This window comes from Albidovulum litorale (assembly GCF_025751495.1).
Lineage (GTDB): Bacteria > Pseudomonadota > Alphaproteobacteria > Rhodobacterales > Rhodobacteraceae > Albidovulum > Albidovulum litorale.
On sequence record NZ_JAOWKZ010000005.1, the window covers coordinates 337,427 to 419,275 of the forward strand.

The window sequence follows — 81,849 nt, forward strand, 5'->3', positions numbered from 1 at the left end:
GCGCCGCCGCGCGGGCCGCCAGCGCCTCGGTCGGGTCGGCTTCGGCGGGGGGCGGGGCGGTGAGGTCCTCGATCGGCAGCAGGACCGGCCAGTCTGCCTGAGTCGTGGCCGCGCGATCCCCTTTGGGCAACGCGGCGCAGCCTGAAAGGACCACGGGCAGAAGAACGCAGAGAAGGGTCGCAGATCGCATCGGGGTCTCCGGTTGGCGGGGCGACTTTACTCTCTGCTCTGCGCTGAGGACAAGCGCCTGTGGCGCATCGCGCTTGTATTGAACGTTTGTTCATATAACATAGGGCCATGGCACGAAAAACCGGATCGCATTCTGAAATCACTGGTCCCCGAATTCGCGCGGCTGCGTTGAAGCTATTTGCCCGACATGGGTATGCCGCCGTGTCCATGCGCCAGATCGCTGCCGAGGTCGGGGTGCAGGCGGGGGCGCTCTACCTTTACACGCCCGACAAGGAGACGCTGCTTTTCGAGCTTCTGAAAAGCCATATGGACGATCTGATCGCCGCATGGGACGCGGAGGCGACTGGCGGGACGCCACTGGACCGGCTTGAGGCCTTCGTCCGTTTTCATATCCGCTTCAATCTCGACCGGCCGGACGCGGTTTTCCTGTCCTACATGGAGTTGCGAAATCTCGGGGATGAGAATTTTGCAATCATTGAAGGCTTAAGGCGCGAATATGAAAACCGGCTGGAGCGGATATTGCGCGCGGGGCACGAGGCAGGCGCATTTTCCACCCCGGACACGAAACTCGCGACCCTCGCCATCATCGCCATGCTGACCGGGGTCAATACATGGTACCGGGAAGGTGGACGGCTGAGCCGCGACAGTGTCGGCGACATCTATTGGGATATGGTCAGGAAGGCTGTTGCGGCCTGACAGACCGTAACAATTCCGGACAAATACTTTTCAACCAGATGCCGCTACTTGGCGGGCCTTATGAAGGTGCCGTTCCTGAGGTCGGACATAGCCTGCATCAACTCGGCCTTGGTGTTCATCACGATGGGCCCATGCCAGGCGACAGGCTCTTCAAGCGGCGCGCCGGAGATCAGCAGGAATCGGATGCCGTGATCGCCCGCCTGCACCGTCACCTCGTCGCCGGTGCCAAAGCGGATCAGCGTACGGTTGCCCGACATGTCGCGGATATTGACCTCTTCACCCATCACCTCCTTTTCCAGCAGGACGCCCTGCGGGCGGGACGCGTCGGCAAAGCGTCCGGACCCTTCGAAGACATAGGCGAAGGCGCGGCGGTACGTGTCCACCTTGAAAGTCTTTTTCACGCCCGCCGGGACGGAGATGTCGAGGTATTGCGGATCGGCCGCGATCCCGTCTACGGGACCGGTTTTGCCCCAGAACGATCCAACAATCACCCGAACGACCGTGCCGTCGTCATCGGTGATTTCCGGAATGTCGGGTGATTTCACATCCTGATAGCGCGGGGTGGTCATCTTCAGCGAAGCGGGCAGGTTGGCCCAAAGCTGAAAACCATGCATCTGACCCTTGGCGTTCCCAAGCGGCATTTCCTGATGCATGATCCCTGACCCGGCGGTCATCCACTGCACATCGCCCGCGCCGAGCCGACCTGTATTGCCGAGGCTGTCGCCATGCTCGACGGCGCCCGCCAGCACATAGGTGATCGTCTCGATCCCGCGATGAGGGTGCCAGGGAAAGCCGCGTAGGTAATCCTCGGGCCTCTCGTTGCGGAAGTCGTCGAACAGCAGGAACGGGTCAAGTTCAGTCGGGTCCTGAAAGCCGAAGGCGCGGTGCAGGTGCACTCCGGCGCCTTCCATTGTCGGTCGGGCGGAGCGGGTTTCGAGAACGGGGCGGATCGACATTCGGGTTCTCCTGTTGCGACTGCTCTAATATAGAAGCAAAACGGCGGCGAAACATCGGGGGTTCAGCGCCCGATCTCAACATGGCTTGTGCTTCGGCGCACAGGGCGCGACGCGAGGAGATGTGGATGGAAGAGCGGCAGCCAGAGGTATTGGCCAGCATAACACCGTCAGGCCCGCGCCGGTTTTTTGCGACAGGCGTCATGGCAACGCTTGGGGTGCTGCTGGAACTTCTGGCCTTCCTGCGGCCACCTGAATCGGCGGGCCTGCAAATCATGCTTGTGGTTTTCGGCCTCATCGCGCTCGCGGGATGCGTCCGGATGTTCCGGGCAACGGGCCGCGGGCTGGTTCTGACAGATGAGGCGCTGATGGATACCGACGGCACGCTTGTCGCGCGGCTCGATCAGATCGAAAGCGTCGAGCGTGGTATTTTCGCCTTCAAACCATCGAACGGTTTCGTGCTGCGCTTGAAATCCGCACAGCCGCGGGTTTGGGCGCCGGGGCTTTGGTGGCGCCTGGGAAGGCGGGTCGGCGTTGGCGGTGTGATTTCCGGCAGCGAGGGGCGTGCGATGGCCGATCTCATTGCTGCACGCCGTGGTGCGGCGGGCGCCTCCTGAACGCAAAACGCCGCCTTAGGTCGGAGCGGGCGGCGTCGATGCTTGTTACCTCAGGCGGATCAGGTTCCGCTTGGATCGGGATCGGTTTCGACGGTCAGATTTATAGCGCCGTCGTCATGCACCTCGCCATCGGGATCGACGCTTGTGTCGTAGACGCAGGCTTCCAGCGACCCGTCATGACGGTTGAAGGGCACACAGGGTACAAAGCGCGGCCGCGTCGGTATGAACGTGGTGTACCAGTTCGCGTTCAGGCCAATGTTGAAGATCGGCTCATAGGCCATGTTAGTCTCGACAATGATCACGAAATCGCCTTCGGGCATCGTCGGAATCTGATTTTTCGCTGCCTGGATGCTGACATCCGAATGGCCCTGCTTGTTACCCGACGCATAGGACCAAGCGACCTTGTACTTGCTGTTGGTGGCGTCCCAGGAAACGCTGGAAACCCGGATCCAGGTCGGCTTGTTCGAGAAGGTCAGGTAGTCGAACAGAGTGTGCAGGCCTTCGATGTAATTGGAGTCGACCGACGTATTTTGACGTGAGACGAGGTCCGCAATCGTATAGGCGGCCTTCAGGTTGACGTTCTTCTGGCGGAACGCATCGAAGAACTGGAAAGAGGCGACGTACCACCACAAGAGCAGGATCGCAGCATAGAGCCCCTCGATCGGCATATTGCCCTCGGTTTCATCGGCAAACCTCGATGTACGCAGCTTCAGACGGGACATGATCGACATATCAGATCCCCCTGTCCGGTTCGTTCACAAAGGCGGAAGCTGACACCAGCGCATAAGCCCCGGTATTGTCCTTCGGCAGATGCATGCCCAGTCCGGTGGTCGGAAATACAGGATCAACCTTGATGCAGGCGCGGACTAGCATCATTTCGTCGCCTTCACCGGCGTCGAATTCGGGCATGTCCTCGGGTAGCATAGGGGCGGCACGGTCGACGCAGGCGGGACCCGATGAAAGCGGCTGCCAGGTCACCGTGCTGACGGGGCGAAGCTCCACCAGCATCGTATTCATGCAATCCGGAATGACGCCCGCTCGGTTGCAGACCAGCTTTTTGAACGTGTCATGCGTCGGGTTTTTCCAGTTCCCGAGGCGCAGGTCACGCACAGACAGATCAAGTGCGCGTTCCAGCATGACATGCCGCATCATGAGCACACCGATCTCGAGCGACGACATGATCAGCATCATGAAGAAAGGCAGGAACATGATGAAAGGGATGGTTGACGAACCTTCCTCGTCCCGGGCCTTGCGCGCAAGCCAGCCGCGCAGTGATGCTGTTAGACGGATCGTCACTGGGTAAGCCTCAACTTGTTGATCGACGTCGCAATATTAAAAAACGCGTCACTGATGCCGCTTGCCCCGGACACGGCGAAGTGATGAGACGGAGTGGTTGCGCAGTTCTGGAGCAGCTGCTGGCCAGAACTCGGCGCCTCGAACGAGATTGTGTAAATCCGCACCTTCTTGGACTTGGCGAGGTCGCACATGGCCGTCACCGTCGCGTCCTTGGCCGACGAATAGCCATTGTAAGGCGCGTTGCGGAAGTAGTTGCGCTGCGAACTCGACCCGGTTGCGTCGTAGACAATCTCATCCGCAAAGTACCGGATGGACATATCATTCCAAACCTCGGGCCAAGTCATCGGGACCGCTTCGCCAAGGTCGCCGCTGTTGTCCCCATAGGGTTCGACCATCCAGCTTTGAGTGTGGAACGAGTAGTATTTCTTGGAGCTCGAACGGTTCGGGTCGTAGTAGGAATACTGCCGCTTGTCGCCCGGCTGGTTGGATTGATACCAGGTGTTGGTGTAGAGGCGGCTGTCGACGCCGGTCGGCTTGCCTGAAAAGTCGTCATGCAGCCGGTATTCGGTCGTGTTCTGCCCGTCGGTCATCAGAACAATGACCTTGACCGCCTCGCCGTTGCCGCCGTCGGTGTCGAACGGATAGGGGCGGTCTTGGAATTCGGAGGGGAGTTGTTTGGCAGCGATCATGCCGTCCACAACGCCGGCCATTGAAGGATCGAGCAGCGCCGCGCCCCATTTCATGCCGATATCGATCGACGTGTTGCCTGCGGCGCTCAGGCCGTCGATATGGGTCTTAAGCGCGTCACGGTCGCCTCCGAAAGGAAGGATCTCGGCGCTGGACGTGTTGCGGCAGTTCAGGAGCGTCGTCGGACGGCTCTTGTAGAACGGATCGAAATGTCCGTTGCGCTGATAGACGCGGTCGCCAAGCTGCTTGCCGAAGTCGAGCGACGTGCGGTTGAAGTCTGCCGCGTTGAACTCGATGCAGTTTGAATAGTTGTGTTCAGCCGACAGGTTAAAATAGCTGGCAAGGTCGTCGCTCATCGCCACCTGGGTCGAGTAGGGAACGATCGAAATGGAGACTTTGCCGCCTTCAGTTCCGTCGAACATCTGGTCGACGAATTTCTTGGCCGCCGGCTTCAGGTTGACGAGGCGTTGGTTGCTGCCCATCGATCCCGAGATATCGAGGATCAGCGAAATCTCGATCTGGCCAATGCTTTCTTCGGCGATGGATGCGGCAGGCGTCGATAGCTTGTCTACGCCGACAAGCGCCATGAACCAGGTCGGCATCTGCTCGGACGTGTTCACCTGGACGCGGCGGAATTCGCCGTAAGCGCCCTCGGTCACGATGATCTCGTTGTCTGCGGGCGGCTTAAGGCCAGCCTTACGGAAATAGTCCTTGACTACTTCTTTCGGTGGCAAAGCCTGTTGCCGGTCAGCAGCGGCGAGCGAGGCCCGGTCTACCGTTGCCTGCAGGCGCGTCCGGCGTTCCTCGAAACGCATGAGGTCCAAAGAGATGCCGGCAAGAAGAAGCATCATCACAAAGGCGAACAGTCCGAAGATGATCAGAGACCCATCTTCCTCGCGCGAGAAACGCAGCATGGCAGTCCGAAGCGCCGGATTACCGCAAGCGCGATTTGCGGAGTTCGAACGCGCTCTGACGAGCTGTTTCATACCTAATCCTTCCTCAGACGCCGGGCTCGGTGGTGGCAGCGCTACTAAAGCAAGAGGCCGATGGATGACCCGAGCAGATAGATACCTCAGAAGTTGTGGCGAAATTTGGGCGCATATGTGAATGGATCGTTTATTGACGCCGGAGCTTCGCCCTATTTGCATAAAATGCCAGCCATCGTCTCTGACCGGCAAACAATCGCCGATGTCATGCGCGGTGCGAATCGACCGATAAAAGGAAAACCCCCGCACGACTTGCACTGTGTTGGGGCGTCGAAAGTCAGCCGTCGACCGGCATCTGGCTTGCCTTTCAACCCTTCTCTGGTAATCAAGTCGTAAGGGTAATGCTGTTGCATGGCCTCAATCGGGTGGGCGATCGGCTGTTTGCCGCTCTTTCAGCCATGATGACCGGTGTAACGCGAATTCAACAAACAGCGCCCGTGGACCAGTCAGGGAGAAAATGATGGCCTTCAAAGGGGAACCGAGCTTTCGGCAATCCGTTGACCTAATGTTTAACCGCGCGGTGAAGGTCATGGATCTGTCACCCGGGCTTGAAGAAAAGATCCGCGTCTGCAACTCGACCTATACTGTCCGCTTCGGGGTGCGCCTGCGTGGCGCGATCCATACGTTCACGGGTTACCGGTCCGTCCATTCCGAACATATGGAGCCGGTGAAAGGCGGCATCCGCTTTGCCACCTCGGTCAATCAGGACGAGGTGGAGGCGTTGGCCGCGCTGATGACCTATAAATGCGCCCTTGTGGAAACGCCGTTCGGCGGATCCAAGGGCGGTCTCTGCATCGACCCGCGCGAGTGGGAAGAGCATGAGATGGAACTGATCACCCGGCGCTTTGCCTATGAGCTGATCAAGCGTGACCTGATCAATCCGGCCCAGAACGTTCCCGCGCCGGATATGGGCACGGGCGAACGCGAGATGGCCTGGATTGTCGACCAGTACAAGCGGATGAACACGACCGACATCAACGGCGCGGCCTGTGTCACCGGCAAGCCCCTGAACGCGGGCGGCATCGCAGGCCGGGTCGAGGCGACGGGGCGGGGCGTTCAATATGCTTTGCGAGAGTTCTTCCGCCATCCGAAGGATATGGAGGCGGCGGGGCTCTCCGGCACGCTTGATGGCAAGCGCGTGGTCGTTCAGGGCCTCGGCAATGTGGGCTATCACGCGGCTCTCTTCCTTGCGACCGAGGACGGGGCACTCATCACCGGAATCATCGAGCGTGACGGCGCACTTGTGAATGACAAGGGAATGAACGTACAGGCCGTGCGCGACTGGATCACCGCCAATGGCGGCGTGAAGGGCTGCCCGGAGGGCACCTATGTCGAATATGGCACCAAGGTTTTGGAAGAGCCCTGCGACATCCTCATTCCGGCGGCGATGGAAGGTGTCATCAACCTTTCCAACGCGGAGAACATCAAGGCTCCGCTGATCATCGAGGCCGCGAACGGCCCGGTCACGGCGGGTGCGGACGAAATCTTGCGCAACAAAGGCACGCTGATTATCCCCGACATGTATGCCAACGCGGGCGGTGTGACCGTGTCCTACTTCGAATGGGTCAAGAACCTGTCCCACATCCGCTTCGGCCGCATGCAGCGGCGTCAGGAAGAAAGCCGCCACCAGCTTCTCATCGACGAGTTGGAGCGGTTGTCGTCTGACAAGGGGCTTGGCTGGACCCTGTCGCCGGGCTTCAAGGACCAATACCTGCGTGGCGCAGGCGAACTGGAACTGGTGCGCTCGGGTCTCGACGATACAATGCGGGCTGCCTACCAGTCGATCAGCGATGTCTGGCACAGCCGCAACGACGTGACCGACATGCGGATGGCGGCCTATATCGTCGCCATCGACCGCGTTGCCAAGAGCTATCGCTCGAAGGGCCTGTAGGGGCAGGGCAGGTCGTAAGGTGGGTTTCAACCTACCTTGCCGGTATCTTGCCGCAGACGCACCAAATGGACCGACGATGAGCATAATTGAAAAGGGCCGCCCAAGGGCGGCCCTTTCTTATTGCACCTTGCTTCGGCTCACTCGCGGTTGCCGAGGAACTGAAGCAGGAACATGAACATGTTGATGAAGTCGAGGTAGAGGTTCAGCGCCCCCATGATCGCCGACTTGCCAAGCCATTCCGCATCGCCGTGCTGGGCGTGCGCGATATAGGTGTTCTTGATGTTCTGCGTGTCATAAGCGGTCAGGCCCGCGAAGATCAGCACACCGATCGCCGAAATCGCAAGATGGATCATCGGCGAGCCGAGGAAGATGTTCACGATCGAGGCGACGATCAGGCCGATCACGCCCATGATCAGGAATGAGCCCCAACCCGAGATGTCCTTCTTCGTCGTGTAGCCCCAAAGCGAGAGGCCCGCGAAGGCGATTGCGGTGATCAGGAAGGTCTGGATGATCGAAAAGCCGGTGAAGACGGCGAAGATCCAGCTGATCGAGATGCCCATCGCGGCGGCGAATGTATAGAAGAAGAGCTGCGCGCCGGCCGCCGAGATGCGGTTGATCATCGCGCCGAAGGCAAAGACCATGACGAGCGGCAGGAACATCACCACCCATTTCAGCGGCGATGCGTACAGTGTCAGCCCGAAATCGGTCAGGTAACGGCCAGACCCGATCTCGGCCGCGGCAGCCGACGGATCAGCGGTCAGCGCAAGGTTGGAAATAGCCCAGGCTGCGGCCGCCGTGATCAGCATGCCCACGGACATCAGCCCGTAGACCTTGTTCATATGGGCGCGAAGCCCCTCGTCGATCGCAACGGTCCGTGCGCCGACCTGGCCGGTGCGGATCGTTTGAAAGTCAGCCATCAAAGCCTCCAGATGCGTTTCCCTGTGGGTAACGGCAATGCCGCTTCCCCCTCGCGGGAAATATCGGCAAGGATGACACGGATTTCAAGCGGTTCGGACCATTTCCGGGGCAATTAACGCTTCCAATGCGTCGGAACATCCCAAACCGGGCGCTCAGCTTCGCGCCGCGCATCCGCAGCCGTGACGCCGATATCGTCGAGAAGGTGGTCGCTCAATGCGTGCAGATCGCGGCGCTGGCGACGCAGGCTCACCATCGCGCGCAGCTTGCTGATCAGTCCGGGGCGGGTTGCGATATGCGAGCGGGAGAGGGCGTTTTCCATTTTTCACTCCTTTGTGTTTCGTGATGATTGAAAGCCGTTCGATCAAGAGACTTGATTTATATGCCGGTCTGTGATGAATATTGAAAACGAATGATTGTGTTGAAATTCATCAAGGAGTGTGATGATGCCCCGAAATCTGGACCTGACGGCCTTACGCGCCCTTGTCGCCGTTGCGGATTCCGGCGGTGTGACCCGGGCGGCCGGTCTTCTGAACCTTACCCAGTCGGCTGTTTCCATGCAGATCAAGCGGCTGGAGGAAGGGTTGGGGCAGAACTTCTTCACCCGCGCACAGCGAAAGCTGACCCTCACACCCGAAGGCGAGATGCTGGCCCAATACGCCCGCCGTATGCTGACGCTCAACGACGAGGCCTTGTCGCGGCTGACGGACGAGGATTGCCGGACGGAAATCCGTCTCGGCGTCCCGCATGACATCGTCTACCCGGCGATCCCGCGTGTCTTGCAGCAGCTCGCTGCGGTCTACCCCTGCGCCCGCATCAACCTTGTTTCCTCGTTCACGAACATGCTGAAAGACGGTTTTGCGAAGGGTGAGTTCGACCTCATCGTGACGACCGAGGAAGCGCCCGGAGAGGGCGGGGGTGTCATTGGCGAACTGCCTCTGGTCTGGGTCGGCGCGCCGGGCGGTGTGGCCTGGCACCAGCGGCCGCTGCGGCTTGGTTTCGAAGAGAATTGCCGTTTCCGGCCCATCGCTGTTGCCGCGCTGGATAAGGCCGGCATCCCGTGGGAGATGTCGTTCACCGGCCGTTCGAACGACACCATTCAGGCCATGGTGGCGGCTGATCTGGCTGTGACGGCGCGGATGCGTGGGCTTCTGCCAGAAGGCACGGCGGAAATTCGCGGCGCGGGCGAGCTGCCCTCGCTCGGCACGATGGGCATCTGCCTCTACGATGCCGGGGTCACCCGGGGTGAGGTGGTGGAGTGCCTGAAGGCTGAGATTGCCGAGGCCTATTCCGCATCGGCCACGCGAACGACGACCTTGCCGGTGGATTTGCGCTCGCGCAGGGTCGCCAACGCCTCGTCCGCCTTCTCCAGCGGAAATATGTGAGAGACATGCGGCCGGAGCCCGCCCTCTTCATACCAGCCGAATAGCGTGGACAGGCTGCCGGTCAGCACCTCGGGCCGGAACTTCAAGTAGCCTCCCCAGTAGAGGCCCAGCACTGAGATATTCTTGACGAGCAGGTGGTTGGCCGGGATTGGCGGCACCTTGCCGCTGGCAAAGCCGATCACGAGGATGCGGCCATCGGGTTTGGTGGCGCGGAACGCCGCCTCGAACTGGTCGCCGCCGATCGGATCATAGACGACATCAGCTCCACCGAGCGCGCGGACCGCGTCGCGCAGATTGTCGGCTTCGCTGTCGATAAGGTGGTCGGACCCGGCAGCTTGCGCCGCCGCCAGTTTCTCCGCCCCCCTCGCACAGGCGATGACACGGGCACCCATGCGTTTTCCGATCTCCACCGCCGTCAAACCGACCCCGCCTGCCGCACCAAGGACCAGCAGCGTCTCGCCCGGTTGCAGCCGGGCCTTGTGATCCAGCGCCACATGGCTGGTGCCGTAAGTAATCTGAAATGCGGCGGCATCCTCAAAGGACATCGCCTCGGGCAGGGGAATGCAGCGTATGGCGGGAAAGCAACCATATTCGGCCAGCCCGCCACAATTCGCATAAACCGCAACCCGGGTGCCGGGAGGTGGGCCGTCAACGCCCGGGCCGAGCTTGTCTATCCAGCCGGCAGGTTCCATCCCCAATGTCAGAGGCGGATCAGGGCGTTCCTGATACTTGCCCTCAACCATCAGGAGATCGGCGAAGTTCAGTCCGCAGGTGGCGATGCGCAACCGGACCTCTCCTTTGCCGGGTTCCGGCACGGCTTGGTCGCCGAGTGCGGGGGCGATGCCGAACCGATCGATGCCGAACGCCTTCATCCAAATTCTCCGTTCCGGTGGCCGCGCTGCGGTGCGTATTCGCATGGGGACCATATCCGCGGTGGTCAAATGATTCTATAGGGTTACGCTACGTCATTGATTGCGAATTGATAAATATAAGTACGCAAACATTCGCAAATTGCATTGCAAAATGCAAAGTAACCTCTGGGAGAGCGTGGTTTTGAACGAGTGCGTTCAGATTGAGTGCCGGGGCATGTCTAAAAAGACAGGTCGAGTACATCCTTAAGATGAGTTATTCCTTGGGAGTGCAGTTTTTTGCTTATGGCGTAAGTGAACAGTGAATGTAGCAAGAAAATTGCGGTTTAAGTGGTGACGGAATATTGGAGAAGACAATGAAACACCCCGTTGATGTGCATGTCGGCAAGCGCGTCCGGCACCGGCGCTGGATGGTGGGCATGACCCAGCAGCAGCTCGCGGACAAGGTGGGCATCAAATTCCAACAGATTCAGAAATACGAAACCGGAATGAACCGGATTTCGGCCTCGCGGCTCTGGGACATTTCCGACGCACTTGGCGTGCCGATCAGCTTCTTCTTCGAAGGGCTCGACTCGCGCAACAGCGTTGTCGAAGAGATCGATGGGGACATCCTGGCGGATAAGGAAGCGCTGATGCTTGTGCGCTCCTACTATGCGATCCCCGAAGCGCAGCGCCGCCGGTTATTCGACCTTGCAAAGGTTCTTTCAGACGTCGCCTGACGCGGCTTGACCCGACGGGGCGTTGGGGGATACCGCTGGCGCGAACCAGCCGAGGTCCCCGATGCGCCCCATTCCCGAGACCGAACGTGCCGCGTTGATCGCGACCGCCCATGCTCTGGCCGATGCCGCGCGCGCGGCGACGCTGGAGCATTTTCGTTCTGACGGTCTGTCGGCCATCACCAAAGTGGACACGCATTTCGATCCGGTAACAGTTGCCGACCGGGCTGCTGAGGAACGGATGCGTGCGATCCTTGCCGAGCTCAGGCCGAATGACGGTATCCTTGGTGAGGAATACGGGGCAAGCACCGGGACTTCGGGGCTTACTTGGGTGCTCGACCCGATTGATGGCACGCGGGGTTATCTGTCAGGCACGCCGACATGGGGCGTGCTAATCGCGGTTGGCGACGAACACGGCCCGCTCTTTGGTATCATCGACCAGCCCTATATCGGCGAACGTTTTGCAGGCGGGTTCGGGCAGGCGGGTCTTTCCGGGCCGCATGGACCCCGGACTTTGAAGACGCGTCCGGCGCGGTCGCTGAGCGAGGCGATCCTGTTCACCACCTTCCCTGAGGTCGGAACGAAGGATGAGCGTGCCGCTTTCCACCGGTTGTCGGTCGATGTCCGGCTGACCCGCTACGGAATGGATTGTTACGCCTATGCGCTGGTCGCTTCCGGGCAGGTCGATCTGGTCGTCGAGGCGGGATTGCAGCCCTACGACATTCAGGCGCCGATCGCTGTGATCGAGGCGGCGGGCGGTATCGTCACCGACTGGCAGGGCGGGCCAGCACATCAGGGCGGCAGAGTGCTTGCCGCCGCCAATGTTGAAATACACCGGTTGGCGATTGAACGGCTTAACGGCTGAGGTAATTGTCCCGAAAATCTTGAAGGCGTTTCTCGTCCGCCTCTCTGGCCGGACTGACACTTACGTTCTATGATCTCGGACGCCGAGGCGAGTCCTTCCCCCTTCTGTCGTCCGGCCGTTCCCGCATCGCCGAAGGGGTGGCAAAGGGGAACATATGTCTGAAATCCTGATCCGTAATGCCGATGCCGTGGCGACGATGAATGCCGCGCGCGCCGAACTGGCCGGAGGTGACGTCCTGATCCGGGGCGGCATCATAGCCGAAGTGGGGCAGGGGCTGGCAACTACCGGAGAGGTTATCGAGGCGCGCGGTTGTGTGGTGACGCCGGGCCTTGTGAATACCCATCACCACCTCTACCAGACCCTCACCCGCGCCGTGCCGGGTGGGCAAGACGCGCTTCTATTCGGTTGGCTTAAAACGCTCTACCCGATCTGGTCGCGCTTCGGGCCCGAGGAGATGCGGGTCTCGGCGCTGGCGGGTCTTGCCGAACTGGCACTGTCGGGCGGTACGCTGACATCGGACCATCTTTATCTCTACCCGAACGGGTCCCGGCTGGAGGACACGATCGACGCAGCGCGCGAGATCGGCCTCAGGTTCCACCCGACACGCGGCGCGATGTCTATCGGGGAAAGCGCGGGCGGGTTGCCACCCGACAGTCTCGTTGAGGATGAGGCGGCGATTCTGAAGGATATGGAGCGGGTGGTGGACGCGTTTCACGACCCCGCCGAGGGCGCGATGGTCCGCGTCGGTCTCGCCCCCTGTTCGCCCTTCTCCGTCAGCCGCGACCTGATGCGAGAGGCCGCGCTGCTGGCGCGCGACAAGGGGGTGATGCTGCACACTCATCTGGCCGAGAATGACGAAGACATCGCCTATTCTCTGGAAAAGTTCGGCTGCCGCCCCGGCCAGTATGCCGAAGATCTGGGTTGGACCGGCGTGGATGTCTGGCACGCCCATTGCGTGAAACTCGACGCGGGCGAGATCGGCCTCTTCGCCCGGTCCCGCACCGGCGTGGCCCATTGCCCCTGTTCGAACTGCCGCCTTGGCTCCGGCATCGCGCCGGTGCGGTCCATGCGCGATGTCGGCGTCAAGGTGGGGTTGGGCGTCGATGGCTCTGCCTCGAACGACGCGGGCAACCTGGTTGCCGAGGCGCGGCAGGCGATGCTGTTGCAGCGGGTGGCGAATGGCGCCGATGCGATGTCAGCGCGCGAGGCGCTGGAGATTGCGACGCTGGGCGGCGCGCAGGTGCTGGGGCGGACGGATTGCGGGTCGCTGGAACGCGGTAAACGCGCCGATATCGCGATATGGGACATGTCGGGGATCGAGGCCGCTGGCAGCTGGGACCCCGTTGCGGCGCTGCTTCTCTGTGGCCCAACGCGGGTGCGCGATCTTTTCGTTGAAGGGCGGCAGGTCGTGCGCGACGGTCATATCACGACGCTTGATTTTCCGCGCGTCATCGAGACCCAGAACCGTCTTGCACGGCGGCTGATGGTGTAAGGGGGCTTCCAGCCCCCTCTTGCCGCTCGCGCGGCAATTCACCCCTCGGGAGTGTTTTCCGACAGAAAGTTATCAAGCCCGGTCAGAGCAGGCGGCCGTTCACCCAGACCGCCTTCACCGCGCGGTCGTCGCCCATCATGATCGTCGGGAAGAGCGCTTCCCAGATATCGCCCGCGCGGGCCGCGCGCTGGGCGATGGCGGGGGTGGAGGCGAGGTCGATGACAGCTATGTCGGCCTCCATCCCCACCGCGATATTGCCGATCCGGTCATCCGTGCGCAGCGACCGCGCCGCACCCTGCGTGGCCAGCCACCACAGCTCGGCCGGGTGCAGCGGGCGGCCACGCAGTTGTGCGACCTCATAAGCGGCGGCCATGGTGCGCAGCATGGAAAAGGACGACCCGCCGCCCGTATCCGTTGCCAGACCGATCCGGTGACCGGCGGCCGAGAGCCCGTCCATGTCGAACAGCCCCGAGCCGATGAAGGTGTTCGAGGTCGGGCAATGAATGAGGCTCGCATCGACCTCTTTCAACCGGTCGATTTCGCGTGGCTCCAGATAGATCGCATGGCCGAAGAGCGCACCGGGGCCTACGAGGCCATGCGCCTCGTAGGTGTCGAGATAATCGCGCGCCGTCGGGAAGAGCGATTTGACCCAGGCGACCTCGTCGGTCTGCTCCGAGAGATGCGTCTGCATCAGGCAATCGGGATGCTCGGCCCAGAGCGCGCCCATCGCAGAGAGTTGCTCAGGTGTCGAGGTCGGCGAAAAGCGCGGCGTCACGACATAGGAGAGCCGGTCCACCCCATGCCATTTCTGCAAGAGCCGCTTGCTGTCGTCATAGGCCGTCCGCGCGGTATCCGTCAGCCCGTCCGGCGCGTTCCGGTCCATGCAGGTCTTGCCCGCATAGGCGCGCAAACCCCGCGTCCGGGCCTCGCCAAAGAACGCGTCAACGCTTTCGGGGTGGATCGTGCAGTAGGAACAGACCGTCGTGGTGCCGTTCGACAGCGTCAGTTCGAAATACCGCGCCGCGATCTCGGCCGCATAGGCCGGGTCAGCGAATTTCATCTCTTCGGGAAAGGTATAGCTGTTAAGCCAGTCGATCAGCCTCTTGCCCCAGCTCGCGATCATCGCGGTCTGGGGGTAGTGGACATGGGCATCAACGAAACCGGCAGAGATCAGCGCATCGCCGTAATCCGTGACACGTGTTTGCGGGTTGGCGCGGCGCAGGTCGTCAGCCTCGCCCATCGCGACGATCTTTCCGCCATCGACAAGCACCCCGCCGCGCGCACTGTGAAGTGCCGCGCCCAAGCCTTCGGTCATCGGATTGCCCCCGAAGCTCAGCACCTGTCCGATCAGGAGGTCCGCCATCTTTCCCACCTTCGCATTTCCGTTGCGCGCACAGTCTAAGCATTTGGCGGGCGCGGGGGAATCCGCCCTTTGCCCCTGTTTCTTTGAAACTCCTTCCGATAATGTCGCGGTAATCACGCAAGGGGGCAGCATGGCGGAAATCGAGGAAGAGGTCGTCGAACGGGACGAGGACGACTATTCCCTCGATCCCGAGATCGTCGATGCGATCCTCGAAGCCGTCGAGACCGGCGATGCGGCGAGCATCGACGAGTTGATGGAACCCCTTCACGCGGCCGATATCGCCGACCTTTTTGAACAGATCGGATCGGCCGACCGGGCGGCGCTGATCGGTCTCTGGTCGCGTGGCATTGACGGCGAGATCCTGTCGGAACTCGACGAATCCATCCGAGAAGAGGTGATCGAGCTTCTGCCGCACGAGGTCCTTACCGAGGCGGTGCGGGAACTCGACTCCGACGATGTCGTCGACCTGATCGAAGACCTTGAGGAGCCGCAGCAGGAACGAATCCTCGGTGCGCTGGAGGACAGTGACCGGGCCGCGGTCGAACAGTCACTGACCTATCCGGAATACTCCGCCGGTCGTCTGATGCAGCGCGAGGTAGTGACGGCGCCAGATGACTGGACGGTCGGGCAGGCGATTGATTTCCTGAGAAATGCCAAGGAATTGCCGGATCAGTTCTACCATGTGATCCTGATCGATCCGCGCTGGCACCCTACGGGCTATGTGACGCTTGGCAAGCTTCTGTCGTCCAAGCGCGCGGTGCAGCTGACCGATATCACCGAGGACAGCTTCCGCACCATCGACGTGATGGAGGAGGAAGGCGACGTCGCCTATGCCTTCAACCAATACCACCTGATCTCGGCCCCGGTCGTGGATGCCGATGACCGGCTGGTCGGTGTCATCACAATCGACGACGCGATGGCCGTGCTTGATGAGGAACATGAGGAAGACATCCTGCGTCTGGCCGGTGTGGGCGAGGGGTCCCTTTCGGACAGCGTGGTCGAGACGACGAAGCAGCGTCTGCCGTGGCTGGCTGTGAACCTCGTGACCGCCATTCTTGCCTCTATCGTCATCGCCCAGTTCGAAGGGGTGATCGCGCAGATCGTGGCGCTGGCCGTCCTGATGCCCATCGTCGCCTCAATGGGCGGCAATGCCGGGACGCAGGCCCTGACGGTTGCGGTGCGCGCCATAGCCACCCGCGACCTCACGGGGTCCAACGTCTGGCGGGTTGTCCGGCGCGAGGCGGCAGTGGGTTTGGTAAATGGCGTCATCTTCGCAATCGTCATGGGCACGGTTGGCTGGATCTGGTTCGGCTCGGCAATGATCGGCGTGGTGCTGGCTGCCGCAATGGTGGTCAATCTTGTCGTTGCCGGGCTGGCGGGCATCCTCGTGCCCGTGGCACTGGAAAAGGCAGGTGTAGACCCCGCGTTGGCCTCGGGCGCTTTCGTGACGACGGTGACCGATGTCGTGGGGTTCTTCGCCTTCCTCGGACTGGCGGCAATGGTGCTTTTGTGACGTTGACGGAAATCAAGAAAAACGCGCGGGCAGAGGCATTCGCCCGCCGCAAGGATGCCTTTGCGGCGCGGTCGGCGGCGGATTGCGACCGGCTAAAAACGGTACTGGTCGACCACGCGGGTAAGGTGCTGGCAGGCTATATGCCTATGCGGACCGAGATCGATTGCCTGCCCGCGATGGCGGCCCATGCTGGCCCCGTGGGCGTGCCGGTGATCCTCGCCGCCGCGACGCCGCTGAAGTTCCGCAGATGGAGCGCGGATGCGACGATGGTCGCGGGTGAGTTCGGCGCGCTTATTCCCGAAACCGGCGACTGGGTGGAGCCCGATGTGCTAATCGTGCCGCTTCTGGCCTTTGACCGGCGCGGCTACCGGCTAGGGTATGGCGGCGGGTTCTATGATCGGACACTTGAGGGGCTCAGATCGCGAAAGCCGGTGGTCGCCATCGGCTTTGCCTTCTCGGCGCAGGAAGTTGATGAGGTGCCGATTGAGCCGACGGATGAGCCGCTCGATTTGATCGTGACCGAGCGTGAGATATTCAAGCCTGCCCATTGAGCAGACCAAATTCTTCTACGCGCGGTGATTTCCAGAAGATCTGCAGGCAGCGGCATTGATCAGGCAGCGCGTGGCGTGACCCGCGTGCTGCGCAATCGCGGCCCTTGCCCTTATGCGCGCCGCACCTTACGCAGGGCGCATGAGACTGCTTTTCCTTGGCGATGTTGTGGGGCGGACGGGCCGCGCGGGGATCACCCAGCGTCTGCCGGGCTTGCGTGCGGATTGGGGCCTCGATTTCGTCGTGGTCAACGGGGAGAACGCGACCTCTGGCGCGGGGCTTTCCGCCGCTCACGCCATAGCGCTGCTGGAGGCCGGGGCGGATTGTGTCACCCTTGGCGACCATGCGTTCGATCAGAAGGACATGCTGTCGTTCATCGAGACGGAATCGCGTATCCTGCGCCCGCTGAACTATGCCAAGACTGCCCCGGGCAAGGGTGCGCGGGTCTTTGAGACACGTAACGGGCGCAAGGTGCTGGTCGCACAGGTACTGGGGCAGGTTTTCATGAAGCGGCCCTTTGCTGACCCGTTTTCGGCCATCGAGACGGTGCTGAAGACCCATCCCCTTGGCGGGGCGGTGCAGGCTTCCATCGTGGAGATCCACTGCGAGGCGACGAGCGAGAAGATGGGCATGGGGCATTGGTGCGACGGGCGGGCAAGCCTTGTCGTCGGTGCCCATACCCATATCCCCACGGCGGATGCGCAGATCCTGCCGGGCGGCACGGCGTTTCAAGCCGATGCTGGCATGTGCGGCGATTACAATTCCGTCATCGGCATGGAGAAGCTGGAGCCGATGCGCCGATTCGTCACCGGTATGCAAAAGGAGCGCTTCACGCCCGCAAATGGCGAGGCGACGCTCTGCGGCACCTATGTGGAAACCGATGACCGCACCGGCAAGGCCACAAAGGTGCGGATGATCCGCATCGGCGGTCGGCTGGACGAGGCGCGGCCCTGATGCAGGCCCGCTGGCTGTTTCTGGCCTTGATCGTGATCGGAACGAGCTGGGGCCTGACGACGCCGCTTGCGAAGTTCATCATTCTCGGCGGCTACCGCCATTTCGGCATCATCTTCTGGCAGCTGGTCATCGCCTGCCTGATGCTAGGCGGTTGGCTGGTCTTTCGCGGGAGGAGCCTGCCCGTTCACCGCGCGGCCCTCGTGCGCTATGCGTTCATCGCGATCATGGGGACGATTCTGCCCAATGCCGCCTTCTTCTACGCTCAGGAAGGGCTGCCCGCCGGACTGGTCGCTGTCTTCATCGCGTTGGTGCCGATGTTCGCCTTGCCGCTGGCGCTGGCCTTTAGGCTGGAACGGCCGGAGCCTGTACGGTTTCTCGGCATCGTCGCGGGGCTTGCCGGTATCCTGATGATCGTCCTGCCCGAGGCGAGCCTGCCTGACACGGCGGCGCTTGCCTTCGTGCCCGTTGCATTGGCCTGTGCCTTCTTCTACGCGATGGAGGCGACGGGGCTTGGGAAACTCGGAACGGCCGGGCTCGGCCCCGTCGAGCTTTTGGCCGGGGCATCGCTTATGGGCCTGATCCCGGCGCTGGCGCTGGCGCTGCTGACCGACAGCTGGATCACCCCCGCTTTGCCGTTGACCCGCGCCGACGCCGCGCTCGTTGCCACGGCGGCGATCCATGCGGTGGCCTATGCAGGCTATGTCTGGGTCGTCGGCCATGGCGGCGCGGTTTTTGCCGCGCAGGTCAGCTATCTTGTGACAGGGACCGGCGTACTCTGGTCGATGCTGATCCTCGGCGAGCGCTATTCGCTCTGGGTCTGGGGCGCGCTTGCCGTGGTCTTTCTCGGGCTCTTCCTCGTCCAGCCCCGGCCCGCGCGGCGGGATGACAGCGTGCTTGCCCTGCCCATGGGGGAGGGTAATATCGCACTCCACGACATGCAGGATCATTGAATGATCGACCTTCCCCTTTCGGCTGATGGCCGGGCCATTTTCACGCTTCTGATCGTTTTGGGCATGTTCGTCATGTTCGTGCGCGAACGCTATCCGGTCGAGGTCGTGGCAATCGGCGGTGCGGCGCTCTGCCTTGTCTTCGGGCTTCTGCCCTATGAACTGGGGCTTCAGGCGCTTACCAATCCCGCTCCATGGACCATCACCGCGATGTTCCTGATCATGGGGGCGCTTGTCCGGACTGGCACGCTGGAATGGCTGACCCAGACGGCCGAGGCGAATGCCGATCACCGGCCCACGGTGACGCTGGTTATTCTCTTTGGCTTTGTGGCGCTGGCCTCTGCCTTTCTCAACAACACGCCGGTCGTTGTTGTGATGATCCCGGTTATGGTCTCCATCGCGAGGCGGCTGAATGTGTCGCCCTCCAAGCTCTTGATCCCGCTTTCCTATGCCGCGATCCTCGGCGGCACGATGACGCTGATCGGGACGTCGACCAACCTGCTGGTCGATGGTGTCGCGCGGAATTCCGGCATCGAACCCTTCACCATCTTCGAGATCACGCCGCTTGGCGCGATCCAGGTCTTTATCGGCATGATCTATGTTGCTGTAATCGGCCGGCGGCTTTTGCCCGACCGGCAGTCGATGGGCGTGATGCTGGCGGACCGCCGCAAGCTGAAATTCTTTACCGAGGTTGCCCTTCCCGAGGATAGCAAGCTGATCGGTCAGCCTGTGCTGGAGGTCGATCTGTTCAAACGCTCCGGCGTGCGGGTGATCGACGTGCTGCGCGGCGACGCGTCATTGCGGCGCGATCTGGCGCCGGTCGTGCTGCAGGCAGGTGACCGGGTCGTCCTACGCACCGAGATGGCCGAACTTCTTGGCATGCAGGACAACCGCGACATCCGGCTGGTGGACAAGCTCTCCTCGGTCCAGACCGAGACGGTGGAGGTTCTGATCTCCCCCGGCTGCCGCATGGTCGGACGCTCGCTTGGCGAATTGCGCCTGCGCCGCCGTTACGGGGTCTACCCGCTGGCGGTGCACCGGCGGAACCAGAATATCGGCCGTCAGCTCGACGATTTGGTGGTGGTCGTGGGCGATACGCTTTTGCTGGAAGGCGCGCCCGAAGATATCCAGCGGCTGGCGGCCGATATGGAACTTGTCGACGTATCGAAGCCCACGGTGAAGGCCTATCGCCGAAAGATGGCGCCCGTGGCCTTCGGCGTGCTGGCGGGCATCGTGGTTCTGTCCGGGCTCGGCGTCGCGCCGATTCTGGCCCTGTCGGTCGTTGGGGTGGCCGTCGTGCTGATCACCCGCTGTATCGACGCGGAAGAGGCGTTTTCCTTCATCGAGGGGCGTCTGCTGGCGCTGATCTTCTCGATGCTCGCGGTGGGAGCAGCGCTCGACGAGACCGGCGCGGCGCGGCTGCTGGTCGGCTGGATCAGCCCGGCGCTGACCGATCTGCCGCCGCAACTGGTGATCCTCGCGGTCTACATGCTGGCGATGGTCCTGACCGAGATCGTGTCGAACAATGCCGTTGGCGTGATCTTCACCCCCGTTGCGGTCGAACTCGGCAATTCGCTGGGGCTCGACCCGCGCGGCCTGGTCGTCGCGGTGATGTTCGCGGCCTCGGCGGCCTTTTCCACGCCCATCGGATATCAGACCAATATGCTGGTCTATGGGCCGGGCGGGTACCGGTTCACCGACTATCTCAAGGTCGGTATCCCGCTGAACCTGACGCTCGCCATCACCGCGAGCTTCCTGATCCCGATCTTCTGGCCGCTTTGAGGATACCCTTATGCGGTGTGTGCCTGAGCGGCGGCGGGTTCCCCGCTGCCGCGAGGTATATCTTCGCGCCGGAACGGCGCGTCCTTTGGATCAGAGCGGCCAGACGAAAAGGATCATCGGCAGCCCGACCGCGATGACCAGGACCTCAAGCGGCAGGCCCATGCGCCAGTAGTCGCCGAACTCATAGCCTCCGGGACCGAGGATCAGCATGTTGTTCTTGTGCCCGATGGGCGTGAGGAAGGCAGAGGAAGCAGCGACAGCCACCGCCATCAGAAACGGATCGGGGGAGGCCCCTAGCGCGCTGGCCATGGCGATGCCCACAGGGGCGGCGACGATGGCGGTCGCGGTGTTGTTCAAGACGTCCGACAGCGTCATCGTTACAACCATCAGCACCAGAAGCGCCACCCAGGCCGGTGCGCCCGTCGTCAGGCTGATGATGACTCCTGCGATCAGTTCCGTGCCGCCTGAACTTTCCAGCGCCGCGCCAAGCGGGATCATAGACCCCAGAAGCACGATCACGGGCCATTCGATATGCTCGTAGATCTCCGAAAGCGGCAGCACGCCTGCGACCACGTATCCGATGGCGACGGCGCCCAGCGCGACGGGCAGGTCGACAAGACCGAAACTTGCCGCGAAGACGGCTGCGCCGAAGATCGCGATGGCGGTCCAGACATGGGTCTCTTTCGTCACCATGAGACCGCGTTCCGCAAGCGGCATGCAGCCGAGCCAATCAACGACGTCATCCGCCGTATCCGCCGGGGCGAGCAGCAAAAGGATATCACCCGCGCGGATACTGGCCTTCCTCAGCGGCCCCTTCACCCGGTGACCGCGCCGCGAAATGCCCATCAGCGCGGTGCGATGACGCCAGATCAGCCCGACGCTTTCGATTGTCTTGCCCCGGATACGGGCATCGGTGGGCACCACCGCCTCGACCATCGCGTAACCCGCCTTTTCGGCCTCCAGATAGTGTTTGCGCCTATGGTCGGCGAAATCGAGTCCAAGCCCCGCGCGGAATTCATCGAGTGCTTCGGCCCCCGCCTCGACGAGGATCACGTCGCCAGGTTTGAGTTCGGTCTCGCGTCCGGCCCCGTAGCGGCGCTTGTCGCCGCGAATGAGCGCCATGACCGCAACCCCGGCCTTGTCGCCCTCGTCATAAAGCGCGCCCATGGTCTGACCGGCCAGTTTTGTATCCTTGGGCAGGGTCAATTCGGCGATGTAGGCGGCAGTCTCGCGGGTGCCGTTGGCATCCTCGCGATGGGGAATGAGGCGCCAGCCGACGAGCGCCACGAAGGCAAGCCCCGCAAGCGCCACGACCCCGCCCACCGGCGCGAAATCGAACATCGCGAAGCTTTCGCCCAGCGCGTCTTCGCGGATCGTGGCGATGATGATGTTGGGCGGTGTGCCGATCAGCGTCACCATACCGCCGAGGATGGTGGCGAAGGACAGGGGCATCAGTGACAGGCCGGGGCTGCGGCCCGCCTTGCGGGCGCTCGCGACATCGACGGGCATCAGGAGCGCCAAGGCCGCCACGTTGTTCATGAAGGCCGAGAGCACTCCGCCGACCGCGCCCATGATGGTGATATGCGCACCGAGCCCCCGGCCCGCGTCGATGAAGGTGCGGGTGATCAGCATTACCACGCCCGCCCGCGTCAGCCCGGCCGAGACGACAAGGACCAGCGCCACAACAAGAGTTGCGGGATGGCCGAACCCTTCGAAAGCGGTCTTGGCCGGCACGACCCCGATGATCACGGCGGCGATCAGTGCGGTGAAGGCCACAAGGTCATACCGCCACCGCCCCCAGATGAGGGCCGCGAAGACGAGCCCGAAGAGCGAGAAGAGGATGATCTGGTCCTGCGTCATGTTTTGGCCTGCCTTTCCCCTCCAGTGAAGCGGTGCGGCGCGGGCAATGCAAGCGCCCGGCCGGGCTTGCAGCCGGGCAGGGGCCTGACATATAGAGGCGCGAAACCCGAAATACCGACGGAGAAGGTCATGGCCGGCCATTCTAAATGGGCCAATATCCAGCACCGCAAGGGGCGGCAGGATGCGGCGCGTTCGAAACTTTTTTCCAAGCTCGCGAAGGAAATCACCGTCGCGGCGAAGATGGGTGATCCAGACCCCGAGAAAAATCCCCGTCTGCGGCTGGCGGTGAAGGCGGCCAAGGCCGTGTCCTGCCCCAAGGACGTGATCGAACGTGCGATCAAGAAATCCATGGGTGGCGACGCCGAGGACTACACCGAAATCCGCTACGAGGGTTACGGGCCCAATGGCATAGCGATCATCGTCGAGGCGATGACCGACAACCTAAACCGCACCGCGTCGAACGTGCGTTCGACCTTCACCAAGTTCGGCGGCAACCTTGGCACCACCGGTTCGGTGAGCTTCATGTTCGACCGGGTGGGCGAGATCACGTATCCGGCCTCGGCGGGCGATGCCGACACGGTAATGATGGCGGCGATCGAGGCCGGCGCGGATGATGTTGAATCGGACGAGGAAGGTCACTGGATCTACTGCGCCGATACCGAGTTGTCGGCTGTCTCTGACGCGCTCGAATCCGCGCTCGGCGAAAGCGAGGAAGCGAAGCTCATCTGGAAGCCGCAGAATCGCACCGATGTCGATTTGGAAACGGCTCAAAAGCTGATGCGCCTGATAGACACGCTGGAAGACGATGACGATGTCCAGACGGTTACCGCGAATTTCGACATCCCTGAGGATGTCGCGGCGCAACTGGCCTGATCCAGCGGAGACGCCTTCGGCATGGTCGTTTTCGATTTACGGGCCGCCCCTTGGGCGGCCCGTGTTGCATCCGGCAGGGGTATTTCATTCAAATTCAATCCGGCGGGATGGGAACGAAGGCTGGATACAGCAGCCGCGTGGAGTGGGATCAGGCCAGCCGTTTTCGGACCTTGCTTCCGGCACCCGGATCAGGTCATGTCGCGGCCATGACCACAGCCGACCAAAGCCGTCCGATTGCTGGCATCCTCTGGATGCTGGTCACGGGGCTTTGCTTTGTCGTCGTGACCGGGGTCGTGCGCCATCTCGGCACCGGGTTGCCAGCCGCGCAGTCTGCCTTCATCCGCTTTCTCTACGGCATCGTCTTTCTTGCTCCGACGCTCATTCCGGCATTGAAGCGCGGGATAGCACCGGAGGTCTGGAAACTCGCGCTGGGCCGGGGCGTGCTGCATGTCATGGCAGTAATCCTGTGGTTCTTCGCCATGGCCCGCATTCCGGTCGCCGAGGTCACGGCCATCGGCTACCTAAACCCGATCGTGGTGACGGTTGGCGCGGCGCTGTTTTTGGGCGAGCGGCTGGCATTCCGGCGGTTGGCGGCCATCGCCATCGCGCTCGTCGGAGCGCTCGTCATTCTCAGACCTGGATTTCGCGAGGTGATGCCAGGTCATCTGGGTCAGCTGGGGGCTGCGATCTGTTTCGGCCTATCCTACCTTATCGCCAAGCGTATGTCGGTGCTGGTCGCACCGGGCACGATCATCGCGCTGCTGTCGCTGATGGTGACGATCGGGCTGGCGCCGCTTGCCTGGGCGGTCTGGGTGCCGCCGACATGGGAACAGGTGGGCTGGCTCGGCGTGGTGGCAGCTTTCGCGACGCTCGGTCACTATACGATGGCGCGGGCCTTTGTGGCAGCGCCACTGACGGTGACGCAGCCGGTGACCTTCCTGCAGCTTGTCTGGGCAACGCTTCTGGGTTGGTTCGCCTTCGATGAGGCGGTGGACCCGCTGGTTCTGGCCGGCGGGGCTCTGATCATCGCCGCGATCAGCTACATGACGTGGCGCGAGGCACAGCTGAAGCGCCGGATCACGACCCCGCCGCCAGTTGCGGCGAAGCTATGAAAACCTGACCGCAAAGGAGAAGGCGATGACCGAAACAGATCCCACCCGTACCGGCGGCTGCCGTTGTGGCGCGGTCCGTTTTACCGTCAGTGCCGATCCCCTCATCACCATGGCCTGCCATTGCAAAGGCTGCCAGCGCATGACCGCGAGTGCCTTCTCGCTCAGTTCGCTGCACCGCGACGCGGATTTCACCGTTACCAAGGGCGAACCCGTCATCGGAGGGGCGAAGAACCCGGATGTGACGCATTACTGCTGCCCGGATTGCATGAGCTGGCTGTTCACTCGGCCCACGGGTCTGCCGGATTTCGTGAATGTCCGGGCGACGATGATGGATGATTGTACGGGCTATGTACCGTTCATCGAAACCCAGACCGATGAGATGCTGCCCTGGGCCAAGACCGGTGCGAAACACAGCTTTGCGCGTTTCCCCGCGATGGAGGAATTCCCGGCCCTGATGGCGGAATACGCCGAGCAGGGCCGGTAAAGGCTTTACCCCCGCGGGTCCAGCAGCCGTCCGATCACGCTCTCCCGCGTGATGCGGCCAAGTGTCCTGCCGCCTTCGGTGACGGCGAGCGCGGGGACCTCGCGCAGGCGCTCCATCACATCGCGGACGGGTGCTTCGGGGTCGACCTCCGGCGTGTTGGGCGCGCGCACCGTGACCGGCTCCATGATATCGCAAGCACGCAGAACGCCGAGCGGGTTCATATGGGCGACGAAATCGGCCACGTAATCCGACACCGGATTGGCAATGATCTCGCGCGCGGTGCCGCATTGCACGATCCGCCCGCCCTCCATCAGCGCGATGCGGTTGCCGATCTTGAAGGCCTCGTCCAGATCATGACTGACGAAGATGATCGTGCGATGGAGTTTTTCCTGCAGCTCCAGAAGCTCATCCTGCAAGCGGGTGCGGATCAGCGGGTCGAGGGCGGAGAAGGGTTCGTCCATCAGAAGGATCGGCGCCTCGGTTGCGAAGGCGCGGGCAAGGCCCACGCGCTGCTGCATGCCGCCCGACAGTTCGCCGACCTTGCGCTCGGCCCAGTCCGAGAGACCAACCAGCGCCAGCTGTTCATCGACCTTCGCCCGCCGGTCCGCCACCGACTGGCCGCCGAGTTCGAGGCCGAGGCCGACATTTTCGCGCACCGTCCGCCAGGGCAGAAGGCCGAATTGCTGAAAGACCATCGCCACGCATTCACGGCGGACACGCAGCAGGTCGGGCACCGAAGCACTGCCCACCTCGCAGGACCAGCCTTCGTCATGGATCGTCACCGCGCCACGGCAGACCGGGTTCAGACCGTTCACAGCGCGCAGAAGCGTCGACTTGCCGGAGCCCGACAGCCCCATCAGCACAAGGATTTCACCCTTGGCAACTGTCAGCGAACAATCGTGGACGCCAAGGACCTGCCCCGTCGCCTTCTGGATCTCGGCCCGGCTCATTCCCTGATCCATCATTGGCAGGGCGCGGTCAGGGTGATCGCCGAAGACGATATTGACCTTGTCGAATTCGACGGCGATCTCGGTCCCGTTCACCATATCCGCGCCCATCACATATCCCCCCGCCGCAACATGCGATCGAGCACGATGGCCACGACCACGATGACAAAGCCGCTTTCAAACCCAAGCGCGGTATTCACCGATTGCAGCGCACGCATGACAGGCACGCCAAGGCCGCTGGCGCCGACAAGGGCGGCGATGACGACCATCGACAGCGACAGCATGATGGTCTGGTTTAGTCCCGCCATGATCTGGGGAAAGGCGTAGGGAAGTTCGGCCTTCCAAAGAACCTGGCTCTTGGTCGCGCCGAAGGCCGTCAGTGCCTCGGTCAGCGCCTTGGGGGTGGAGGAGACACCAAGATGGGTCAGTCGGATCGGCGCGGGCAGGACGAAGACCACCGTGGCCAGAAGGCCCGGCACCATGCCGAGGCCGAAAAAGATGATCGCCGGAATAAGATAGACAAAGGTCGGCAGCGTCTGCATCAGGTCGAGGATTGGTTGCATCGCGGTGTAAAGCTTTGGCCGGTGCGCGGCGGCAATACCTATGGGCACGCCCACTGCCATGCAGACAATACAGGATGACAGGATCAGGGTCATGCTCTGCATCGTTTCATCCCAGTAGCCCTGATTGAGGATGAAGAGAAAGCCCAGAAGGACCAGCACACAAGTCTTCCAGCTGCGCTGAACCAGCCATGTGATGCCCACAAAGATCGCGACGATGATCAGGGGATGCGGAGTCTCCAGCAGCCAGAGTATGCCATTGATCATCCCGTCCATGACGTCGGAAATCAGCCGGAAGGCCGGCTTCAGATTGTCCTTCATCCAGTCGAAGATGGTCTTTGCGACCTTGCCGACCGGAATCTTGTAGTTCTCAAGCCAGAGATATTCGAGCCAGTCCATTCCTCATCCCCCGAAGGCATGGGCGGCCATGAAAGCCGCCCTGTTTTTCTTGTATTTATCATAAAGTCCCCTCTCCGCCGCAGGGAGGGTGGCGGAGAGGGGATCGCGCGAGCTGGGTGATGGCGTCAGTTCAGCGCGTCTTGCACGGCGGCCATCGCGTCGCCGCCATCTTTCGTCGTCACCCCGTCAAGCCAGGGGCCGAGCACATCGGAATTGGCCGCCAGCCAGGCCTTGGCCGCATCTTCCGGCGCTTCGCCGTCGTTCAGGATCGCACCCATGATTTCGTTTTCCATGGCCAGCGTGAAGGTGAGGTTGGTCAGCAATTTGCCGGTGTTCGGGCATTCGCCGACGTAACCCGCGCGGGTATTGGTGAAGACCTCGGCGCCGCCGTAGTTCGGGCCAAAGACATCGTCGCCGCCCGACAGGTAGGTCAGCTCGAAATTGGCGTTCATCGGATGCGGTTCCCAGCCGAGAAAGACGATCGGCTTGCCGTCGCTGTCTGCATTGCCGACCTGCGCCAGCATCCCCTGTTCGGAGCTTTCGATCACCTCGAAGCCCTCCAGCCCGAACTGGTTCGCCGCGATCATGTCGATGATCAGGCGGTTGCCGTCATTGCCCGGCTCGATCCCGTAGATCTTGCCTTCGAGCGCATCTTTCTGCGCGGCGATGTTGCCAAAATCGGTGATGCCGAGATCCGCGCCCGCCTTGTTGGTGGCAAGCGTGTATTTCGCGCCTTCCAGATTGCGTCCGATAGTCTCGACGGTGCCTGCTTCACGATAGGGGGCGATGTCGGCTTCCATCGTCGGCATCCAGTTGCCGAGGAAGACGTCGATATCTCCTTCGGCAAGGCCGGTATAGGTGACGGGCACCGAGAGCACCTTGACGTCGGTGTCGTATCCGAGCGCCTCGAGGATCGTCGTCGTGACTGCAGTCGTTGCGGTGATGTCGGTCCAGCCCACATCCGAGAAGGTCACAGTGTCGCAGCCGGCGGCGAAGGCCGGGGCGGCGGCGGTCAGCGCGGCCGTGGCTAGAAGCGTCGCCCGCAGGGTCTTGGTGAAGGTCATTGGTTGCTCCCTGTTTTCTTGATTGACGAGTCAATAAACTTTCAATTCACTGTTTCTGGCAAGGATTTTTTTCGCTCCCTGCCGAGAATCCAGCGTTTTGTGACCCTGAGCCTAGTTCAGAGACGGGGATTCTGAAAGAAACGACGTTCCTGGGTCGATTTTTCTTGATTGACGAGTCAATAAAAGGTCGGATAGCGAGGGAATCGTTGGAAAGGGGCGAGTCATGCCGAAAGTTGGGATGGAGCCGATTCGCAAGGCGGCATTGGTCAAGGCGACGATCACCGAGATCGGCCGCACCGGTTCGCTCGACGTGACGGTCAGCCAGATCGCGAAACGTGCTGGCATGTCCTCGGCCCTCGCGCATCACTATTTCGGATCGAAGGAACAGATTTTCCTCGCCGCGATGCGCCATGTCCTGACGCTCTACGGGGCCGAGGTGCGCGGTGCGCTGGCCGCCGCCGATGATGAGCGGGGCCGGATCAACGGCATCATCCGGGCGAGCTTCACCACCTCGAATTTCCGGCGTGAGGTGATCGGAGCCTGGCTGAATTTCTACGTTCTGGCGCAGCAGCAGGAAGAGGCCGCGCGGCTTCTGCAGGTCTATCAGCGGCGGATGCAGTCGAACCTTGTCCATGCACTAAAGCCGCTGGTTGGCGACCGGGCGGGGGCGCTGGCAGGCGGCATCGGTGCGATGATCGACGGCGTCTATATCCGCGAGGCGTTGAAGCACGGCACACCCGACGGTGTAGCCGCCGCCGCCATCGTCACCGACTATCTCGACCGCGAACTGGAGGCCCGATGAAGGCGCAACCGACAGCCAGCCATTTCGTCGATGGCGCCTATCTGGAAGACAAGTCCGGGGCGGCGATCGACGTCGTCTATCCGGCGACGGGCGAGGTGCTTGCTCGGGTGCACGAGGCGACGCCTGCGGTCATCGACCGGGCTTTGGCCTCGGCTGCGCGCGCTCAGAAGGACTGGGCGGCCCGCCCGCCGGTCGAACGCGCCCGCATCCTGCGCCGCGCCGCCGACATGATGCGCGAGCGGAACCGGGACCTGTCGGAGCTTGAGACACTCGATACCGGCAAGCCCCTGCAGGAAACGCTGGTGGCCGATGCGACGTCGGGGGCCGATGCGCTGGAATATTTCGCGGGTTTGGCGCCGACCGTTACTGGCGAAACGATCCCGCTTGGTCGCGATTTCGTCTATACGATCCGCGAGCCTCTGGGTGTTTGCGTCGGCATCGGTGCCTGGAATTATCCGACCCAGATCGCCTGCTGGAAAGGCGCGCCTGCCTTGGCGCTCGGCAATGCGATGGTCTTCAAGCCTTCTGAAGTTACGCCGCTATCTGCCTTGAAAGTTGCTGAAATTCTGGTTGAGGCCGGGTTGCCCTCCGGGCTCTATAACGTCGTTCAGGGGCGCGGCGCGGTTGGCGGCGCGCTGATCTCTGACCCGCGTGTGGCAAAGGTCTCGCTGACCGGATCCGTCGAAACCGGCAAGAAGGTCTATGCAACCGCCGCAGCAGGCATGCGTCATGTGACGATGGAACTGGGCGGTAAGTCGCCGCTTATCGTCTTCGACGACGCCGATATCGAGGATGCGGTGGGCGGCGCGATGCTCGGGAACTTCTATTCCTCGGGTCAGGTCTGTTCGAACGGCACCCGTGTCTTTGTTCAGAAAAGGATCAAGGAGCAGTTCCTTGCCCGGCTGAAGGAGCGCACGCAGGCGATCCGTCTGGGCGATCCTCTGGATGAGGCGACGCAGATGGGGCCGCTGGTATCCGAGGCACAGCTTGAGAAGGTGTTGTCCTATGTCCGGAAGGGTCAGGACGAGGGGGCGCGGCTGATCACCGGCGGCGGGCGCGGGCCGGTCAATTCCGGCTTCTATCTGGAACCGACGGTCTTCGCCGATGTCAGCGATGCGATGACCATCGCGCGGGAAGAGATATTTGGTCCGGTGATGGCGGTGCTGGATTTCGAAGATGAGGAAGAGGTTGTAACCCGCGCCAACGCAACGGAATTCGGCTTGTCAGCGGGCATCTTCACCCGTGATCTGACCCGTGCGCATCGGGTGATTGCCCGGCTTCAGGCCGGGTCCTGCTGGATCAACGCCTATAACCTCGCGCCGGTCGAGGCGCCCTTTGGCGGGGTGAAGCTGTCAGGCGTCGGGCGCGAGAATTCGAAACAGGCGATCGAGCACTACAGTCAGGTGAAGTCGATCTATGTCGGCATGGGCGCGGTCGAGGCGCCCTACTGAGAGGTCAGGCGGCGAGGTCTGGAACCAAAAGAAATGCGGGTGACGGTGTTCACCCGGGATGAAGTGGAGACGATGATGGAAGCCGATTATGTCGTTGTAGGTGCCGGGTCCGGTGGCTGCGCCATGGCCTATCGGCTGGCCGAGGCCGGGAAATCCGTGATCGTCATCGAACATGGCGGCACCGATGCCGGGCCCTTCATCCAGATGCCGGGGGCGCTCTCCTATCCGATGAACATGTCGCTCTATGACTGGGGGTTCCGGTCCGAGCCCGAGCCGAATCTGAACAACCGGCAACTGGCCACGCCGCGCGGGAAGGTGATCGGCGGTTCCTCCTCGATCAACGGCATGGTCTTCGTGCGCGGTCACGCCAAGGATTTCGACCACTGGGCCGAGGCGGGGGCCTCGGGCTGGTCCTATGCCGATGTCCTGCCCTATTACCGGCGGATGGAGACCTGGCATGGCGGCAATGGCGCGGCCAGTGAGTTCCGGGGCAATTCCGGCCCCCTCCATGTCTCGCGCGGGCCACGCAAGAACCCACTTTTTCATGCCTTTGTCGAAGCCGGGCGGCAGGCGGGTTACGAGGTTACCGAGGATTATAACGGCGAGAAGCAGGAAGGCTTTGGCCCCTTTGAAGCGACGATTCACAAGGGCCAGCGCTGGTCGGCGGCAAATGCTTATCTGAAGCCCGCGCTTAAGCGCGAGAACTGCACTCTGGTTCGGGCTTTTGCCCGCAAGGTGGTGATCCGCGAGGGCAGGGCGGTCGGCGTCGAGGTCGAGCGGTCCGGCCGGGTCGAGGTGATCACGGCCCGCGCCGAGGTGGTGCTTGCGGCGTCCTCGATCAATACGCCGAAGCTTCTGATGCTGTCCGGTATTGGACCCGCCGCGCACCTGGCGGAACACGGGATCGGGGTTCTTGCGGACCGCAAGGGGGTGGGTGCGAACCTGCAGGATCACCTTGAAATCTATATGCAATTTGCCTCAAAACAGCCGATCACGCTTTATAAATACTGGAACCTCTGGGGTAAGGCCTTTGTCGGCGCGCAGTGGCTTTTTACCCGCACCGGTCTCGGTGCCTCGAACCAGTTTGAAAGCTGCGCCTTCATCCGGTCGGACAAGGGGGTCGACTACCCCGATATCCAGTACCATTTCCTGCCGATCGCGGTGCGCTATGACGGCAAGGCGGCAGCCGAGGGTCATGGCTTTCAGGCCCATACCGGGCCAATGCGGTCGAAATCGCGCGGCGCCGTGACGCTTCGTTCCGCCGATCCGCGCGAAGCGCCGGTGATCCGCTTCAACTACATGTCCCATCCCGACGATTGGGAAGAGTTCCGCAAATGCGTACGCCTGACGCGCGAGATCTTCGCGCAGGAGGCGTTTGAGCCTTTCGTCAAGCATGAGATTCAGCCCGGTCAAGGCGTTGAAAGCGATGAAAAAATCGACGCCTTCATCCGCGAGCACGCCGAAAGCGCCTATCACCCCTGCGGCACGGCGAAGATGGGGCGGCGTGACGATCCAATGGCGGTGGTCGATCCGGAGTGCCGGGTGATCGGGATCGAGGGGCTGCGCGTCGCCGACAGCTCGATCTTCCCGCGCATCACCAACGGCAACCTCAACGCGCCCTCGATCATGGTGGGCGAGAAGGCCGCCGATCACGTGCTGGGCAGGGGCATGCTCGCCCCCGCCAATTCCGAGCCGTGGAATTCGCCGCGCTGGAAAACCGCGCAGCGTTGAGCGCTGGCCCGCGTCCGATTGCCGTCTGGTATCCGTCCAGCATCCGTCCCGACAGATGTCGGGCGCGGGATGGCGCCTGCGCGAAACCTGGCCACCGGGTCCGCGCCCCGGATTGCGCCTGCCACCCGTTCGGGTACCATCGGTGAAAAGAGCAAATGGCAGGCAGGATCATGGATATCAGCAGACGGCATTTCACATTCTCTCTCACCGCCTTCGGGCTTGCCGCCTGCACCAGCACGGCCCCCATCGCCTCGCGCAACACCGGGGGACTGGCGGCTGATCTGCGCCCCGTGGCCAATTCCGGCTATGACGCCTGGGTCGCGGGGTTCCGGGCGCGGGCCGGGGGCTACGGCATATCCGACGCGACCTTCGCCGCGGGATTTCGCAATGCGGGGTTCCTGCCCGGCGTGATCGAGCGCGACCGTAACCAGACGGAGTTCACGCGCACGCTGGAGGACTATCTTTCCATCGCGGTTTCGGACGAGCGGGTGGCGAAGGGCCGGGCGGCCTATGCCCGTCACGGGGCCACGCTGTCGGCGCTGGAGGCGCGTTACGGTGTCGATGCCCATATCATCACGGCAATCTGGGGGCTGGAGAGTTTCTACGGCGAGAGGCGCGGCGATGTGCCGGTGATCTCGGCCCTTTCGACGCTCGCCTATGACGGGCGGCGGGGTGCGTTCTTCGAAAGCCAGCTCGTCGCGGCGCTGAAGATCCTGCAGAACGGCGACATCACGACCGAGCGGATGACCGGAAGCTGGGCGGGTGCGATGGGGCATACCCAATTCATCCCGACTTCGTATCTCGCCTATGCGGTCGACTACACCGGTGACGGGCGGCGCGATATCTGGTCCGAGGACCCGAGTGATGCGCTCGCCTCCACTGCCGCCTATCTGTCGCGGAGCGGCTGGCAGCGCGGCGTCCGCTGGGGCGCCGAGGCGGGCGAGGGCGCTGCGGGCAACGTGATCCAGCCACAGCCGGGCGGCCCGCGTTTTGCCGTGACCGGGAATTTCACGGCGATCAAGCGCTACAACAATTCCGATGCCTATGCGATCGGGGTGGGGCATCTGGCCGACCGGATCGGCGGAGCGGGACCCTTGCGTGGCACGTTCCCGCCCGATGCCTATGGCATGAGCAAGGCCGACCGCATCGCTTTGCAGCGCGGCCTGACCGCGCGAGGCTTTGATACCGGCGGCACCGATGGCGTGATCGGGCCGAAGACCCGCGAGGCAATCAGCGCTTATCAGGCCTCCCGTGGCCTTGCGGTGACGGGTGAGCCATCGCTTACGCTGCTGCGGGCGCTTTAGGAGACGTTGACACCTTGTTTCGTCCCGCCTTCGGCGGGCCGACCCGCCGGGAGGGCGCTGCCCTCCCGGACCCTCCCGGAGTATTTGCAAACAGAAGAAATCAGTGGATCAGGCTGTGGGCACCAACCGGGCGGGGATGAGACCGCGCAGGGCGTTGCCCATGAACAGGCGGCGCGCACGGGGCAGGTCCTTGGCGCGGACCACCTTTTCGCGGACGCGGCCCTCATGGATCAATTCAGCGCGGAGGATGCCCGGGAGGCAGCCGGAGGTGAGCGGCGGCGTCACAAGGCCGTTGCCGAAATCGGCAAAGAGATTGGTGATCGTGCCTTCGGCCGCCTCGCCGCGCGTGTTGAGGAACAGCGCCTCGTCGATTCCGGTGGGCAAGGTGGCCCGGGTCTGGTCATAGAGCGCGCGTTCGGTCGTCTTGTGTGCAAGGAGGGGCGCGTCGGGGTTGAGCTTTTCGCTGGCAAGGATCACCCGCCATTCAGGCGGGTTCGGGGTCAGCAGGCTTGTCGTAACCTCGGCATCACCCGCCCGACCGATGGTCAGCCGCACACGGAGCGGCCTTGTGCCGGTCACGGTCGCGAGCGCCGTGTCGATGGCGGTCTGGTCCCAGGTAAAGCCCAGCGCGGCAGCAGAGGCACGGGCGCGGGCCAGATGGGCGTTCAGCCAGGAAAAGCAGTCGCCATCCCAGCCGAAGGTTTCGATCAGTCTTGTATCAGCTCGGCAAATCGGGCTTTCCACAGCGCCTCCTCATATTCGCCCGCCGCAGTGGAATCGGCTACGATGCCCCCGCCCACACCGAACTCCACTTCCGTCTCGCCGTAAAGTGTCAAGGTGCGGATTGAGACATTGAAACTGGATGCGCCATCCGGCCCCATCCAGCCGATCGCGCCGCAATAGGCGCCGCGGGGACCGGATTCGAGTTCGCGGATGATCTCCATCGCGCGGATCTTCGGTGCGCCGGTGATCGAGCCGCAGGGAAAGAGCGCACGAAAGAGCGCCGAGGGTTCGGTGCCGGGCTGTAGCTGTCCGGTCACGCGACTGACCATCTGATGCACGGTGGCATAGCTTTCGATGGCGTAAAGTTCGGGCACCCTGACCGAACCGATTTCGCAGATGCGCGATATATCGTTGCGCAAAAGATCAACGATCATAAGGTTTTCGGCGCGGTTCTTAAGGCTTTGCTGAAGCTCCATCTTTAGCGCCGCATCATGGGCAGGGTTGGAGGCGCGGGGTGCGGTGCCCTTCATTGGCCGGGTCTCGATCCGGCCCCGGGCATCGGTCGCGAAGAAAAGCTCGGGTGAGCGCGAGACGAGGACTGGCAGATCGTCGAGTGCCACGAAGGCGCCGTGGCGGACCGGCTGCCGCGCTGCAAGTGCGCCGTATAGTCCAAGTGCGCTGCCGGACCGCGTGGCCCACATCTGCATCGTCAGGTTCGCCTGATAGATATCCCCGGCGCCGATGTAGTCATGGATGCGCGCCAGCGCTGCGCCGTGATCTGCGGCGCTCCAGACCGGCTCGGGGCGGCTGAGGCGCGCCGCACCGGCTTCGGCGGCGGCCTCTGCAAGTGCGCCACCAGCGTTTTTGGGCGCGTCGTAGATGCCAAAGGCCAGAAGCGGTACGCGGCGCCCCTCAGGCATTAGGGCCTCAAGGCGTGGTTCGAGCGCATAGCCAAGCTCATAGGATGCGAAACCTGCGATCCAAAGCCCGTCGGCTTGCGCCTTGTCGAGGGCGGCAAGCGCGGGTGCGACCTCCTCCGGCCCGTCAGCACGGATCAGCCGCCGGGGGCGGTCGAAGAGCGCAGGCGCGCCGTCCGGGCCATGTTCGAGCAGGATCATACGGGTCGTCACCGCCTTGGGAATCGCGCGGCGAACTTGGGCGCTTGGGCCCGCGAGCGCAAGCGCGTTGCCGTCGCTTTTCATGTCATTCGCGTCGACAGGGGATGCCGGTTTGACCGAGGTCAAGGTTTGCGGTGCAGCGACCTTCCATAAATCGGGGGAACGTCAATATGGAGCGCGATGATGTCGAATACCCCGCATGAACTGCATGAAGAGTTTCCCGCCGAAGCCGACAAGATCCACGAGCTGAAGGTCTCGAACGCGCATTTCGCCCGGCTGGCCGAGGAATACCATGCGGTCAATCGCGATGTGCACCGTGCCGAGACCGGGGTCGAGCCGGTTGCCGACATGGTTGAAACCGAGATGCGAAAGAAACGTGCCCATTTGAAGGATGAGATCGCGCGGATGCTGGCGGCGGTCTGACAACGGGGCACCGGATAATCAGGGCGGGGCGCGAAAAAGTTTTGGTCAAAACTTTTTACGCCTGCCGGAAGGATTTTGGTTCAAAATCCTTCCGGTCCCACGTTTTGGGGCAAGGGCCTATTCCGTCGGCGGTTCCACCGCTTCCTGAAAGCGGGTGAAGAACTGGTCGGCCATCTTGCGGGCAAACCCGTCGATCAGGCGGGCGCCAAGCTGGGCGATCTTGCCGCCGACCCGGGCCTCGACCTCATAGACGAGATCGGTGCCCCCTTCGGCATCCGCCAGCCGCACTTTCGCCGCGCCCTTGGCAAAGCCCGCGACCCCGCCCGAGCCTTCGCCGGTGATCGTGTAGCTTTGGCCCGCAACGATGTCCGACAGCGTGACGCTGCCCTTGAAGGTCGCCTTAACCGGGCCGACCTTCTGCACGACGGTTGCGCTGAACCCCTCTTCTGGTGAGCCGGTCAGTTCGGTGCAGCCGGGAATGGCAGCTTTCAGTGTTTCGGCATCGTTGAGCCGCGCCCAGACCGTGGCGCGGGGGGCGGCGATGATGCGGTTGCCGGTCAGGTCCATTTACTGCGTCCTTTGCGTTTCAGTCGATTTCGTAGGGCAGGAGGCCGCGCCGGTCGGGATTGACGCGCAGCCGACGTTCCAGCGGCGGAACCGAGCGCTGGTGGCAATCCTTCCTTTCGCAGATGCGGCAGGAAATACCGATCGGCTCGAAGGCGCGGGAATTCGTCAGGTCCAGATCGTCGGCATAGACGAGGCCCTTGGCGTGGCTCACCTCGCAGCCAAGTCCGATCGCGTAGCGCCGGACCGGTGCGTGGAACGACCCACCGGGTTTCGAGACGTCGCGGGCAAGGCAGAGATACCGTACCCCGTCCGGCGTCTCGGCCAGTTGCCTCAGAAAGCGGCCCGGCGTTTCAAAGGCACGGTGCACGTTCCAAAGGGGGCAGGCGCCGCCAAACCGGGCGAATTGCAGACGTGTCGCCGAATGGCGCTTGGTGATCGTGCCAGCCTGATCGACGCGGACGAAGAAGAAGGGGATGCCCTTCAGCCCCGGCCTCTGCATCGTCGAGAGCCTGTGGGCGACCTGTTCGATCGAGGCGCCGAAGCGGTCGGCGAGCCGCTCCAGATCGTGCCGGGTTTCCTCTGCCGCCTCAAGGAAGGTGCGGTAGGGCAGAAGTGCCGCCCCGGCGTAATAGTTGGCGAGCCCGATCTTGGCGATGGAGCGGGCGGCTTCCGACTGAAAGCGCGCGAGGTCCAGCGTCGCTTCCAAAAGCTCGTTCTGGGTCACGAGGGCAAGCTGGTGCAGAAGCTGGAAGCGCCGGGTTTCGGGCGCGGAGCGGGTGGAAAGCGTGATGCGCCGGTCGGCGACCGCACGGATGTCGCTGTCATCGGACAGCACCACCTCGATCCCCTTTTCGGCCAGAGCCGCGCGGGCCCGGGCCTCGGGGTCGGCGCCCCGGCCCTGCGCCTCGGCAAAGCGTTCGGCGGCGCGGTCGACCGCGTCGAGATAGTTGTCGCAATAATGGAAGAAGTCGCGCACCTCTTCCCAGGGCGAGGCGCGGGCGGGGCTTTCCTCGCGGCCCAGCGCCTCGTCGAGCGAGGCGAGCCGTTCATGGGTCTGCCGGTAGGCACGGTGCAGTTCGAGAAATGCACGCGCCAGCATCGGCGCATTCGAGGCAGCGAGCCTGAGATCGGCGAGTGGCGGTGCGCTGTCGGCAAAGACCGGATCGGCCAGCGCCTCGCGCATATCCGAGACGAGCCGTTCGGCATCGCCCGAGGAAAGTTCAGTTACATCGAGGCCGAATTCCCCCGCCAGCGCCAGCACCACGGCGGCGGAGACCGGGCGGTGATTGTTCTCCATCTGGTTCAGATAGGGCAGCGACACGCCGAGCTTGGCGGCGAAAGCCTTCTGCGTCAGCCCCAGACGGTTGCGCGTTTCGCGCAGCTTCACACCGGCATAGAGTTTCTGGGTGGCCATCATCCTTCCCCCGGGGCTTTGCGAAGCGGACGATAGCCTTTGCAAATCCGGTCGCCAAGGGGATTGGCGCGTGTGACGGCGATCTCCGGCAGATGGTTCAGATGCCAGAGCGAGCAATTGAGTAAGCAAGATTGCACCACTCTCGATTCAAGCACTAAAATCCTAAGTGGCGCGGTTCCGAAACATTCAATGTGCGCACGAATGGCATTCGGCGCGCTGCTCTCGCCATGATCTAAACTTCCCAGTCTGACCCTGTGAGTTTATGCGCATCGAGAATGAAATCACCGATGCCGATGCCTGGGATCAGTACCCCTCGTCTTGGCAATCGACGACCAGTTACTTGAGTTTCTGCAACGCCAAGCCGATTTCGTAACGCCGGCGCTTCTGCGCCTCGTCCTGAGTGCCGCCGCCGACCACAGGTTCGTACCCAATCCGCCTCAGTGTCGGGTTTACGATTTCTGATAATTCCATGACAGTTTCCCGCGACAGTACCGTCTTCCAACGGCCAACGCTGGCATCTTCGATTGCGGACCGGGCAAAGCTCTTCCAGTCACTGAACCCCTTGGAATCCTTACCGGTAAGCGCTGTGGAGAGCGATGCGGCGACATAGTCCTCTCCGAGGAACTCGAAAAGGGCCGCGAGATTGCTGTTCGGATCAGCGACCAGGTTTTCGTATTGCAACAGACATGCATCCTCGGGATTGCTTTCGGCAAAGTCCAGGATGGCGTTCGTCGCGTCGACCCAGGCGCGGGCAAAGGCGTGGAGCGGCCGCGGATTCTCACGGATGTAGCGATGTAGTTCGGATGGATAGGCTTGGGACTTTCCAATCCAGTCCTGCATTGAGCACACGACATCCAAGCCGTGCCGCACGATGCACACATACTGAACGCGGTCCGCGCACAGCCGATGAATGGTCGCAAGGTGAAACGCATCCACTGCTGTCTTTTCCACCCAACGAGGTTTGCCCTCGCTCGCGGCGTGTTCGCGACGGAAGCTGAACACGAGGTCCCTCAACCGGCCGACAACCTCATCGGAGCTGAAACCGAGAAACCCAAGACCGTTCACAACACCGACTTCCAGCCCGTCGACCATCCGTTCGCCTTCGAGAAACCGCGCCGCGGAAGTGAGCGCATAGGTTTCGCCTGGCGCTGCAAACGAAGGGTGCGCATCCAAGAGCCGGCGCAGCAACGTGGTTCCGGATCGCGGGCATCCGAACAGTACCACGCCTTCACGCACCTGGTCGGTCATTCTGGTCTCCACCGTCTACGCGGCGCGCGAGTTTACGTATGAAAGTATGCGCCCGATCGAGTCGAAGTTCTCAAGCGTGATGTCACCCGGCGGAATCGACGGCCCGGTCGTGGATTCGATGTACGTGATCAATTCGATCATTGAGAATGAATCGATGACTCCGGTGCTGAACAAAAGCGTGTCGTCCTCCACGTCCGACACGTCGACGTTCAAAGCGCCCTTCAGAAATCCGATCAAGTCATTCCGTTGAAAGTTCATATTCAATTCACCTCGTCAGGTTGTCGAAAATTGTGCCATGAGCTGTTTCCGGTCGACCTTCAGGTTCGATGTCAGAGGAAAGCTCGGAACGGCATGGATCGCCTTGGGAATCATATAGTCCGGCAACCTCTGCCTTAAACGGTGCAGCACGGACTTTTCGTCTATTGCGTCGCATTCCAGAAACGCCGCCAACCCCGCGACGGTCTTGCCGTTGACCGGCCACGGCACGACCAAAGCCTGCGCCGCACCTGACGCTTCCTTCAAAGCCACCTCGATCTCGCCCAATTCTATCCGATGTCCGTGGAGCTTGATCTGGTGATCGAGTCGGCCGAGATACTCAAATGGTTCCGAAACATCATCTGGCAGTCGCACCAGGTCGCCAGTGCGATACCAGCGCCCGCCGGTGGCTGGATCCACGATGAACGCCGCGTCCGTCTTCGCCTTGTCATCAAGGTATCCGAGGGCCACCTGAGGCCCCGACATCATCAACTCGCCGACCTCACCCGGCCCAACCGGCGTCCGGTCCGCCGAAACCACGCGCGCGTTCATTCCGGCAAAGGGAGACCCGATTGGAACGATTGCCTTGCCAGCATCTGCGGCGGTCCATCGGTGTGCCATACAGGCCAGCGTGACCTCCGTCGGTCCGTAAAGGTTCTCGACGATCGAGTTCGGCGCGGCGGCGGCCCATGCTGCGGCGGCTTCGCCGGGCAACGCTTCACCGCAGAACAACGACAGCTTCAATTGCGGAAACGCCCCCGGTTCCATCTGCCTGAGGCGGTTCATGAGAACCGCGACGGATGGCACCGAGAACCAGACCGTGATTCCCGAGCGCCGAATGTAGTCGGCCGGAAGCATCAGTTCACCGGGTCCCGGACAGCACACGCACCCGCCGGATTTCCACGCAACGAACAGATCGAAGACCGACAGATCAAACCCGAGGTCGAACATCTGGGAGAAACGGTCGGTCTCACAAAGCTGGTACCGGTTTTCGCAGCAGTCCAGGAAATGCGCGACATTGGCGTGGGACACCATGACGCCCTTCGGCTGGCCCGTGCTGCCGGAGGTGTAGAGAAGATAGGCCATCGCATTGTCCGCCGGCGGTGTCGGAGCGCTGAAACCCGCAGCTCGCCCTCGACCAGGAAGCACCCGGTGCCGCGGGTGTCGCCCGGCAAGGTCGCGTACGTCGTTCCGGTCGGCAACGACGACGACCAGGCCCGCCGCCTGATCGAGGACCGCGTCCAGAACCGATGCGGCACTGGCGTCGGTAACGAGCCGCGTTATGCCCGCGTGGGCGATCATGTAGCCCAGACGGGCGACCGGGAATTTCGGATTGAGGGGCAGGTAGCCATCCCCATTAAAGAGCGCGCCAAGGACGCCGGCATAGGCGCCGACCGAACGGGTAGCCAGAACGCCGGTCAGCCGCCGTCCGCCGCGAGGCCGTTCCGCGAGTGCTGTCGCGATGTCCATGGCCCGCGCTTCGAGGTCCGAATAGCTCAGTTCCTCCTCGCCGAGCGAAAGCGCAGGCCGACCCGGAAGACGACGCGCGGAAGCAAGGAAACCGTCAAGCAACCATCCGGCCATGACCTTATTCTAGCCCCCGAGCCTTATGCCAAACAGCGCCAGAAAGACCTGAATGGATACGAACGCGCCGCCACCCGTCGACGAGAAAGCGTAGCTGCCGGTCACGAACGCGAAGGTGAAAGGAATGCCGACGTACTTCCAGCGGCTGCGCACGCCCGCACGCCACCATTCGTACCGCCGCGCGTAGCGCACCCAGGTCATGTAGAGCGCCACGCCGGAGGCGTGGTAGAGCCCCCAGAACAGCCATCCAAATGCCGCGCCATGCCAAATACCCATGGCGATAAATGTAGCATAGACAGCAAGATAAGGCGTACGTGTCCGGGCCAAGACCGGAAGATAAACGTAATTCTGGCACCAACCGGCCAGAGTCATGTGCCATCGTTTCCAAAAATCGGAGATGTTGACCGCCAGGATCGGGAATCGGAAGTTTTCCATGATCCGAATTCCGAACAGGAGGCTGGCACCGATGGCAATGTCGGTGTAGGCGCTGAAATCCAGATAGGCATACAGGTAGGTCAGCGCGAGGAACGCCCAGACTTTCAACGCGCCGACGTCGTTAAGGCTTGATACCAGCGCCTCCGCGCTGTTCGGAATGCCGAAGCCCACGTGGTCCGGCGATACGAGCTTGGCGATCAGCATGATCTTGATCAGCCCGTAAGCGATGCGCGTCAGGGCTTCAGCGGTCATCTGGCCGCTGAACTTGTGCTCGAGGTTGGATGTGAAGTGGTCGAACCTCTCGATCGGTCCCGCCGTGAAGATCGGAAACAGGAAGATGTAGGTGAAGAAGGTCGGGAGCGACCTGTTCTTGATGTTGCCGCGCGCGGTCTCGACCGCATAGTGGATCAGTTTGAAGGTAAAATAGCTTATCCCGAGCGGCGCCGCGATCGCGACGCCGGGCGTGGCGTCGCTCATCGCTGCAAGGAGGACGGGGAGATATTTCTCCCAGCACAGATATCCGAGTATCGACAGAACCAACCCGATCAGGGCCAGTTTCGCGTAGCGCCTCTCACGAAGCGCCTCGGGTGCGACGAAAAAGAACAACACCGTCCATACCATGAAGATCGGAACGCCGACCGGCTCGAGCGAAGCTAGGTAGAGGAACGACGTCGCCGACAGGAACGGAAACCTGAAGCGCTGCGGCAAAAGCCAGAACGCAACGGCCGAGCCAAAAAGAACCAACCAAAACCAAGGGCTTTGAATCATGTGTTGCCTTTTCCAGCGCACTCAAAAATTCTGATACCGAAAGATCCGTACATCGCCTGCCTTCGCCCACATTTCAGTCACCGCTGCAGAAAGCAGCAAGCCAATTACGACACCCTGAATGATCGCCCCCAGTCGTCTCGCCGGAGTGGTGTTTGCCCTATGGTCCTTCACTGAGACACTCCGATCGCTTGAGCAACGCTTAGGGAAATAACCTCGGAGCAGCGGCGCCGCGCTTGCGCGTTTCCCAGGTGGCCTTCGAAATCCACGAAATCTGACCGTGTCAACTCTGCGCTGTCCGTTGCGCTGATGAAGTTGGCATCCAGCCCGTCAGCAAACCGCTTCAGATCGTCGCGATACCGCCCAAAGAACTCCGCACCGGCAGGCACGGAAAACCATCCCGGATTGACTGGTGCCTCCATGATCACGACGCGTATATCTCGTGTTTCGCGCAGGCGCTCCACAAAGCGCCGGATGACTTCGTAATTGGACTGAGAATTGGCTACATAAGCCTTCGCATGCTTTCCGATCCGGGCAATCTCTTCGTTCCAGAATTCGGGCCGGTTGACGTGATCGTACCACGGCGCGGTCAACGGATCCGCATAGTCGTACCCGCCCCAAAGGAGATTTTTGAGCATCACCTTCCGGCGGGACAGTATGAAACCCGCGTTGTCGATTGCATGAATGCCCGTTCGAACGGGCACGTCCACTCCGGCTCGACGTGCTTCTTCGTCAAATGCTGCGGACGTAAAGCCAAGCTTGGGCCACTTCACCAATTCCCGCAGATGTCCGTCAGGTCCGTAACCTGCGGTCTCAAGGACGCCTGGGGTCAGGGCAATGACGATCACACTCCCTGGGCCTGGCTGAAGCCGATCGAGAATCGCTGCCATTTCCCACGTTGACTGAGCGTCCGTGGCGAGGTCGTGCGCAACAAGTCTTGTTCCCGTCTTCTCTTCGACCAGACGCGTTATCAGTTCCTCGGACTCAACGCACCGCACGGGCACGGATGTTCCGAGGATCACAATGCCGGGTTGGCCACTGTTGGCACGAGAAAGAACCTTGTGGGTAACAAGTGTCTGTACATCCTGCGTATCGGCCATCTGAAGCCGGTAGAAACGCGACGCCGTGAAGTTGGAGCCAAACACGAGGCAATAACTCGCGAATGCGACTACAAGCACTGCAATCGACGTTCCAACCGACAGCAATGAAGGTTCGACCATCCCGTGCAGCAGAGCATGAAAGGTCGTTCTGTCTTCGCTGTTTGCTTCGGTTTTCATTCCGGCCGAAGTCCCCACTTCCCACAATACATGACGATAAAACGATGCACTCTCTCAAGACAAAGAATTTTCGAATGTAAACTGCTGAAGAAAAGATCGGATCAATAAAAATTGGGCTCTAAACAATCAGTTTTGGCTTGTCGCGTTAACCCTGCGATGTAACCGATGTCAGCGCGCCCTTCCGCTCGCTGAACGAGAAATGCGTTTATCGTCACCGCTTCGAAAGCCTGGCCCACGCCAGCCGTGTGATTGGCGACTGGATCCAGTTCTACAACCACAGACGCCCGCATCAGGCACTTGCCATGCGGACACCCGCAGAGGCATTCAGATTAGCAGCTTAACCTGAGCAGACTCCGCTGGGTCGATACAATTACGGCGAGGACGAAGGCGGCGTAACCTGCATCTTCCAGACTGACTGGCGGTTGCCGGGCTAGGTGTCAGCGCGCCCAATAGCTGTCAGGGGGAGGACCATAGTCCAGCAACGCGCAGGAATAGACGGCGGTTTCGTCGAACGGGTAGCGCGCTTCCATGTCTGCCGTGAGTGTCAGGCCGAGTCCGGGCGCGGTGGGGCGCAGCAGTTTGCCGTCCACGATCTTGGCCTGATCGCCCATCATCTCGCGCCCAAGCGGGAAGTCGAGCATCGGGAACTCGACGAGCTTCCCACCGGCCGCGAAGGCGGCGTGGTAGGAGGCCATGATCGCCGCCGCGCCGCCCCAGGCATGGACGACCACATCGGTGCCCTTCGCCTTGGCTGCCGCGAAGACGTCCATCACCGCCGATATCCCGCCCATTACCGAGGCGTCGGGCTGCACGAAATCGTAGACATCGTTGTTCAGCCGCTCGATCATCTCCTTCGGCGTGGTGATGATCTCGCCGCCGCAGACCGGCACGTCGATGCGGGAACGCAGTTCCCTGAACCCTTCCGGCGCATCGGGGCCGATCGCCTCCTCGACGAAAACCATGCGGAAATCGGTCTTCGCATGGACGGCCTCGACGAAGCGCACCACATCATCCACAGCCTGCGGCGGATCGGCGAGGTTCTGGCACATGTCGACGCCGACCTCGATGCCGCGCCGCCCGGCTTCCTCCAGCACCCAGGCGGTGCGCAGGATGTCATGCTTGACCGAGCGCATCTTGAAGATGGTGATACCGAGGCTCTCCAGCAGGTCCAGTTCGCGCAGGAACTGTTCCTTGCGGTCGCAGCAGCCGCCTGAACCATAGATGCGGATTGCGTCGGCCTTCGGCCCGTCGCTGAGAAGATCGTAGGCGGGCTTGCCGAGGGACTTGCCCTTGGCATCCCAGAGCGCGATCTCAAAGGCGGCGATGACGTGGCGGGCAGCCCCCTGCAATGACCAGTAATCGCAGAGCGACCGCAGATCGCGCAGCCGTGCGGCGATGTCGAACCCGTCCTTGCCCATGACCTGCGGCGCGCACAGCTCGACGATGGACTGGAAGACCTTGGGGGCGAAGACGGCAAGGTAGCCTTCGCCAAGTCCGGTCACGCCGTTATCGAGCGTCACCTCGACCATGCCGATGGTGCGCTTGGGCCCGTTCGGGAAACATTCCTTGATTTCGGGGTCATCCGCATCGGCATAGGGTGACGAGAGGAGCAGGCAGCGGATATTTGTGATCTTTGGCATCAGTACCCCTTGGCAAAGTCGATCGCCCCGCGCAGTGGCTGGCCAGTACGGAAGCGGGAAAGATTGTCGAGGAACCAGTCGATCTTGCGGTCGATCTCGTCGGCCGTACCGCCGCCCGAATGCTGGGTCAGGATGGTGTTGGGTGTGGTCCAGAACGGATGCCCTTCGGGCAAGGGTTCATCCCGCGTCACGTCGATGACGGCGCCGGAAAGGTGCCCGGAAACCAGAGCAGCAGCAAGGGCTGCCTCGTCAACCAGTGACCCCCGGCCGAGATTGCAAAAGATCGCACCTTGTTTCATCGCCCCAATGCGGGTGGCATCGAAAAGGTCCGCCGTCAGCGGCGTATGCGGGACGGTGACGACGACCACATCGGCCTCGGCCATTGCTGCGTCCAGTGCTGCGGCCATCCAGTCGCGCCCGAAGGTCGTGATTGTGCAGCGGAACGGCGCCAGCAACTCTGCCAGCCGCCCATTGATCGCCCCCCGTCCGAAGAGGACCACACGCGCCCCGGTCAGAAGCCGCAGTTCCGCCCGGACCGGGTCGCCGACCCAGTCGCCTGCCGCCCTGAGGCCCTTCAGCCGGTCGATCCCGCGCTGAAGCGCAAGGATGCCCGCAAGGGCGGTCTCGGCCACCGGATCGGCGAAGAACCCGGCGAGGTTCGTGACCTGCACAAGACCTTCCGATCGCGACCAGTCCAGTCCGGTATATTCACCGAAGCCCACCGATTCCAGCTGCAGCCAGCGAAGGCTCGCATTGGCGGCAACGACCTCCGGCTCCGGATTCCCGAACATGATCGGCGCGTCGAAGGGATCGGCCGGATCGCAGAGCCGCAGCGTCGCATCACCGACCCCGCGTCTGAGACGGACCTGTTGCGCCTCGTTCAGTGGAAGGCAGACGGCTATTTCCATCAGGCGGCCCTGGGCTGCGAGGTGCAGATCCAGATCGTCTTGGTTTGAAGGTACTGATCCATCGCCTCGGCCCCGTTGTCGCGTGAGAGCGAGCCGGATTTCTTGTAGCCGCCGAAGGGTGTTTTGACGTCTCCCTCGGAAAAACCGTTGACCGAGACGGTGCCGCAAGGCAGTCGACGCGCCATGTGGATCGCGCGGTCAATGTCGCGGGTGAAGACCGAGGCGTGCAGACCATATTCGGAATCCCGTGCGATCTGCAAAGCCTCGTCCATGCCCTTGACCGGCAGGATGCCAAGGACCGGGCCGAAGATTTCCTCGCGCGAGATGGTCATGTCAGGCGTCAGGTCGGCGAAGACGGCTGGCTGGATGAAGCAGCCCGGCCAGAAGGCGTCGCCACCGGTCAAAAGCCGCGCGCCTTCGGCCTTGCCCTTGCCGATATAGGACATGACCCGATCCTGATGTTCGACCGTGACCATCGCACCGATGGAGGTATCGGGATCGAGCGGATCGCCGACCACGAATTCTTTCGCGCGGGCAATGATCCGATCGGCATACTCATCCGCCAGCTTCGCATCCACCAGTTGCCGCATGTTGGCCGAGCAGTTCTGCCCGCCGTTCCAGAAGGCCGACATGGCGGCATGTTCGATGAGGTCATCATTCAGGTCGGCATCGTCGAGCACGATGAAGGGGCTCTTTCCCCCCATCTCCAGCCCGATGACCTTAAGGTTGCTCTCACCCGCATAGCGCAGGAAATAGCCGCCGACCTCGGTCGAGCCGGTGAAGGAAACGATATCGATGTCGGGGTGCCGGCCGATGGCCTGTCCGGTCGTCTCTCCCAGTCCGGGCAAGACCGACAGGGCACCGTCCGGCACCCCGGCCTCGCGCGCCAATTCCGCCAGACGCAGGGCTGTGAGCGGTGTCTGTTCGGCAGGTTTCACGATGCAGGAGCATCCCGCGGCGAGCGCGGGCGCGAGTTTCCAGGCCGCCATCAGTAGCGGAAAGTTCCACGGCAGGACCAGCCCGACGACACCGGCCGGTTCCTTGACGATGAGCGCGAGGTTCTCCTCACCCGTGGGCGCGACCTTGCCAAAGCTCTTGTCGGCAAGCTCGGCATACCATTGGAAGAAGGTCGGCACTTCGTTGCCGATCTCGTGCAGGCAATCGGTGATGGTCTTGCCGCTGTCGAGGCTTTCGAGAACTGCCAGCTCCTCACGATGTTCGCGCACCAGATCGGCGAGTTTCAGCAGCACAGCCTTGCGTTCCTCGGGCGCGGCGCGTGACCAGACGCCGTCGTCGAAGGCCCGGCGCGCCGCCGCAACGGCGCGATCCACATCGGTGCCGGTGCAATGGGCGACCGACGTCAGCGTCTCACCCGTCGCGGGATTGATCGTGGCGAAGCTTCCCCCGTCCGAGGCATCGGCGAAGCGGCCCGCGATGAAGGCGCGGGTTTCGGGTTTGAGGCTCGACGCGATGTTCTGTGCCTGTGCTTTCGTCAATGACATGGAAACCTCCGCTTCTGTCAATGTGCGGTCCGGCGGACCGAGATGTGCCAGGGGATGAGCAGCCGTTCGGCCAGCGTCACGATGCCAAAAAGGCCGAGTCCGAGCAGCGTCAGGAAGAAGATCCCCGCGAAGGCAAGATCGGGCCGCATGTTGCCGGTCACGATCTGGATGTAGAAACCCAGCCCCTCGTCCGAACCGATGAACTCGGCGATCGCCGCGCCGACGGTGGCGTTGATCGCGGCGTATTTGAAGCCGACGAAGCATTGCGGCAAGGCGGCGGGCAGGCGGATCTTGAGGAAGGTGGTCCAGACGCTCGCCCCGGTCGAGCGGGCGAAGCGGGTCAGTTCCTCAGAAAGCGAATTGAACGCGAGGATCGCATTCAGGACGATGGGGAAGAAGCAGACGAGGAAGACGATGATCACCTTGGGCAGAAGGCCGAAACCCAGCCACGAGATGAACAAGGGCGCGAAGGCGATCTTCGGCACCATCTCGATACAGACAAGGAACGGATAGATGGTGCGCCTCAGGATCGTCGAGAAGGCGATCGCCAGACCGATGGGCAGGGCAAGAACGATAGCGACGACATAGCCCAGCACGGTCTCCAGCCCGGTGACGTAGGTGTAATAGAGCAGCCGGTCCAGATCGGCGGCGCCTTTCTGCACGATCAGCGAGGGCGGTGTGAGGATGTAGCGCGGGATGTCGAACCAGACGACGGCATATTCCCAGAACAGGAAAAAGCCGATGAAGAAGGCGATGAACATCCACGACCGCACAATCGTGTCGGATGCACGCATCAGCAGGGACGGTTTGTCAGATGACGCCATAATTGCGGAAAATCTCCTGTGTTTCGCGCACATAGGCGGTGAACTCGGGCGAGCTTTTGACATCGAAGTCGCGCGGGAAGGGCAGGTCGATGTCGATGATCCGCTCGATCCGTCCGGGTCTTGGTGTGATGACCGCGACGCGGGTCGAAAGCTGGATCGCCTCTTCGATTGAATGGGTTACGAAGACCACCGTGGGCCGTTTCTGCATCCAGAGCGATTGCAGGTCCTTGCGGATGTTTTCACGCGTCATCGCATCGAGTTTGCCGAGGGGTTCGTCGAGAAGCATCGTTTTCGGCTTGTGCACCATCGCCTGACAGAAGGCCGCGCGTTGCTGCATGCCGCCAGACAGTTCGTGTGGAAAGCGCTCCTGAAAATCCTGCAGATGGACCGAGCGCAAGAGTTCCTCGACGTCGTCCTCCCGGCTGGCCGGGTCGATGCCGCGCATCTCCAGTTGCAGGTCGATATTACCGCGCACGGTGCGCCAGGGCACTAGCGTATTGTCCTGAAACATGATGCCGATATCGGTCTGCGGTCCCGTCACTTTGCGGTCCGCGAGTGTGATTTCGCCTTTGGTGATACTCAGCAGTCCCGCGATCATCAGCATCAGCGTGGACTTGCCGCAGCCCGAGGGGCCCAGAAGCGAGATGAATTCGCCGTCCTCGATGGTCATATCGACCGGCCCGAAGGCATGCACCGCTCCGGCGCCGGAGCCGAAGACTTTCGTCACACCGGCGAGATCAATCAGGGTCGACATGTCCGATTTCCGTTAATGAAGGCGCCGGGGGCAGGGAGCGCGCCCCCGGCGCAATAGGTCACTCGATGAAGTCGTTGGTATAGAACGACGCCGGATCCGCGTTCGGATCAAGGTCGTTGTATTCCTTCATCAGGGCAACCATGCCCTCCCAGTCGGACGCCACGTTCAGACCGATCTTCCGGTCGGTATTGGCATTCGAGTAGAGCAGGCCCAGTGTCACGTCGAGCACGGCGCGCGACTGCGCCTTACCCTCATCCTCGGCCATGGTGCCGCCGACGATGTCGGCCATGGCGTTCACGGCGGCATCCGGATCGGCCTCGGTGGCGGCATAGGCTTTCATCGTCGCACCGACAAAGCGTTTCACGAGGTCGGGATTGTTCGCGACAAGGTCCTTGCGGGTCGAGATGCAGTAGCCGACCTGGTTTACCCCAAAGTCGCTGTAGGGGAAAATTACCGGCGGCTCGCCGCCATTGGCCTTGATCTCGGCCGGCTTGTCGTCGATGCCGCCCAATATGCCAACGGCGTCGCCTGCGCCTTGCAGATAGCTCGACACCAGCGCCCCGTCCGGCACGTTCGTCAGGTTGATGTCCTCTGCCGTCAGCCCGGCATTGGCTAGGACGATCGGAAAGAAGGTGTTCACACCGGCATTCGCCGTGGTCAGCAGCTTCTTGCCCTTCAGATCGCCGATTTCCTTCACGCCGCTGTCAGGCCGGACAAGGATCGCCTCGGACCCCATCGCGTCGATCACGCCGACAGAGATGATCTCGGCCCCTTGTGAGGCGAGGTTGACGAGTGCGCCGCAGGAGCCATAGGCGAAATCGCTGTCGCCGTTGGCGACCAGCCGGTGGGCCGAGGACGAGCCGTTGCCGGAGCGGATATCGAGGTTGATCCCGGCATCCTTGTAGATGCCCATATCCTTACCATAGGCGAAGCCAGCGTGAGAGCCATAATACATCCAGTTCAGCCGCAGACGCACATCGTCCTGGGCCATGGCCGCCCCGGTGAACGCGGTCAGCGTCACGGCAGCAGCAAACATTGCTTTCATCTTGGTCATTCCAGTCTCCTCCCTAGAAGTCGTTGCATTTCACTTTTCAAGCAACCGCGGCACGCCGATTGCTTTCATCATCGCGTGGCAGCGGTCGCGGTAAAGTTCACGGATATCGCGCGTCGGCGGGCGGCAGCGGCTCGACGGCAGGCCGATCAGCTCCATGCAGAGCTTGTCGAGATAGCCGTCGCCAGAGGTGTAGTTATGTTCGATATCGACCCAGAGCTTGTAGAAGGGCATGCCTTCCTCGACCAGCATCCGGGCGATCTCGGCATAATTCCCCGCCCGGACCTCATCGACCAGCCTGATCCCCCATTCCGGCCAGAAGTTGCAGTGATGCACCTCGAAGGCGCGGGCGCCGAGCGCGGGCATGGCGCTGACGGGGAACAGAAGGTTGTTGTCGATGATGGTGAAGCGGTCGGAGAAGTTCGAGGTCACATCCTCGAACTCCATCGCGTCGGTGCGGGGCGTTGCCCATTTCAGGCCGACGATGTTCGGGATCTCGGCAAGCCGTTCGATCATGCCGAACGAGAGGTTCTGGCTGGTCCAGAATGTGTTGTAGATGATCAGCCCGATCCCCGGCGCGGCTTCGGCGGCGGCGCGGACATACTCCTCGAAATCGGCCTCGGTATGGGCGAAGTAGAAGGGGCACGAAACCTGAATGAACGTGGCCCCCAGTGCTTCGGCCGCCTTGGCGAGCCGGATCAATTCCAGTGTTGATGTGGTCTGCGCCCCCATCGCGACGGGGGCCGCGCCGCCAACCTCTTCCACCACCACTTCAGCCACGCGGATGCGTTCGTCGAAGGTCATGGTGGAAAAGTCGCCCGCCGCGCCGCCGGCAAGGAAGGTCGCGTAATCCGCCGTTAATCCGGCATCGACAAGAAACCGGACATAGGCCCGCAACGCCGCCTCGTCGACCTCCATCGCCGGGGTGTCCCGGAACGGGGTCGGGATCGTCACGTAACACCCTTCCAGGGCCTTTTTCATCTTTTCCGGTGTCACGGTCGGTCCTCATCTGGTCGGGCACAATCCTTTCGCACACGGACAGCACACAAGTGATCCGTCGCGAACCGAAAGGTCCTTTTTTTCTATTTTCAGGATCAGGGTTACGACACGCGGTGTTTCCCCGATGCCCCAGTCTTGCGCCCTCTCGTTCGCATTGATTGATAATTCTAGCCAACGAGTTGATTCTTTCGGCCAAATATCGTCAATCTGTCGGGATGAGCACACTTGTTTCATCCGCCGCCATCCCGCAGTTCAATTTCCTTCTGCAGCCGGAATTTCCGCTCAACGCGCTGATTCTGGCCTCCGATGCGCTGCGGATCGCGAACCAGAATTCCGGGGCAGAACTGTTCCGGTGGTGTTATGTCAGCGAAATCGGCGAACCGGTCCGCGCTTCCAACCAGATGTGGTTCGCGGCCGATCATGCGCTCGACGATATGCCGAGGGCGGATGTCTATCTGCTCTTCGAAGGTAACCTGCCCACGCAGAACATCTCTCGCGCGCTTCTCGGCCGTCTCCGCGAAGCCGGGCGCTATGGCGCGATTGTGGGCGGCATTGACACCGGTGCGTTTGCCCTGGCGCGGGCGGGGCTGAGCGGAACCGAGACCGCCCCGGAAACGGTGGTGCACTGGGAGGCAGAGGCCTCCTTCCGCGAGGAGTTTCCGGCAGCAAAACCCGAAGACCGCATCTACCGCATTTCTGGCAACCGCGCGCATTGTGCAGGTGGGGTGGCAACACTCGACATGATGCTTGATCTCATCACCCGCTTTCACAACGAGGCGCTGGCCAATGAGGTTGCGAATGCGCTGATCCACACCCGCCGTCCGTCCGAAACCGAACAGCGTGGCGACGCTGGCGTCGGGTCGAAGCAAGCCAGGCAGGCCGAGCGCATCGTCAGCCTGATGGAGCAGAATCTGGACTTTCCGCTCAGCCTGCCGGAAATCGCGGAGGCGGTTGGATTGCCGGAACGGTCTCTGGTCCGGATGTGCCGTCGAATCTTCGGCGAATCCCCGATGCGGCTCTATCTGCATATCCGGCTACAGGCGGCGCGGAACATCTTGTTTTACGAGGAATATTCGATCAAGGACGTGGCACTTTCCTGCGGGTTTTCCTATCCGGCGGTGTTCTCGCGGGCCTTCAAACAGCAATTCGGCCAGACCCCCAGAGCCTTCCGCGCGGCATTGCGTGATCGGCAACGACAGGGAATGCGGCCGGAAATACGTCGGCTGATCACTTCGTCTGATCGCGCGGCCTGAACCTCAGGCGCCGTTCAGAGCGCATCGCGCGGAATATGGCAACGGATGGCATGGCCATGGCCGTCAGCCTGCCACGGTGGAACCTCGGTATCGCATTGCGGGCCAAGCTTGCGCGGACAGCGGCGCTGGAACGGGCAGCCATGGGCCGGCGGCGACAGTTCCACGATATCGGCCGCAGAGAGTGTGGGCGCGGTGTCCGGATCGGGCTCCAGAACGGCTCCGAGCAGAACCTCCGTATAGGGATGCGACGGTGCGGCATAGACAGCGGCGGCCGGTCCGATCTCGCAAAGCCGTCCCTGGTAAAGGACAGCTACCCGGTCAGAGAGCGCGCGCACGACGGCAAGGTCGTGACTGACAAACACATAGGCGGTGTTCCGGCTGCGTCGCAGTTGATCGAGAAGATCGAGCACCGCAGCCTGAACCGAAACATCCAGCGCGGACGTCACCTCGTCGCACAGCACAAGGTCCGGTTCTGCCGCGAAGGCGCGGGCCACGGCAACCCGCTGCTTTTCGCCGCCCGACAACTGACTTGGCAGCCTGTCCATGTAATGGGCGCCAAGACGAACGCTTTCCAGAAGGTCTTCGGTACGCTGACGCAGCGCCTCGCCCGACAGGCCGAAGTAAAGCTTGAGCGGTTGCGCGAGGATCTCGGCGATGGTCTGGCGCGGGTTGAGACTTTCGTCAGGGTTCTGGAAGATAAGCTGCACGCGACGCAACTGATCGGGGCGGCGGGTATCGACGAGTGGCGGCAGCACCCCGTCGCCTGCCAGTTCGATGCGTCCGCCTGCAGGCGGCAACAGACCGGCCACCGCCTTCAGGATCGTGGATTTTCCTGATCCGCTTTCGCCGACAAGGCCAAGCGTTTCGCCCTTTTCCAGTTCGATGGTGATTCCGTCCACGGTTGGTGTCGTGGCAGGTTTTCGGCCAAGGATCTGATCGATAAAACCCGGACGCGCATAGCTTATCGACAGATCACCCAGCGACAGGATGGCGTCCTCGGCAATCACACGCGGATCGGCATCGGCAGGCGACCGGGTGGGCAGGCTGTCCGCCCGGTCGGCATGGTGGCACCTGACGCGGGCACCGGAGGGCAACGTCGCGAGCGCGGGGCGTGACGCGCGGCAAACGTCGGATGCGATCGCGCAGCGGTCGACAAAGGCGCAGCCTGCGCCGGCCTGCCCGGGGGGTGGCGGACGACCTTCGAGCGCCATTGGCAGGCGCGCGTCCGTCAACTTTGGAATCGACGCGAGCAGACCCCGTGCATAGGGATGTGCCGGATTGCGCAGAACCTCGCGCACCGGGCCTTCCAGCACGGCCTCCCCCGCATACATCACCACCACCCGGTCGCAAACCCGTGCAATGGCGCCAAGGTCGTGACTGACATAGACCATCGCCATCCCGGTCTCGGCGGCAAGGTCGCGCAGAAGTTCAAGGATATGCGCCTGCGTCGTGACGTCGAGGCCGGTCGTGGGCTCGTCGAGCAAGAGCGCCTCGGGTTCGCCCGCGAGAGCCATCGCGATCGCTGCGCGCTGCTGTTGACCGCCCGAAAGCTCGTGCGGATAGCGCCCTGCGATGGCCGAGGGATCGGGCAGGCGTACCTGCTCGAGCAACTGGACGACGCGGGCAGAATGTTCGGCTTCCGGAAGTTTGGAATGAAGCCGCAGCGCCTCGGACAACTGCGCGCCGATCTTCAGCGTCGGGGTCAGGGACTGGCCGGAATTCTGCGGGATAAGTGCGAGGCGGCCACCGCGTATCCCCTCCAATTCCTTTCGGCTCAGCGCGAACATGTCGAGACCGGCAAAGTGCGTCCCGCCGCCGATCACCCGCAGCCCCCGCTTCAGATAGCCCATCATGGCGAGCGCCAGCGTCGACTTGCCGGAACCGCTTTCCCCGACAAGGCCAAGGCTTTCGCCGCGCCGCACGGCGATGTCGATGTTGCGCAAGACGGGCAGCGTATGGCCCGCGCGGCCGGTAAAGCCGACGGAAAGGTCGTGGACCTGGATGAGGGGCTCTTTCGTCACTGTATCCTTCATCAGACAGGAGCCTTCTGCGCGCGGTCGATGCCAAGCGCCTTGGCCAGCGCGTCGGCTGTCAGATTGATGCCGATGATCAGCGAGGAAAGCCCCAGAACCGGCGCCAGCACACCCCAGGGTGCAAAGGACATGAAGCCCCGCGCATCGGCGATCATCAGCCCCCAGTCCGGTGTCGGTGGCGAGACGCCGAAGCCGAGGAACGACAGCGACGAGAAGGCCAGAAGCATCCATGACCAACGCATCGCGCCCTCGACAAGAAGAGCGTCGCGGACATTGGGCAGAAGCTCGCGCCGGATGATCGTTATCCGCCCGTGGCCGCGCGCCCGGGCGGCCTGAACAAAGTCGCGGGCGACGACGTCATGGGTGGCAGCGCGGGCGATGCGGATGACCGGGATGCCGTAGAAAAAGGCAAGCGTGGGGATCAGCACCTCGATACCGGTCCCGAACGTGACGATCAGCACCAGCATCTTGAGGATCCAGGGCAGCGACAGGAAGGCGTCGACGACCCGCATCAGCACGTCGTCGAGCCGTCCGCCGACGAGGCCGAAAAAGATGCCGACGAACCCGCCCCAAAGCACGGCAATGGGTGTCGCGATGCCGGTGACGAGGATCGCTTCGCGCCCGCCGAGAAGCGTACGGCTGAACGTGTCACGCCCAAGGTGGTCGGTGCCGAACCAATGGGCGCCGGACGGCGCCTGCATCATCAGGTTCGCGTCGACGGCCTTGTAGTCATAGGGCGCGAGCCACGGCCCGAAGATCGCGAGGAACAGGTGGAACGTCACCAGCGCGAGGCCGATCGCGCCCGACGGCCGCGAAGTGATATCGGCGATCACGCCAAGGAAACGTGACGCGACGGAAGGACGGGCATTTGTGGATGCGACGGCCATCAGTCCTTCCTCATGTGCAATGTGCGCAGGCGTGGATTGGCGATCATGGTCAGAAGGTCGGCGGCGAGGTTCACGCCGACATAGACAGAGGCGATGATCAGGGCGATCGCCTGCGTCACCGGCAGGTCACGGTCGGAGATCGAGTCGATCATCATCCTGCCAAGGCCGGGGTAGTTGAACACAGTTTCGATCACGACGACCCCGCCGAGAAGCCAGGCGATGGTCAGCGCCACCACATTGATCGCGGGCAGGAGCGCGTTCGGCAGGACGTGGCGGAAGACGATGCGCCAGTAGGGCACGCCCTTCAGCGTCGCCATCTGGGCGTAGTCCGATGCCATCGCCTCGATCACTGAAGACCGCACGGTCCGCAGGATATGCGCGGTCATGACGAAGGTCAGGACCATCATCGGTAGGAAAATCTCGGGGAAGAATTCCGATATCGGGGCGTTGGCCGAGGTCAGGACAATGCCAGGTATCCAGCCAAGCCAGACCGAGAAAATGAGGATCAGAAGCGTGGCCGATACAAATTCCGGGATCGTCATCGCTCCAATCGCGATTGTGGAAATTGTCAGGTCCGCCATCCGGTCCCGCCAAAGTGCCGCCACGACGCCGAGGAAAAGCGCGAGCGGGATACCCGCAAGCATAGCGCAGGACGCCAGAAGCAGCGTATTGCGGAGGCGGTAACCAACAAGTTCGGATATCTGTTTCTGTCCGTTTGCGGACACGCCAAGATCGCCGGTCACGGCACCGGCGGCCCATTCCAGATAGCGCTCGGTCGCGGGGCGGTTCAGTCCCAGCTCCTGACGGCAGTTTTCCAACAACTGCCCCTGCGCCTCCCGTTCAAGGAAAGCCGTACAGGCGTCACCCGGCAGTATCTCGACCCCGGCGAAGATGATGAGCGAGACGAGGAAAACCGTGATCGCCCCCAGCGCCAGCCGCCGGATCAGCATTCTGAGCATTGGGATATCTCCGCATGACAAGGCCGGAGCGCAGATCGAAGCGCCCCGGCCATTGAAGCTGTCAGGCCATCATTCGTCCACGGTGATCTTGTACCAGCGGATCGACATGTTCTCGACCGGGTCGAGATTTTTGACCCGTGATGTGGCGCCGATGAGCTTGGTGACGTGATAGGGGATGAGCGTACCTGCGGTCTCCTGCAGATGCTCCTGAGCCTTCACGTAGATCGCCTTGCGCTTATCGAAATCGAGCTCGCGACGGGCCTCGGCCAGCATCGCGTCGAGACCTTCGTCCTTATAGTAGCTTTCGTTCCACTTGGCGGTCGAAAGGTAGATTTCGTGCAGCGCCTGATCCGCCGGGCGTTCGTTCCAGCGGGTCATCACGACGTCCTTTTTCATCCAGACCTCGGACCAGAAGCCGTCGGTTGGAACCTGCACGATGTTAACGCGGATCCCTGCCTCGGCGGCCTGAGCCTGATAGGCCTCGGCCATCGCGGGCCATGTCGCCTCCAGCGTTGCGACATGGACGTCGACGTCGATCCCGTCAGTGAAGCCGGCCTCTGTCAGAAGAGCCTTCGCACCATCGATGTCCTGCGGGCAGGACAGGTCGGCACGGTACTGATCGGCAGGTCCCACCGGCGTGTCGCAGGCGACCGTGCCGTTGCCGCCCTCAACCAGCGCCAGAAGCGCGTCGCGGTCTGCTGCCATGCGCACGGCCTTGCGGACGCGCGGATCGGAGAAGGGCTCCACATCCGTGCGGAAGACGATGCCACGCCAGTTCCCCGTCGGCACCTCCTGTATGTAGAACTTGTCCGAGCCATCGAACATCACCCGCTGCTGCGGCGTGATCCCGCTTTCCATGTCGATCTGGCCGCCCAGGAGCGCCTGAAGCCGCGCCTGGGCGTCGGGAATGCCGATGATCTCCATCCGCTCGACGCCGGGGGGGGCTTCGAAATAGTCCATGTTCGCGACGACAACGGTCGTACCCTGCGGATCGAACTTCTCCAGCTTAAATGGACCCGTCCCGATGCCCGTCGTCGCGATCGTGTCACCCGAGCCATCGGGGATCATCCGCAGCCGGTAGTCCATGAGCTGCAGCGGCATGTCGGCAAAGGGCGTGTCGAGCGTCAGCTTCACCGTCATCGGATCGACGGCCGCGACGTCGGTGATCATCTTCACGGCTGAACGTGCCGGGCTGTCGCCGTCGGGATCGAGAACCCGGTTCAGCGAATAGACCACGTCGGCTGCGTCAAAGTCCGACCCGTCATGGAACTTCACACCCTCGCGCAGCGTCAATGTCCAGACCGTCGCGTCCTCATTCGCCTCCCAGCTTGTTGCCAGATCAGGTGAAGGCTTGCCCTCCATGTCCGGCCGCACAAGGCGGCTCATCAGCTTCTCGGTAATCTGGAATATGCGGCCCTTGGAAATCGGGTCGAGGCTCGACTGATCGCCAAAGCCATATTCATGTGCCTGACGGAACGTGCCTTTTGGTTCGGCCAGCGCCGTTCCTGTCATCGCGAGTGCGGCCACGCAGGCCGATGCAAGTAGTCTTTTCATTCGGTCCTCCTCCCTGTTTCTGGCCAGCTGCGAAGACCGGCCACCGGACGCGCCGGTTTGGACGAATGCTCCCCGCCGCACACCATGGGTGACAAGCGACAAAAATCCGGATCATGGATAAAGAAAATGTCATGCGAAACGGATTGAAGAAGTATCGGTGGACAGCGTCTTTCGGGCAAATAGCATTCCTTCACTGAAGCATTTGCAAAAGCTATGGTCCAAGGCGGAACAGGCAATGTATGAAACCGCATGCAGACGGGTCAGATAAAAGCAGTGCTGTGCGGCGGGGGTGGCGTAACCCACGGCACCGATCCAATGCTGGAGGCGTTCCTTGTTTCCCGTCTCAGGGACAGGCCACGCATCGGCTATCTGGGAACCGCGAATGGGGATAATCCCGAGAGGCTTGAGCGCGTGCGACGCCGCTTTGGCGAACTGGGGGCGGAGGTCCGGCACCTTCCGATTCAGGCGACGGCTGAGGAGGCGGAAGGGTGGAGCCGCGACCTCGATGCAATCTATGTCGGCGGAGGTCATACCGAACGGATGCTGCGAACGTGGCGCGACACCGGGATCGACCAAGTTCTGAGGGACGCGGCACAGCGTGGCGTTGTCATGAGCGGTGTGAGCGCCGGGGCGGTCTGCTGGTTCGACTATGCACTGTGGGACGGGGCGGGAACCGGATACCGGCCGCTTAAAGGGCTGGGCGTGATTTCCGGCAGTTGCTGCCCGCATTTCACGAGCGAGCCGGAGCGCGCGACAGCATATCGCGCGCATCTGGCAGATGGGCGGATACCGGCAGGCTATGCGATCGGCGATGGAGCCGCGCTTGTTCTATCAGATAAGAATGACGCTGCCGCCTGCATCGCACGGCCGGGTTCGGGTGTCTGGAAAGCCGATCGCGCAGCAAGCGATGCTCGTTTGACGCCGCTTCCGTCAGCCTGACAACATCGTGGCTGCCTCCGCCTCGATCCAATCACAGACGGTCCGGATTTCTGGCGTCCGACGCGCGTTTGGGCGGGTCAGCAGGTGATAGGCCCTTTCGGGATGCAGGTCTGTCCCGAATGGTCGAACCAGACGTCCCGCATCGACATCCGACTGCATGAACGGAAAGATTCCGAGCGCAACGCCCTGACCCTCGAGTGCCGCCTGCGCCACGACATTGCTGTCGGTGACAATCGTCTCTTCGAAGAACTTCAGTCCGGGAATACCAGCAAGCTTCAGCCAAGCCTGCCACTCTCCGCGGTCCTGCTGGTGAATGACCGGATAGCGGGCGAGGTCGGCGGGGTCGCTCAGCCCACCGAACCGTTCGATGAGAGTGGGCGCGGCAATCGGCGCATAGGTGATGCTGAAAAGGGGCCTAGCCTCGATGCCAGGCCAATCGCCCACCCCCCAGTCTATCGCCACCTGCGAGGGCATGCTTTCGATGCCGGTGATGCGGGGGCAGTGCTGAAGAACGAGTTCGATCTTGGGGTTCTGCGCCCTGAACCGCCCGAGCCTGGGGATCAGCCAACGAGCCCCGAAGATGGGACCGACGGCCAGCGCGACCGACTTCGTGGGGGTCTTGATATGGGCATCGATCTCCTCCCGGATTTCGGAGAAGGCGCGGGCGAGCACGCCCGCCAGTGATCGGCCCGCATCTGTGAGGACAACGGCGCGCGTCTTCCGTACGAAGAGCTGCACGCCCCAGTCCCGCTCGAGCTGGCGGATCTGGTTGGAGACTGTTGTCGCGCTGACGCATAGCTCGTCGGCTGCGTCCTTGAAGCTCAATCGTCGCGCCGCGGCCTCGAAGGTACGCAACGCGGTCAGTGGCAAGCGGCGGGTTGGAATGGCCACATCTGTCCTCCCTGGATGATGCAAGATTATTTAATCCATACGAGCTTGAATAGTCGCTTGTCGCGATCCCGGGTCGCGGGAAATGCTGGATGTGAATGATAGGCGTTCAGGGTTCGGGTCTTGCAGAGCGATATTGCCGACAGCGACTTGAGGACTGCGCGCCGGACGCGGCGCGGGCGCGACAGCGCCCCGCGCATTCAGGCTTCGACTGAGGTTGACGGTGGAAGATACGCGCCGCTCTCGAACGGAGACGTCGACAGTATACATCTCGCCGCTCTCAACATTCTCGCAAACATCGGCATGTCCGAAGCCCCTGATATCGTGTCAGAAACCATCGTCGCAGCGGGCGGAGCGATCGCCGCGGATGGGCGACTTGTTTTCCCGCCCGCACTTGTGACTGCCGCACTGGACGGTCTCAGTCGGACCGTAACGCTTCCTGCGCGCGATCCGATCCATGACCTGTGCTTGTCGGGCCGGCGGGTCTATGTCGGCTCAGGCGGCGCGGCGCCGATGGTCGTCGATCTGGAGGCCGACACCTACAGGCCATCAACCCTTCGGGATCTCTACGATGCCGCGCGCATGGTGGATGCACTGGAGAACGTCCATTTCTTCTCGCGCTCGGTTGTGGCGCGCGACATGGAGGGACTTGAGGCGCTCGACATCAACACCGCCTTTGCCTCGCTCGCCGGGACGTCGAAACATGTGATGGTCGCGGCGCACGATCCGGCGCATGTCCGTGCCATCGCGCGAATGTGCCATCTGATCGCCGGATCGGAAGAGGCGTTTCGGGCACGACCATTTCTGTCGCTGAATATCAACCATGTCGTGCCGCCACTGCGCTATTCCGAAGAGGCTTGCGCCGTTCTGGCCGAAGCGGTGCGACAGGGTATTCCGGCCCATGTAAACACATTTGGCCAGATGGGCGCATCCAGCCCGGTGACGATTGCCGGTTGCGTTGCCCAGACCGTCGCCGAGACGCTGGCGGGTGTGATCTTTGCCTGGGCGCTCGACCCATCCGCCAAGGTCGTGTTCGGGGTGCGACCCATGGTGACTGACCTGCGCACCGGCGGCATGGCCGGGGGAGCGGGAGAGCAGGCTCTGCTGACCGCGGCGGTCGTGCAGATGGTCCAGCACTATGGCCTGCCGAATTCGACCATCGCTGGCGCGACCGACAGCAAGATCGCGGATGCGCAGAGCGGTTATGAGAAATGCCTATCAGTGAACCTCGCGGCGCAGACCGGCGCCAACATGATCACCCAGGCCTGCGGCATGCAGGCCGGGCTGATGGGGTGTTCGTTCGAGAGCTATGTCATCGATAACGAGATGCTGGGGGCAATCCTGCGCTCCATGGCGCCGATCGAGGTCAGCGCAGCCACGCTTTCGCCTGAGACGATTGGCGAGGTGGTGCGCGGCGAAGGGCATTTCCTCGGCCATTCCGACACGCTTGCGCGGATGCAGACCGACTTCCTGTATCCACGGCTCGCCGATCGGCGCGACCCCGAGGAATGGCAGGCGGCGGGTGCTCCGGAGATCCGGCAACCCGCGAAGACCCGGGCCCGCGAAATCCTCGACACACACTTCCCCGCGCCGCTACCAGCCGATATCGAGGCCGCGATCCGGGCAGAGTTCGATATTCGCCTTCCCGAAAGCATCATGAGGCCGGCATGAAAATCTCCATCATCGGTGCAGGCGCAATGGGGTCGGTCTATGCCGCCCTTTTCGCCGAGGCGGGGCACGAAGTCGTCGTCGTGGATCCCTGGCTCGATCATGTGGCGGCGATCAACCGCGAAGGATTGCGGCTGTCGGGGGCAAGCGGCGACCGCATGATCCGCGGAATTCGCGCCACGAGCGATGCGTCGGAAACCGAAGGGTCGGGATTGTTTGTCCTCGCCACAAAGGCGAGCGCAGTGGGCGAAGTCGCCCGGACGATCAAACCCCATGCAGGCGACGCCGTAATCCTGACAATCCAGAATGGATTGGGTGCCGCCGAACGGATCGGTGCGCATATGGACACCACCAACGTGTTGCTTGGCGTCGCCGATGGGTTCGGGGCGTCGATGAAGGGGTCGGGTCACGCCCATCACAATGCGATGAAACTGATCCGCGTCGGCGAGATCGGTGGCGGGCTCACGGAGCGGTTGGAACATGTGGCTGGAATCTGGCGCGGCGCTGGGTTCAACGTGAAAGCGTTTCCCGACATCCGCCAGCTGATCTGGGAAAAGTTCCTGTGCAATGTGACGTTCTCGGCCCCCTGCGCGGTCTTCGACCGGACGCTGGGCGAGTTGATGTCGGAGCCCGACCTTTGGGCTATCGCGACCGGTTGCACGAGAGAGGCGCATGAAGCGGGGATTGCCGAGGGCGTTGCATTCAACTTCGACGACCCTGTTGTCTATGTCACGGCGTTTGGCCAATCCATGCCCGAGGCACGTCCCTCGCTGGCGCTTGACCACCGGGCGGGCAAACTCTCAGAAATCGACGCGATCAATGGGATGGTTCCTGTGGTGGCGGCCCGTCACGGGTTGACAGCACCCTATAACCAGACGCTTTCCGCCATCATCCGGGCGCGCGAGGCAGATTTCGGCAAGGTGGGGCAGTGACCTTGGAAATGCCGAAGGCCGAGGTGACACCAACAAGATCGAAACTGGAATTCCGTGGTGCGCATCTCAGCCTCCCGGCAGACGACGCCACAGCGCGGCTTGCGGGCATTTTCCGGGCGCTCGGCTCCACCGGACATATCGCAGAAGAGGTGGCGGCACATCTTGTCGATGCGAACCTTTGTGGCGTCGAAAGTCATGGTGTCGTGCGCGTGCTGCAATATGCGGGACAGTTTCGTTCGGGCTACATGCGAGCAGGTGTCGAACCCATTGTTAAGGAGGGTGGAGCAGGCAGGCGCGAGGTCGACGGACAGGGCGGAATCGGCATCCCGGCGATGCAGATGGCCTTTGACGAAGGGTGCAGGCTGGCGCGTGCAACGGGCGTTGCCGCGCTCGCCGTCAGGAATGTGGGTCACACGGGTCGGCACGGCGCCTTTGCCGAAGCGGCGGCAAATGAGGGGATGCTGACCTTCCTGATGGGCGGCGGCAACCGTCAGACCTGGCGGCAGGTTGCACCGCATGGTGGTCGCAAGGCGCTGTTGCCGACCAATCCGTGGTGCATCGGAATTCCGGGCGGGGCACGGGGCCCCGTCGTGCTCGATTTCGCGACATCCAAGATCGCCGGCGGCTGGATCTATGCAGCGCATTCCGCCGGTGCGCTCTTGCCCGAAGGCTGCGTGATCGACCGCCACGGCCACCCGACCCGCGATCCGGAGGATTATTTCGCCGGCGGCGCAATCCTTCCATCGGGGGAACACAAGGGTTATGGCCTCGCGCTCATGGCCGAACTGATCGCCGAAGCGATGCTCGGCCCGGTGACCGCAGAGGCAAACTGGCTGCTCATCGCGATCGATGCGACGGGCTATTGCGACACGTTCGGGATGGCCCGCACGGCAGAAGAAATCCTTGCTGAACTGCGCGACTGTCCGCCCGCACCGGGTTTTGTGTCTGTCGACATACCCGGTGAAAGGGAGCGTGCCCATAGTGCGACGTCGGGCGGCAGGATTACGGTGCCCGAAGCCACCTGGGCCCAGATTGGCGATCTCGCCCGATCTCTCGGTGTCGCTTGGGAAAACCCAAAACCACCCGGTTCATTCCCGCCAATGCCGGAAGCGCCAGACAATACGAAGGAATAATGATGAAGATTGCGAGCTTCGTTTTCGAAGGTGAAATCCGGTACGGGCTGGTCGAAGGAGACAGGCTGCATCCGGTCTCCGTAGGTTTCCAGACGCGTTTTCCCTCCTTGCGGGCGGCCCTTGCTGCCGAACGGCTGGGAGACCTTGCCGCCGACGCGCGACACCAGGCTTCGTTGCCCCTCGACACGGTGACGTTCCTTCCGCCGGTGCCAGACGCCGCGCGCGTAATCTGCGTCGGCATCAATTATCCCAAACGCTATCCGCTCGATGCGAACGTAGGTCGGCCGGAGAACATCATCCTGTTCGCGAAACTGCCGGGGACTCTCCTTGGACATGGCATGGCGCTGGAGGTTCCGGACGGCGAGGCCGCAGAGACGTTTGACTATGAAGGTGAGATCGCCGTCGTCATTGGCAGACAGGGCCGCCACATTCCGGCGGAAAAGGCGCATGAATACATCGCCGGCTTCACGGCCTTCAACGACGGCTCGGTGCGCGGGTGGCAGAAGCATTCTGTCCATGCAGGCAAGAACTTTGCCGGTTCCGGTGCCTGCGGCCCATGGATCGTGACCGCCGATGAGATCGACGTGCCCGAGGCGATGACCGTGACCACGCGGTTGAATGGGCAGGTCGTCCAGCATGCTCCTGCGACCGACATGTTCTTCTCGATTCCCGAGGTCATCGCCTATATCTCGCATCTGACGCCAATCGAACCCGGAGACGTGATTGCGATGGGGTCGCCGGACGGGTCCGGCGGCAGCCGCGTCCCACCGCGCTTCCTGAGGGATGGTGATGTGCTGGAGATCGAGGTTTCGGGCGTCGGCATGCTGGTGAACACTGTCGGTGCGAGTCAGGAGGAAGTGGCTGGCGGATGGCAAACCGACATCACCGGAAAGGGTTGCTGACCATCAAGCCTTGCACTTGGCGTTCTCCAATGAATTAGGCTTATGCATTCTCTTCTCGCGGCTGCGGCGGGCATCAGGTGTCTGGCGTCAGCGTCTATCGGACAGGTTTTTTGGGTTTACGCAACGGAGCATTGCTGGTTCATCAAAGCCATTACGGAGCGAAGATGAACGAGACGTCTGGTACACCAAAAGACCCGGCGTACAAGATGGACAGGGGCCTCAAGCTTAAGGCGCGCTAGCCGTAATCGGCCGAAGCGGAAACCAGGGCTGTCCGCGCCGGGTTGCGAGGTAAAGGCGAACGTGGCTTTGGCGATGGTCAATCGCGGCTTCTGGAATCTCCGCCGGGTGGTCGCGGTTCTAACCGCCGTGGGCTTGCATCGCCACTGTTGGGTATACGACCTGCCGATCTGGATGATGCGGACGTTACTTTTCGGCTCCAAAGTGGCAGAGGTTTCTTTCGGTCATCCTTGTTCGATCCGGTGACCGGTTTGCCTGTCGGGCCAAAAGGCATCAGGCCGGCCACAGCACTAACGGTCAGACGGTGGTGACGTCGCAGGGCGCATGTCCGGAACGCTCGTTCCAGAAAACCGGAAAGCACGTTCCAAAAAATCGGAACTAAGCTTCCCCCGATAGAATAAATGAAAAGAAAAAAGAAAAAGCTGCTGGCGGCATACGAGACCGCCAAGAATTAGGGAGCTTCGACAGCAGCTTTGTTACGAGGGCGCAGCGGTCATGGTGTGGCTCAATGTAGCTGAGGTGGCTCTGGTCTGCTCAGGCAAGCATTCGTTCGCTTGCTGGGTCGTGGAACGGAACAAGGCTGACTTCTGCCATGAACTCCCGGCCCTCAATCATGACGGAATACCGTCCGTGGGTGAGCGTTTTCTTTCCTGTTGCGCCATCCGGTGCGGACAGGAGGCACAGGCCCACCGCCGCTTCTTGGGCGCAGGACCAAGCGCCCGCCGTCACGTAGCCCACGACCTTGCCGTCCCTGAGGACCGGCTCATTGTGGTGCAGCAGGGGAGTTGGGTCGGTGAGCTTGACGAAGCAAAGATATGGCCCCTCGTTGGCGGCCTTGCGTTCGAGATAGGCGTCGCGGCCGACAAATGCGGTTCCCTTGTCGGGCTTGCAGACAAAGCCCAGCCCCACCTGATGGGGCGCGTCGCTGTAGGCCATGTCGTGCCCCCAGTGGAGGAAGCCCTTTTCGATACGGAGCGCGTTCAGCGCCTCGCCGCCCGCCAGCCGCAGCCCCAACGGCGCACCCGCGGCCATCAGCACGTCGAAGACATGTTCGGCGAAATCGGGTGTCACGAAGATCTCCCACCCAAGCTCGCCGGTATAGGACAGGCGCTGCGCGAAGACGGGCGCGTGGCCGATGTGGAAATGCCGGAGGCTGTTGAACGGGAAGGCCGCGTTTGAAAGGTCGGCATCGGAGACCGCCGCCAGAAGGTCGCGGGATTTCGGCCCGGCTATGGCCAGCACGCCATAGGCGGTCGTGGCGTCACGCAGGCGCACATCTTCGTCCGGGCGCAGAGCGTCGCGCAGATGCAGGTAGTCGCGCCGTGTGTGCGAGATCGAACTCATCACCATGAACGCGTCGTCGGCGTGGCGTGCCACGGTCACATCGCTTTCGATGCCGCCGCGCTCGTTCAGCATCAGCGTATAGGCGACCCGGCCCATCGGCAGTGCCATGTCATTGGTGCAGACACGTTGCAGGAACGCCTCGGCATCCTTGCCCTCGACCATCAGCTTGCCCAGCATCGAATAGTCGAACATCGCCACCGCCTCGCGCGCGGCTTTCTGTTCGGCCTGCGCATGGGGGAACCAGCTTGGGCGGCCGAAGCTGTAGTCGTATTCCGGCGTCACGCCCTCGGGCGCGAACCAGCCGGGGCGTTCCCAGCCCTGCAACTCGGCATAGCAGGCGCCATGGGCCTTCATCGCGTGGTAGAACGGTGTGCGGCGCAGGTTGCGCACGCTTTCGCGCTGACGGCCCGGCCAGTGCATCGCATAGGTCAAGACCAGCGTTTCGGCGCAGCGTTCGCGCAGATAGGGATCGCGGGTCTGGAACTCCTCGCAGCGCTTGGGGTCCATCTCGCTCAGGTCCATCGGCGGATGGCCCTTCATGATCCACTGCGCCAGCGCCCGGCCCGCGCCGGGGCCGGACTGGATACCGGTGGAGTTCACCCCGGCCAGCACGTAATAGCCCTTGATGTCCGGCGCCTCGCCCAGTGTGAAGCGGCCGTCATGGGAGTAGCTTTCCGGCCCGTTGAAGAAGGTGCGGATGCCGACATTCTGCAGGACCGGTACGCGGTTCATCGCCAGTTCCAGCACATCCATCACATCCTCTTCGACAAAGGGCAGGCTGTCGAAGCAGAAATCCTCGGAAATGCCGTCCGTACCCCAGGCCTTGGGGTGGAAATGCGCGAACCCGAAGAGAAGCTTGCCCGCATCCTCTTTCCAGTAGGTGCCATCGCAATAGGAGCGCAGGACCGGCAGGTCGCTGGGCAGGTCCGCGATGGGTTCGGTCACAAGGTAGTAATGCTCGCAGGCATGAAGCGGCACGCCGACGCCGTTCTGGCGCCCCAGTTCGCGCGCCCACATGCCGCCGCAGTTCACCACGACATCGGCGGTGATCCGGCCCTCAGCCGTACGTACGGCGCGTGCGCGGCCGCCCTCGACCTCTACCGCCTCGACCTTCACATGTTCGAAGATCTTCGCCCCATGCGTGCGCGCGCCCTTGGCCAAAGCGGTGGTCAGGTCGATCGGGTTGGCGGAACCGTCGCTTGGCATGTAGATGCCGCCCAGCACACCGTCGGGGTTCATCAGCGGCCAGCGTTCGGCAATCTCGGGCGCGGCCAGATACTGCGCCTCGATCCCGAAGAGCGAGGCGAAATCCGCCTTGCGCTTCAGTTCGGCCAGCCGCTCTTCATTGATCGCGATGGAGATGGAGCCCGAGCGGCGGTAGCCGGGATTCTGCCCGGTCTCGGCCTCGATCTCCTGCAACAGCTCGATCCCGTATTTCGCAAAGGCCGTCGTCGCATGGCTGCCCTGCAACTGCCCGACGAGGCCAGCCGCATGCCATGTCGTGCCCGAGGTCAGCTGCTTGCGCTCCAGCAGAACGACATCCGTCCAGCCTTCCCTGGCCAGATGATAGGCGACGGAACAGCCATGGATGCCGCCACCGATGATGACGACCCGGGCATGGCTGGGAAGGGGTTTGGACATGATCGTTTCCTGCCGCTTGGGGGATTTCAGAACTGGAACAGCCGACCGGCATCTGCGGGCCCGTCGTCAAGACCGGCGAGCCGCATCAGATGCCACGCTGTGGCCTGATTGCTTGAGATCACCGGCTTTCCAAGCAGCGCTTCAGCCTCGGCAATGACCGGCAGAACGCGAAGGCTGGTGCAGGAGACAAAGACCGCGTCGCAGCCATCGCGCTGCCCGACCGCAAGGATCGCGTCGAGGATGCTTCCGGAACTGATCCGCGCGACGGTGAAGTCGTCGGACTGGTTGAAAGAGGCCACAGCGGCGGTCTCGAACCCCGCTTCAGACAGGTTCCGCTGCATCTCTGACGTGACGGATGGCGCATAGGGCGTGACAAGCGCGAAGCGCGTCACGCCAAGCGCGGCTAGCGCCGCCTTACAGGCGGACAGCGGGTTGGTGGTCTTCGCGCCGGGATGGATATCTCGGATGAGCTGGTCCACTCGATCTTCGCCGATCATGGTCGCGCCTGACGTGCAGCAATAGCCGATGGCATCAAATCCGAACGCCGAGGGCAGCAGTCCAGCCGCCACCGGCAGGTCCTGCTCCATCGCGCGCAGCGTCTCGGGCGTCACTTCCATCGCATTGGGGATACGCGCGTGATAGAGCGCCACGCCGTCCTGACGCAGAAGGGTTGCGAATTCGTGCTCGGCGGTCTGGTCGCTTTGCAGGATGATCAGCCCTATCCGCGCCCGTGCCCCAAGGCCTGCATCCGTTTTGAACTTCAGCTCTTCGATATACGTGTCGCTCGACATCGGCATGGCCCCAGGGATCGATTCGCAACTGGTATATACCAGTATTGACTTGGCGCATATGACCAAGCGTATTAAGAAGGCAGAAAATCGCGGGATGACGATGAACCGACCTGTGACCAATGCTCCGCAACCGCGCTTTCGACAGATCGTCGACAGCATCCGGAACGATATCGTCACGGGCGTTTTGCCCGAACATGCCGCATTGCCTTCCGAACGCGTGGTCGCGGATCAATATGACGTCAGCCGGATGACCGCGCGCCGGGCGCTGGAAGCAATCGAAGCCCAGGGTTTGGCCTATAGTGAGGACCGAAGGGGGCGTTTCGTTTCGCCCAAACGGGTACGCTACGATATCAGCAACCGAGTGAGTTTTGCCGCCGATGCGCGCGCCGCAGGGACAGATCTTGAAATCACGGTCGTGCGTACACGCGCCATCCGGGCTGGTGGTTCACTTGCGGCCGATCTCGACGTCCCGGTGGGAGAAAAGCTGCACGAATACACCCGGTTGTTCTGCATCAACGGCCATCCGACGCTGATCGAGACGGAATATGCCGTCGCGCACAGATGCCCCGACCTGATGGACCATGACCTGCGGCAGTCGACCACCCAATTGCTGGAACAGCATTATGGCATTTCCGCCCGCACCGGGGATGTCATCATCCGGATGCGCGCGATCCAGCCGGACGAAGCCGCCCTTCTGGGGCTGCCCCCGCATCAGGCGGGAATTGAGCTGGAGCAGATCATTCGCGACGATGAAGGCCGACCCTTCTGTTTCGGACGGCAGATCTGGCGGGGCGAGCTGGCGGAGTTCTCCGCGCGTGCGATTGTGAACCGCTGATCCCTCAGTGCGCTCCGTCGCCGCGGCACTGAGCGCACTAAAGAATGTCGAGAGACACCTTCACACGGTCCATCACGATCGCGGAGGTGAACCGGCTGACGTTGGATTCATCGAAGAAGTATTCCTGAGTGAACGCCTCGTACTCCTTGATGTCCTTGACGACGAGGATGACGATGAAATCCGCTTCGCCGGTCGTGTAGTAGCATTGCTGTACCGCCGGAGAACCGCGCATCTTTCGCTTGAATGCATCGAGATGCATCCGGCTTTCACGCTCCAGCATGACCTCGACAATCACCGTCAGTTCACGCCCAAGCTTGGCGGGTGAAAGAACGGCAATTTCTTTCTCGATTACACCGGTTTCGCGCAGCCGCTTGAGGCGTTTTTGCACGGCAGGCGTCGAAAGCCCAATGGTCACACCCAATGATTCGGCGGTCAGACGGGCGTCGGACTGCACCAGGCGAAGTATTTCATAGTCTTTGTCATCCATGGCTGCATTTCGATCTATTTTTTGGACCAGAGCAACCGTTTTCATCAAAATTTCGGGAAATTCGAGAAAATGCCTCTCGCCCTGTCGATAAACTTCGAAGTGGGAGAGCGTGGGGGGTGAAGGTCGAAATGGGTGGGACGCCTGCAGATGGCGGTATTGGATCATCCTTCGAAATCGCCGTCTCGGGCATCCACTTCATTTGGGAGGAAAACATGACATCCAGATCGACAAAGACTCTTATCGCGGCTGGCGTTCTGCTTGCCACAAGCGCAGTTTCGGCCATTGCCGGTCCGCTGGCCGACCGCATTGCCGCAGGTGAGCCGATCCGCATTGGCTTCTCCAACGTGCCGATCTGGGGCTATCCGGATGAGAACGGCGATGCCAAAGGTTTTGTGAACGAGATCGCCCTCGGGATCCTGGCCGAGATGGGCTACACCAATATCGAGACGAGCGTGACGGACTGGGGCGGGCTGATCCCGGGCCTGCAGGCGAACCGCTACGACATCATCACGGGCGGTCTGTATATCCTGAACAGCCGCTGCCAAAACATCGCGTTTTCGGAACCGATCGCCACAGCCGGTGATGCCTTCATCGTTCCGGCCGGCAACCCCAAGGGCATCCAGACCTTCAAGGACATCCTGAATTCCGGCGCCATCATGGTGACGGGCGCGGGCTACAACACGATTGAATCCGCCAAGAAGGAAGGTCTGGGCGACGACCAGATCATGCAGGTGCCCGGACCGTCGGAAATGCTGGCCGCCGTCAAGGCCGGCCGCGCCGATGCCGGTGGCATGACCTATTTCGAAGCGAACCACTTCGCCGAGACCAATGACGACATCGACGTCACCGACCCGGCCGCGCTGCCGGACTGGACACAGAACTATGTCGGCATCGGCTTCCGCTTCGAGGATGCCGACTTCATGGCCGAGTTCAACAAGGCGGTGGCAAGCTATGTCGGCACGGATGCCATGATGGAATCGGTCGCGGAATACGGTTACACCACGTCGAACCTGCCCGGCGACAAGACCGCCGAATGGGTCTGCGCCAACCGTTGATGACAGCATGCGGCGGGCCGGTCCGGTCCGCCGCATTTCTTTTTCTGGGAACGCAGTAGGCCGATGAATCTTTCAGACTTCGTGATCCAGTACTGGCCGCGGCTTCTGTCCGGAACGGGCATCACGCTCGCCCAGTTTCTGCTTGCCGCAGCGCTCGGCATCGCCATCTCGCTCTGTATGGGGCTGATGAAGTTGTCGCACAATTCCATCGTGCGCGGCGCGGCGGTGACCTATATCGAAATCTTTCGCGGCACCTCGCTGGTCGTTCAGCTCTACTGGATCTTCTTCGTCCTGCCGCTTTTCGGCCTGACCATCGAAAAGTTCACCGCCGGTTACCTCGCCGTGGGCATGAATATCGGCGCCTATGGCGCGGAACTGGTGCGCGGGGGCATCCTCTCGGTTCCGAAAGGGCAGTGGGAGGCCGCACTTGCGATCAACATGAGCCCGGCACAACGCATGCGTCGCATCATCCTGCCGCAGGCGCTGGTGAACATGCTGCCGCCCTGGGGCAACCTGATGATCGAGCTTCTGAAGGGCACGGCGCTCGTCTCGCTCATCTCGGTCGCCGACCTGATGTTCGAGGCGCGGCAGATCAACGCCTCGACCTTCCTTTCGGCACAGGTCTTCGGCGCGGCGCTGGTCATCTACTACATTCTCGCCCGTTTCATGGTCACGCCCTTCATGCGCTGGCTGGAACGGTACATGGCACGCAAGCTGGGGAGGGCCTGATCCATGTTCGACTGGAAATGGGACTTCACCTGGGAGATTCTGCCGCGCCTGATCCAGGCTACCGGCAACACGCTGATCGCGGCCCTTGCGGGCTATGCAATCGCTGTCGTCCTTGGCCTCGGGCTGGCGCTGGCGCAGCGCACGCCTTACCGGCCCGTGACGCTGATCGTGCGGGAATTCGTCGAATTCATCCGCTCCACCCCGCTGATCCTGCAGATCTTCTTTGTCTTCTATGTCGGCCCGCAATTCGGCATCCGCCTCAGCCCCTGGGCCTCGGGCATGATCGCCATTGGCCTGCACTATTCCTGCTACCTCTCCGAGGTCTATCGCGGCGGGATCGAAAGCGTGGCCAAGGGCCAGTGGGAGGCCGCGACCGCGCTCAACATGACCACCGCGCAGAAATACCGCCGCGTGATCATCCCGCAGGCCATTCCCCCGGCCCTTGCCGGCATGGGCAATTATCTTGTCGGCATCTTCAAGGACACGCCCATGCTGTCGGTGATCGGGGTCGCCGAACTGATCCACACCGCCAATGCCATCGGCTCGGAAAACTACCGCTATCTGGAGCCCTACACGATGGTTGGCATCATCTTTCTCGCGATCTCGCTTCCTGCGGCCGGCCTGATCCGGCTGTTTGAGGCTCATGTCCGCCGCAAACTGGGACTATGACCATGCATGACGTATCGGCCTTTCCGCTTGAAATCTCCGGCACGCCCACGCCGATGGTGAGCTTTCGCAAGGTGACGAAATCCTACGGCACGCTGACCGTTCTCGATGAACTCGACCTCGACATCGCCGCGGGCGAGATGGTGTCAATCATCGGTCCTTCGGGTTCGGGCAAGACGACCGTGCTGCGCATGCTGATGACGCTGGAACAGATCAACGGCGGCGTCATCTATGTCGATGGCCAGCCGCTGACCCATATGCCGAAAAACGGCACTCTGGTCCCGGCCAGTCAGAAGCATCTGCGCAAACGGCGCGCCGATATCGGCATGTGCTTTCAGCATTTCAACCTCTTCCCGCACATGACCGCGCTTGAAAACTGCATGGAAGGGCCCGTGCAGGTGCTCGGCCTGTCGAAGAAAGAGGCGCGGGAACGGTCCGAGGAACTTCTGGAAATGGTCGGCATGATCGGCAAGAAGGATCAGCATCCTTCGCGCCTTTCGGGCGGCCAGCAGCAGCGGGTGGCGATTGCCCGTGCGCTGGCTATGCGCCCGAAGGTCATGCTGTTTGACGAGGTGACATCGGCGCTCGACCCTGAGGTGATCGGCGAGGTCACGAACGTCATCCGCAAGCTTGTCAGCGAACACAACCTGACCATGCTGATGGTCACGCACCAGATGGGGTTCGCCCGCGACATCTCTGACCGGGTCTGTTTCTTCTACGGCGGCAAGATCGAGGAACAGGGGCCGCCCGCGGAGCTTTTCGGCAATCCGAAGAAAGAGCGGACACAGCAATTCCTCAGCGCGGTGAAGGAAGCCGTCTGACACCCCTTGCGGCTCAGACGCGGATGCCCACCTCGCCCAGTAGTGCGCGGGTGCGGTCGCGCATGCTGCCCATGCGCCAGATCACGAAATAGCTGCGCCCGGTCCGGAGTTGGTAATCCTCCAGAGCAATGAGCCGCCCCGCCTCAATCTCGAACTGAAGCACAGCGGGGCACCCCAGCGCCACGCCCTTGCCGCGCAGGGCGGTGTCGAGCGTGCTGCCGTAAGACCGGAGATTCACCTTTGGCGCAGCGGCGATCGCGGCATTGCCGGTCAGTTCGGCGAAATCACCCCAGTTGATCCATTTCGGTGTCAGCTTGTCGAAATCGAGCAGCGTCGCCCCTTCGAAACCCTGCATCGACGCAGCCAGCGAAGGTGCTGCGACGGGCAGCCAGATCTCTTCGAACAGGGGGGTTCCATCCCAACCTGCGGGAATGTCAGAGCCATAGAAGAACACCGCATCCGCCTCTAGCATGAACAGATCGGCATCCTTGTCCGAGGCGGTCAGCGTCACGGGTACAGCGTTCGGACCAAGCAGGTATTCGTTGATGCGCGGCGTCAGCCAGTACTGCGCCACGGCGACATTCGCGGCCAGCGACAGACGTTCGCCGCCCGATGCCCGCCGGATCTGCTGCAAGCCGGAATTCAGGTAATCCAAAGCCTCTGTCGCATTTGCTGCAAGGGTTTTTCCGTTGCGTGACAGGGTGATATTGCGCCCGCTGCGATGGATCAGCGTCAGGCCCAGCCAGTCTTCCAGTACCTTCACGCGCTTGCTGACCGCCGCCTGGCTGACATTCAGCTCTTCAGCCGCCCGGGTGAAATTGCCATGCCGGGCGACGGCCTCGAAAAACAGGAGGTAATCGAGCGGCGGCAGGGAGCGGCGGAAGTTTTTCATAACCCTTGGTTATCATAAACCCGCAACAGATGTCACTTTGGAAATCGCCGGGTCAGTCCTAGGCTGAGGCATCATTTCGGCCCTTCTGTCGTTCATTGCGAGAGGGGCCGGACGCGCGAGGGGATGCCATATGTTCACCGAAAGACTGTCCCGTTTTCAGACCCGACTGGCCAAGGCCGGTATCGATGTGGCGCTGATCACGGATGACGACAACGTCTATTATCTGACCGGCTACTACGACTACCTGCACATGGAGTTCGGCCGCCCGACGATCCTCGTCGTGCCGAAGGATGGACCCTCGCTGTTGATCACGCCGAGTATCGACCTGAATTCCGCCAAGGCGGCGGCGCGGGTGGACCGCATCGCGCCGTGGAATGACGGGATGGGCAAGGAATGGCGCGAAGAGCTTCCGGGCGCGGTCAAGGGCGCAGGCAAGGTCGGGATCGAACCCGGCCATATGCCGCCACCCGTGCGGGCCTATGTCGATGAACTCGTGGGCAAGGACAGGCTGACCACCGTCACACCGATCCTGAACGACATGCGGATGATCAAGTCGGCCGAAGAATTGCAGCTTGCCCGCCATGCAGGCGAGGTCGCGACGTCGATGATGGCGGTGGGCCGAGCGGCGATTGCCGACGGCGTGCCGGAATTCGAGGTGGCGATCGCCACGACTGAGGCGGGAACCCGCAAGGCGGCCGAACTTCTGGCGGCGCATTACGACGATGCCGACATGTCGCCCAACATGCATTTCCTGCAGATCATGGCCTCGGGCCGCGACATCATCAAAACCCACCACCGCGCTTCGACCCGGATCATGCGGGCGGGGGAGCCGGTGTTCCTGTGCTTTTGCGGCATGACCAACTTCCACCGATTCAAGCTGGGTTTCGACCGCACCTTCTGGATCGGTGACGCGCCCGCCGATCAGGTCGCGGTCTATGAGGTGGCGCTGGCCAGCCAGAAGGCCGCGCTTGAGGCGCTGAAGCCCGGCGTCACCGCCGAAAGCGTCCATGCGGCCTATGCCGAGGTCATTCAGGGCGCGGGCTACGAATATCCGTTCCGCTGCGGACGCGCGACCGGCTTCAGCTTTCTAGAGGCGCCGCAACTTGTGACCGGCGACACGACCGTGATCCAGCCCGGCATGGTGCTGGCGGTCGACGGCTCGGTCTCGGTCGACACGTTCCGTGCACAGGTCGGCGACAGCTTCATCATCACCGACAGCGGCTGGGAGCCGCTGACAAGCCACCCCAAATCCGTCGAGGAGGTTATTCTTTAGATGTTCCAGCCCGGTCAGATCATCACATCGAAGCCCCGTACGCCGGAAATGGATGCGGGCCGCTTCCACCGCGCCAAGCTTGGCTTCATCCTCATGTCCACCGACCCCTCGGCCGAGGGCGATTTCTGGGACATGGCGCCGGAAGGCGTCGCCGTCTATGTCACGCGGCTGAAGACCGACGACCATACGACGACCGAAACGCTTGCCAAGCATATCGAGCATATGGCCGACGCCGCATCGCGCATCCAGCCCGAGGCGAAACCGGATGTGGTCAGCTACTCCTGCACCTCAGGTTCCATCGTCATCGGCGAAGACCGGGTGATGGCCGAGATCAAAAAGGGCGCGCCCTGGGCGCAGCCGATGTGCCTTGTCCAGGGTGTCCTTGATGCGCTGAACGAGCTGGGTGTGAAAAAGCTGGTCGTCGGCACGCCCTATCTTGACGACATCAACACCGCCGAAGCGGAGTTCCTTGTCGAGCGCGGTTTTGACGTCCTCGATATTCAGGGGCTCAACATCGCCAGCGGCTGGGATATGGGGCTGGTCACGCCCGAATACTGGAAGAAATTCGCGCTGGAGATCGACCGGCCCGATGCCGATGCGATCTTCCTCAGCTGCGGCGGCGTGCGGTCGCTGCCCGCCGTGGCAGAGATTGAGCGGATCACCGGCAAGCCGGTCATCACGTCCAACCAGGCGCAGTTCTGGTCCTGCCTGCGCCGAGCGGGCATCATGGATGAGCTGGAGGGCTTCGGCCAGATCTTCAAACATCCCGGCAAACATCTGCGCAAGACCTGCTGATCAGATGACCCGCTTCACCGCATGGAATGTTTTCTGGCAGGGGATGACCGGCCAGAAGGGCTGGACCCGTCAATGGCGCGATCCGGAGCCGAAGGCCCATTATGACGTTGTCATCGTCGGCGGCGGGCTGCACGGGCTTGCCACCGCCTATTATCTCGCGAAGACCCATGGGGTGAGGAACGTCGCCGTTCTGGAAAAGGGCTGGATCGGCGGCGGCAATGCCGGGCGCAACACCACCATCGTGCGGTCGAACTACGCTAGGCCCGGCAACCGGGAGTTCTATGAGCATTCGCTGCGGCTCTGGGAAAACCTGAGCCATGAGCTGAACTACAACGTGATGTTCTCGCAGCGCTCGCATATCGCGCTGTTGCACAGTCCGGGCGCCATCGACGCGGCGTCGCGCAACTACAACACGATGCGGCTGACCGGCACGGCGGATGCGGAAATCTGGGATCTTGCCACCCTGAAACGGGCAGTGCCGCACCTGAACTACGCCGCCGATGCGCGCTTCCCGATCATGGGGGCGGCAGTGCAGAAACGCGCGGGCACGGCGCGGCATGATGCCGTCGCCTGGGGTTATGCCCGCGCCGCCGATGCCCGCGGCGTCGACATCATCCAGAACTGCAAGGTCGAGGGGATCGCCCGCGACGGTGGCCGCATTACCGCGCTCGACACATCGCGCGGCCGGATCACCGCCGGAAAGGTCGCCTTCGCGGTCGCGGGCAGCACCTCGCTCCTGTGGCAGATGGCGGGGCTTGGCCGCCTGCCGATCGAAAGTCACAAGTTGCAGGCCTTCGTTTCCGAACCCCTGAAACCGCTTCTCGATCAGGTCGTGGTCTTCGGCATGGGTGGGGCGCATTTCTACATCTCGCAATCCGACAAGGGCGGGATGGTCTTTGGCGGCGATCTCGACTGGTACAAATCCTATGCCCAGCGCGGCAACCTGCCCATCGTGCAGGACGTGGCCGAGGCCGCGATGTCGGTCCTGCCCTGCCTTGGCCGGGTGAAGCTGCTGCGCCACTGGTCGGGGCTTGTCGACATGTCGATGGATGGCTCGCATTTCATCTGCAAGACGCCCTTGGACAACCTCTACCTGAATGCCGGCTGGAACTATGGCGGGTTCAAGGCCAGCCCCGCCTCGGGCTGGTGGTTCGCCGACCTTATCGCCAATGACCGGCCCGCACCGATGATCGCACCCTTCGACCTGAAACGGTTCGAACGCGGGCTTCAGATCGACGAACGCGGCGCCGGGCCGGACTGCAAACTGCACGGATAGGACGAGATGCTACGGATTGACTGCCCCTTCTGCGGCACCCGCGACCACAGCGAATTCAGCTATGGCGGTGACGGCTCGGTCACCTATCCCGCGCTTGATGCGCCCATGCAGGACTGGCACGACGCGGTGTTCCTGCGGGAAAATATCTGCGGGCGGCAGGTCGAGACCTGGCACCACGTCCATGGCTGCCGCATGTGGCTGATGGTTGAGCGCGATACGATGACGCATGAGATCTTTTCGACCCGCCCGGCCCATCCGGGGCTGGCATCGGCGCTGGAGGCCGCAGAATGACCGCCCGGCGCTTGGACAAAGGCGGCCGGATCGACCGCACACGGCCCGTCAATTTCCGTTGGGATGGGCTGACCTATCGGGGCTATGCGGGCGATACGCTGGCCTCGGCGCTCATGGCGAGCGGGCAGACCGTTCTCGGCCGCAGTTTCAAATATCACCGCCCGCGGGGGATCATGTCCGCGGGGGTCGAGGAATCCGGGGCCATCGTCTCGGTGGGCGCGGATGCGCGGCATGAGCCGAACGTCAAGGCGACGATGCAGGAGCTTTATGACGGGCTGGAGGCAAAGGGCCAGAATGCCTGGCCCAATGTGCGCTTCGACCTCGGCGCGGTGAACGGGCTTTTCGGTCGCTTCTTCTCGGCGGGGTTCTACTACAAGACCTTCATGGGTCTGCCGCCCTTTGAATGGGGGCGCGGGACGGGCCTCTGGATGCAGTATGAAAAGCTGATCCGCAAGGCGGCCGGGATGGGTCGGGCCAGCCGCGCGCCCGACCCGGATTGCTATGACCACGCCCATGCCTTCTGCGATATCCTTGTGGTCGGTTCCGGCCCCGCTGGCCTCAATGCCGCGCTGACGGCGGCAGAGGCGGGCCGCGACGTGATGCTGGTGGAGCAGGATTTCGAGCTGGGCGGCGATTACCTGAACGATCCCGCCGCCGAGGCTGATCGCGCCGCGCTGGTCGCGGCGGTAGAACGCGCGGGCATCCGCATCCTGACCCGCACCACGGCTTTCGGCCTCTATGACGGTGGTGTCGCAGGGCTGGTGGAGCGGGTGACGGATCATCTGGCCGCACCCGATCCGCATCTGCCGCGCCAGCGTTTCTGGACGGTGCGCGCGGGCGCGACGGTGCTGGCAACCGGGGCGCTGGAACGGTCCATCGCCTTCGCGAACAATGACCGGCCCGGCGTGATGACGGCGTTGGCGGCGCGGAGCTATCTGAACCGGTTTGGCATCCTGCCGGGCCAGCGCATCGTCATCGCGACCACGAATGACAGCGCCTATGGCGTCGCGGGCGATTTCGCCGCCGCCGGGGCGGAGGTCGTGCTGGCCGATGCGCGGAGCGATGCAGCCTCGGCCCCTGAAGGGGTCAGCCTGCGGCCGGGGCTGGCGCCCCTTGCTGTCCTCGGACGGCGCGGCGTGGAGGGCGTCAGGCTTGCCGCCCGCTCCGGCGCGGGCTGGTCAGAAGCTGCCCGCGAAGACTGCGACCTCTTGCTGGTTTCGGGCGGCTGGTCGCCGGTCGTGAACCTCTCCTCGCATCGGGGGGCTAAGCCCGTCTGGAATGCTGGTCTGGCCTGTTTCCTCGCCGGACCGACGGAGGAGCCCATCCATATGGCGGGCTCTACCGATGGCGTCTGGAACCGGGACGATTGCGCGGCTTCTGGCGTGGCGGCGGCGCGCCGCGCGATGGGCGAGGTGGCTGAGGCACCCGCCCCGGGCGGCTGGGCGCATCCGATCCAGCCCGTCTATGAGGTGCGCCTGCCCGGGAGCAAGGTGAAGGCGTTCGTCGATCCGCAACATGACGTGACCGGTGACGATGTGCGGCTGGCCCATCAGGAGGGCTTTGTCTCGGTCGAGCATCTAAAACGCTACACCACGCTCGGCATGGCCACCGATCAGGGTAAGATGGGCAATGTCATCGGCCTTGCCCTGATGGCCGAAGCCCTTGGTTGCGAGGTTCCCGCCGTCGGCACCACCCGCTTCCGCCCGCCCTATACGCCGGTTGCCATCGGCGCGCTGGCGGGCCGCAATGTCGCGGGCCATTTCAAGCCCTTGCGCCGCACGCCGCTGCACGACTGGAACCTCCGCCACGGCGCGACGATGACCGAGGCCGGGCTCTGGCAGCGGACCTGGTATTTCGCCCGGACACGCGAGACCATTGCCGAGGCCTATATCCGCGAGGCCACGACAGTGCGCGAGACGGTCGGCATCTGCGATGTCAGCTCGCTCGGCAAGATCGCGGTGCAGGGGCCGGATGCGGCGGAGTTTCTGAACCGCGTCTATACCAATGCTTTCTCCAGACTGCCCGTGGGCCGCGCGCGATACGGCATCATGCTGCGCGATGACGGCATCGTCATGGACGACGGCACCACCTGGCGTCTGGGCGAGGCCGATTTCCTGATGACCACGACCACGACCAATGCCGGCAAGGTGATGGTCTGGCTTGAGGAACTTTTGCAGACCCGCTGGCCGGACCTCAGGGTCCATGTCACCTCTGTCACCGACCGCTGGGCAGGCGTCTCGGTCGCCGGGCCGAAGGCGCGCGAGGCGATTGCCGTATGTCTGGATGAGGGGATCGATATCTCGAACGACGCCCTGCCTTTCATGGGGGTCGCGCCGGTTTCGCTGAAGGGCGGCGTCAAGGGATTGATCGCCCGGATCAGCTTTTCCGGCGAACTGGCATATGAACTCTATGTCCCCGCAGATCAGGGCGAGGCGATGATGGACCTGCTTTGGCCCGCCGCCGAAAGGCTGGGCGGCTGCCTGTACGGGCTGGAGGCGCTCGGCGCGCTCCGGATCGAGAAGGGCCATGTGACCGGGGCGGAACTGGACGGCCGCATGACCATCGATGATGCCGGTCTTGGCAAGATGGCCTCGACAAAAAAGGCGTTCATCGGCGCGGCACTTCGGCAACGGCCGGACCTGACCCGCGCCGACCGGCCGCGTCTGGTGGGCATCTTCCCGAAGGACCGCCGCCAGAGTTTCAACGGCGGCGCCCTGCTTTGCGCCACGGGCAAGGTGGCGGGCTTCGGCGATGGCTGGATCACGGCGGTTACGCATTCCCCCGCGCTCGGCCACTGGATCGGGCTTGGTTACATCGCGGGCGGGCATGAGGCCTGGGCAGGCAAGGCGGTCACCGCCGCCGATCCGGTGCGCAGGGGCAATGTCGAAGTCGAAATCGTGTCGCCGCATATGTTCGACCCTGAGGGAGTGAGGATGCATGGCTGACGGCATTTCCGCGGTAAAGAGCCATCTGGCGCCGGGCCGCACCGGTCCGTCGGGGGCGGCCGGGGTCCGGATCGCCGAAATCCGTCCCCTCACGCTCGTTCAGTTCGCGGCCTGGCCAGATACTCTGGCTGAAACCGGCGCCGAAGCGGCAAAGGCCGCGGGCGCAAAGGCCGCGCCCGGACCCGGCCGGGCAGTGACGGGGACGCATGGCGTATTGCTGCGCGTCGAGCCGCTGAAATGGTGGCTGGTCGGTGACACGGGCGAGGCACCCCTTCCGGATGCCGGGTCCGGCGCGGTGCTCGACCTGTCGCAGTCGCGCACCCGGCTGAATGTCAGCGGCAAGCTGGCCGCCCGGCTGCTGAACCATGTCCTGCCGATTGACCTGTCGGACAACGCTTTCCCCGAAAACTCCGTTGCCTCCACCGCCTTTCACCATGTCGGTGTGACGCTCTGGCGCGACGGGGAGGGCTTCACCGTCTTTTTGCCGCGCAGCTTCGCGGCTTCGCTTTGCGAGATCCTGACCGAAAGTGCCGCGCAATACGGGCTGGAGATCGCCTGAACCACCACGTCACCACCCACGGGAGGGCCCACGATGAAACCGCATATGCCGCTTGACGAATTGCTGGACGCGCTCGCCCGCAACGCCGCCCTGCCGGACGAACTGGCCGAGGCGACGCCGCCACAGATCTACACCTCGCCCGAATTCCTCGAACTGGAACTGGACGAGATCTTCAACCACGAATGGTTCTGTGTCGGACGCGAGGACGAATACGAAAACCCCGGCGACTATCGCGCGACCACGATCGGCCGCGATCCGGTGATCGTTCTGCGCGACCGCGAGGGCACGCTCCGCGCGATGTCGAACATCTGCCGCCACCGGATGTCGACCCTTCTGGAAGGGGCGGGCAACATCAAGGGCCGCATCAGTTGCCCCTATCACGCCTGGACCTATAATCTGGACGGCCAGCTGATCGGCGCAGCCCATATGCGCGACAATTTCGACAAGAAAACCGTCTGCCTGCCGCAGTTCAGCGTCGAGGTCTGGCAGGGCTGGGTCTATGTCTCGCTCGACCCCGATGCGGCACCTCTGGCGCCACGTCTGGCGAAACTGTCCGAGCGGCTGGAGAACTACCAACTCCCGAAATACCGGACGCTCTTTCGGGCCGAAGAGATCTGGGACACGAACTGGAAGATCCTCGTTCAGAACTTCACCGAGGGCTATCACCTCTTCGTCGCCCATGCCCAGACAATCGAACCGGCAATGCCGACCAAGCTCGCCAATGCGATGCATGGGGGAGAGGGCTACAGCCTTTACGAACAGGGCCGTGTTCCCGGCAAATCCTATGAACGCAATTCCGAGATGGTGGTCGACAATCCCCTGCTAACCGAGGAGGAGCGGGGCAAGGCGGTCCTGTCCGCGATATTCCCCTGTCACGTCTTCTCGGTCGTCGCCGAACGCACCTTCTGGCTGTCGCTGCAACCCTATGGCACCGACCGGGTCAAGGTGTTCTGGGGGGCGGACGCCTATCCCGGTGCCGTTCCCGACGAGCCGGAGGCGCGCGCTGCCTATGCCGCCGAACTCAAGGCGGGCTTCGACCGGATCAATGACGAGGACAAACCGATCATCGGCGGGATCGTCAAGAATGCCGGGGCCTTGGCCGCCGCCCCGGGCCGCCTGTCGCCGAAGGAACGCAGCGTCTGGTATTTCCAGCAATACCTCGCGCGGACGCTTTGCAAGCACCGCTCCGCAGACATGACTGCAACGGCAAGCTGACGCCCCGTACGAGATGAGGCAGGAAGGAAGGTTATGGCCAAGATCACCTATGTCGAATTCAACGGAACCGAGCATGTCGTCGATGTGGCGAACGGGCTTACCGTCATGGA

Annotated in this window: 77 protein-coding genes and 1 pseudogene (1 of these 78 running past the window's edge); 40 read left to right on the forward strand and 38 right to left on the reverse strand. The window is 62.5% G+C overall.

Annotated elements, in window-relative coordinates; all coding sequences use genetic code 11:
• A protein-coding gene (locus tag OEZ71_RS19510) for a hypothetical protein (protein ID WP_263741755.1) crosses the window boundary here: on the reverse strand, window positions 1–190 show its 5' portion. 41 nt of this gene lie to the left of the window's left edge; only the first 190 of its 231 coding nucleotides appear in the window; it begins with the start codon at window positions 188–190; the stop codon falls past the left edge of the window.
• Window positions 191–297: 107 nt separating this feature from the next.
• Here OEZ71_RS19510 and OEZ71_RS19515 point away from each other — a divergent pair, with 107 nt between their 5' ends.
• Entirely contained in the window at window positions 298–885 is a 588-nt protein-coding gene (locus OEZ71_RS19515; protein ID WP_263741756.1) for a TetR/AcrR family transcriptional regulator, read from the forward strand.
• A 44-nt stretch (window positions 886–929) separates the two neighbouring features.
• Here the strand turns inward: OEZ71_RS19515 and OEZ71_RS19520 are convergent, their stop codons facing one another.
• On the reverse strand, window positions 930–1,841 hold the full coding sequence (locus tag OEZ71_RS19520; protein ID WP_263741757.1) for a pirin family protein: 912 nt from the start codon (window positions 1,839–1,841) through the stop codon (window positions 930–932).
• Between the two features lie 200 nt (window positions 1,842–2,041).
• Here OEZ71_RS19520 and OEZ71_RS19525 point away from each other — a divergent pair, with 200 nt between their 5' ends.
• Window positions 2,042–2,455, forward strand: coding sequence for a hypothetical protein (locus OEZ71_RS19525; RefSeq protein WP_263741758.1), 414 nt, complete (start codon window positions 2,042–2,044; stop codon window positions 2,453–2,455).
• A gap of 59 nt (window positions 2,456–2,514) precedes the next feature.
• Here the strand turns inward: OEZ71_RS19525 and OEZ71_RS19530 are convergent, their stop codons facing one another.
• The 3 genes from OEZ71_RS19530 to OEZ71_RS19540 all read right to left on the reverse strand — a co-directional run bounded on the left by OEZ71_RS19530 (window position 2,515) and on the right by OEZ71_RS19540 (window position 5,682).
• Complete coding sequence (locus OEZ71_RS19530) at window positions 2,515–3,186, reverse strand: TadE/TadG family type IV pilus assembly protein (protein ID WP_263741759.1); 672 nt, start codon at window positions 3,184–3,186, stop codon at window positions 2,515–2,517.
• Window position 3,187: 1 nt separating this feature from the next.
• Window positions 3,188–3,664, reverse strand: coding sequence for a TadE/TadG family type IV pilus assembly protein (locus OEZ71_RS19535; RefSeq protein WP_263741760.1), 477 nt, complete (start codon window positions 3,662–3,664; stop codon window positions 3,188–3,190).
• Window positions 3,665–3,747: 83 nt separating this feature from the next.
• Window positions 3,748–5,682: a TadE/TadG family type IV pilus assembly protein gene (locus tag OEZ71_RS19540; protein WP_263741761.1), complete on the reverse strand. Its 1,935-nt coding sequence runs from the start codon at window positions 5,680–5,682 to the stop codon at window positions 3,748–3,750.
• 202 nt (window positions 5,683–5,884) lie between these two features.
• Between OEZ71_RS19540 and OEZ71_RS19545 the strand changes: the two genes are divergently transcribed.
• On the forward strand, window positions 5,885–7,315 hold the full coding sequence (locus tag OEZ71_RS19545) for a Glu/Leu/Phe/Val family dehydrogenase (RefSeq protein ID WP_263741762.1): 1,431 nt from the start codon (window positions 5,885–5,887) through the stop codon (window positions 7,313–7,315).
• Window positions 7,316–7,452: 137 nt separating this feature from the next.
• On the opposite strand, the gene OEZ71_RS19550 is transcribed toward OEZ71_RS19545, so the two are convergent.
• Together OEZ71_RS19550 and OEZ71_RS19555 are read right to left on the reverse strand one after the other, a co-directional pair.
• Window positions 7,453–8,232 (reverse strand): Bax inhibitor-1/YccA family protein, encoded by a 780-nt coding sequence (locus OEZ71_RS19550; RefSeq protein WP_263741763.1) that lies wholly within the window; start codon window positions 8,230–8,232, stop codon window positions 7,453–7,455.
• 113 nt (window positions 8,233–8,345) lie between these two features.
• Window positions 8,346–8,552 (reverse strand): DUF1127 domain-containing protein, encoded by a 207-nt coding sequence (locus OEZ71_RS19555; RefSeq protein ID WP_263741764.1) that lies wholly within the window; start codon window positions 8,550–8,552, stop codon window positions 8,346–8,348.
• Window positions 8,553–8,676: 124 nt separating this feature from the next.
• On the opposite strand from OEZ71_RS19555, the gene OEZ71_RS19560 reads away from it, so the two are divergent.
• On the forward strand, window positions 8,677–9,615 hold the full coding sequence (locus OEZ71_RS19560) for a LysR family transcriptional regulator (RefSeq protein ID WP_263741765.1): 939 nt from the start codon (window positions 8,677–8,679) through the stop codon (window positions 9,613–9,615).
• Here the strand turns inward: OEZ71_RS19560 and OEZ71_RS19565 are convergent.
• Complete coding sequence (locus OEZ71_RS19565; protein ID WP_263741766.1) at window positions 9,516–10,487, reverse strand: NADPH:quinone oxidoreductase family protein; 972 nt, start codon at window positions 10,485–10,487, stop codon at window positions 9,516–9,518. The genes OEZ71_RS19560 and OEZ71_RS19565 overlap by 100 nt on opposite strands.
• A gap of 353 nt (window positions 10,488–10,840) precedes the next feature.
• On the opposite strand from OEZ71_RS19565, the gene OEZ71_RS19570 reads away from it, so the two are divergent.
• The 3 genes from OEZ71_RS19570 (at window position 10,841) to OEZ71_RS19580 (ending at window position 13,557) form a co-directional block, all read left to right on the forward strand.
• Window positions 10,841–11,203, forward strand: a complete 363-nt coding sequence (locus OEZ71_RS19570; RefSeq protein ID WP_263741767.1) for a helix-turn-helix domain-containing protein — start codon at window positions 10,841–10,843, stop codon at window positions 11,201–11,203.
• A 61-nt stretch (window positions 11,204–11,264) separates the two neighbouring features.
• On the forward strand, window positions 11,265–12,065 hold the full coding sequence (hisN, locus tag OEZ71_RS19575; RefSeq protein WP_263741768.1) for a histidinol-phosphatase: 801 nt from the start codon (window positions 11,265–11,267) through the stop codon (window positions 12,063–12,065).
• A 154-nt stretch (window positions 12,066–12,219) separates the two neighbouring features.
• Window positions 12,220–13,557, forward strand: coding sequence for an 8-oxoguanine deaminase (locus tag OEZ71_RS19580; protein ID WP_263741769.1), 1,338 nt, complete (start codon window positions 12,220–12,222; stop codon window positions 13,555–13,557).
• Window positions 13,558–13,639: 82 nt separating this feature from the next.
• On the opposite strand, the gene guaD is transcribed toward OEZ71_RS19580, so the two are convergent.
• Window positions 13,640–14,920, reverse strand: a complete 1,281-nt coding sequence (guaD, locus tag OEZ71_RS19585) for a guanine deaminase (RefSeq protein WP_263741770.1) — start codon at window positions 14,918–14,920, stop codon at window positions 13,640–13,642.
• A 130-nt stretch (window positions 14,921–15,050) separates the two neighbouring features.
• Between guaD and mgtE the strand changes: the two genes are divergently transcribed.
• The 5 genes from mgtE (at window position 15,051) to OEZ71_RS19610 (ending at window position 20,665) form a co-directional block, all read left to right on the forward strand.
• Window positions 15,051–16,433, forward strand: a complete 1,383-nt coding sequence (gene mgtE, locus OEZ71_RS19590) for a magnesium transporter (protein ID WP_263741771.1) — start codon at window positions 15,051–15,053, stop codon at window positions 16,431–16,433.
• Window positions 16,430–16,984, forward strand: coding sequence for a 5-formyltetrahydrofolate cyclo-ligase (locus OEZ71_RS19595; protein WP_263741772.1), 555 nt, complete (start codon window positions 16,430–16,432; stop codon window positions 16,982–16,984). Before mgtE ends, OEZ71_RS19595 begins: the two co-directional genes overlap by 4 nt.
• Window positions 16,985–17,123: 139 nt before the next feature.
• The gene (locus OEZ71_RS19600; RefSeq protein ID WP_263741773.1) at window positions 17,124–17,936 is read left to right on the forward strand and encodes a TIGR00282 family metallophosphoesterase; all 813 of its coding nucleotides are present in this window, start codon (window positions 17,124–17,126) and stop codon (window positions 17,934–17,936) included.
• Window positions 17,936–18,886, forward strand: coding sequence for a DMT family transporter (locus tag OEZ71_RS19605; RefSeq protein ID WP_263741774.1), 951 nt, complete (start codon window positions 17,936–17,938; stop codon window positions 18,884–18,886). Before OEZ71_RS19600 ends, OEZ71_RS19605 begins: the two co-directional genes overlap by 1 nt.
• Window positions 18,887–20,665, forward strand: coding sequence for an SLC13 family permease (locus OEZ71_RS19610; RefSeq protein ID WP_263741775.1), 1,779 nt, complete (start codon window positions 18,887–18,889; stop codon window positions 20,663–20,665).
• Window positions 20,666–20,755: 90 nt separating this feature from the next.
• Here the strand turns inward: OEZ71_RS19610 and OEZ71_RS19615 are convergent, their stop codons facing one another.
• Window positions 20,756–22,525 (reverse strand): SLC13 family permease, encoded by a 1,770-nt coding sequence (locus OEZ71_RS19615; protein ID WP_263741776.1) that lies wholly within the window; start codon window positions 22,523–22,525, stop codon window positions 20,756–20,758.
• 129 nt (window positions 22,526–22,654) lie between these two features.
• On the opposite strand from OEZ71_RS19615, the gene OEZ71_RS19620 reads away from it, so the two are divergent.
• The 3 genes from OEZ71_RS19620 to OEZ71_RS19630 all read left to right on the forward strand — a co-directional run bounded on the left by OEZ71_RS19620 (window position 22,655) and on the right by OEZ71_RS19630 (window position 24,994).
• Window positions 22,655–23,398: a YebC/PmpR family DNA-binding transcriptional regulator gene (locus OEZ71_RS19620; protein ID WP_263741777.1), complete on the forward strand. Its 744-nt coding sequence runs from the start codon at window positions 22,655–22,657 to the stop codon at window positions 23,396–23,398.
• Window positions 23,399–23,604: 206 nt separating this feature from the next.
• Window positions 23,605–24,510 (forward strand): DMT family transporter, encoded by a 906-nt coding sequence (locus tag OEZ71_RS19625; RefSeq protein WP_263741778.1) that lies wholly within the window; start codon window positions 23,605–23,607, stop codon window positions 24,508–24,510.
• A gap of 25 nt (window positions 24,511–24,535) precedes the next feature.
• Window positions 24,536–24,994 (forward strand): GFA family protein, encoded by a 459-nt coding sequence (locus OEZ71_RS19630; protein ID WP_263741779.1) that lies wholly within the window; start codon window positions 24,536–24,538, stop codon window positions 24,992–24,994.
• Window positions 24,995–24,999: 5 nt separating this feature from the next.
• Here the strand turns inward: OEZ71_RS19630 and choV are convergent, their stop codons facing one another.
• The 3 genes from choV to choX all read right to left on the reverse strand — a co-directional run bounded on the left by choV (window position 25,000) and on the right by choX (window position 27,964).
• Window positions 25,000–26,052 carry a choline ABC transporter ATP-binding protein gene (gene choV, locus OEZ71_RS19635; RefSeq protein ID WP_263741780.1) on the reverse strand — a complete coding sequence of 351 codons (1,053 nt, stop codon included), beginning with the start codon at window positions 26,050–26,052 and terminating at the stop codon, window positions 25,000–25,002.
• Window positions 26,052–26,900 carry a choline ABC transporter permease subunit gene (gene choW / locus OEZ71_RS19640; protein WP_263741781.1) on the reverse strand — a complete coding sequence of 283 codons (849 nt, stop codon included), beginning with the start codon at window positions 26,898–26,900 and terminating at the stop codon, window positions 26,052–26,054. Before choW ends, choV begins: the two co-directional genes overlap by 1 nt.
• Before the next feature lie 125 nt (window positions 26,901–27,025).
• Window positions 27,026–27,964 carry a choline ABC transporter substrate-binding protein gene (gene choX, locus OEZ71_RS19645; RefSeq protein WP_263741782.1) on the reverse strand — a complete coding sequence of 313 codons (939 nt, stop codon included), beginning with the start codon at window positions 27,962–27,964 and terminating at the stop codon, window positions 27,026–27,028.
• 223 nt (window positions 27,965–28,187) lie between these two features.
• Here choX and betI point away from each other — a divergent pair, with 223 nt between their 5' ends.
• The 4 genes from betI (at window position 28,188) to OEZ71_RS19665 (ending at window position 33,252) form a co-directional block, all read left to right on the forward strand.
• Window positions 28,188–28,766: a choline-binding transcriptional repressor BetI gene (betI, locus tag OEZ71_RS19650; RefSeq protein WP_263741783.1), complete on the forward strand. Its 579-nt coding sequence runs from the start codon at window positions 28,188–28,190 to the stop codon at window positions 28,764–28,766.
• Window positions 28,763–30,217, forward strand: a complete 1,455-nt coding sequence (betB, locus tag OEZ71_RS19655; RefSeq protein WP_263741784.1) for a betaine-aldehyde dehydrogenase — start codon at window positions 28,763–28,765, stop codon at window positions 30,215–30,217. Before betI ends, betB begins: the two co-directional genes overlap by 4 nt.
• A 75-nt stretch (window positions 30,218–30,292) precedes the next feature.
• Complete coding sequence (betA, locus tag OEZ71_RS19660; protein WP_263741837.1) at window positions 30,293–31,948, forward strand: choline dehydrogenase; 1,656 nt, start codon at window positions 30,293–30,295, stop codon at window positions 31,946–31,948.
• A 170-nt stretch (window positions 31,949–32,118) separates the two neighbouring features.
• Entirely contained in the window at window positions 32,119–33,252 is a 1,134-nt protein-coding gene (locus OEZ71_RS19665) for a lytic murein transglycosylase (protein ID WP_263741785.1), read from the forward strand.
• A gap of 108 nt (window positions 33,253–33,360) precedes the next feature.
• Here OEZ71_RS19665 and OEZ71_RS19670 read toward each other — a convergent pair whose 3' ends face one another.
• Window positions 33,361–33,996 carry an aminotransferase class IV gene (locus tag OEZ71_RS19670; protein ID WP_263741786.1) on the reverse strand — a complete coding sequence of 212 codons (636 nt, stop codon included), beginning with the start codon at window positions 33,994–33,996 and terminating at the stop codon, window positions 33,361–33,363.
• Window positions 33,960–35,093 carry an aminodeoxychorismate synthase component I gene (locus OEZ71_RS19675; protein WP_263741838.1) on the reverse strand — a complete coding sequence of 378 codons (1,134 nt, stop codon included), beginning with the start codon at window positions 35,091–35,093 and terminating at the stop codon, window positions 33,960–33,962. The genes OEZ71_RS19670 and OEZ71_RS19675 overlap by 37 nt, the downstream gene beginning before the upstream one ends.
• A gap of 183 nt (window positions 35,094–35,276) precedes the next feature.
• Between OEZ71_RS19675 and OEZ71_RS19680 the strand changes: the two genes are divergently transcribed.
• Complete coding sequence (locus tag OEZ71_RS19680) at window positions 35,277–35,516, forward strand: YdcH family protein (protein ID WP_263741787.1); 240 nt, start codon at window positions 35,277–35,279, stop codon at window positions 35,514–35,516.
• A gap of 117 nt (window positions 35,517–35,633) precedes the next feature.
• Here OEZ71_RS19680 and OEZ71_RS19685 read toward each other — a convergent pair whose 3' ends face one another.
• From OEZ71_RS19685 to OEZ71_RS19715, 7 genes are all read right to left on the reverse strand, one after another.
• Entirely contained in the window at window positions 35,634–36,083 is a 450-nt protein-coding gene (locus OEZ71_RS19685; RefSeq protein WP_263741788.1) for a CoxG family protein, read from the reverse strand.
• A 19-nt stretch (window positions 36,084–36,102) separates the two neighbouring features.
• Entirely contained in the window at window positions 36,103–37,497 is a 1,395-nt protein-coding gene (locus OEZ71_RS19690) for a helix-turn-helix domain-containing protein (RefSeq protein ID WP_263741789.1), read from the reverse strand.
• A 336-nt stretch (window positions 37,498–37,833) separates the two neighbouring features.
• Entirely contained in the window at window positions 37,834–38,745 is a 912-nt protein-coding gene (locus OEZ71_RS19695) for a sulfotransferase family protein (protein WP_263741790.1), read from the reverse strand.
• A 15-nt stretch (window positions 38,746–38,760) separates the two neighbouring features.
• Window positions 38,761–39,003 carry an acyl carrier protein gene (locus OEZ71_RS19700; protein ID WP_263741791.1) on the reverse strand — a complete coding sequence of 81 codons (243 nt, stop codon included), beginning with the start codon at window positions 39,001–39,003 and terminating at the stop codon, window positions 38,761–38,763.
• 15 nt (window positions 39,004–39,018) lie between these two features.
• On the reverse strand, window positions 39,019–40,584 hold the full coding sequence (locus OEZ71_RS19705; protein WP_263741792.1) for an amino acid adenylation domain-containing protein: 1,566 nt from the start codon (window positions 40,582–40,584) through the stop codon (window positions 39,019–39,021).
• 9 nt (window positions 40,585–40,593) lie between these two features.
• On the reverse strand, window positions 40,594–41,808 hold the full coding sequence (locus OEZ71_RS19710) for an MBOAT family O-acyltransferase (RefSeq protein WP_263741793.1): 1,215 nt from the start codon (window positions 41,806–41,808) through the stop codon (window positions 40,594–40,596).
• A gap of 146 nt (window positions 41,809–41,954) precedes the next feature.
• The gene (locus OEZ71_RS19715; protein ID WP_263741794.1) at window positions 41,955–43,061 is read right to left on the reverse strand and encodes a hypothetical protein; all 1,107 of its coding nucleotides are present in this window, start codon (window positions 43,059–43,061) and stop codon (window positions 41,955–41,957) included.
• A 188-nt stretch (window positions 43,062–43,249) separates the two neighbouring features.
• Here OEZ71_RS19715 and OEZ71_RS20295 point away from each other — a divergent pair, with 188 nt between their 5' ends.
• Window positions 43,250–43,402, forward strand: coding sequence for an integrase core domain-containing protein (locus OEZ71_RS20295; RefSeq protein WP_412175664.1), 153 nt, complete (start codon window positions 43,250–43,252; stop codon window positions 43,400–43,402).
• Window positions 43,403–43,498: 96 nt separating this feature from the next.
• Here the strand turns inward: OEZ71_RS20295 and OEZ71_RS19720 are convergent, their stop codons facing one another.
• From OEZ71_RS19720 to OEZ71_RS19750, 7 genes are read right to left on the reverse strand one after another with little or no spacing between them, the layout of a single operon-like run.
• Window positions 43,499–44,701 (reverse strand): mandelate racemase/muconate lactonizing enzyme family protein, encoded by a 1,203-nt coding sequence (locus OEZ71_RS19720; protein WP_263741795.1) that lies wholly within the window; start codon window positions 44,699–44,701, stop codon window positions 43,499–43,501.
• Window positions 44,701–45,609: an NAD(P)-dependent oxidoreductase gene (locus OEZ71_RS19725; RefSeq protein ID WP_263741796.1), complete on the reverse strand. Its 909-nt coding sequence runs from the start codon at window positions 45,607–45,609 to the stop codon at window positions 44,701–44,703. The genes OEZ71_RS19720 and OEZ71_RS19725 overlap by 1 nt, the downstream gene beginning before the upstream one ends.
• Window positions 45,609–47,111 carry an aldehyde dehydrogenase gene (locus tag OEZ71_RS19730; protein ID WP_263741797.1) on the reverse strand — a complete coding sequence of 501 codons (1,503 nt, stop codon included), beginning with the start codon at window positions 47,109–47,111 and terminating at the stop codon, window positions 45,609–45,611. Before OEZ71_RS19730 ends, OEZ71_RS19725 begins: the two co-directional genes overlap by 1 nt.
• 17 nt (window positions 47,112–47,128) lie before the next feature.
• Entirely contained in the window at window positions 47,129–47,905 is a 777-nt protein-coding gene (locus tag OEZ71_RS19735) for an ABC transporter permease (RefSeq protein WP_263741798.1), read from the reverse strand.
• Between the two features lie 16 nt (window positions 47,906–47,921).
• On the reverse strand, window positions 47,922–48,689 hold the full coding sequence (locus tag OEZ71_RS19740; protein ID WP_263741799.1) for an ABC transporter ATP-binding protein: 768 nt from the start codon (window positions 48,687–48,689) through the stop codon (window positions 47,922–47,924).
• A gap of 58 nt (window positions 48,690–48,747) precedes the next feature.
• The gene (locus tag OEZ71_RS19745; protein ID WP_263741800.1) at window positions 48,748–49,743 is read right to left on the reverse strand and encodes an ABC transporter substrate-binding protein; all 996 of its coding nucleotides are present in this window, start codon (window positions 49,741–49,743) and stop codon (window positions 48,748–48,750) included.
• A gap of 30 nt (window positions 49,744–49,773) precedes the next feature.
• A complete protein-coding gene (locus OEZ71_RS19750; RefSeq protein ID WP_263741801.1) occupies window positions 49,774–50,721 on the reverse strand; it encodes a dihydrodipicolinate synthase family protein in 948 nt (315 codons plus the stop codon).
• 233 nt (window positions 50,722–50,954) lie between these two features.
• On the opposite strand from OEZ71_RS19750, the gene OEZ71_RS19755 reads away from it, so the two are divergent.
• Window positions 50,955–51,992, forward strand: a complete 1,038-nt coding sequence (locus tag OEZ71_RS19755) for a GlxA family transcriptional regulator (protein ID WP_263741802.1) — start codon at window positions 50,955–50,957, stop codon at window positions 51,990–51,992.
• Window positions 51,993–52,006: 14 nt separating this feature from the next.
• Here the strand turns inward: OEZ71_RS19755 and OEZ71_RS19760 are convergent, their stop codons facing one another.
• The 4 genes from OEZ71_RS19760 to OEZ71_RS19775 form a co-directional block, all read right to left on the reverse strand.
• A complete protein-coding gene (locus tag OEZ71_RS19760) occupies window positions 52,007–54,025 on the reverse strand; it encodes a dipeptide ABC transporter ATP-binding protein (protein ID WP_263741803.1) in 2,019 nt (672 codons plus the stop codon).
• On the reverse strand, window positions 54,025–54,912 hold the full coding sequence (locus OEZ71_RS19765; RefSeq protein ID WP_263741804.1) for an ABC transporter permease: 888 nt from the start codon (window positions 54,910–54,912) through the stop codon (window positions 54,025–54,027). The genes OEZ71_RS19760 and OEZ71_RS19765 overlap by 1 nt, the downstream gene beginning before the upstream one ends.
• Window positions 54,912–55,871, reverse strand: coding sequence for an ABC transporter permease (locus OEZ71_RS19770; RefSeq protein WP_263741805.1), 960 nt, complete (start codon window positions 55,869–55,871; stop codon window positions 54,912–54,914). Before OEZ71_RS19770 ends, OEZ71_RS19765 begins: the two co-directional genes overlap by 1 nt.
• Before the next feature lie 69 nt (window positions 55,872–55,940).
• The gene (locus OEZ71_RS19775; protein WP_263741806.1) at window positions 55,941–57,425 is read right to left on the reverse strand and encodes an ABC transporter substrate-binding protein; all 1,485 of its coding nucleotides are present in this window, start codon (window positions 57,423–57,425) and stop codon (window positions 55,941–55,943) included.
• Between the two features lie 249 nt (window positions 57,426–57,674).
• On the opposite strand from OEZ71_RS19775, the gene OEZ71_RS19780 reads away from it, so the two are divergent.
• Window positions 57,675–58,364, forward strand: a complete 690-nt coding sequence (locus OEZ71_RS19780; RefSeq protein ID WP_263741807.1) for a Type 1 glutamine amidotransferase-like domain-containing protein — start codon at window positions 57,675–57,677, stop codon at window positions 58,362–58,364.
• Here OEZ71_RS19780 and OEZ71_RS19785 read toward each other — a convergent pair.
• The gene (locus tag OEZ71_RS19785) at window positions 58,356–59,255 is read right to left on the reverse strand and encodes a LysR substrate-binding domain-containing protein (protein ID WP_263741808.1); all 900 of its coding nucleotides are present in this window, start codon (window positions 59,253–59,255) and stop codon (window positions 58,356–58,358) included. The two genes, OEZ71_RS19780 and OEZ71_RS19785, sit on opposite strands and share 9 nt — an antisense overlap.
• Before the next feature lie 147 nt (window positions 59,256–59,402).
• Here OEZ71_RS19785 and OEZ71_RS19790 point away from each other — a divergent pair, with 147 nt between their 5' ends.
• The 4 genes from OEZ71_RS19790 to OEZ71_RS19805 are packed head-to-tail and all read left to right on the forward strand — an operon-like array spanning window position 59,403 to window position 63,887.
• Window positions 59,403–60,923, forward strand: a complete 1,521-nt coding sequence (locus OEZ71_RS19790) for a trimethylamine methyltransferase family protein (RefSeq protein WP_263741839.1) — start codon at window positions 59,403–59,405, stop codon at window positions 60,921–60,923.
• A complete protein-coding gene (locus OEZ71_RS19795) occupies window positions 60,920–61,852 on the forward strand; it encodes a ketopantoate reductase family protein (RefSeq protein ID WP_263741809.1) in 933 nt (310 codons plus the stop codon). Before OEZ71_RS19790 ends, OEZ71_RS19795 begins: the two co-directional genes overlap by 4 nt.
• A complete protein-coding gene (locus OEZ71_RS19800; RefSeq protein ID WP_263741810.1) occupies window positions 61,849–62,985 on the forward strand; it encodes an Ldh family oxidoreductase in 1,137 nt (378 codons plus the stop codon). Before OEZ71_RS19795 ends, OEZ71_RS19800 begins: the two co-directional genes overlap by 4 nt.
• Before the next feature lie 2 nt (window positions 62,986–62,987).
• Window positions 62,988–63,887, forward strand: coding sequence for a fumarylacetoacetate hydrolase family protein (locus OEZ71_RS19805; protein ID WP_263741811.1), 900 nt, complete (start codon window positions 62,988–62,990; stop codon window positions 63,885–63,887).
• Window positions 63,888–64,658: 771 nt separating this feature from the next.
• On the opposite strand, the gene OEZ71_RS19810 is transcribed toward OEZ71_RS19805, so the two are convergent.
• A complete protein-coding gene (locus tag OEZ71_RS19810; RefSeq protein ID WP_263741812.1) occupies window positions 64,659–67,109 on the reverse strand; it encodes a GcvT family protein in 2,451 nt (816 codons plus the stop codon).
• 26 nt (window positions 67,110–67,135) lie between these two features.
• Entirely contained in the window at window positions 67,136–67,900 is a 765-nt protein-coding gene (locus tag OEZ71_RS19815) for a maleate cis-trans isomerase family protein (RefSeq protein WP_263741813.1), read from the reverse strand.
• A gap of 58 nt (window positions 67,901–67,958) precedes the next feature.
• Between OEZ71_RS19815 and OEZ71_RS19820 the strand changes: the two genes are divergently transcribed.
• Window positions 67,959–68,735 carry a GntR family transcriptional regulator gene (locus OEZ71_RS19820; RefSeq protein WP_263741814.1) on the forward strand — a complete coding sequence of 259 codons (777 nt, stop codon included), beginning with the start codon at window positions 67,959–67,961 and terminating at the stop codon, window positions 68,733–68,735.
• Between the two features lie 37 nt (window positions 68,736–68,772).
• Here the strand turns inward: OEZ71_RS19820 and OEZ71_RS19825 are convergent, their stop codons facing one another.
• Window positions 68,773–69,222, reverse strand: coding sequence for an Lrp/AsnC family transcriptional regulator (locus OEZ71_RS19825; protein WP_263741840.1), 450 nt, complete (start codon window positions 69,220–69,222; stop codon window positions 68,773–68,775).
• A gap of 212 nt (window positions 69,223–69,434) precedes the next feature.
• Here OEZ71_RS19825 and OEZ71_RS19830 point away from each other — a divergent pair, with 212 nt between their 5' ends.
• The 4 genes from OEZ71_RS19830 (at window position 69,435) to ehuA (ending at window position 72,493) form a co-directional block, all read left to right on the forward strand.
• Complete coding sequence (locus OEZ71_RS19830) at window positions 69,435–70,277, forward strand: transporter substrate-binding domain-containing protein (RefSeq protein WP_263741815.1); 843 nt, start codon at window positions 69,435–69,437, stop codon at window positions 70,275–70,277.
• A gap of 63 nt (window positions 70,278–70,340) precedes the next feature.
• Window positions 70,341–71,006 carry an ectoine/hydroxyectoine ABC transporter permease subunit EhuC gene (ehuC, locus tag OEZ71_RS19835; RefSeq protein ID WP_263741816.1) on the forward strand — a complete coding sequence of 222 codons (666 nt, stop codon included), beginning with the start codon at window positions 70,341–70,343 and terminating at the stop codon, window positions 71,004–71,006.
• A 3-nt stretch (window positions 71,007–71,009) separates the two neighbouring features.
• Complete coding sequence (gene ehuD, locus OEZ71_RS19840; RefSeq protein WP_263741817.1) at window positions 71,010–71,675, forward strand: ectoine/hydroxyectoine ABC transporter permease subunit EhuD; 666 nt, start codon at window positions 71,010–71,012, stop codon at window positions 71,673–71,675.
• Between the two features lie 2 nt (window positions 71,676–71,677).
• Window positions 71,678–72,493 carry an ectoine/hydroxyectoine ABC transporter ATP-binding protein EhuA gene (ehuA, locus tag OEZ71_RS19845; RefSeq protein WP_318527860.1) on the forward strand — a complete coding sequence of 272 codons (816 nt, stop codon included), beginning with the start codon at window positions 71,678–71,680 and terminating at the stop codon, window positions 72,491–72,493.
• A 13-nt stretch (window positions 72,494–72,506) separates the two neighbouring features.
• On the opposite strand, the gene OEZ71_RS19850 is transcribed toward ehuA, so the two are convergent.
• Window positions 72,507–73,385: a LysR family transcriptional regulator gene (locus OEZ71_RS19850; protein WP_263741818.1), complete on the reverse strand. Its 879-nt coding sequence runs from the start codon at window positions 73,383–73,385 to the stop codon at window positions 72,507–72,509.
• 130 nt (window positions 73,386–73,515) lie between these two features.
• Here OEZ71_RS19850 and OEZ71_RS19855 point away from each other — a divergent pair, with 130 nt between their 5' ends.
• The 8 genes and pseudogenes from OEZ71_RS19855 to OEZ71_RS19890 all read left to right on the forward strand — a co-directional run.
• The gene (locus OEZ71_RS19855; RefSeq protein WP_263741819.1) at window positions 73,516–74,658 is read left to right on the forward strand and encodes a M24 family metallopeptidase; all 1,143 of its coding nucleotides are present in this window, start codon (window positions 73,516–73,518) and stop codon (window positions 74,656–74,658) included.
• Window positions 74,659–75,453, forward strand: a complete 795-nt coding sequence (locus OEZ71_RS19860; RefSeq protein WP_263741820.1) for a maleate cis-trans isomerase family protein — start codon at window positions 74,659–74,661, stop codon at window positions 75,451–75,453.
• Between the two features lie 4 nt (window positions 75,454–75,457).
• Window positions 75,458–76,729: a sarcosine oxidase subunit beta family protein gene (locus OEZ71_RS19865; protein WP_263741821.1), complete on the forward strand. Its 1,272-nt coding sequence runs from the start codon at window positions 75,458–75,460 to the stop codon at window positions 76,727–76,729.
• A 6-nt stretch (window positions 76,730–76,735) separates the two neighbouring features.
• Complete coding sequence (locus OEZ71_RS19870) at window positions 76,736–77,020, forward strand: sarcosine oxidase subunit delta (protein WP_263741822.1); 285 nt, start codon at window positions 76,736–76,738, stop codon at window positions 77,018–77,020.
• Window positions 77,017–79,965 carry a sarcosine oxidase subunit alpha family protein gene (locus tag OEZ71_RS19875; protein WP_263741823.1) on the forward strand — a complete coding sequence of 983 codons (2,949 nt, stop codon included), beginning with the start codon at window positions 77,017–77,019 and terminating at the stop codon, window positions 79,963–79,965. The genes OEZ71_RS19870 and OEZ71_RS19875 overlap by 4 nt, the downstream gene beginning before the upstream one ends.
• Entirely contained in the window at window positions 79,958–80,524 is a 567-nt protein-coding gene (locus OEZ71_RS19880; RefSeq protein ID WP_263741824.1) for a sarcosine oxidase subunit gamma, read from the forward strand. The genes OEZ71_RS19875 and OEZ71_RS19880 overlap by 8 nt, the downstream gene beginning before the upstream one ends.
• Window positions 80,525–80,557: 33 nt before the next feature.
• On the forward strand, window positions 80,558–81,739 hold the full coding sequence (locus OEZ71_RS19885; protein ID WP_263741825.1) for an aromatic ring-hydroxylating oxygenase subunit alpha: 1,182 nt from the start codon (window positions 80,558–80,560) through the stop codon (window positions 81,737–81,739).
• Between the two features lie 33 nt (window positions 81,740–81,772).
• Window positions 81,773–81,849, forward strand: a pseudogene (locus OEZ71_RS19890) (2Fe-2S ferredoxin); the annotation flags it as partial.

Coding starts and splice junctions, on each gene's coding strand:
- OEZ71_RS19515 (WP_263741756.1), top strand. CDS start 298: ATGGCACGAAAAACCGGATCGCATTCTGAAATCACTGGTCCCCGAATT.
- OEZ71_RS19520 (WP_263741757.1), bottom strand. CDS start 1,841: ATGTCGATCCGCCCCGTTCTCGAAACCCGCTCCGCCCGACCGACAATG.
- OEZ71_RS19525 (WP_263741758.1), top strand. CDS start 2,042: ATGGCAACGCTTGGGGTGCTGCTGGAACTTCTGGCCTTCCTGCGGCCA.
- OEZ71_RS19530 (WP_263741759.1), bottom strand. CDS start 3,186: ATGTCGATCATGTCCCGTCTGAAGCTGCGTACATCGAGGTTTGCCGAT.
- OEZ71_RS19535 (WP_263741760.1), bottom strand. CDS start 3,664: ATGTTCCTGCCTTTCTTCATGATGCTGATCATGTCGTCGCTCGAGATC.
- OEZ71_RS19545 (WP_263741762.1), top strand. CDS start 5,885: ATGGCCTTCAAAGGGGAACCGAGCTTTCGGCAATCCGTTGACCTAATG.
- OEZ71_RS19550 (WP_263741763.1), bottom strand. CDS start 8,232: ATGGCTGACTTTCAAACGATCCGCACCGGCCAGGTCGGCGCACGGACC.
- OEZ71_RS19555 (WP_263741764.1), bottom strand. CDS start 8,552: ATGGAAAACGCCCTCTCCCGCTCGCATATCGCAACCCGCCCCGGACTG.
- OEZ71_RS19560 (WP_263741765.1), top strand. CDS start 8,677: ATGCCCCGAAATCTGGACCTGACGGCCTTACGCGCCCTTGTCGCCGTT.
- OEZ71_RS19565 (WP_263741766.1), bottom strand. CDS start 10,487: ATGAAGGCGTTCGGCATCGATCGGTTCGGCATCGCCCCCGCACTCGGC.
- OEZ71_RS19570 (WP_263741767.1), top strand. CDS start 10,841: ATGAAACACCCCGTTGATGTGCATGTCGGCAAGCGCGTCCGGCACCGG.
- hisN (WP_263741768.1), top strand. CDS start 11,265: ATGCGCCCCATTCCCGAGACCGAACGTGCCGCGTTGATCGCGACCGCC.
- OEZ71_RS19580 (WP_263741769.1), top strand. CDS start 12,220: ATGTCTGAAATCCTGATCCGTAATGCCGATGCCGTGGCGACGATGAAT.
- guaD (WP_263741770.1), bottom strand. CDS start 14,920: ATGGCGGACCTCCTGATCGGACAGGTGCTGAGCTTCGGGGGCAATCCG.
- mgtE (WP_263741771.1), top strand. CDS start 15,051: ATGGCGGAAATCGAGGAAGAGGTCGTCGAACGGGACGAGGACGACTAT.
- OEZ71_RS19600 (WP_263741773.1), top strand. CDS start 17,124: ATGAGACTGCTTTTCCTTGGCGATGTTGTGGGGCGGACGGGCCGCGCG.
- OEZ71_RS19605 (WP_263741774.1), top strand. CDS start 17,936: ATGCAGGCCCGCTGGCTGTTTCTGGCCTTGATCGTGATCGGAACGAGC.
- OEZ71_RS19610 (WP_263741775.1), top strand. CDS start 18,887: ATGATCGACCTTCCCCTTTCGGCTGATGGCCGGGCCATTTTCACGCTT.
- OEZ71_RS19615 (WP_263741776.1), bottom strand. CDS start 22,525: ATGACGCAGGACCAGATCATCCTCTTCTCGCTCTTCGGGCTCGTCTTC.
- OEZ71_RS19620 (WP_263741777.1), top strand. CDS start 22,655: ATGGCCGGCCATTCTAAATGGGCCAATATCCAGCACCGCAAGGGGCGG.
- OEZ71_RS19625 (WP_263741778.1), top strand. CDS start 23,605: ATGACCACAGCCGACCAAAGCCGTCCGATTGCTGGCATCCTCTGGATG.
- OEZ71_RS19630 (WP_263741779.1), top strand. CDS start 24,536: ATGACCGAAACAGATCCCACCCGTACCGGCGGCTGCCGTTGTGGCGCG.
- choV (WP_263741780.1), bottom strand. CDS start 26,052: ATGGGCGCGGATATGGTGAACGGGACCGAGATCGCCGTCGAATTCGAC.
- choW (WP_263741781.1), bottom strand. CDS start 26,900: ATGGACTGGCTCGAATATCTCTGGCTTGAGAACTACAAGATTCCGGTC.
- choX (WP_263741782.1), bottom strand. CDS start 27,964: ATGACCTTCACCAAGACCCTGCGGGCGACGCTTCTAGCCACGGCCGCG.
- betI (WP_263741783.1), top strand. CDS start 28,188: ATGCCGAAAGTTGGGATGGAGCCGATTCGCAAGGCGGCATTGGTCAAG.
- betB (WP_263741784.1), top strand. CDS start 28,763: ATGAAGGCGCAACCGACAGCCAGCCATTTCGTCGATGGCGCCTATCTG.
- betA (WP_263741837.1), top strand. CDS start 30,293: ATGGAAGCCGATTATGTCGTTGTAGGTGCCGGGTCCGGTGGCTGCGCC.
- OEZ71_RS19665 (WP_263741785.1), top strand. CDS start 32,119: ATGGATATCAGCAGACGGCATTTCACATTCTCTCTCACCGCCTTCGGG.
- OEZ71_RS19675 (WP_263741838.1), bottom strand. CDS start 35,093: ATGATCCTGCTCGAACATGGCCCGGACGGCGCGCCTGCGCTCTTCGAC.
- OEZ71_RS19680 (WP_263741787.1), top strand. CDS start 35,277: ATGTCGAATACCCCGCATGAACTGCATGAAGAGTTTCCCGCCGAAGCC.
- OEZ71_RS19685 (WP_263741788.1), bottom strand. CDS start 36,083: ATGGACCTGACCGGCAACCGCATCATCGCCGCCCCCCGCGCCACGGTC.
- OEZ71_RS19690 (WP_263741789.1), bottom strand. CDS start 37,497: ATGGCCACCCAGAAACTCTATGCCGGTGTGAAGCTGCGCGAAACGCGC.
- OEZ71_RS19695 (WP_263741790.1), bottom strand. CDS start 38,745: ATGACCGACCAGGTGCGTGAAGGCGTGGTACTGTTCGGATGCCCGCGA.
- OEZ71_RS19700 (WP_263741791.1), bottom strand. CDS start 39,003: ATGAACTTTCAACGGAATGACTTGATCGGATTTCTGAAGGGCGCTTTG.
- OEZ71_RS19705 (WP_263741792.1), bottom strand. CDS start 40,584: ATGGCCGGATGGTTGCTTGACGGTTTCCTTGCTTCCGCGCGTCGTCTT.
- OEZ71_RS19715 (WP_263741794.1), bottom strand. CDS start 43,061: ATGAAAACCGAAGCAAACAGCGAAGACAGAACGACCTTTCATGCTCTG.
- OEZ71_RS19720 (WP_263741795.1), bottom strand. CDS start 44,701: ATGCCAAAGATCACAAATATCCGCTGCCTGCTCCTCTCGTCACCCTAT.
- OEZ71_RS19725 (WP_263741796.1), bottom strand. CDS start 45,609: ATGGAAATAGCCGTCTGCCTTCCACTGAACGAGGCGCAACAGGTCCGT.
- OEZ71_RS19730 (WP_263741797.1), bottom strand. CDS start 47,111: ATGTCATTGACGAAAGCACAGGCACAGAACATCGCGTCGAGCCTCAAA.
- OEZ71_RS19735 (WP_263741798.1), bottom strand. CDS start 47,905: ATGCGTGCATCCGACACGATTGTGCGGTCGTGGATGTTCATCGCCTTC.
- OEZ71_RS19740 (WP_263741799.1), bottom strand. CDS start 48,689: ATGTCGACCCTGATTGATCTCGCCGGTGTGACGAAAGTCTTCGGCTCC.
- OEZ71_RS19745 (WP_263741800.1), bottom strand. CDS start 49,743: ATGACCAAGATGAAAGCAATGTTTGCTGCTGCCGTGACGCTGACCGCG.
- OEZ71_RS19750 (WP_263741801.1), bottom strand. CDS start 50,721: ATGAAAAAGGCCCTGGAAGGGTGTTACGTGACGATCCCGACCCCGTTC.
- OEZ71_RS19755 (WP_263741802.1), top strand. CDS start 50,955: ATGAGCACACTTGTTTCATCCGCCGCCATCCCGCAGTTCAATTTCCTT.
- OEZ71_RS19760 (WP_263741803.1), bottom strand. CDS start 54,025: ATGAAGGATACAGTGACGAAAGAGCCCCTCATCCAGGTCCACGACCTT.
- OEZ71_RS19765 (WP_263741804.1), bottom strand. CDS start 54,912: ATGGCCGTCGCATCCACAAATGCCCGTCCTTCCGTCGCGTCACGTTTC.
- OEZ71_RS19770 (WP_263741805.1), bottom strand. CDS start 55,871: ATGCTCAGAATGCTGATCCGGCGGCTGGCGCTGGGGGCGATCACGGTT.
- OEZ71_RS19775 (WP_263741806.1), bottom strand. CDS start 57,425: ATGAAAAGACTACTTGCATCGGCCTGCGTGGCCGCACTCGCGATGACA.
- OEZ71_RS19780 (WP_263741807.1), top strand. CDS start 57,675: ATGCAGACGGGTCAGATAAAAGCAGTGCTGTGCGGCGGGGGTGGCGTA.
- OEZ71_RS19795 (WP_263741809.1), top strand. CDS start 60,920: ATGAAAATCTCCATCATCGGTGCAGGCGCAATGGGGTCGGTCTATGCC.
- OEZ71_RS19805 (WP_263741811.1), top strand. CDS start 62,988: ATGAAGATTGCGAGCTTCGTTTTCGAAGGTGAAATCCGGTACGGGCTG.
- OEZ71_RS19810 (WP_263741812.1), bottom strand. CDS start 67,109: ATGTCCAAACCCCTTCCCAGCCATGCCCGGGTCGTCATCATCGGTGGC.
- OEZ71_RS19815 (WP_263741813.1), bottom strand. CDS start 67,900: ATGTCGAGCGACACGTATATCGAAGAGCTGAAGTTCAAAACGGATGCA.
- OEZ71_RS19820 (WP_263741814.1), top strand. CDS start 67,959: ATGACCAAGCGTATTAAGAAGGCAGAAAATCGCGGGATGACGATGAAC.
- OEZ71_RS19825 (WP_263741840.1), bottom strand. CDS start 69,222: ATGGATGACAAAGACTATGAAATACTTCGCCTGGTGCAGTCCGACGCC.
- OEZ71_RS19830 (WP_263741815.1), top strand. CDS start 69,435: ATGACATCCAGATCGACAAAGACTCTTATCGCGGCTGGCGTTCTGCTT.
- ehuC (WP_263741816.1), top strand. CDS start 70,341: ATGAATCTTTCAGACTTCGTGATCCAGTACTGGCCGCGGCTTCTGTCC.
- ehuD (WP_263741817.1), top strand. CDS start 71,010: ATGTTCGACTGGAAATGGGACTTCACCTGGGAGATTCTGCCGCGCCTG.
- ehuA (WP_318527860.1), top strand. CDS start 71,678: ATGCATGACGTATCGGCCTTTCCGCTTGAAATCTCCGGCACGCCCACG.
- OEZ71_RS19850 (WP_263741818.1), bottom strand. CDS start 73,385: ATGAAAAACTTCCGCCGCTCCCTGCCGCCGCTCGATTACCTCCTGTTT.
- OEZ71_RS19855 (WP_263741819.1), top strand. CDS start 73,516: ATGTTCACCGAAAGACTGTCCCGTTTTCAGACCCGACTGGCCAAGGCC.
- OEZ71_RS19860 (WP_263741820.1), top strand. CDS start 74,659: ATGTTCCAGCCCGGTCAGATCATCACATCGAAGCCCCGTACGCCGGAA.
- OEZ71_RS19865 (WP_263741821.1), top strand. CDS start 75,458: ATGACCCGCTTCACCGCATGGAATGTTTTCTGGCAGGGGATGACCGGC.
- OEZ71_RS19870 (WP_263741822.1), top strand. CDS start 76,736: ATGCTACGGATTGACTGCCCCTTCTGCGGCACCCGCGACCACAGCGAA.
- OEZ71_RS19875 (WP_263741823.1), top strand. CDS start 77,017: ATGACCGCCCGGCGCTTGGACAAAGGCGGCCGGATCGACCGCACACGG.
- OEZ71_RS19880 (WP_263741824.1), top strand. CDS start 79,958: ATGGCTGACGGCATTTCCGCGGTAAAGAGCCATCTGGCGCCGGGCCGC.
- OEZ71_RS19885 (WP_263741825.1), top strand. CDS start 80,558: ATGAAACCGCATATGCCGCTTGACGAATTGCTGGACGCGCTCGCCCGC.